60 protein-coding genes, 1 tRNA gene and 1 pseudogene (2 of these 62 cut by a window edge) are annotated in these 115,343 nt (G+C 68.8%); 46 read left to right on the top strand and 16 right to left on the bottom strand.

Annotated elements, in window-relative coordinates:
• Window positions 1-2,256 carry the 5' portion of a TonB-dependent receptor gene (locus WC815_18370; protein MFA5910749.1) on the bottom strand. The gene continues 222 nt to the left of window position 1, outside the view, so 2,256 of the gene's 2,478 nt are visible here — the first part of the coding sequence; its start codon is at window positions 2,254-2,256; its stop codon lies off the left edge, out of view.
• Window positions 2,257-2,364: 108 nt separating this feature from the next.
• Between WC815_18370 and ggt (WC815_18365) the strand changes: the two genes are divergently transcribed.
• A complete protein-coding gene (gene ggt / locus WC815_18365) occupies window positions 2,365-4,188 on the top strand; it encodes a gamma-glutamyltransferase (GenBank protein ID MFA5910748.1) in 1,824 nt (607 codons plus the stop codon).
• Window positions 4,189-4,284: 96 nt separating this feature from the next.
• Here ggt (WC815_18365) and WC815_18360 read toward each other — a convergent pair whose 3' ends face one another.
• Entirely contained in the window at window positions 4,285-6,195 is a 1,911-nt protein-coding gene (locus WC815_18360; protein MFA5910747.1) for an HYR domain-containing protein, read from the bottom strand.
• 165 nt (window positions 6,196-6,360) lie between these two features.
• Between WC815_18360 and WC815_18355 the strand changes: the two genes are divergently transcribed.
• The gene (locus WC815_18355) at window positions 6,361-9,294 is read left to right on the top strand and encodes a two-component regulator propeller domain-containing protein (protein MFA5910746.1); all 2,934 of its coding nucleotides are present in this window, start codon (window positions 6,361-6,363) and stop codon (window positions 9,292-9,294) included.
• Window positions 9,291-9,953 (top strand): response regulator transcription factor, encoded by a 663-nt coding sequence (locus WC815_18350; GenBank protein MFA5910745.1) that lies wholly within the window; start codon window positions 9,291-9,293, stop codon window positions 9,951-9,953. Before WC815_18355 ends, WC815_18350 begins: the two co-directional genes overlap by 4 nt.
• 23 nt (window positions 9,954-9,976) lie before the next feature.
• Here the strand turns inward: WC815_18350 and WC815_18345 are convergent, their stop codons facing one another.
• The 5 genes from WC815_18345 to WC815_18325 form a co-directional block, all read right to left on the bottom strand.
• The gene (locus WC815_18345; protein MFA5910744.1) at window positions 9,977-10,390 is read right to left on the bottom strand and encodes a DUF420 domain-containing protein; all 414 of its coding nucleotides are present in this window, start codon (window positions 10,388-10,390) and stop codon (window positions 9,977-9,979) included.
• A complete protein-coding gene (locus WC815_18340) occupies window positions 10,387-11,142 on the bottom strand; it encodes an ABC transporter permease (protein MFA5910743.1) in 756 nt (251 codons plus the stop codon). Before WC815_18340 ends, WC815_18345 begins: the two co-directional genes overlap by 4 nt.
• A gap of 70 nt (window positions 11,143-11,212) precedes the next feature.
• A complete protein-coding gene (locus tag WC815_18335) occupies window positions 11,213-12,109 on the bottom strand; it encodes an ABC transporter ATP-binding protein (protein ID MFA5910742.1) in 897 nt (298 codons plus the stop codon).
• Window positions 12,110-12,272: 163 nt separating this feature from the next.
• Window positions 12,273-13,208, bottom strand: a complete 936-nt coding sequence (gene cyoE, locus WC815_18330; GenBank protein MFA5910741.1) for a heme o synthase — start codon at window positions 13,206-13,208, stop codon at window positions 12,273-12,275.
• 22 nt (window positions 13,209-13,230) lie between these two features.
• Complete coding sequence (locus WC815_18325; GenBank protein ID MFA5910740.1) at window positions 13,231-13,992, bottom strand: hypothetical protein; 762 nt, start codon at window positions 13,990-13,992, stop codon at window positions 13,231-13,233.
• A gap of 77 nt (window positions 13,993-14,069) precedes the next feature.
• On the opposite strand from WC815_18325, the gene WC815_18320 reads away from it, so the two are divergent.
• The 5 genes from WC815_18320 (at window position 14,070) to WC815_18300 (ending at window position 19,361) form a co-directional block, all read left to right on the top strand.
• A tRNA-Glu gene (locus WC815_18320) sits at window positions 14,070-14,144 on the top strand.
• Between the two features lie 5 nt (window positions 14,145-14,149).
• Window positions 14,150-16,147 carry an adenylate/guanylate cyclase domain-containing protein gene (locus WC815_18315; protein ID MFA5910739.1) on the top strand — a complete coding sequence of 666 codons (1,998 nt, stop codon included), beginning with the start codon at window positions 14,150-14,152 and terminating at the stop codon, window positions 16,145-16,147.
• The gene (locus WC815_18310) at window positions 16,144-17,346 is read left to right on the top strand and encodes a M48 family metalloprotease (GenBank protein ID MFA5910738.1); all 1,203 of its coding nucleotides are present in this window, start codon (window positions 16,144-16,146) and stop codon (window positions 17,344-17,346) included. The genes WC815_18315 and WC815_18310 overlap by 4 nt, the downstream gene beginning before the upstream one ends.
• Before the next feature lie 71 nt (window positions 17,347-17,417).
• Window positions 17,418-18,698: a mechanosensitive ion channel family protein gene (locus tag WC815_18305; protein ID MFA5910737.1), complete on the top strand. Its 1,281-nt coding sequence runs from the start codon at window positions 17,418-17,420 to the stop codon at window positions 18,696-18,698.
• A gap of 96 nt (window positions 18,699-18,794) precedes the next feature.
• Window positions 18,795-19,361 carry a DinB family protein gene (locus WC815_18300; protein MFA5910736.1) on the top strand — a complete coding sequence of 189 codons (567 nt, stop codon included), beginning with the start codon at window positions 18,795-18,797 and terminating at the stop codon, window positions 19,359-19,361.
• 49 nt (window positions 19,362-19,410) lie between these two features.
• On the opposite strand, the gene WC815_18295 is transcribed toward WC815_18300, so the two are convergent.
• The 3 genes from WC815_18295 to WC815_18285 form a co-directional block, all read right to left on the bottom strand.
• On the bottom strand, window positions 19,411-19,917 hold the full coding sequence (locus WC815_18295) for a hypothetical protein (GenBank protein MFA5910735.1): 507 nt from the start codon (window positions 19,915-19,917) through the stop codon (window positions 19,411-19,413).
• A gap of 5 nt (window positions 19,918-19,922) precedes the next feature.
• The gene (locus WC815_18290; protein MFA5910734.1) at window positions 19,923-20,912 is read right to left on the bottom strand and encodes an ornithine cyclodeaminase family protein; all 990 of its coding nucleotides are present in this window, start codon (window positions 20,910-20,912) and stop codon (window positions 19,923-19,925) included.
• Between the two features lie 101 nt (window positions 20,913-21,013).
• Window positions 21,014-21,472, bottom strand: a complete 459-nt coding sequence (locus WC815_18285; protein MFA5910733.1) for a hypothetical protein — start codon at window positions 21,470-21,472, stop codon at window positions 21,014-21,016.
• Window positions 21,473-21,791: 319 nt separating this feature from the next.
• Here WC815_18285 and WC815_18280 point away from each other — a divergent pair, with 319 nt between their 5' ends.
• Complete coding sequence (locus WC815_18280; GenBank protein ID MFA5910732.1) at window positions 21,792-22,811, top strand: proline racemase family protein; 1,020 nt, start codon at window positions 21,792-21,794, stop codon at window positions 22,809-22,811.
• Between the two features lie 43 nt (window positions 22,812-22,854).
• Here the strand turns inward: WC815_18280 and WC815_18275 are convergent, their stop codons facing one another.
• On the bottom strand, window positions 22,855-23,526 hold the full coding sequence (locus tag WC815_18275; protein MFA5910731.1) for a hypothetical protein: 672 nt from the start codon (window positions 23,524-23,526) through the stop codon (window positions 22,855-22,857).
• Between the two features lie 19 nt (window positions 23,527-23,545).
• A complete protein-coding gene (gene ggt / locus WC815_18270; protein ID MFA5910730.1) occupies window positions 23,546-25,258 on the bottom strand; it encodes a gamma-glutamyltransferase in 1,713 nt (570 codons plus the stop codon).
• A 104-nt stretch (window positions 25,259-25,362) separates the two neighbouring features.
• On the opposite strand from ggt (WC815_18270), the gene WC815_18265 reads away from it, so the two are divergent.
• From WC815_18265 to WC815_18240, 6 genes are all read left to right on the top strand, one after another.
• Window positions 25,363-27,318, top strand: coding sequence for an aldehyde ferredoxin oxidoreductase C-terminal domain-containing protein (locus tag WC815_18265; protein ID MFA5910729.1), 1,956 nt, complete (start codon window positions 25,363-25,365; stop codon window positions 27,316-27,318).
• Complete coding sequence (locus WC815_18260; protein MFA5910728.1) at window positions 27,308-27,556, top strand: MoaD/ThiS family protein; 249 nt, start codon at window positions 27,308-27,310, stop codon at window positions 27,554-27,556. The genes WC815_18265 and WC815_18260 overlap by 11 nt, the downstream gene beginning before the upstream one ends.
• 61 nt (window positions 27,557-27,617) lie before the next feature.
• Window positions 27,618-29,723, top strand: coding sequence for a xanthine dehydrogenase family protein molybdopterin-binding subunit (locus tag WC815_18255; GenBank protein MFA5910727.1), 2,106 nt, complete (start codon window positions 27,618-27,620; stop codon window positions 29,721-29,723).
• Window positions 29,720-30,247, top strand: a complete 528-nt coding sequence (locus WC815_18250) for a (2Fe-2S)-binding protein (protein ID MFA5910726.1) — start codon at window positions 29,720-29,722, stop codon at window positions 30,245-30,247. Before WC815_18255 ends, WC815_18250 begins: the two co-directional genes overlap by 4 nt.
• Window positions 30,231-31,055 carry an FAD binding domain-containing protein gene (locus WC815_18245; GenBank protein ID MFA5910725.1) on the top strand — a complete coding sequence of 275 codons (825 nt, stop codon included), beginning with the start codon at window positions 30,231-30,233 and terminating at the stop codon, window positions 31,053-31,055. Before WC815_18250 ends, WC815_18245 begins: the two co-directional genes overlap by 17 nt.
• Window positions 31,056-31,173: 118 nt before the next feature.
• Complete coding sequence (locus WC815_18240) at window positions 31,174-31,986, top strand: hypothetical protein (GenBank protein MFA5910724.1); 813 nt, start codon at window positions 31,174-31,176, stop codon at window positions 31,984-31,986.
• A 194-nt stretch (window positions 31,987-32,180) separates the two neighbouring features.
• Here the strand turns inward: WC815_18240 and WC815_18235 are convergent, their stop codons facing one another.
• Window positions 32,181-33,089, bottom strand: a complete 909-nt coding sequence (locus WC815_18235; protein MFA5910723.1) for a VWA domain-containing protein — start codon at window positions 33,087-33,089, stop codon at window positions 32,181-32,183.
• Between the two features lie 60 nt (window positions 33,090-33,149).
• On the opposite strand from WC815_18235, the gene WC815_18230 reads away from it, so the two are divergent.
• From WC815_18230 to WC815_18220, 3 genes and pseudogenes are all read left to right on the top strand, one after another.
• The gene (locus tag WC815_18230) at window positions 33,150-33,371 is read left to right on the top strand and encodes a hypothetical protein (protein ID MFA5910722.1); all 222 of its coding nucleotides are present in this window, start codon (window positions 33,150-33,152) and stop codon (window positions 33,369-33,371) included.
• Window positions 33,368-34,003: a hypothetical protein gene (locus WC815_18225; protein MFA5910721.1), complete on the top strand. Its 636-nt coding sequence runs from the start codon at window positions 33,368-33,370 to the stop codon at window positions 34,001-34,003. Before WC815_18230 ends, WC815_18225 begins: the two co-directional genes overlap by 4 nt.
• A 12-nt stretch (window positions 34,004-34,015) precedes the next feature.
• Window positions 34,016-34,438: pseudogene (locus WC815_18220) on the top strand (thioredoxin domain-containing protein).
• A gap of 91 nt (window positions 34,439-34,529) precedes the next feature.
• Here WC815_18220 and WC815_18215 read toward each other — a convergent pair.
• Complete coding sequence (locus WC815_18215; GenBank protein MFA5910720.1) at window positions 34,530-35,504, bottom strand: NADPH:quinone reductase; 975 nt, start codon at window positions 35,502-35,504, stop codon at window positions 34,530-34,532.
• A 30-nt stretch (window positions 35,505-35,534) separates the two neighbouring features.
• Between WC815_18215 and WC815_18210 the strand changes: the two genes are divergently transcribed.
• The 20 genes from WC815_18210 to WC815_18115 all read left to right on the top strand — a co-directional run bounded on the left by WC815_18210 (window position 35,535) and on the right by WC815_18115 (window position 97,243).
• Window positions 35,535-36,101: a DUF2721 domain-containing protein gene (locus WC815_18210; GenBank protein MFA5910719.1), complete on the top strand. Its 567-nt coding sequence runs from the start codon at window positions 35,535-35,537 to the stop codon at window positions 36,099-36,101.
• 222 nt (window positions 36,102-36,323) lie between these two features.
• Window positions 36,324-37,760 (top strand): hypothetical protein, encoded by a 1,437-nt coding sequence (locus tag WC815_18205; GenBank protein MFA5910718.1) that lies wholly within the window; start codon window positions 36,324-36,326, stop codon window positions 37,758-37,760.
• A 100-nt stretch (window positions 37,761-37,860) separates the two neighbouring features.
• Window positions 37,861-38,193: a hypothetical protein gene (locus WC815_18200; protein ID MFA5910717.1), complete on the top strand. Its 333-nt coding sequence runs from the start codon at window positions 37,861-37,863 to the stop codon at window positions 38,191-38,193.
• Window positions 38,194-38,304: 111 nt separating this feature from the next.
• Complete coding sequence (locus WC815_18195; protein MFA5910716.1) at window positions 38,305-39,216, top strand: prohibitin family protein; 912 nt, start codon at window positions 38,305-38,307, stop codon at window positions 39,214-39,216.
• A gap of 12 nt (window positions 39,217-39,228) precedes the next feature.
• The gene (locus WC815_18190; protein ID MFA5910715.1) at window positions 39,229-40,425 is read left to right on the top strand and encodes an ABC transporter substrate-binding protein; all 1,197 of its coding nucleotides are present in this window, start codon (window positions 39,229-39,231) and stop codon (window positions 40,423-40,425) included.
• On the top strand, window positions 40,422-40,610 hold the full coding sequence (locus WC815_18185; GenBank protein MFA5910714.1) for a hypothetical protein: 189 nt from the start codon (window positions 40,422-40,424) through the stop codon (window positions 40,608-40,610). The genes WC815_18190 and WC815_18185 overlap by 4 nt, the downstream gene beginning before the upstream one ends.
• A 13-nt stretch (window positions 40,611-40,623) precedes the next feature.
• The gene (locus WC815_18180; protein ID MFA5910713.1) at window positions 40,624-40,914 is read left to right on the top strand and encodes a hypothetical protein; all 291 of its coding nucleotides are present in this window, start codon (window positions 40,624-40,626) and stop codon (window positions 40,912-40,914) included.
• 14 nt (window positions 40,915-40,928) lie between these two features.
• Window positions 40,929-42,578, top strand: a complete 1,650-nt coding sequence (locus tag WC815_18175) for a cyclic peptide export ABC transporter (GenBank protein ID MFA5910712.1) — start codon at window positions 40,929-40,931, stop codon at window positions 42,576-42,578.
• A gap of 14 nt (window positions 42,579-42,592) precedes the next feature.
• Complete coding sequence (locus WC815_18170) at window positions 42,593-43,030, top strand: DUF697 domain-containing protein (GenBank protein MFA5910711.1); 438 nt, start codon at window positions 42,593-42,595, stop codon at window positions 43,028-43,030.
• A gap of 122 nt (window positions 43,031-43,152) precedes the next feature.
• Window positions 43,153-43,854 carry an alpha/beta fold hydrolase gene (locus tag WC815_18165; protein MFA5910710.1) on the top strand — a complete coding sequence of 234 codons (702 nt, stop codon included), beginning with the start codon at window positions 43,153-43,155 and terminating at the stop codon, window positions 43,852-43,854.
• Entirely contained in the window at window positions 43,845-49,379 is a 5,535-nt protein-coding gene (locus tag WC815_18160) for a beta-ketoacyl synthase N-terminal-like domain-containing protein (GenBank protein ID MFA5910709.1), read from the top strand. Before WC815_18165 ends, WC815_18160 begins: the two co-directional genes overlap by 10 nt.
• A gap of 2 nt (window positions 49,380-49,381) precedes the next feature.
• Window positions 49,382-55,777 (top strand): type I polyketide synthase, encoded by a 6,396-nt coding sequence (locus WC815_18155; protein ID MFA5910708.1) that lies wholly within the window; start codon window positions 49,382-49,384, stop codon window positions 55,775-55,777.
• A gap of 2 nt (window positions 55,778-55,779) precedes the next feature.
• The gene (locus tag WC815_18150; GenBank protein ID MFA5910707.1) at window positions 55,780-66,168 is read left to right on the top strand and encodes an amino acid adenylation domain-containing protein; all 10,389 of its coding nucleotides are present in this window, start codon (window positions 55,780-55,782) and stop codon (window positions 66,166-66,168) included.
• Window positions 66,165-69,506, top strand: a complete 3,342-nt coding sequence (locus WC815_18145; GenBank protein ID MFA5910706.1) for an SDR family NAD(P)-dependent oxidoreductase — start codon at window positions 66,165-66,167, stop codon at window positions 69,504-69,506. The genes WC815_18150 and WC815_18145 overlap by 4 nt, the downstream gene beginning before the upstream one ends.
• Window positions 69,503-72,844 (top strand): amino acid adenylation domain-containing protein, encoded by a 3,342-nt coding sequence (locus WC815_18140; GenBank protein ID MFA5910705.1) that lies wholly within the window; start codon window positions 69,503-69,505, stop codon window positions 72,842-72,844. Before WC815_18145 ends, WC815_18140 begins: the two co-directional genes overlap by 4 nt.
• On the top strand, window positions 72,841-78,399 hold the full coding sequence (locus WC815_18135; GenBank protein MFA5910704.1) for a beta-ketoacyl synthase N-terminal-like domain-containing protein: 5,559 nt from the start codon (window positions 72,841-72,843) through the stop codon (window positions 78,397-78,399). Before WC815_18140 ends, WC815_18135 begins: the two co-directional genes overlap by 4 nt.
• The gene (locus tag WC815_18130; protein MFA5910703.1) at window positions 78,396-87,527 is read left to right on the top strand and encodes an amino acid adenylation domain-containing protein; all 9,132 of its coding nucleotides are present in this window, start codon (window positions 78,396-78,398) and stop codon (window positions 87,525-87,527) included. The genes WC815_18135 and WC815_18130 overlap by 4 nt, the downstream gene beginning before the upstream one ends.
• Window positions 87,517-90,720 (top strand): amino acid adenylation domain-containing protein, encoded by a 3,204-nt coding sequence (locus WC815_18125; GenBank protein MFA5910702.1) that lies wholly within the window; start codon window positions 87,517-87,519, stop codon window positions 90,718-90,720. The genes WC815_18130 and WC815_18125 overlap by 11 nt, the downstream gene beginning before the upstream one ends.
• Complete coding sequence (locus tag WC815_18120) at window positions 90,717-92,723, top strand: carbamoyltransferase C-terminal domain-containing protein (GenBank protein ID MFA5910701.1); 2,007 nt, start codon at window positions 90,717-90,719, stop codon at window positions 92,721-92,723. The genes WC815_18125 and WC815_18120 overlap by 4 nt, the downstream gene beginning before the upstream one ends.
• The gene (locus WC815_18115; GenBank protein MFA5910700.1) at window positions 92,720-97,243 is read left to right on the top strand and encodes an amino acid adenylation domain-containing protein; all 4,524 of its coding nucleotides are present in this window, start codon (window positions 92,720-92,722) and stop codon (window positions 97,241-97,243) included. The genes WC815_18120 and WC815_18115 overlap by 4 nt, the downstream gene beginning before the upstream one ends.
• A gap of 107 nt (window positions 97,244-97,350) precedes the next feature.
• Here WC815_18115 and WC815_18110 read toward each other — a convergent pair whose 3' ends face one another.
• Window positions 97,351-98,235 (bottom strand): cupin-like domain-containing protein, encoded by an 885-nt coding sequence (locus WC815_18110; protein MFA5910699.1) that lies wholly within the window; start codon window positions 98,233-98,235, stop codon window positions 97,351-97,353.
• A gap of 69 nt (window positions 98,236-98,304) precedes the next feature.
• Here WC815_18110 and WC815_18105 point away from each other — a divergent pair, with 69 nt between their 5' ends.
• The 4 genes from WC815_18105 (at window position 98,305) to WC815_18090 (ending at window position 108,677) form a co-directional block, all read left to right on the top strand.
• A complete protein-coding gene (locus WC815_18105; GenBank protein MFA5910698.1) occupies window positions 98,305-104,556 on the top strand; it encodes an amino acid adenylation domain-containing protein in 6,252 nt (2,083 codons plus the stop codon).
• Window positions 104,553-106,958, top strand: coding sequence for a condensation domain-containing protein (locus tag WC815_18100; GenBank protein MFA5910697.1), 2,406 nt, complete (start codon window positions 104,553-104,555; stop codon window positions 106,956-106,958). The genes WC815_18105 and WC815_18100 overlap by 4 nt, the downstream gene beginning before the upstream one ends.
• Window positions 106,959-106,991: 33 nt before the next feature.
• Complete coding sequence (locus tag WC815_18095; protein ID MFA5910696.1) at window positions 106,992-107,480, top strand: DUF697 domain-containing protein; 489 nt, start codon at window positions 106,992-106,994, stop codon at window positions 107,478-107,480.
• Between the two features lie 96 nt (window positions 107,481-107,576).
• Window positions 107,577-108,677 carry a DUF481 domain-containing protein gene (locus WC815_18090; protein ID MFA5910695.1) on the top strand — a complete coding sequence of 367 codons (1,101 nt, stop codon included), beginning with the start codon at window positions 107,577-107,579 and terminating at the stop codon, window positions 108,675-108,677.
• Here WC815_18090 and WC815_18085 read toward each other — a convergent pair.
• The gene (locus WC815_18085) at window positions 108,667-109,524 is read right to left on the bottom strand and encodes an AAA family ATPase (protein ID MFA5910694.1); all 858 of its coding nucleotides are present in this window, start codon (window positions 109,522-109,524) and stop codon (window positions 108,667-108,669) included. The two genes, WC815_18090 and WC815_18085, sit on opposite strands and share 11 nt — an antisense overlap.
• Window positions 109,525-109,584: 60 nt before the next feature.
• On the opposite strand from WC815_18085, the gene WC815_18080 reads away from it, so the two are divergent.
• From WC815_18080 to WC815_18065, 4 genes are all read left to right on the top strand, one after another.
• The gene (locus WC815_18080) at window positions 109,585-111,654 is read left to right on the top strand and encodes a cache domain-containing protein (GenBank protein ID MFA5910693.1); all 2,070 of its coding nucleotides are present in this window, start codon (window positions 109,585-109,587) and stop codon (window positions 111,652-111,654) included.
• Between the two features lie 16 nt (window positions 111,655-111,670).
• The gene (locus WC815_18075; GenBank protein MFA5910692.1) at window positions 111,671-112,810 is read left to right on the top strand and encodes an ABC transporter substrate-binding protein; all 1,140 of its coding nucleotides are present in this window, start codon (window positions 111,671-111,673) and stop codon (window positions 112,808-112,810) included.
• Window positions 112,811-112,902: 92 nt separating this feature from the next.
• On the top strand, window positions 112,903-114,213 hold the full coding sequence (locus WC815_18070; protein ID MFA5910691.1) for an amidohydrolase: 1,311 nt from the start codon (window positions 112,903-112,905) through the stop codon (window positions 114,211-114,213).
• A 20-nt stretch (window positions 114,214-114,233) separates the two neighbouring features.
• Window positions 114,234-115,343, top strand: the 5' portion of a protein-coding gene (locus WC815_18065; protein MFA5910690.1) for a hypothetical protein. Its footprint extends 2,169 nt past the window's final position; 1,110 of the gene's 3,279 nt are visible here — the first part of the coding sequence; its start codon is at window positions 114,234-114,236; the stop codon falls past the right edge of the window.

Below are 115,343 nucleotides of genomic sequence, written 5' to 3'. Positions count from 1 at the left end.
CGGCAAACGCGCCTGGTTCAGGTTGGCCGCACTACCGAAGTCCACCCCGTAGACCAGGCGGCCCGCGGCATCACGCTCAGGCAGCAACTCGCCGGTCACGCCATCCCCATCGCGGTCGAGCGTGTCTTCGACCGCCGCCACCCGCACGCCGAGCGGAGCCGTTCTCGGAAACCCCGAGGCGACCCTGATGGTCGACGCCACTTCCCACCGCGGTGTGACGCGATAGGCTGCCACCGAGGTGAAGGCATGCCGCCGGTCGTATTCGAAGTCGTAGCGCCGGCCGTACGCATCGCGAGTGGTCTTGCCCCACGTGTAGCTCGTCCACCCGCTGACGCGGGCGCCGGCAGCGCCTGTCCGCGACAGGAACACATCGAAGCCATACGCCCGGCCATGTCCGTCGTTGGCCGGCATCGTCGTGATGAGCGGATCAACGGGAACGCTGGACTGCAACTCCGCAGGGAAGTCGTAGCGTGACACGCGGGCGAGGCGCGCCGGCTCGGTTTCGAGCTGGCCGATCAGCAAGTCGGTGAAATGCTTGTAGTACCCCTCAACCCGCAGGGCGGCGCCGCCGGGCAGGTCGTGCTCAACGCCCGCCGACGCTTGCATCGCGCGCTCGCTCCGCAGCGTCGCGAGGCGTTCGTCGGTGAAGTCGAGCACGTAGTCGCTTTGCGCCAGCTTCTCGTATCCCGGGCTCTGTGTGTATCGCCCCGCCGCCGCGCGCAGGCGCGTCGAGCCGGCCAGCTGGAACGAGGCGGACAGCCTCGGCGAAAACAGCGACTCGCCGGTCACCCCCGGTCCATCCCATCGCAGGCCCGCCTGGAGCGAGCCACGGGACCCGACGGGAAAGGTGTCCTGGACCCAGGCGCCCGCGCGCGTGGACTCCTGCGAGGACTCCAGCAGATCCGGCAGCCCGGCGCCGCCCTGCACGCTTGAACCGTTGGCCGCGTTCGGATTGCGATCGCCCGTGATCGCAAACCGCAATCTCGTCGACAACCGGTGCGCCTCCGCTCCCGCCTCGAGGACGTGCGCGCCCAGCGCAAACACCAACTCCTGCCGCGCCGAGACGTCTTTCACCGACAGGACGCGTTCGAACACGACGCTGGAGGTTCCGTAGCTCTCGTCGCGCGGCGCGTTCGACCGCTTGCTGGTGTTCTCGAAACTGGCATCGACGCCGAAGGTCGATCGCGTATCGGAATAGCCGACGACGGTATGGGACTGGCCGCTGGTGCCCAGCGCCGTATCGACGCGCGTCCACGCCAGGTCGTTCTCCGTGTCGTCCTGGAACTCTCCCCGCGCATCGTCCTCATCGATCTCGATGGCGGCAGCCTGTCGGCTGCGCAATCCGAACAGCGTCACCCGGCGGCCCGGCGCCGGTTCCCACACGCCCTTGCCCTGCAGATCGCCAAAGGCCGGGAACTCCTGATCGGCGATGCGCGATGCGACGAGGTCGTAGTAGGTGCGCCGCCCGGTGACGAGCCACGACCCGACGGCCTTGCCCGGCAACCGCCCTTCGAGGACCAGGTTGGCATCGGTGATGCTGAGGGACGCGGATCCGCCAAACGCCTGCGATCGCGTGCCGTCGCGGTTCTCGACCACCAGCAGCGACGAGAGCCGATCGCCATACAGCGCGCTGAACCCGCCGGTGGACAGCTCGAAGCGCTGAATGGTCTCGGGATTGAACGCGCTCGTCAACCCGAACAGCCGATACGGATCGTGAATCTCGACGCCGTCCATCACGGTGAGGTTCTGATCCGGTGATCCGCCGCGAACCGCGAGCCGGCTGCCGAACTCTTCGGTGGCCGCCACCCCCGGCAGCGTCTGCAGCGTGCGATACACATTGTCGAGCGCGCCCGGCGTGCGCAGCACTTCCACGGGAGCGACAGTCGCCGCCGCCGGCGCCGCGGCGGGCGGCGGGGCCGTCACGGCGACGCTGGTGGCGAAACCGGTGTCGCGGGCGAGTGCCAGTTCGGCGCCCGTGAGGCCGGCCGGTGGCACGTCCAGTTCGGTCGCGAGCGCGAAGTATCCGTCGGCTTCGACCAGCACCGCGATGCGGCCCAACACCGCCGGCAGGGTGAAACGGCCCGCGGCATCAGTGACGGCCTCGCCCTGGTTCGCCGACAGCCTGGCGCGGGGAATGGGAGCGCGCGTGCCGGCATCGATGACGATGCCGGCGATGGTCGGGGGTGTGGGTGCCTGCGCCATGGCCGGGGAGGCCGGTAGCAACAGGGCCACGGCCAGTACCAGCCGAGTAAACATCTGTAAAGTCAGACGCCTTCGTACCCGGGTTGGTTCCCGCGTGGCATCACGCACTTATCCTGCCGCTGCTCGTATACTCTGCACAACCGTAATCTCAGGAGCGCCCACATGAAGATCCGAATCGTGGTTCTTGCGTCGGCAGTGGTCCTGGCCGCCACCGGCGCGCTGGTGGTTGGTCAGCAACAGGCGGCCGAGGCGCCGGCCTCGAGCCGTCCCGCGATGACGCGTCCCGCGGTCGCCGGCCGCAACGGCCTGGTCACGACCGGGCATCCGATTGCCTCGTCCGCGGGCCTGCAGATCCTGTTGAAGGGTGGCAATGCCTTCGACGCGGCAGCCGCAGTCGGCGCCATGGCCGCGCTGGGCGAGCCCGAGATGAACGGCATTGGCGGCAACGGCTTCATGACCGTGTTCCACAAGGCCACCGGCAAGGTGTGGTCGCTGTCGATGGCCGGCGCCGCGCCGAAGGCGCTGGTGCCGGGCGAGATGACCGCGGAAACGCTCAACGCCGGCATGAAGGCGGGCATCGTGCCCGGCAACCTGGGCGGATACCTCTCCGTGTTGGAGCGCTTCGGCACCATGAGCATCGCCGACGTGTTCGCGCCCGCCATCGAGTACGCCGAGCAGGGCTATCCGATCGATCCCATGCTGGCGCAGTCGATCGCGCGCGGCCGCAACACCCTCGGCAAGTACCCGACCACGGCGAAGATCTTCCTGCCCAACGGCGAGCCCCTTAAGGCCGGGGAGCTGATGCGCAACCCCGACTACGCGGCCACGCTCCGCAAGCTGGTGGAGGCCGAACAGCAGGCCAAGGCGAAGGGCGCTTCGCGCTCAGCGGCCATCCAGGCCGCGTTCAACCGCTTCTACAAGGGCGACATCGCGCAGGAGTTCGACCGCTTCTTCAAGGCCAACGGCGGCGTGCTCACCGCCGCGGACCTGGCCGCCTACACGCCAACCTGGACCGAGCCCCTGCATACGACCTATCGCGGCCACGACCTCTACAGCAATCCGGCAACGTCGCGCGGCGGCTTCGAAGTGCTGATGGGCGCGAACCTGATCGAAGCCGTGGACCTGAAGGCGGCGGGTTCCGGATCGCCGGCGGCGCTGCATGCCGTGATCGAGTCGATCAAGATCTCGAAGGCCGACATCTACCGCTACGTGGCCGATCCGGCCTTCGTGAAGGTGCCGACGGCCGGGTTGCTGTCGCGAGATTTCGCCAACACGCGCCGGTCTCTCTTCAACCCGGCGCGGGCAATCGCCTATCCGCCGCCGGGCACGCCCGACGGTGGGCCCGCCACCATGCCGAGGGCCGGCGGCCCCGCGTTTGACGACGCCTACGATCCCGAACAGCACACCACCTCGTTTTCGATCGTCGATCGGTTCGGCAACGCGGTGGGCTGCACGCCCACGCTGGGTGGACTGTTCGGCAGCAACGTCGTGGTGGGGAACACCGGGCTTCTGCTCAACAACGGCATGCGCCTCGGCTCGACGTCACCCTACCCGACCGATGCGAACTACGTGGGCGCGGGGAAGACTCCCATCCTGAACAACTCACCGGTCGTCGTGCTCAAAGACGGCGCGCTGGCGTTTGTCTTCGGCACGCCGGGCGGCGAGACGATTGGGCAGACCGAGTTCCAGGTGCTGATCAACCTGGTGGATTTCGGGATGCCGGTACAGGACGCGATCGAGGCGCCGCGCCTCGCGCTGGATGCGGCCCCGAATTTCTACAAGCCCGGCGCCGCCATCACCGTGCGGGTCGAGAGCCGCGTTGCGGCCAGGACCATCGAGGCGCTGAAGGCGATGGGGCACACGGTGGAGGTGTTGCCCGGATGGGGGAGCCTCGGTCACATGCAGGTGATTCGCGTCGATCCCAGGACGGGTGCGATGACGGCAGGCGCCGACCCGCGACGAACCGGTTACGCGATGGGGTACTGACAGGGAAGTTGGAAGTTGGAAGCGGATCTCTTGCTTCTCACTTCCAACTTCCAACTTCCAACTTCCAACTTCTTTGGGTGGCACCGCGCAGGAGCCTCACTTTTTGCCGCGCCGCTCGTGGTCGCAGCCGTCGCCTTTCTTGTGGCCGTTTCTGCCACGCTCGTGATCGCACGTGTCGCCATCACGATGGTCGTGGTGGCGGTCGTCATCCCGGCCCGCGCAAGACGTGATCAGGCCGTGTTCGCGCCCGGTGATGAGCCGCGCCCGTTCCCAGGCCCTGGCCAATTTGGCCACCGCGCTGACGCCGCCACCGTGATGGCGCGCTCCGGCCAGGGCAGCTGCGATCAGGTCGTTGAACGTCGCACCGGTCGGCAGCAGCCGATTGGCCACCCGCGTGGTGCATGAGCCCACGCGGACAAAGGGCGCCAGGTCCGACTGGTCGAAGGGGTCGGTGTTGTCATCGACGCCGTCGTGATCCGTATCCGTCGTCGAGGGCGGCGGTGGTGGTGGCTCGACTACCGTCACACGGAACGCCACTTGACTGATGTTGCCGTGGGCGTCGGTGGCCGCGCAGGTGACCGTGGTCACGCCAATCTGGAACAGCGAACCGCTCGCGGGCGCGCACGCCGCGATCAGATTGCCGTCAACGAGGTCCGCGGCCGTGACCGCCGGCCAGGTGATCACCATCCCGGTGGCGTCCGTGGCAGTGGCAGTGAGGTCGGCCGGCGGCGTCACGACCGGCGGTGTCGAATCGACGACGGTCACGGAGAAGCTCGTGCTGCCGCGATTGCCGGCGGCGTCAACCGCACTGCACGAAACCGTCGTCGCACCCACCGCGAAGGCCGAGCCGCTCGCTGGCGAACAGGTCACCGCGACATCGGCATCGACGCTGTCGGTCGCAACGGGATCGGTCCACGTCACGCTGGTCGCGACGCCGCCGGCTTCGACGCTGATGTTGTCCGCGCCTGCCACCGCGGGCGCGTGAGTGTCGCGCACGGTGACCTCCGACACGAAGGAGGTTTGATTGCCCCACGCATCCGCCGCGGTGCAGTGAAACTGGTGGGTGCCGACCGGGTAGGCGCCGAAGGGCTCGAGACACATCGTGGGGACCTGCTGTGTGGCAGGTCCGCCGGTGCCATCGAGGGCGCCCAGCGTGGCCTCCTGCACGTCGGCGCCAGACGGTCCGACCGCCTCGAGCGTGACGGTGCTGACGCCCGCCGCCGGAGGCGTGCTGTCGATCCACGGCATGTAGAGCGGCAGGTTGGTGGTCAACTCGAAATGCGACGTGCTTGTGGTCCGGTCGGCATAGAAGATGTCGAGCGAGTAGGCCTGCGAATCCTGAAGCCCCAGGCTGGCCACATCCACCTGGCCGCACGCGACGTTGCGCACGCCGCCCAAATCCACGACCAGCGTGCCGTTGATGAAGATCCACATTGAATCGTCCGAACACGCTCTCAGCATCGGCTGATAGCCAGCGGTCGCGTGGTAGATGAATTTCGGGTGGGCCTCCACCGTGAAGTGGTAGTTCCGATCGACGCCCGGATAGTTGCCGAAACCGCGGCCGTTCAGCGGGTCGAACGTCGTGTCCTTGAACTGGTACACCCCTGACGCCAGGTGTGTCATCGTGATCTGCTCGGTGGACACGTGGAACAGCGGTGCACTCCCGACAACCGAGGCGTTATAGAGCGTGTTCGCGAACCAGGTCTCGAACGTCCCCGCGCCGAACGTTGTGGCGGCGGGCGAAGGCCTGATGGCTCCCAGGTAGGTCTGCGGGTTGACGACGAGGGTGGGCAGCACCTCGCCAGTCACCACGCCCGTCGGTGGCCACTCGAAGTCGGGGTGCGCGGGCGTTCCGGCCGGCGGCGCCTGGGCGCCGGCGACCACGTCGCGCACGATGATGGGGAGAGAGTAGGTATCAGCCCCCTGTGCCTGCGATTGGACGGGATCGACCAGGCCGATCGCGCTGGTGAAGGCGGCAAACAGGAGTCGCGAGACAACGCGTTTCATTCCGGCACCTCTGAGATTGGAAGAGACACACAGGATGTCGAAGCCGCCGGCATTACGGAATAGGTAGATCTACTGATTTCGGGATGGGTAGACTTGCCCCATCCGATGCGATGGCTTCCGTCCCCCCCAAGACCCCTCGCGTGCTGGCTGTCAGCGGCGGTCTGCTTGGCCGCCGCCACGCCTGCCGCCGCGCAGTATCGAATCGACCGCTGGACCACCGACAACGGCCTGCCAACCAATTCGGTCACATCCGTCCTCCAGACCCGCGACGGTTTTCTGTGGATGACCACCTACGGCGGCCTGGTCCGTTTCGACGGCGCCAACTTGAAGACCTACAACACCGAGAACACGCCGGGGCTGCGCACCGGGCGGCTGATCTCGCTCTACGAGAGCCGGGACGGCGCGTTGTGGATCACGACCGAGGGCCTGGGCATCACCCGGTTTGCCGGCGGCCGGTTCGCCTCGTATTCCACCGCCGACGGCCTGCCCGACAACGAAGTGGGCGCGGTGTTCGAGCAGCCAGACGGCACGCTGATCGTGGACACGAGGCGGGGCGCGGTGAAGTGGGAACGCGGCGGGTTCGCGCCCGAGACCTCCCTGCCCAGCCGCGGCGACCGCGGCCGCACCATCCTCGGGCGCTCGATGGCGGGCGCGATCTGGTTTCGCGATGGCAACGGCATTCACCGGTTCGAGGGCGGGCGGATCACGCGCACGTTGTCGCTCGACATCGACCCGGTGAGCGCCTACGAGGACCGTGCCGGCCGGCTGTGGCTGCAGCTGAAGGTCGTGGACGGCGATCGCACCCGCCAGCTCGCGTGCGTGTGCGACGGGCGGCTGGTTCGCTACACCGCCAGGGACGGCATCCCGAGGTTCGGCACGATCGCGTGGTCGGAGGACCGCGAGGGCCACGTCTGGTTCGGGTTTCGCAGCAATGCCGGGCTGCTGCGCTACGACGGCCAGCGCTTCATGCACCTGACTACCGCCGACGGCCTTCCCGGACCGAACGTGGAGATGGTGTTCCAGGATCGCGAGGGCACGCACTGGGCGCCCACGGATGGCGGGCTGGCGCGGTTGACCGCCCGCCCGCTCACGTCATATTCAGCTGCCGACGGGCTCGAGACCAACAACACCTACGTCGTCTACGAGGATCGGCGCGGCGACATCTGGATTGGCGGTTGGGCCGGGCTCACGCGCTATCGCGACGGCCGCTTCGAGGCGATGGCCGCCGCCTACGGCGTGGTGCGGCAGAACGTCACGTCGATCCTGGAAGACCGCGGCGGCGCGCTCTGGCTGGGCGTCTGGGACGGCGGCATCCGGCTCATCAAGAACGGGCGGGTGGCCGCGTTGCCGAGTCCCGTCGGGATCGTAACGCGTGCCATCTACCAGGGCCGGGGTTCCGAGGTGTGGTTCGGGGGGCGGGAAGGCCTCGCGCGCTACCGCGACGGCGTGTTCACTCCCGTCGTCACCGGCTACCCCGGCGGCGAAGTGCAGGTGCTCTTCGAAGATCGCGACGGCGCCCTGTGGATTGGCACCGACTCGGGCGTGGCCCGCTACCGTGACGGCGTGTTCACGAAGTTCGGCGAGCGCGACGGCATCGCCGGCCAGCCGATCGTCCGCGCCATTCACCAGGACGCCGACGGCACGTTGTGGTTTGGCACCTACGACAGCGGGCTCCTGCGGTTTCGCGATGGCCGCTTCAGCCGCATCACCACACGCGACGGCCTGTTTGCGACCGGCGCCTTCCAGATCGTCGAGGACGCGCAGCAGCGTTTCTGGATGACCTCCAACGTCGGCGTCTATCGCGTGTCGCGGCGGGAGCTCGACGACTTTGCCGCCGGCAAGACTCGTCGCGTCACTTCGGTGGCCTATGGCACGCGCGACGGGATGCTGCACTCGGAATGCAACGGCGGCACCCAGCCGGCTGGTGTCTCGACCCGGGATGGCCGCATCTGGTTTCCGACGCAGCAGGGTGTGGTGGTCATCGATCCCGGGACCATCCCGGTCAACACCCAGCCGCCGCCCGTGGTGATCACGCAGTCGATTGTCGCCAACGAGCCGGTGGCCGCGCGGGATCGCATCGAGATTCGCTCGGGACCGACCGCGCTCGAACTGCACTTTGCGGCCCTCACGTTCGTGCGTCCCGAGCAGTCGCGGTTTCGCTTCAAGATGGAAGGCCTCGACGAAGACTGGATTGACGCCGGCGGCGAGCGCACGGCCCGGTATGCGCAGCTGCCCTACGGCAACTTCGAGTTCCGCGTGATTGCCGCCAACCGCGACGGCGTGTGGAACACCGAGGGCGCGCGGCTCGCCGTGGTCGTGGTGCCGCCGTTCTACCGGACCCGGTGGTTCTTCACCGTGCTGCTGATCGGCGCCGCCGCGATCGGGTTCGCGGTGCACACCTGGCGCATGAAGCTGCTCCGGCGCGAACAGGATCTGCAGCAGGCGTTCTCGCGTCAGCTGATCGACTCGCAGGAGGCCGAGCGCAAGCGCATTGCCGCCGGCCTTCACGACGGCCTGCAGCAGAGCCTGCTTGTGATCAAGAACTGGACGCAGATCGGGCAGGCGGCCGCCTCGGCCGACCAGGCCGCGGGGCAACGCTTGCGCGAGATCGACGACGCCGCGTCGCAAGCCCTGAGTGAAGTGCGCGACATCGTGCACGACCTCACGCCGTACCAGCTCGATCGCCTGGGCCTGGCCCAGGCGGTGGCCGACATGGTGGGCACCGTGTCGGCATCATCGTCAATCCAGTTCGCGTGCGACGTCTCGGGGCTCCAGGGGCAACTGGGTCAGGAGGCGGAACTGACCCTGTTCCGCATCATCCAGGAGGCCATCAGCAACGTGGTAAAGCACTCGGGCGCGCGCGCGGCCTCCGTGACGATTGCGTCCGATGCCGTCGCGGTTCGCGTTCGCATCCAGGATGACGGCCACGGGTTCGAGGCGTCGCCGACCGCGTCGCGGCGCGGCAGCGGCGGTGGATTCGGATTGTTCGGCATATCGGAGCGGGTCGGGATGATCGGCGGCCGGCTCCACGTCGAATCGACCGCCGGCAAGGGGACCACGGTGGCGATTGATCTGCCCATCGGCGGAGCGTCGCGATGAGCGGCAAGGCGGCAGTTCGCGTGCTGCTGGCCGACGACCACCCGGTGTTCCGCATGGGCCTGCGCCTGGTGCTCGACGCGGCGCCCGGCGTGACCGTGGTCGCGGAGGCCGAAAACGGTGACGTCGCGCTCACCCGCATCCAGGAGACCCTGCCGGACGTGGCCGTGCTCGACCTGGAGATGCCCGGCAAGGACGGCATCGAGGTGGCGCTGGCGGTGCAGCAGTTGCGGTTGCCGGTGAAGGCGGTGCTGCTGACGGCGCACAAGGACGCGGGACTCGTGAACAAGGCGCTCGACTCGGGGCTGGACGGCTACCTGCTGAAGGATGCCGCCGCCAGCCAGATCCTTGAGTGTGTCCGCCAGGTGCGGGACGGCCAGCGCTACGTCAGCCCGCAACTGTCGGCGCTGCTGCTGGCGCGCCGGCAGAGGGCTGACGCGCTGGAGACCGCGACACCGGGCCTCGCGGACCTCACGCCGGCCGAGCGCCAGGTGCTCGCGCTGGTGGCCCAGGGCAAGACCAGCCGCGAGATTGGCGAGGTTCTGTTCATCAGCCCGCGAACGGTGGAGCACCATCGCGCGAACATCGGCGACAAGCTGAAGCTGCGCGGCGTCAACGCGCTCATCACCTTCGCCATCGCCCATCGATCCGAACTGTCGTGACGCAGGCCGGCGTGCAGCGGCGGTTACATCCGATAGAGCATCAAGTAGACGACGACGCCCGTTACCGAGACATAAAGCCACAGCGGCAGCGTCCATCGCGCGATCTGCTTGTGCTTGTCGAAGCGGCTCGACAGCGCTCTCGACACGGTGATGACAACCATCGGGACGATGGCGACGGCCAGGATGACGTGGGGAATCAGGACGAGGAAGTACACCGTCCGGATCCACCCGGTCCGCTGGAACGGCACCGAGCCCACCTGCAGGTGATACACCACGTACGACGTCAGGAACGCCGCCGACATCACGAGCGCGGCGATCATGCAGCGCTTGTGTGCCTGACGGTGGCCGCGCCGGATCAGGATGTAGCCGGTCGTCAGCAGGACGAACGAAATCGCGTTCAGCGTGGCGTTGAGTGCGGGCAGGTCGGTGACGGTCATTGGGATGGGCGGCTCACCAGCAGCGTGCTGATCGACAGGGTGACGAGCGCGAACACCGCGACGGTGCCCGCGGCGGACGCGAGGTTGGCGGCAGGCACGCCGGTGAGAAACGCCCGCAGGATCTCCACCGCCGGCGTCAGCGGGTTGAGGCGCATCAGCACCTGCACCCAGCCCGACGCGCCGGTCGCCGGGAACAGCGCGCCCGACAGCAGCCACATCGGCACCAGCGCCACGTTCATGATGGCGTGGAAGCCCTGGGTGGATCGCAACGGCCACGCGATCATGATGCCCAGCCCGCTGAGCGCCAGCCCCAGCAGCGCCACGCAGGCAATCGCCGCCACCACGTCGCCCGCGCTCGGCGTCAGCCCCGAGAACGGCAACAGCAGCAGGAAGACCAGGCCGTTGAGCACCGCCAGCGTCGTGCTGCCCAGCGCCTTGCCGAGCACGATCGCCGCGCGCGGCGCCGGCGACGCCAGCACACCCTGGAGGAAGCCTTCCTGCCGATCCTCGATGATCGAGATGGTCGAGAAGATCGCGGTGAACAGCACGATCAACGCCAGTGAGCCTGGAAAGTAGTACGGCAGGAAGCCGCCCTCGGCCGTGCCGGCCTGGAACGACGAGCCCAGGCCCGATCCGATCACGAACCAGAAGATCACCGGAGTCAGCAGCGCCCCGACGACGCGGCTCGGCTGCCGCAGGAAGCGGATCACGTCGCGCCGCCACAGCGAATAAGTGGCCAGTATCATGCTCATCGCCAGAAGGGCGGAATTTCAGGTCTCTGTCGCCAGGAGGGCGGAACTTTAGTTCCGCCGCGTGCCGTGATCATGAAGACAGCCTCGTTCCGGTGTGGTGCACGAACACGTCTTCCAGCGTCGGCTTGCCCACCGACACGCTGGCGATGTCCGGGCCGAACGCCTCGACCAGCGTCGGCACGAACTCGTGCGCCCGGCGCCGCTCGATGCGCAACGTCGCGCCGACCACCGTGAAGTCGATGCCGAACGTCTGCTCGAGCTTCGGCTTGAGGGCATCCGCGGAACCGACGGGGTCGATCGTCAGCACGTCGGCGCCGATGGCGTCCACCAGGTCGGCGGGCGCGCCGATCGCCACCAGCTGTCCTTCGTGAAGAATGCCGACGCGGTCCGACACCGCCGCTTCCTCGATCATGTGCGTGGTCAGCACGATGGTCGTGCCGGCATCTTCGCGCAGGCGCCGCAACTCTTGCAGTAACTCGCGGCGGGCGGTGGGGTCGAGGCCGCTGCTGGGCTCGTCCAGCACGAGCAGGGGCGGCTCCGGCAACAGCGCCTTGGCCAACTCGACGCGGCGGCGGAGGCCGCCGCTGAGGGTGCCGACGCGGTCGCCGGCGCGCGGGCTCAGCCCGAACCGTTCCAGCGCGCGCTCGATGCCGCGTGCCAGCGGCGCCCCCGACAGGCCATACAGGTAGCCGTGATGGCGAAGGTTCTCGAGCACCGTGAGCCACGGGTCCACTGCCGCCGACTGGAACACGACCCCCAGCCGCTTGCGCGCCTCCGACGGCTGCTTCGCCACGTCGAGGCCGAACACCTCCACGGTGCCCGAGGTGGGTTTGATCAGGGTGCTGATGATCCGGAACAGCGTGGTCTTGCCGCCGCCGTTGGGGCCGAGCAGCGCGAACATGTCGCCGGCGCTCACCGAAAACCCGAGCCCGCGCAACGACTCGCGGTCACCGTAACGGTGCCGCAAATTCGTTACTTCCAAGGCCGCAGATGACGTCGAGGTCATGCCAGGGCCGCAGATGTCACAGACAACTCAAACGCCTCAAACAACTCAAACGGTTCCGACAAGTCGCGCCCTCCCGACAGATGGTGTCCTCCCGACAAGTGTTGCCCTCCCGTCAGGTTCACGTTCAATGGGCCCGGTGATCGAAGACCAGCATGGCCCAGAGGATCGGCAAGTAGAGAATCGACCCGAAGAACAGGCGTCTGGCGGTGTCCATGTTGCGCTTGGCCGAGAACTCGACGCTGAGCAGCATCAGCACGGCGCCCAGGGTGAGCGCGCCGACCATGTACCACAACGAGGCCAGGCCGACGCCGGTCGGCATCATGCTCAGCGGCACGAGAGCGGCCGTGTAGATCACGGCCTGGCGCCCCGTCGATCGCCCGTCCGGCTGGATTACCGGCAGCAACGGCATGCCGGCGCGCGCGTACTCGTCGCGATACAGCCACGCAATCGCCAGGAAGTGCGGCATCTGCCACATGAAGACGATGCCGAACAGCACCCAGCCCTCGATTGACAGCGTGTTGGTGGCCGCGGCCCAGCCGATCACCGCGGGCAGCGCGCCCGGCAGCGCCCCGACGATGGTCGACAGCGAGGTGCGCACCTTGAGCGGCGTGTAGAACAGCACGTAGCTGGCGGCGGTGAAGAACGCCACGCCGGCCGAAAGCACGTTGAGGAAATATGCGAGCTCCGCGGTGCCGGCCGCGATCAGGGCGAGGCCGAACAGGATGCCGACCATCGGCCCCATCCGCCGGTCGGCGATGGGGCGCATCCGCGTCCGGCGCATCAGCCGGTCGGTCGCGCGCTCCCACACCTGGTTGAGGGCGGAGGCGCCGCCGGCGACGAGAAACGTGCCGAGCAGCGTATGCGCGAAGTCAACGATCGTCGAATCCGGACCGGCGCCCAGCGAATACGCCGCCGCCGTCGTCAGCAGGACGAGGAAGTTGAGCCGCGGCTTGGTCAGCGTGACGAAGTCGGCCGCCCGCGACGGCGCCGCCGTCTTGGCTTGATCGCCGAGGTGGACGCTGGCGTCCGCCGCCATGTGGAGTCCGCCTTCGGCTGCCATGTGGAGTCCGGCTTTAGCCGGACTATTCTCCGCGTGCGAATGTGAAACTGACATCCTTCGATTCTTTCGCGCCGACCGTCACCTGTTGCGTCTTCACGCCGAGCGTCTCGTGCCAGGCCTCGATCGTGTAGGTGCCCGGCGGCAGGTTGTTGAGCACGACGCGGCCGTCGGCGCCGGTGGTGCCGAAGTACGGATGCTCGAGCACGCCGACGTAGGCGCTCATCCAGGCGTGCACGTCGCACCGAATCGCGACCATCACCTCGCGGGTGGCGAAGGTGCGATTGAAGCTGACGCCCTCGACCGGCGTGGACATGTTGAAGGACTGGTTGATCTTGCCCTCGGCCCGCACGTTGTGCAACAGCGGATCGCTGTTGCGAATGGTCAGCGGCTGGCCCACGCGCACGCCCAGCACGCGCGGCGAGTAGCGGCATTTGTCCTGGTCGAGCATGACCGGCTCGGCCGGGATGGGGAAGGTGTGGCCGGTCATGCCGTCCTTGACGTAGATGAAGACGTTCTGCAGCGCCTGCCCGGCGCCCAGCACGATCAGCTCGTTGGGCCGCTCGCCGGCGCCGTTCGCCGTTACGCACCTGGGGTCGCCATCCAGCCGGATCATCTGGACCGGCGGCGGCGCACCCTCGAAAACCACGGCGGCGGTGATCGATCCGGCGGTGGCGGGGTCGACGGAAGGGGCCGCCGGAGCGGGCGGCTGGGCCGGCGGGGCAGTGCCGCACGCCAGCGATCCGGCGAGCAATCCGAGGCACAGAATGAGGCGTCCGAACGGCATCCAGCCATTATCTCACCCGCGGGCGCTTGACCCTGTGGCCCGTGGGTCACTATCATTAGAGGTTCGTAGTCCCTAGTGCCGCTATCGTCTAGGGGTCAGGACGCCAGATTCTCAGTCTGGACACCGGGGTTCGAATCCCCGTAGCGGTACCACACCGATGCAGACGCGAAAACGACTCTCGTTTTTCGGCATCGGCCTCTCTGCCGCGATTCTCGCGGGCGCGCTCGGCCTTCTCCCCTTCGTTCGCGACATCGAACTCAGCACCTACGACCTCCGTGTGCGGGCCACCGCCCGCGCCGCGGGTCCGGCACCGGCCATCGCGATCGTGGAGATCGGCGACGACAGCATCGGGCGCATGGAGCCGATTGTGGGCCGCTGGCCGTGGCCAAGGCTCGTGCACGCAACGCTGATCGACTACCTCGCCGCCGCCGGCGCCAGGGTGATCGTTTACGACGTCCTGTTTGCCGAGCGCGATCAGCGCCGCTTCATGGTCGGCGCCGCCGAGTGGACCGGTGAGGAATCCGATGCCGCGCTGGTGGAATCCACCAGGAAGGCCGCGATGGTCGTGCACGCCGCCGCGGCGGCCAGCGAGGAACTGCTCGATCCCTCGCGTGCGCTGGCCGTGGACCTGTCGGCGGCGTCGTTGAATCAACCCTATCGCATCGACGACTGCGTGGAGCGGCGGCCCATGCTGACGCCGCCGTTCCCGGCGCTGGCGGCGGCCGCTCGCGGGATCGGCCACACCCTGTTCGTCCTCGACAGCGATGGTCCCATGCGCCGGACCCCGCCGATGATTCGCGTCGGCGAGCGCGCCGTCCCGTCGTTGCCTCTCGCGGCCGTGGCCATCGCGCGTGGTCTCGCGGCGCCGGACGTTGGCGTCGACGCCGGACGGCTGGCCCTTGGGGATTCGCGATCGCCCCTGGTGAATGAACAGGTTGCCGGCTACGAACGGCAGCGGCTGGTCGCCTGTCGCGCGCTCGTGCCATACCGCGGCCCGACACAGGATGCCGCCGGGCAGCCGTCCTTCACCGCGTTCTCGTTCTACGACCTCTTCTACTCGCAGCAGCAGATCCTCGAAGGCCAGAAGCCGCAGATCGATCCCGCCCTGTTCAAGGATCGCATCGTGCTGGTGGGCGCCACCGCCCAGGGCCTGCACGACGTATTCAACACTCCGTTTGGCGAAGGCAAGATGTCGGGGCCCGAGATTCACGCCAGCGTCATCGACGGAATGCTGAGCGGACGATCGACCGCGCCGGCGGTGCCGTGGGTTGGTGTGGCGCTGACGGTGGGCCTCGCCATGCTTGTCGCCGTGGTCGGCTTCAGCGCCAGCGCCTGGATTACCGGCACGGCCTTGGCGGCCATCGTCGCGGCGCTGGCGTGGTTCTCCGTCTGGCAGTTCGGCGGCGGCATCTGGGTTCCGGTCACGGTGCCCGCGGTCGCCGTCATCCTCGCGTTTGTCGGCGATCTCGCCTGGAAATACGTCGTCGAAGGCCGGGAGAAGCGCCAGGTCAAGAAGCTGTTCTCGCGCTACGTGTCCAAGGACGTCTACGACCAGCTGGTGGCCGACCCGTCGCTGGCGGCGCTGGGCGGCGCGCGGCGCAACATGACGGTGCTGTTCTCCGACGTACGCGGGTTTACCGCGTTGTCGGAGAAGGGCACCCCCGAAGACGTGGTGAAGCAGCTCAACGAGTACTTCACGCGGATGGTCGCGGTGGTGTTCGACCACCACGGCACGGTGGACAAGTTCGTGGGCGACATGGTGATGGCGCTGTTCGGGGCGCCGCTCGACGACCCGGACCACGCCGAGCACGCCGTGGCGGCGGCGCTGGCCATGATCACGGCCCTCGACCAACTCAACCGGCAGTGGCAGAGCCAGGGGCGGGCCGCCCTCGACATCGGCATCGGCATCAATACCGGCGACATGGTGGCCGGCAACATCGGCTCAGACACGATCATGAGCTACACGGTGATTGGCGACGCGGTGAACCTGGGGGCCCGGCTCGAGTCGCTGAACAAGGATTACGGCACCCGGATCATCATCAGCGACGCCACCCGGACCCGGCTCAAAGGAAGTTATGATATTCATCCCCTCGGCGACGTGATCGTAAAAGGCAAAAGCAAACCCGTCGCGATTTTTGAGGTCAAAACATCATGATGCGTACCGCGGTGTTCGGACTGGCCTTGACCTGCATGTATACCGGACTGGCCGAGGGCCGCTCGAGTGGCAGCGGCCCGAGTCGCGCCGTAGCCGAGGCCGAAGGCCGAGGCGAAGGCGGAGCACGGGACCAGCTCGGCCAGATCGGCAAGGGCCTAACCATCGCCAAGAAGGCGAACGACGTCCGCGACCTGCAGATGACGGACGCGGAGGAGCAGGAGCTCGGCGCCGCCGTCAGCGAGCGCATCCGCACCCGCTACGGCGTCGCCCAGGACGCCGGCGTGCACCGCTACGTCGCGCTGGTCGGCACGGCGCTGGCGCAGGGCAGCACGCGCCCGGCGCTGCCGTGGACCTTTGTCGTGCTCGACACCGACGGCGTCAACGCGTTTGCCGCGCCGGGCGGCTACGTGCACATCACGCGCGGCGCGCTCGCCCTGATCAAGAACGAAGCGGAGCTGGCCGGCGTGCTGGGCCACGAGATCATCCACGTCACCGAAAAGCACACCATTCGCGCCATCCAGAAGAGCAAGGCGGTGCAGATGGGCGCGGCGGAAACGCTCTCGGGCTCATCCGCGCTCATGGAGCGCGCGGTCACCGCCACCTACGACAACATCGTCGAGCGCGGCTTCGGCCGGGCGGAGGAGAACGAGTCGGACGAGAAGGGCGTGGCGCTGGCCAACAAGACCGGCTACGCGCCGAGCGGCCTCGTCAGCTTTCTGACCACGTTGAAGGAGCGCAACAAGGCGTCCACCGGGAAGCGCGGCTTGTTCGCGTCGCATCCGGAAATGCAGGAGCGCCTCGATCGCATCACCAAACAGATTGCCGCGCAGAAGCTGGCGGCGACCGCCACCGTGCAGCCGCGCTACGCGAAGAACATCAGCTACAAGCCCGTGCCGGTGACGGCGATTGCGACGGTTGATCCGGGCGCGGCGGGCCTGGCCGGCGGCGACGCCAAGGCCGGCGAGAAGAAGGAAGCGGAAAAGAAGGAAGACGAGCCGAAGAAGCGCGGGTTCGGGTTGAACCGCATGCTGCCGACCGGCGGCGGCGAGAAGAAGTCGGCGCAGGTGACCGCGTCCGGCGGCGCCCGAGGCGTCGATCCCGAAAAGGACTCCAAGGGCGGATCGAACCCGACGATCGTCCCGGTGAAGCTCGTGGCCGCTGACATCGCCGCCTTCAAGAAAGAGGGAGGCTTGCCGTAGGCCGCTATGTTCGCGGCCGGCTGCTGTTTTCGGCCTGGCTGCTGATCGGCTTCGTCCTGATCGAGGCCGCCGTGCGCCAGGGGCTCGGCGACGTCGAACTGCTGTCGGCCATTGCCAGGCTGGTCCTGGTGCTGGCCATCGTCAACGCCGTGGTGACGCTGCTGGCCAACAAGTGGCGCGACGATCGGCCGGGCGATCGCTTCCCCGGCATCGTGCAGGACGTCACCGTGATCGCGCTCTTTGTCGCGATTGGCACGATGCTGCTGCGCGAGCAGTTGCTCACCACGTCGGCGGTCGGCGCGGTGGTCGTCGGCTTCGCGCTGCAAGACACCCTCGGCAACCTGTTTGCCGGCCTGGCGATCCAGATCGAGAAGCCGTTCCGGGTGGGGCACTGGGTGCAGGTCCACGATCGCGAGGGCCAGGTGCACGAGATCACCTGGCGCGCCACCAAGCTCCGCACCAAGGCCGGTCAGTTCCTGGTCGTGCCGAACAGCGTGATTGCCAAGGAACTGGTGCTGAATTTCTCCGAACCGACGGTGCCGACGCGCGTGGAGGTGGAGGTCGGCGCGAGCTACACGACGCCGCCCAACGAGGTGAAGCGCGCGATCCACGAAGCCATCGCCAACGCGCCGCTGGTGATGCGCACGCCGGAGCCGCAGGTCATGATCAAGGCCTTCGGCGGCTCGTCGATCGATTACCTCGCCCAGTTCTGGATTGAGGATTACGGCGTCGATCGGCAGGCGCGCGACCAGGTGCGGACCAACATCTGGTACACGTTCCGGCGCTGCAACATCGAGATCCCATGGCCCATCCAGATCCAGTACGAGCGCGACGAAGAGCCGGTGCGCACCGACGCCGATGTCGCGGCGGCGGCGGAGCGGCTGGCCTCGGTGGACCTGTTCAGCACCCAATCGCCTGAGGCGCGTCACCACCTGGCCGCGGCGGCCACGCACCACCTGTTCGCGGCCGGTGAAGCCATGGTGCGCCAGGACGCGGACGGCGATTCGATGTTCGTGCTGTTGAGCGGCGGCGCCCGGGTCACGCTGGAGCCGTCGGGGCAGGAAGTGGCGGTCATTCCCGCCGGCGGGTTCTTCGGCGAGATGTCGATGCTGACCGGTGACCGCCGCACGGCCACCGTCCGCGCCGTCGACGACACGCGGGCGCTCGAGATTTCCGCGGCCGATTTCCGGGCGGTGGCGGTGGCGGATCCGGCGCTGCTCGATCACATCTCGAGTATCGTCACGGCGCGGCGCGCCGGCCTGGACGAGGCCCGCGCCTCCGCTGCGGCCTCCATCGCGCCGGAAGCGAAGCAGACGTTCCTGGCGAGGATGCGCAAGTATCTGCACGTCTGACGCGGCTGACACCCCGTCATCAGCGCCCTTGAAAAGGCCTCGACTGGTCGGCTACAGTCCATGAGCCGTCTTACCGGCGAAGGAGTTGGAAACCCGATGACACGTTCTATCGCAATCGCTTCGGTTGTTCTCACGTTGGCGTCTCCCGCGTTCGCGCAGATGGGCGGACCGCCCCAGAAGATCACCCTCGCCCAGGGCCTCACTCGCGCCTACGATGGCGTGAAGCGCAACCTCACCGAGATGGCCGAGAAGATGCCGGAGGCCGACTACGGCTACAAGCCGCACGCCGACTCGCGCGCCTTCGGCCAGCTGTTCGCGCATGCGGCCAACAGCATGTACGGCTCTTGCGCGGCGCTGAAGGGCGTCGCCAACCCGAACCAGGGCAAGAACCTGGAGGAACTGCTGAAGACCAAGGCGGAGTTCGTGAAGGCCATCACCGACGCGTACGCCTTCTGCGACGATGCGGTCAAGGGCGTGACCGACGCGAATGTCGCCGAGATGGTGAAGCAGGGGCAGAACGAGGTCGCGCGCGGTTCGATCGTGGCCGGCATCACCTCGCACAACAACGAGATGTACGGCACCGGCGCCGCCTATATGCGCGCCAAGGGCCTGGTCCCGCCGTCCACCGAGCGCGCGCAGGCGCCGCGCAAGCCGGGACAATAGGGCACAACAGGAGCCGGGTCCCGCGCGCGCGCGGGACCCGGCCTCACTGCTATTCGGCCCAGATCAACACGCGGCCCTCTCGCGGCTGCGTCATGTCGAGCACGATGCCCGGTCCGCGCCGCTCGATGTCTTCCACCCGCAGCTTGACCCGCTCATCGTTAAATCCCGAGGCCCAGGAACTGAACGCGATCGGCCCCGACTTCAGCCGCAGGATCCAGAACGGCACTTCGATGCGCGCCAGTTGGCCTTCGTCATCGTCGAACGCCAGGATGTGCAGCGTGGTCAGGCTGACCGTTGATGCGGGCCCGGCCGGCACCTCCAGGGCCTTCGGCTCGCCGTCACGGAACTCGAAGAGCGGCTGGCCGGGGAAGCGGGCCTTGACCTCGTCGAAGGCCTTCGTCGCGTCCATGTCGGTGGTCGCGGCGACCTCCATGTGGTTGCGGAACCAGGCGGCGGTGAAAACCACGGCGCCGACGCCGAGCACGAACAGCAGGAACAGGACACCGACGACGATCGGGATCCATTTCCGCTTTGGCTTCCGGGGCGCGTCGTTCATCTCGCTCATAAGGTCAACTCCGTTCCCGCTCCGGTTTCCGCGGCGCGGCGGAGCACCAGGTCCGCGGCCACCACGTCTTCCACCGCCATCCCCAGGGATTTGAAGATGGTCACGTCATCGTCTGTGCGGCGGCCTTCCGCGCGGCCGAGGACCAGTTCACCGAGTTCGCCGCGGATGTGCGCGGGGTTGAACAGCCCGTCGGCGATGCCGATCACCACGTCTCCGGATTCGACGAGGGCCGCGGCCCGCGAGTCCACGTAGAGGCGCGCGCGCGCCACCAGCGCCGGCGGCATCTCCCGCTGGTCGGGACGGCACGCGCCTACCGAAACCACGTGCGCGCCGGCCCCGACCCACGCATCTTCGATCACCGGAGTGGGGGACGAGGTGACGAGCACGATCAGGTCGGCGCCGCGCACCGCCTCTTCAGCCGTGCCGGCGGCACGAATGGCGGCCGCGACGTGTCCGCTCATGTCGCTGACAAAGCGTTCGCGGCTCCGCGCCTGCGGCGACCACACCCGCACGTCCTTCAGCTGGCGCACTTCCGCGAAGGCTTCGAGGTGGCTGCGGGCCTGCACGCCGGTGCCGATGATCGCCATCGTCGAGGCATCGCGCTTGGCGAGGAACCGCGCCGACACTGCCGACACCGCCGCGGTGCGGGCCTCGGTGATGTAGCGGCCGTCCATCAGCGCCAGCAGTGCGCCTGTTTCCGGATCCAGCAACAGGATGGTGGCGAGGTGCGACGGCAACTGCTTCGCCGGGTTATCCGCAAACACCGTGACCAGCTTGGCGCCCAAGGTGCCTGGATTCGGGACGTACGCCGGCATCAACCCGAAGTAGGCCTTGGTTGGTCCGACGGTGAGCACCGTCCTCACCGGCTGCAGCACCTCACCCGCGGAAAAGCGCGCGAGCGCCGCCTCCATGGCAGTGATGAGGTCGCCCATGGGCAGGAGGGACTGGACTTGCTGTTCGGTCAGGAGGCGAAAGTGTTGTGCCATGAAAGTTGTGCTCGTCGGCTACCGCTCAGGGCGAGCCGCGGTCCGAATGGTGTTGGCGTGAATGGTAACGATGGCGTCGATGTCGGGAGCGTAGCCGCCGCTCATCGAAACGGCAAGAGGAAGTCCGGCGCGGCGACAGGCGCCGACGACCATCTCGTCCCGTTGACGCAGTCCGTCAATGGTGAGCTTGAGCCGGCCGAGGCGATCCCCTTCGTACGGGTCGGCGCCGGCCACATCGTTGAACACGCAGAACCCCTCGCCGCGGCAATGGTGGCGCCCACCGACCGGCGCGCGCGTTCGACCATCGGCGGTGACCAGGGGAAGCCGATGCGGCGTTGGATGTCAGGCGGCACCGTGCCGTTGGCGACGGCATCCACGTAGGCGGACTCGTGGACCAGCCGTAGATCCTCCCATGAGGCCAGCGGCGCCTCGTGAAGCCGGTCCGGCGCGATGATGTCTTCCGCCAGGATGCGCTCGCGCAGGCGCGAGTACTTGGCCATGGGGAACTTGTGGCCGTCCGGCAGCGGCAGGACGAAGTGGTCCGAGTAGTACGCGCGCATGCGGCGACACCGATTCTCCAATATCAGGGCCGCAGATGACACAGATAACGCAGATGCCGTGGCCCGTTCAACGCGGCGCCGTTGGCGCCGCTGGCAGTGGGGCAGTCCACGACGAAATGAGTGGGAGGGTCTGTTGCGTTGCCCACTCATTTCTCGTGGACTGCCCCACTGCCGCGGGCCGGCCTCCGGCCGGCCAGGTTGAACGGGCAGGGTCTTCTCGGAGTCTCTGAGTCGCCGTGGCCAACGTGAATCTGCGTCATCTGTGTCATCTGTGGCCCTGGTACTCAGAAATCGGCGTCTGCGGATAAACTCATCGGCGTTGATTCACCGCATCAAATCCATCGACGCGCACGCCGCCGGCGAGCCGCTCCGGCTGGTGATTGAGGGTCTCCCCAGTCCCGAAGGCCGGACCATGCTGGAGAAGCGGGCCTGGGCCATGAAACGGCTCGACCACCTGCGCAAGTCGGTCATGCTCGAGCCGCGCGGGCACACCGACATGTACGGCGCGTTGCTGACCGAGCCGGCCACGCGCGACGCGCACGCCGGCATCCTGTTCATGCACAACGAGGGCTGGAGCACGATGTGCGGCCACGGCATCATCGCGGTCACCACCATCGCGATCGAGCGTGGCCTGATCTGGTCGAAGCAGGAAGGCAAGCCGGCCACGGTGGAGGTGCGCTACGACACGCCCGCGGGCCGCGTCGAAGCGCGCGCCCACCTGGCGCATCACGGCGACGCCGTCCGCGTGGAGTCGGTCGCCTTCCGCAACGTGCCGTCGTTCGTGTTCGAGCCTTCCGTGCTGGTGCCGGTCGGCTCCCGGAAGATCCCCGTGGACATCGCCTTTGGCGGCGCCTTCTACGCGATCGTGGATGCCGAGGCCGCGGGCGTGCCGATCGACGCCGCGCACCTGCCGGAACTGCGGAAGCTTGGCATGGTGATCGCCCGCGAAGTGGAGCGGCTGCGCCGCGTCGTCCACCCGAACGATGCCGGCCTCGAGGGCATCTACGGCACGATCTTCACGGCGCCGTCACAGCTGCCCGACGCGCACTTGCGCAACGTCACCGTCTTCGCCGACGCGGAGGTCGATCGCTCCCCGTGCGGGACCGGTACCGCCGCCGTCATGGCCGTGCTCAACGACATGGGCCTGCTCCTGGACGATGTGCCGTTCGTGCATGAGAGTATCGTCGGCACCACGTTCAGGGGCCGGGTGGTCGATCGTGTGATGGTGGGTGAGCGTGCCGCGATTGTCCCGGAAATCGAGGGCTCGGCGTGGATCACCGGCGAGCACACGTTCCTCATCGACGGCGAGGATCCGCTGAAGGCGGGGTTCAGGTTGTAGTTCGATTGTAGGGCACCCCTTTAAGGGGTGCCCTACAGGGTGATTATTTCAGGCCGGCGATCTTGCTGAAATCCATCTTCGACGCGAACTCGTGCAGAACCTTGGTGTCGGCGAGTTCCCGCCCTTCAATCGTCACCAGGAAGCGCTTGCCGACGAACACGTTCAGCTCGCCGTGCTTGTCGTCCTTCTCCCAGCGCTCGAAGCCGGGGTTGCCGGCCACACTAGTGGCCTTCTCGTAGCCCTCGCTGGTTTCGCGGCTGAAGCCGCTGGCGAGAAACATCGACCACGGCGCGATCAGCATTTGCGAGTAGCCGGTGTCCACGACCTTCACTTCGATTTCGGCGTCGCCTTTCTTGTATTCGGTTTCGGCCTGCGAGTAGGCGATGGGCGAGGTCATCCGCTCCGTGCGCGGGTCTTCCATCTGCCACCCCGACACCGACGGCAGCGTGCCCTTGAGCGCGTCGCCGGAGACGGGATCGATCGGCTTGCCGTCGCCGCCGCTCACCGCCGCGGCCATGCCCTGCATGGCCTTCGCCATGTCGGCCATCCCCTTCGCGGTGTCCCCGCCCTGCTGCTGCGCCTGGGTGACGGCCTCGGCGGCCTTCTTCATGTCCGCGGCGGCCTGCTCGCCCTGTTTCTCGGCTTCAGACTTCCCGCACGCGGCGGCGGTGAACACGATCAGGGCGATGAGGCCGGTAGCTCGTAGGAAACGCATAAGTCCTCCTTAGTGTCTCCTACCAACCTATCGCAAGTCCGTCCTTCCGGAGGTCGGATCCGCCAAGCATCACGCCCGTCTTCGGATCGATGAAAATCGCTTGGTAACCGCCCATGGCGCCGCGGCCGTCCGACACCGTGTGGCCCCTGGCTTCGAGCGCCTTGCGCACGTCGGCGCCGATTCCGCTCTCCAGCGCGAGCCGATTCCCCATGTGGCGCATGCGGGCGGCGTCGCCGGCTTCCTGCACGTGCATGCCGAAATCGACGAAGTTTGCCACCACTTGCGCGTGCGCCTGGGCCTGGTTGTCGCCGCCCATCACGCCGAACGCCACCCACGGCTTGCCGTCCTTCATGATCATCGCCGGCACCAGCGTGTGCAGCGGACGCTTGTGCGGACCGATCTGATTCGGATGGCCCGGTGTCAGCACGAAACCGGAGCCGCGGTTGTGCAGCGTGATGCCGGTTTCTCCCGCGACGAAGCCCGCGCCGAAGGCGCTGAACAGCGACTGGATGAACGACACGACGTTGCCTTCGCTGTCGGCGGCCGTCAGGTAGATGGTGTCGCCGAGATCGCGGCCGGCGAAGTCCTGCGTGGGCCGGCCCGCGCCTGCCGGCGTGCCTGGCGCGTAGCTCTTCGCCGCCTTCGCCATGTCGATCTCCTTGCGGCGGGTGGCGGCGTAGTCCTTCGAGAGCAGTGTCTTCAGGATGTCCTTGGCCATGTGATCGCGGTCGGCCAGGTAGGCGCCGCGATCCGCAAACGCAATCCGTTTCGCCTCGGTCACCACGTGGAGGTAGTCGGCCGAGTTGTGGCCCATGGCCTTGATGCCGAAGCCTTCCATGATGTTCAGCATCTCGAGCGCGACGAAACCCTGCGTGCTCGGCGGCATCTCCATGACGTCGTAGCCGCGGTAGTTGACGCCGATCGGATCCACCCAGTCGGCCTTGTGCTCCGCGAAGTCGCGCATCTCGAGCAAGCCGTTCCGGGCCTTGAGGTCGGCGACAATCGCGCGGGCGAGGGCGCCCTTGTAGAAGGCGTCGCGCCCTTCCTTCGCGATCAGCTCGAGGCTGCGCGCCAGCCGCGGGTTGGCGAAGATGTCGCCTTGCGCGAGCGGCTTGCCGTTCGGCAGGAAGGTCGCCGCCGTGGCCGGGTCGCGCGCCAGCAGTTTCTCGTTGGCCGTCCACTCGTTGGCCATCAGCTCGGCAACCGGGAAGCCGTCGCGCGCGTGCGTGATGGCGGGCGCAACTGCCTTGGCCATCGAGATGGTGCCGAAGCGCGTAAGGAGCTGGTGCCAGCCCTCGACGACACCCGGGACATCAACGGTCAACGGCCCGTTGCCCGGCATGTCCTTCAGGCCGCGCTTGGCGAACTCTTCCGGCGTGGCGGCGTAGGCGGACCGGCCGGTCGAGTCGAGCCCGTAGACCTTCCTGGTCTTCGCGTCGTAGACGATCGCCAGCAGGTCGCCGCCAATGCCGTTCATGCTCGGCTCGACGACGGCGAGCACTGCGGCGGCGGTGACGGCCGCGTCGATGGCGTTGCCGCCGTCCTGCAGCACCTTGAGTCCCGCGGCGGAGGCGAGTGACTGGCTGGTGGCGATCATGCCGTGGCGTCCCACGGCCGGCGACCGGGTGCCGCGAATGTTGCCCGAGGGCCGATCGCCGGCGGATATCTGTTGAGCGGACGAGGTGGTCATGATCAGGAGGACTCCGGCAATCGCGAACAGGAAGTTTCGCATGACGGCATTATAGGGTCTGGCCACTCTCGCAACTCGGCAGGACGCGCGAAGGGGTCAGACCCCTTCCGTGGGCCATCAAAGGGGGCAGACCCCTATACTTGGATATGGCCATCCGCGACCGCGTCGCCCGGCTGCTGGAGGAGATGCCGCGCGAGGCGCAGTTCCCCTCGCAAGGCGCCACGTTGTTCGTGGATCTCGAGCGCCGGCAACTGCACACCGCCTACACGCCGCTCGCCGTCACGCGCACGGTGCTTGGCGGCCGCGGCGCCAACATGTATTACCTGCACCGGCTGCTGGATGAGTCGCTCACGCCGCTCGATCCGGGCATCCCGCTGATATTCGGATCGGGGCTGCTGACCGGCCTGGTGCCCAGTGCCGCGCGCGGCAACTGCACGTCGTGGTCGCCGGAATCAGGCGTGCTGCTCGACTCGAACGCCGGTGATTACTTCCCGTCGTTCCTGCGCATGAACGGCTTCGACCACCTCGTGTTGTACGGCCAGGCCCCGGCGTGGACGCTGCTGGTGATTCGTAACGGCGTGGTGACGTTCGACGATGGCGCGCCGTACGTGGGGATGGACAACATCGAGATGCGCGAGGCCGTGGCCCGGGACCTGGGTGGCGTGTGGACCCGCAACATGGCGATGGCCAACATCACCCGCGCCGGTGAGAACCAGGTCCTGACCAGCGGCATCATGGCCGGCCCGAAAGCCATCTACGCGCGCGGCGGCCCGGGCGCGAAGATGGGCGCCCTCCGCCTGAAGGGCATCGTCACGATTGCGCCCACCCGCGAGTTTGCGACCGCGCAGCCCTACAAGCCCTACAACCGGCACATCGCGCAGAAGCTGCTTGCCACCTCGGTGGTGAAGAACGCGCTGTCGAAAACCGGCACGCCGTTTCTCTACAAGCCCAGCCGATTGCTGGGCGCGATGGGCACGAAGAACAACCAGGAAACGACGTGGACCGACGGCCTCGACGCCGAGCACTTCGATCCGTACCGCCCGGGGATGGAGGGCTGCTTCCGCTGCCCGGTGAACTGCCGTCCGCTGAACGACCTGCACAGCGCCGCGCCGGACAAGTACGACAAGGGCGATGGCCCGGAGTACGTGACGCTGGGGAAGTTCGGCCCCAATCTCGGCATCGACAGTGTCGCCGCGGTCGTCCGCCTCAATAACGTCTGCAACGACCTCGGTCTCGACACCGCGTCCACCGGCTCCGCCCTCGCCTGGGCGTTCGAGCTGTTCCAGCGCGGCATCATCACCACGGCGCACACCGGCGGGATCACGCTGACGTGGGGCGACGCGGTGACCATCGAACGCCTGCTGTTCATGATGGCGGCGCGCGAGGGCTTTGGCGCCGCGCTGGCCGACAGCACGCGCGCAGTGGAGAAGGGACATTATCCGGCGGAGGCGCTGAAGTACCGCATTGCGGTGAAGGGCCTGGGCCAGAGCGACCCGCACGACGCCCGCATCCTGAAGGCGTTCGCCCTCGGGTTGGCCGTGGCCACGCGCGGCATGGATCACCTCCGCAACCGCGCCACGCTGGAGATCAACGCGCGCATCAACGACAACCCGGTGTTCAAGTCGGAGCTGTATGGCGGCCCGGTCAGCGCCGAGCCCAACAGCTATGTGGACAAGGAGCGCGCGGTCCGGGCATGCGAGGACATGTACGCGGTGGGCGACTCGGTCGGCATGTGCCGCTTCACCACCAGGCTGTTCAACAGCCCGTCGCTGCCCGGCCTCGAGGAGTTCCGCGAGCAGCTCGCCAACGTCACCGGCCTGGTGTTCACCGACGAAGCCCTCGAACAGTGCGGGTTGAACGTGATGGGCGTGGAGCGGTTGATCAACCATCGCCTCGGCATGCGCCGCAAGGACGACACGCTGCCCGACCGCTGGTTCGACGAGCCGAATCCCGGCGGCCCCTACAAGGGCGAGAAGATCGATCGCCAGGAGTTCGACGCGATGCTGTCACGTTTCTACGCCATCTCGCGGCTGACGAGCGAGGGCGCGCCCGAAGAGGCGTGGCGCAGGGAATTGGTGGGCGCCCTTGGCAGTGACCGTTAACTTTCCCGCCGCCTTGCATCCCCTGACCGGCACGACGCTGGTGGTCCGCGACGCCGTCGCGACCGTCGGGCAACTCCTGCAGGTACTGGACCGCATGGTCCCCGGCCTCGCCACCGAACTGGACGATCCGCTGTATAACATCGCCGTGAACAACGAACTGCTGTTGCACGGCGTTGACCAGCGCGCGGTCGCCGACGGCGACGTCGTCGAGATCGTTCCGACGATGGCCGGGGGCTGAACAGCCAAGGTGCCTCGGGTGCCTAGTGTGCCTAGGGTGCCTGGGGTGCTAGAGTTCGACGATGGCGCGCGCGGTCGGGGCCAATGTTCGTCGCAAGGACGGTGACGCCAAGGTCACCGGCGCCGCGAAGTACATCGACGACCTGACGTTCCCCGGCATGCTGTTCGGGGCCACCATCCGCTCCACGGTCCCGCGTGCCGAGATCACCGCCAGGCATCTCGATCTTTCTCCCGCCTTCATCGTCGCCGACTACCGCGACATTCCCGGCCAGAACTACGTGGCGCTGATCGATCCCGACCAGCCATGCCTGGCCGAGCGCGAGGTGCGGCACGTGGCCGAGCCGATTTTGCTGGTCGCGCATGCGGACCGGCGGCAGTTGTTCGGCGTCGAGACGCGAGTGCGGTTCGAGTACCGAGAGCTGGCGCCCACCTGCGACCCCGAAGCGTCGGCGGTGTGCTTCAAGCAGATTGCGATCGACAAGGGCGACATCGATCGCGGCTTTCGCGATGCCGACTTCGTGATCGAAGGCGAGTACCGCACCGGCCACCAGGAACAGCTCTACATCGAGACCAACGGCGTCATCGCGGTGCCCGGGTCCGGACAGATCACGGTCTACGGCTCGCTGCAGTGCCCGTATTACGTCCACAAGGCGCTCGTGGTGCTGACCGGCCTCGCGCCCGAGCGGGTGCGCGTGATCCAGGCCGAAACCGGCGGCGGCTTCGGCGGCAAGGAAGAGTACCCGTCGATGCTCGCCTGCCATGCCGCCGTGCTCGCGATGAAATGCGGCCGGCCGGTGAAGATGATCTACGACCGCGTCGAGGACCTGCTGGCCACCACGAAGCGGCACCCGTCGATCATCCGGCACCGCACCGGCGTCACCCGCGACGGGCGCCTCACCGCGATGGACGTGGACGTGGTGATGGACGGCGGCGCCTACGCGACGCTGAGCGCGGTGGTGCTGTCCCGCGGCGTCATTCACGCGGCCGGTCCGTACCGGTGCGAACACATCCGCATTCGCGGCCGCGCCATGATGACCCACACGCCGCCCAACGGCGCGTTCCGGGGCTTCGGCGCGCCACAAACGCAGTTCGGCATCGAGGCGCACATGGATCGCGTGGCCGACGCCCTGGCGATGGATCCGGTCCGGCTCCGCGAGTTGAACGCGCTACGCCCTGGCGACGCCACCGCGACCGGCCAGAAACTGGGCCGCGACGCCAGCGCCCTGCCGGTGTTGCGCGCGGCGGTGAAGCGATCGGGTTTCAGGCAGAAGCGGCGCCAGTGGCGCGGCACCAACCGCGGCATCGGGTTGTCGCTCTTCTTCCACGGCTCGGGCTTCACCGGCGGCGGCGAAGTGAAGCTGGCCTCGAAGGCGTCACTCGAGCTGACCGCGACCGGCGCCCGCATCCTCGTCGCCAGCACCGAGATTGGCCAGGGAACGCGGACCATGCACGCGCAGATTGTCGCGGACGCGATCGGATTGCCGTACGAGGCCATCGACGTGCACCAGGTGGACACCGACGTCGTGCCCGACAGCGGCCCGACCGTGGCGTCGCGCACGTGCATGATTGTCGGCAAGCTGCTCGAGCGGTGCGCGCGCGACCTGCGAAAGCGGCTCGGCACGCTCACTCCCGAGGAGTACTTCAAGCGCCACGGTTCGGTCACCGTCACCGCCCAGTACGAACCGCCGCCCGGCCTGACGTGGGATGACGACCTCTACCGCGGGGATGCCTACGGCAGCTACGCGTGGGGCTGCAACGTCGTCGAGGTGGAGGTCGATCCCGTCACCTGCGAGGTCACCCCGATGCGCGTCACCGCCGTGGCCGAGATCGGCAAGGCCATTCATCCGCTGATGGCCGAAGGGCAGGTCGAGGGCGGCACCGCGCAGGGCATCGGCTACGCGTTGATCGAGGAAGTGGTGATGCGTGATGGCCGCATGGCCAACGCCCAGCTGACCAACTACATCATCCCCACGCCGATGGACGCGCCGGTCATCGACGTGGAACTGCTCGAGCGTCCGTACGCCCATGGGCCGTTTGGCGCCAAGGGCGTCGGTGAAATGCCGATTGACGGTCCCGCGCCGGCGGTGATCAACGCTCTTCGGCATTGCGGATTCGACATCCGGTCGATTCCCGCGACGCCCGAACGGCTGATGAAGGCGCGGCGATGAACCTGACCATCAACGGCAGGAAGCGGCGCCTCGACGTCGAGCCGATGAAGCGGCTGCTCGACGTGCTGCGCGAAGACTGCGGGCTCACCGGCACGAAGGAAGGCTGCGGCGAAGGCGAGTGCGGGGCCTGCACGGTGCTGGTGGACGGCGTCGCCGTGGACGCCTGCCTCGTCCCCGTCGCGCACGTCGAGGGCTGCCGCGTGGTGACCATCGAGGGGGCGAGCGCGGCGTCGCGATCGGGCAAGGCGCTGCAGAACGCGTTTGTCGAGCACGGCGGCGCGCAGTGCGGCATCTGCACGCCGGGCATGATCATGGCGGCCCTGCCGCTCAAGGCCGGCGCGTCCCGCGACCAGATCAAGACCGCGCTGGCCGGCAACTTGTGCCGCTGCACCGGCTACATGAGCATCTTCCGGTCGGTGGAGGCTGGCCTTCCGCCTTCGCGCCAAGCGCTTCGGCGGACAAGTCGGCGAACAAGCACGAAACGGCAGACGGCGAAGAGGAACAGGCGTGCCAACCGACGCTAGATCCCTCTCGCTGAAGCGGCCGCGCACCCTCAAGGCGGCGCTGGCCATGCTGGCCGACGACCCCACGCTGACGCCGATTGCCGGGTGCACCGACGTGTTTGTGGGCCTGCACTTCGGCACGCTGGAGCAGCGTCGCTTCGTGGACCTGTGGGGGCTCGATGAATTGAGGGCGATTCGAATCGACCGGCCCGTCCTCCGCATTGGCGCGCTGGCGACCTACACCGACATCATCAAGTCGGCGCTCGTCCGGAAGCGGGTGCCGATGCTGGTGGCCGCGGCCCGCGAAGTGGGTGGACCGCAGATTCAGAACCGCGGCACCCTCGGCGGCAATATCGCCAACGCCTCGCCGGCCGGCGACACGCTGCCGGTGCTGGCCGCCGCCGGCGCCCGCGTCGTGCTTCGCAGTATCGCGGGCGAGCGCCGCGTCCCCTTCGCCGGGTTCTACACGGGCTATCGCACCAGCGTGCGGCGGCCGGACGAGCTGATCACGGCCGTCGAGATCCTGCCCATTGCCGGCCGTCAGTGGTGGCGCAAGGTCGGCGCGCGGCGGGCCCAGGCGATTTCGAAGATCATGATCGCCGCCGTGCGCGGGCCGCAGGTCCGCGTCGCGTTCGGCTCGGTGGCGCCCACGGTGGTGCTCGCGACCGCGGCGGCGGCCGTGCTGACCGGCGGCGGCGCCATGGCCGATGCGCAGGCGGCGTTGCGCCGGGACATCGCGCCAATAGACGATGTGCGATCGACGGGCGAGTATCGGATGCAGGTGGCCGAAAACCTGCTCGATGAGTTTTGGAGGGAAACCGATGGCTAGGGGCCAAGGTGTCCGCCTCCGCGGCCGAAGGCCGCTACGGCGAGACCTCGCCGAAGCTCGCCACCGAGACTTGGGCGAGCGAAGGCGGGCTGAGGTGCTCAGTGGCTGGCGTGCTGGGGTGCTCGCCGTTGTTGCGGCGCTCGCGTGGCCGGCTCATGCCTTTGCCCAAGGCCCGGCCGACGTCGATCGCGTCATGACGGTCGTGCGCGCGGCGCTGGCGCCGGCCCTGCCGTTCCCAGACACCGACGACACCAACTCGGTGCCGGCGAACAACTCGACCACCGTGCTCTGGATGGTGCGGCCGCTGCAGACGGGCGAGCGCACCATCGAGGTGATGGCCAACCCGCTCAACGAAATCAACCAGGCCCGCGCCAACCGGGCCATGGCCCAGATCGGCGCGGCGATTGATGCCGCGCAGCGGCGGGCCGAGGCGCAGTACGAACGGGCGCTGGCCGAGGCAAGGCGGACGGGCCGCTCGCAGGACGTGGACGGCGTCGGGCTGTCGGACGAAGGCGTGGCCGGCGCCCGCATCGACGCCGAAGGCCACGTCACCATCGACGTGGATTACAACCAGCCGGCCTACGCGTTCGCGGTGGCCTCGTCGATAGAACCCGCGGTGTCGAAACAAGTGACGGTTGATGGGGCGGTTGCCGTGATCGCGGTCCCATCCAACGTGTATCGGGGCAAGACCGCCCAGGGCACCGAGGAGCGGTTCGCCCCGGCCGAGACAGTGGTGTTTTTCGGCACCCTCGCAACGCCGGAGGTGCGCGGCCGGTCCGATGCGGCCTTCGACGTGACCGCCTCAGCCGCGGCTTCCGAAAGCCCGGCCGCGGTTCGCACCATGACCGTCCGGTTTCGCGGCAACGAGGTGTTGATCGCCGATCTCCTGCGGAAGGCCGACTGGAAACGGGTGCTGGAACTTCTCAAATAGCGCCGCCGTCCTACCTAGTGGCCCTCCCAGAAACGGCCAGGTAACAAGGCCGCCACGAGGCGGCCGAGGTGGCAACATGTTGAGAATCTACGATTGGAATTTCTCAGGGACGGTTGACGTGGTTGTTCCCGCACTGCTCGCCGGCTTGTTCCTCATGGTCGGCGTGTTGTCCCTCTTCTGACGAGGGACACCCTTCAGGACTTGGTGTCGGGCGCGGCGAGATAGCTCTTCCGCGCCCGCACGGTCATTCCCGGCCGGTTCACCTTCACATCCAGCTTGTGCACCTTGCCGTCGAGCGAGGCGGGGGCAAAACCGATCAGGTACTGGCTGCGCAGCTCCTGCGCCACGCGCGTGAAGGTCGGCGCCAGGTCGATCGTCTTCAGCAACTCGAAGTAGCCGCCGCCGGTTTCATCGGCAATCTTCCGCAAGTCTCGTGACGGGCGCGTCTTTACGACACGCATGCCGTTGAAGTACTCCGACTCGAGGCCAATGGCGTAGACCATCACCTCTTCGTCGCGGGCTTGCTCGAGAACGGTCTTGAACCCGGTGCGGCTCGCGGTGTCTTCGCCATCGGTGAACACCAAGACAACGCGGCGGCCTTCGATGCCCTGCAGCGCGTCGAGGCCGGCGCCAATGCCGTCGTTCAGGCGCGTGGGGTTGCCGAAATACAGATCGTTCAGCGCCCCGATCAACTCGTCGCGATTGTTCGTGAAGGTGCCGCTCAACTGGATCTTGTCGTTGAACGCGCCGACCTGCGCCCGGTCCACCGGCAGCAAGCGCAGCAGAAACTGCTCCGCGGCGCGGTTGAGCAGCTTCAGGTTGGCGGTCATGCTTGCGCTGGTGTCGAGCATCACCACGGCGCTGAACGGCTGCGAGTCGTTCGAGAACAGCGTCACGTCGGCGGGCTTGCCGTTGTCGAGAATGGCAAAGTCGGCACGCTCGAGGTCCGGCACCAGGCGCCCGCCGCCGTCCACCACCGTGGCGTAGATCGGCACCGTGCGCACGGCGGACTTGAAGATCGGCTGATCCTGCGCGGACGTCGCCAGCACGGCAGTCCCGGTGACCAAGACGCTGGCGAGCACAATGGAGGACAGCCTGTTCATGATTACCCCAACTCTAGCAAAGGTCATGCCCCGGCGGCCTACACTAACCACTGGCCCGTCATGCCATCCCCGTTTCCCGGCCTGTGCGCCACTTGCGCGTTTTCCCGCACCGTCGAGGGCGGCCGTTCGACGTTCCACCTGTGCGAGCGCGCGCTGAACGATCCGCGCTTCTTCAAGTACCCGTCGCTGCCGGTGCTGTCCTGTCCGGGCTACCAGCGCAAGGACGAGGCGGCGCCCGGGACGGCTCCCATTCCAGGCGCCGATGATAAGCTGAGCGGATGAGATTGTCAGGCTCCGTCCGAGGCTACGCGCTGGTCTTCACCTTGGGCGTGGTGGTCACCGCGTGCTCCGAGTCGTCCAACGTGGCGGCCCAGGCGCAACCGGCTCCGGCGTCCAACCCGGATCAGGTCGTGGCCGAGGTTGCGGGGCGGAAGGTCACGCTCAAGGAACTCGACGCCAAGTGGGAGGAGTTCGACGCCGCCGAGCGCGCGCGTGTCACCCAATTGCTCTACCAGAACCGGCGCAACATGCTGGATCAGGTGGTGGGCGAGATCCTGATCGAGGACGCGGCGAAGGCCGCCAACCTGTCGGTGGCCGCGTACGTGTCGCAGGACGCGGCCAAGCGGGCCGTGCCGGTGTCGGAGCAGGAGATCGTTCAGTTCTTCGAGGCCAACCGCGAGCGCGCGCAGGGGCGGACGCTCGAGCAGCTGCGCGGCCAGATCAAGGACTTCCTCGACAGCCAGCGCACACTCCAAGCGCGCGCCCAGCTCGTTGAGGAACTGAAGGGCAAGAGCGCCGCCGTGAAGGTGATGCTCGATCCGCCGCGCTACAGCGTCGCGGTGGACAACACCGACCCCGCAACCGGAGAAGCCACGGCGCCGGTGACGCTGGTGGAATTCTCCGACTATCAATGACCGTTCTGCGCGAGGGTCGGTCCGACCCTCACACAAGTTCGCCAGGTCTACGGGAACAAGGTTCGCATCGTGTTCAAGGATTTCCCCCTGCCCAATCACGCGCAGGCATTCAAGGCATCGGAGGCGGCGCGGTGCGCCGGTGAGCAGGGCAAGTACTGGCAGATGCACGACGCCATGTTCGCCAACCAGCGGGCGCTCGAAGTGCCGGCACTCAAGCAGGCAGCGGCCGGCCTGGGCCTCGACGCCGCGAAGTTTGGACAGTGCCTGGACTCAGGCAAGTTCGCCGGTGCCGTGCGCGCGGGCATGGCACAGGGCGAGAAGATGGGCGTGAACTCGACGCCCACCATCTACATCAACGGCCGCGCCCTGATCGGCGCGCAGCCGTTCGCGGCGTTCAAGCAGATCATCGACGAAGAGCTGGCCCGCAAGCCCTGATCGGAGTTCACAGGAGATCAGGAGTTTTCACAGGAGACCAGAAGATCAGAAGAATAGGATTTCTTCTGATCTCCTAACCTCCTGTTAGAAGTTACGGGATCAGCACGATCTTCCCGTGCGCCCCTGGCTCCATCACCTCGATGTGGGCCCTGGCGGCGTCGGCCAGCGGCATTTCCCGGCCGACCACCGGGTTGAGGGCGCCGCTTTCCAACCCCGCGATAATCGCCTGATGCGCGCGCCGGACTTCGTCCGGCGGAATGCCCCACAGCGCCAGGCCATACACCGCGCAGTCTTTCGACATGATCTTGCGCGCGTCGATCTCGACGCGGCCGCGGTTGCCGATCACCACGACCCGTCCGCCGGGCGCCACGATCGTCAGGTCGTGATCGAGGTTCACGTTGGCGAGCATCTCGAGAATGACGTCGGGCCCGCGCCCGCCGGTGACGCTGGCGATGCGATCCAGGTAGCCGTCACCGCGGTGATTGAAGGCATGGTGCGCGCCTTGCGCCGTCACCACCTTCAACCCCTCATCGGTTCCGGCCGTGCCGATTACCGTCAGGCCCGCCGCGACCGCGAACTGGGTGGCGGCCACGCCGACCCCGCCGCTGGCGCCGTGCACCAGCACCGTGTCGCCGGCCCGCGCGTTGGCGCGGCCGAATAGCGCCCGCCACGCTGTCACGTACGGCACGAACAACCCCGCACCCTGCGCAAAACTGATCCGGGCCGGCAGCCGGTGGACCTGGCCCACCTCGCACACCGCGAGCGCCGCGTAGGCACCGTGGGCTTTGCCGAGCGCCGTGCCGCTGATGTAGACCCGGTCGCCGGCGTGCCATCCGGTGCCGCCATCGCCGACCTGGTCAATGACGCCGGCGGCGTCGGCGCCCGGCGTAAACGGCAGGGCCGGCGAAATGGCATAGCCGCCCGCACGCATGTAGGTGTCGTAAGGGTTGACGCCGACGGCATGAATGCGGACCCTGACCTGGCCCGTGCCGGCCGCCGGGTCCGGCACTTCTTCGAGTTTGAGGACGTCTGGACCGCCGAATTCGCGCGCGAGGATGGCTTTCATGGGGGCAATTCTAGTCGTACACTAAGTGCCATGGATTGGCTGACGCGACTCGAGGCGCCCCAGAACGCGCTGGCGATCCTGACCGCGATGATCACCCCGGCGGTGCTCATTTCGGCCTGCGGCGCCCTGATCTTCTCGACCAGCACCCGCCTGGGCCGCGTGATCGACCGCGTGCGCCTGCTCTCGGAGCGCTTCCAGGAGCTGGCCCTCCATTCCGACCAGGACGAGATGTTCGAGGAGCGGCGGCAGCTGATTTTCTCGCAACTCGATCGGCAGACCTCGCGCGCGCGGCTGATCCAGCGCGCCATGACCGCGTTTTACGCGGCCCTAGGCGTGTTCGTCTCCTCCAGCGTCGCCATTGCCATCGCCTCGGCCGCGGCCCGCAACTTCACGTGGCTTGCCGTGGTGCTGGGCCTGCTGGGGTCGCTGTTCATGCTTTACGGGTCGATGCTGTTGATTGTCGAGAGCCGCATGGCCCTCAGCGCCATCCACAGCGAGATGGATTTCGTGTGGAAACTGAGCACGAAGCTGGCCGGCAAGGAGCTCACCGACAAGTCCACTGGCGGCCCGTTCACCTGGCTCGGTAAGAAGATTTAGGCTCCGCGAGAATTTTGGCAAGCTCGGCCGTCTATATCTAGTGTCCCCCCGCATCGGGCCTAACCGCCCGGTCGCACACAGCCGTTCGCACTGGCCCTGGTTCGGGTCGGCCGCGCGCACGGCAACATGCGACACATCGCGACAATGCCCTGTTTTTGGCCTCCTTCAGGGTCGGAAGGCTGCGATTGTGTCCGTCGATGTCGATAAGATGCGGCGGCTAGCATGAAGACCATTAGGGAATCAGATGGGCGTGAGCGCGTTCGCCTCGAAACATGGGGCGAGGTCGCCAGCCACCTCGGGATCGAGGTGCGCACCGCGCAGCGCTGGGAAGCCCGGCTTGGCCTCCCCGTCCGCAGGATGGACGGCAGCCAGGCGGTGTTTGCGTTTGCCGACGAACTTGACCACTGGCGGGCGGACCGCGAGTTCCGGAAAACGGATAAGGCTCCCGCGGCCCCCACCCTGCCGCCGGAACCGGTCGAGCCGCCGAAGGCGCCGGTGTCTGCCCAGCCGCCCGCGCATCTACCCCTCCCGGTGTTCGTTCCTGTCCCCGTCCCCGCGCCGCTCACGGTGACCGCTATTCCCGAGGCGCCCCTCTCGTTCCGGGCCTGGGCAGGCATCTTCGGTGTACTGATTGTCGTGGCCATCGTGCTCGCGCGACCGTTCCTGGTCACACCCAATCATGCGCCTTCGGTGTTGGCCATCGAAGGGTCGCGGCTGTTGGCCCTGAATGCGGAGGGCACCAGCATCTGGTCTCACGACTTCAGCGAGTCCATCGCCATCATCGACACCGGCTCTCGGCCGGAGTTGCGAAAGTGGTGGCAGCTGGCGGACATCGAAGGCGACGGCCGCAGCGAAGTGGTCGTGGTGCTTTCGCACGTGGGGCCGGACGGCACTCCGTTTGACGTGCTGCACGTCTTCGAATCGGACGGCAGCCTTCGCTATTCGTACTCGCCGGCCATCACGCTCAGGTTCAAGGCCGGCACCTACACCGGCCCATGGGCGTTCTGGGACATCGAGCCGCAGCCCCATGAAAAGACGTTGTGGCTCGCGTTCGAGCATTCGCCGTGGTGGCCCTCGGCCGTCGTGAGCCTCGATCCCTCAGGGAAGGAGACGCTCCGCTACGTGCAACCTGGGAGCATCAAGATCCTGCGGTCGATGCAGTTCGAGGGCCGTCCCCACGTGCTGGCGGCGGGTGTGAACAACGAGTTCGCCTCGGCGAGCCTGGCGCTGCTGGATCCGGCGGCGCCTCCGGCGGCCGCGCCTCAAGACGGCGACGGCGAGTTCGCATGCATCGAGTGTCCCGCCGGGTTGCCCGTGCGATACGTCCTGCTGCCGGCATCGCCGCTCAACCGGCTCGACGGCCTGCCGTACAACCGGGTTGACGACCTCTCGGTCGGCGCCGACATCCAGGTCGAGACGTATGAGTCGTTGGGTGGGGCGGCAATGGTCTATCAGCTGTCGCGCAACTTCGACGTCAAGTCCGTGACGCCGTCCGACACCTACTGGACGAAGCGCCCGCGCTCTGGAGCGCCGTGGCCGCCACAGGATGGGGAGCCGCTCGAGATGTACGTCAGGTCGTGGCAGGAGAATCGCTGGTCCGTGGCCAGGGTGCCATACAGCCCGCCGCCTCCGGCGCGGTTGACCGACGGGTGCCAGTGATGGCCCCGAGCGTTCCCGCCGGCCGGAACGCACAATGTCGCGAAGTGTCGTCTTGTATCAGTTGTTGATCCGCGTGTCGTTGAGGGAGGCTAGCGTCGCGATGCATCCGAAAACATACTCGTGGGGCGCCATGATCCTGGGCGCCATATTCGTGGTGGTTGGACTGCTGGTCCTGTGGATGCATCAGCCCGACAACTTCAACTCCGCGCGCGGCGATGGGACGTTCCTGGGCGGCCTGGGTGCATTTCAGGCCGACGCCTCGTCAGTTGAGGCTTCGGGGGGCGACTCGGTCAACGCGGTTCGACGACGACAGGCCGGGTGGGCGATGGCCACCGGCGTGGCGCTGCTGATGTTCGGCTTCACCGCGAAGCGCAACTCCGAGCTGGCCGACGCGATCGAGCCCCAGCGCGGCGCAACAGTGGGGCCCACCTAGCGGGGAACGCCTCAGGGCCCGTCGAGCGCGGGGCCTGGTGCGGCCTGGATCGGCCCCGTCGGGCTTGGAGTAGGATAGAGGGCCTCATGCCTCACGGCTGGGCCTGACTCCATGAGCACTCTCGACGCCGACACCTTCCCAGCGGACGATCTGCTGCCCGACCAGGAAGATCTGCGCGAGGCGGGCCCGTTCCGACGCCTGTGGGCGTTCGTCGCGGGGCAGTCAAACCGCGTGCTGTTGGCCACGGGCGTCCTGCTGTTCCTGCTGGCCTATTTCTGGCCCGCCATCTTCGTGACCATCGAATCGGGTCAAGTCGGCGTGATGTACCGGCGCTTCGCCGGCGGCACCGTGACCGACCGGCTGCTGGGCGAAGGCCTCCGCTTCGTTCCGCCCTGGGACAAGCTCTTCGTCTACAACGTCCGGCTCCAGGAAATCCGCCACACGATGACTGCGCTCAGTTCGGAAGGGCTCGAGGTCAAGTTTGACCTGTCGATCCGATACCGGCCCGAGCTCGAACTGGTGGGTCTCCTTCACCAGAAGGTCGGGCCCGATTATCCGGAGAAGGTCGTGGTTCCCGAGGTTGAGTCGGCGCTGCGTGGCATCGTCGGCGCGCAGGCCCTCGACACCATCTACACCACGTCGCAGGACGTGGTGCAGCGCGTCGTCAACGAGGTGATGGAGCAGGCGTCGCGGAACTACGTGCACATTGACGAGGTGGTCGTCAGGTCCATCGAGCTGCCGAAGCCGGTGCGGGAACGCATCGAAGCCAAGATGGTCGAGAAGGAGACGGCGGAAGCGTACGAGTTCCGCCTCAAGATCGCCACGGCCGAGGCCGAGCGCCAGCGCATCGAAGCGGCCGGCACCGCCGTCTACAACGGCCTCATCAACGGCTCGCTGACGCCGAACGTGCTGCAGTGGGAAGCGCTGCAGGCCACCAAGGAACTGGCGAAGTCTCCGAACGCGAAGACCATCATCATTGGCCGCACCGCGGATGGCCTGCCGATCATTCTGCCTCCGCAATAGGCGCGGGACACGATGACCCGATCCTTTGCGGTGTTGCTGCTGCGCATCCTGCTCGCGATGGCGGTGTGCGGCGGCCTGCTGTACTGGTTGATTGTCAAGGACATGTACTACACGCCGACCGCGCTGTTGCGCGCGGGCAGCGCCTGGCCGCCGCCGTCGGTGAAGGTCGTGGTGCCCTGGCCCCAGGATGGGCGCATGAGCCTGATCGAGGGCGTGACGCTCGCCCTCGAGGAACTGAACGCCGGCAGCAGCCCGCTCGCCGGACGCGTGCACGTCGAGTTCATCAACGAACCCGTTGTCGCGAAAGACCATGGGGCGATCGCGCGCCGCATTGCCAGGGACCCCACCGTGATGGGGGTGATCGGCCACGAAACGTCCGAAGCCGCGATTGCGGCCGCGGTGACCTACGAGAATCACGGCGTCCTTTACCTGTCGCCAAAGGCGACCCTTGCGCGCCTGACGGAACACGGGTTCGCGTACACCTTCCGCCTCGTCCCGGATGACGCGGATTTTGCGGAAGCGCTTGCGGGGTTCGCGAAGAAGCAGGGCTGGAATCGGATTGGCGTGTTCTACGGGCGATTCGAGCAGGGTGAGGCGCTGGCGCGCTGGTTCCCACACTACGCGGCCCAGATGGGACTGGTGCCGGCGTATTACCGGTCGTACATGCCGGCCAGCGACTACCGGCGGCAAGACTTCCGGGAGTTGCTGGCGACCATGCGTACTGAATCGACCGACGCCATCCTGCTCTCCGATCAGTTGCCGTGGGCCGCGAAGGTGCTCGTGGACATGCAGGCCATGGGCTTTACGCAGCCCATCCTCGCCGGCGACAAGCTCGACTCGTCAGACGCGTGGCGCCTGGCCGGCGCCGCCGCCAACAACCTCTACCTGGCCAGCGCGGTGGATCCCGACTCCACCAACCCGGAGTTCCAGGCCTTTCGCAACCGGTTCTTTGCCCGCTTCAAGTCGTACCCGGGCTACGGATCCTCGCAGGGCTACGAGGCGTTCACGCTCTTCGTGAAGGCGGCGGAGCGCTCCCAGAGCGTCGATCCAATCGTGGTCGCGACCACGCTCAAGACCAGCGAATGGACCGGACTGTTCGGGAATTTCAAGTTCAGCACCGATGGTGCGATTGTCGGGCGACACGTTATCATCAAGCGCATGCAGGACGGCGTCTTCAAGACGGTGGCTGAAGAAGAGGTGACCCCATGATTCCGCTGATCGCGGCCTGGTTGATACTGGCAGTCATCATTGCCTTTTTCGGCCGCAACCGACGTTTCCGGTTCTGGGGCTATTTCTTTGCCTCGATTCTCCTGACGCCCATCGTCGGCCTGCTGCTGTTGATCGCCGCAATTCCGGTGTCGCCGCCGCGACCGCGACATGTGGCCCGCCGCTAACGGACGAGTGACCATGGCCAAGACCGAAGACGCGCCCGCTCGCAAGCCCAAGCCCAAACCGCGCGCCGCGCGGCCGTCGTTCACGCCCGCGGCGGCGACGCCGCCCGCCAGCTCGCCTTGGGTCTATCGCTCAGACGCGGCGGAACCGGTGGTCGAGAGCGCGAAGCCGGCGCCGGTTGTTCCCGTGCCGAGTCCGCGAGGCGCGCGCGTGACGCACGCCCTCGACGTGCTGACCTTGCCGATTGCGGTGTCGCTGATGGCGGTGCTCGCGCCGGTGCGATGGCTGCTGGGCCCGCGTCACTAGGCGGGCCGCCCTCCGTGTTCCAGTTCCTCACCACACAGCCGCTGGCGCGTCTCCTGCGACGCGGCTCGCAACGCTTTGACCTCGAGATGGCGTCCTTCGTGGCGTTCTCGGGCCTGGCCAATGCCGGCCTGCTGGCCATCATCAACGCCGCGGCCGAGAACGCCAGCAACCAGGCGGCCAACGACCGGCTGCTCGCGCTCTTCGCCATCACCATCGGGCTCTATGTGTTTGCCCAGCGGTTCATCCTGATCACGTCGATCACCGAGGTGGAACGGATCCTCGGCGGAATCCGTGTGCGGGTGGCCGATGACGTCCGCAAGGCCGACCTCGAGTCGCTCGAACACCTGGGCCGGTCCGAGATCTTCGGCGTCGTCGCGCGCGAAACGCAGAACATCTCGCAGGCGGCGTCAACGCTGGTCATGGCCACGCAGGCGCTGATGATGGTCACGTTCAGCGTGGGCTACCTGGCGATTCTCTCGAAGACGGCCTTCATCATCACGGTGGCGGTGTGCGGCGTCGGCATCCTGCTGCACCTGCAGCGGGCGCAGGCGCTGACCCGGATGCTCGGCCAGGCCCAGCGCAAGGAAAACGAGTTCCTGGCGCTGTTGACGCACCTGCTCGACGGCTTCAAGGAAGTGCGGTTGCGCAAGGCCCGCGGCGCCGACCTGTTTCAGCACCTGCGGGCCGTGTCGGGTGCCGTCGAGGCTGTCAAGGTCGAGTCGGGCCGCGAATTCTCGTCGCACTTTCTGTTCTCGCAGCTGCTGGTCTACGGCCTGCTTGCGGCGATTGTGTTCCTGCTGCCCCGGGTGAGTCCCGAGTATTCGGGCGTGGTGCTCAAGCTGACGGCGGCGGTCCTGTTCATCATCGGCCCGCTCGGCAGCATCGTCAACGCCGTGCCGATCTTCTCGGCCGCCAACGTCGCGGCGCAGAACATCTTCGACATCGAGGCGCAGCTCACGGCGTCGAGCGTGGCCAACCAGAATGGGCGGCCCGAAGCGCCGCCGCCGGCGCCGTTCTCGCGCATCCACATGCAGCGCACGGTGTTCCAGTATCCCGATCGTGGCACCGGCAGCGTCTTTCGCCTCGGCCCCATCGATCTCGACGTCAACGCCGGCGAGATGCTGTTCATCGTCGGCGGCAACGGCAGCGGCAAGTCAACGCTGCTCAAGGCCCTGACCGGCCTCTACCATCCGCAGTCGGGGACGCTGACCATGGACGACACGCTGGTGTCGGCCGACACCGCGACCTGGTACCGAAGCCATTTCGCCGCGGTGTTCAGCGAGTACCACCTGTTCGATCGGCTGTACGGCCTCGGCGACGTGCCGGCCGAGCGCGTCAGCGAACTGCTGGCGTTGATGCAGATCTCGCACAAGACGGCGTATGAGAACGGGCGCTTCACCACGCTCGATCTCTCGCACGGGCAGCGGAAGCGGCTGGCCCTGCTGGTGGCGTTGCTCGAGGATCGCCCCATTCTCGTGCTCGATGAATGGGCCGCGGACCAGGACCCGCCCTTCCGCCAGTTCTTCTACGAGACGCTGCTGCCGCGGCTCAAGCGCGACGGCAAGACCGTCATCGCCGTGAGCCACGACGACAAGTATTTCCACGTCGCCGATCGGGTCGTGAAGATGGAGTACGGCGAATTCGTTCCCTACAAGCAGGCGTGATTCAAGGAGGCGTGATGGCTGAGAAAGATACGCTGGCAACGGAGTTGATCAAGACGCACTCCCTCTACTCGGCGGGCGCAGGGCTCCTCCCCATTCCACTCGTGGACTGGGTGGCCATCTCCGCCATCCAGGTGAAGATGCTGAAGGAGATTTCGGCGGTCTACGAGGTGCCGTTCGATTCCGAGCGCGTGCGCTCGATCGTCGCGGCCTTGCTCGGTGGACTGGCCGGCACGAGCCTCGGCTATGGCCTCGGCCGCAACCTGCTGAAGGCGGTGCCGGTGTTCGGTCCCGTGCTCGGCGGTTTCTCGGTGTCGGCCATGGGCGGAGCCGTGACATGGGCGGTCGGCCGGGTGTTCATGCAGCACTTCGCATCGGGCGGCACGCTGCTGGACTTCGACCCCGACAAGATGCGCCAGCACTTCAAGGACGAAGTGGTGCAGAAAGCCGGATAGTCCGTAACGCCCCCGTTGCGTCGGCGACTTAAGCCGCCATAAGCGGACACACGGTCGAGATTCGGCGGCCCCCTCCGCCGTCAGGGCGACGAACGTGGGCGATATAATGTTCGTTCGCCAAAATGAATCTCTTCTGTATCCCTTATGCCGGGGGCAACGCATGGTCGTATCGTGCTCTTGAGCGCTCACTGGCGCCCGGCGTCAAGCTCGAAGGACTCGAGCTTCCCGGACGTGGCCGGCGCGGGCCCGAGCCGCTGTGTGCCTCGCTCGAAGAGCTGGCCGACGATGTGTTCCAGCAGGTCCGCCAGCGTGCGGTAGCCGGTCGCTACGCGCTCTACGGTCACAGCATGGGCGCGCTGCTCGCGTTACTGGCCGCCCACCGCATTCGCGCCGCCGGCCTCGCCCAGCCGGAGGCCCTGTTCCTCTCGGGCAGCGACGCGCCGGCATCACGCCAGGTACGCCAGCGGCACCTGCTGCCGCCGCAACAATTCGTGGCGATGCTCCGCGAGCTCGGCGGGTGCCCGCCCCAGATCCTCCAGGACCAGGAAATGCTCCAGTACTTCGAGCCGATCCTGCGCGCCGATTTCAAGGCCGTCGAAACCTGGGAACGCCGCGACCAGGCGCCCCTCGACCTTCCGCTCGTGGTGATGGTGGGGCGCGACGACGACACGACGATCGCCGATGCCGCGGCCTGGGCGAGTGAGACGACCGCGTCGTGCCGCGTGCACGAATTCAGCGGCGACCATTTCTTCATCCTCAGGCATTGGGATGAGATCGCCGCGACGATTCAACGGCAACTGGTCACGACACCGGTATGGGCGTGAAGGGAGTCGCGTCCATTCTCGAGCGGTGCGTCGCGACGGCGCCCGGCCGGGACGCGTACACGTTCCTCGCGCAGGGACGCGATGACGCGCGCGCGCTGACCTACGGAGAGCTGTACCGGCTGGCCGGCGTCCATGCCCGGCTCCTGCGTGAGCGGGTCCGGCCCGGCGACCGCGTGCTGCTGCTGCAGGACAACAGCCTCGACTTCATGATCGGGTTCATGGCCTGCATCTTCGCCGGGGCCATTCCGGTTCCGGTGCCGCCGCCGGACGTGTCGCGCCTGAAGCGCACGCTGCCCAGGATGCGGGCGGTGGTCGCCGACTGCGACGCCGCGGCGGTGGTGGCGAGCCTGGAGATCCGCGACCAGGCGCGCGAAGCCTTTGCCGGCGCCAGCGATCTCCGCGACCTGCCCTGGATCGTGACGGATGTGACCGCCGACGGCCCGCAGCTCGAGCCGCACGACGCGGCGCCGGACGACCTCGCCCTTCTCCAGTACACGTCCGGGTCCACCTCCAGCCCCAAGGGCGTGATGGTCACGCACGCCAACATCCTGGACAATCTCGGCCGGCTGCAAAAGAGCTTTCGCTACAGCGCCGAGTCCACGTCGGTGACGTGGATGCCGTACTTCCACGATTACGGTCTCATCGACGGGTTGCTGCACCCGCTGTACTCGATGTCGGCCTGCTACGTGATCTCGCCGGTCGCCTTCATCAAGCGGCCCTGGTGCTGGCTCGACGCGGTCTCGCGGTACCGCGCCACGCACATTCACGGACCGAACTTCGCGTACCAGCTGTGCATCGATCGCGCGGCCGATCGCCTCGCGCCCGACACCGACCTGAGCTCCCTGGTGGTCGCGGCCAGCGCCGCCGAGCCGGTCCGGCGCGACACCGCCGAGCGTTTCATCGCCACCTTCGCGCGCTTCGGCTTCCGGCCCACCGCCTTTGCCCCGGCCTATGGGCTGGCCGAAGCGACGCTGGTGGTCAGCGCCAAGGAGAACGGCACGCCGTATCGCACCGCGTTCCTCGCGCCTGACGCCCTCGAGCGCGGCCGCTGCGTCGATGTTGCGCCCGAGCATCCGCAGGCCCGCGCGGTGATCAGTTGCGGCGTTCCCGCCGGCGACTATCCCCTGGCCATTGTCGATCCGGACACGCGGCAGGAGCTCCCCGACGATGTGGTGGGGGAGATCTGGATGGCGAATGCCAGCGTCGCGGCTGGCTACTGGAAGAAGCCCGATGAGACCGCTGAGACCTTCGCGGCCGTCACGGCCGCGGGCCGCGGGCCCATGCTCCGGACCGGCGATCTCGGCTTCACGCGCCAGGGCGAGATCTATCTCACCGGCCGGCTGAAGGATCTCCTGATCATCGCCGGCAGTAATCACTATCCCCACGATATCGAAGCGACGGTCGAAGCCGCCGCGGCCGACGTGCGCGAGAGTTTTGTCGCGGCGTTCCCGGTGGAGCGCGATGGCGCCGAGCGCCTGGTGGTCGCCGCCGAGCTGAGCCGCCGTGCCGCCGACACCGATGCCGTCATCACCGCCATTCGCGCCGCGGTGTCGCGCGAGCACGGACTGGCCTGCGACGCGATCGTGCTGCTGCCCAAGGGCAGCATCCTCAAGACCTCTAGCGGCAAGGTGCAACGGCGCGCCTGCAAGGCCGCGTTCGTGAACGGCGGGTTCTCGCCGATCGCGCAGTGGCATGCCGCCACCGACGCCGCGGTCGCCGGCACGGAGACGCCGGCCGGCGAGGCGCGAACCGACGCACGGCAATGGGCGGCCTGGCTGCGCCGCCTCATGGCAACGCGCAAGAAGACGCCGGACGCGCTCATCGATCTCAGCGAACCCTTCTCGTCGTTCGGGCTGAGTTCGATCGAGGCCGTCGAGATCGCGGCGCAGATCGAGGAGCAGTCGGGGCGCAAGGTGCCGGTGACCGCGCTGTGGGAGTATCCGAGCATCCGCGCCTTCGCGGCGTTCCTGGCCGGGGACGAGCCGGCCGTGGTGGCACCGCAGCCGGTCAGCGCCGCGGACGATCGCATCGCGGTGATCGGGATCGGCTGCAATTTCCCTGGTGACAGCGACTCGCCCTCGGCCTTCTGGCAGACGCTGACCGGACGCGGTGATGCGATCGTGCCGCCGCCGGCAGGGCGGTTCCCCGCCAACCGCAGCGTCGGTCGCGGCGGCTACCTCCGCGACCTGTTTCGGTTCGACGCCGAGTTCTTCGGGATCTCCGACGCCGAGGCGCGGTCGCTCGATCCGCAGCAGCGGCTCCTGCTCGAGACCGCCTGGCACGCGCTCGAAGACGCCGGCATCGTCCCGCACGCGCTGGCCGGATCCGACACCGGGGTATTTGTCGGTGTGAGCGCCGTTGACTACGCGCCCGACGTCTACGGCGCTCCCGGCGGCCCCGACCGCTTCGCCGCGACCGGCACTTCGGCCGCGATCATCGCGAACCGGCTGTCGTATTTCCTCGATGTCCGCGGGCCCAGCCTCACGATTGACACCGCCTGCTCGGCTTCCCTGGTGGCGGTGCACCAGGCCTGCCAGGCCTTGCGGTCCGGCGATTGCAGCCTCGCGATTGTCGGTGGCGTGAATGCGCTCGTCAGCGCGGAAGTCACCGGCGTGCTCGAGCGCGCGGCGATGTTGTCGCCCACCGGCCGGTGCCGGCCGTTCGACGCCGCGGCCGACGGCTACGTCCGCGGCGAGGGCTGCGGCCTGGTCGTGCTCAAGCCGCTGTCGGCGGCGCGCCGTGACGGCAACCGCGTGCTCGCCGTTCTTCGCGGCTCGGCGGTCGTGCAGGATGGCCGCAGCAACGGCCTGTCGGCTCCCAACGGTGAGGCGCAGCGCGTCGTGATTCGCCAGGCGTTGGCCCGCGCCGGCGTCACCGCCGCCTCGGTGGAGTATGTCGAGGCGCACGGCACGGGAACGCCGCTCGGCGATCCGATCGAGCTGAGCGCGCTCGCGGCGTGCTACGGCCGGACCGGCGCCGCGGCCTGCCGCGTGGGCGCGGTGAAAGGCATCATCGGCCACCTGGAAGGCGCGGCGGGGATTGCCGGCCTGATTGCCGCCATCCTGGCGCTTCAGCACGACGAGATTCCGGCGCTTCGCATCGACCGCGCCAGTCCGCACGCCGCCCTCGACGGGACGGGCCTGACGCTGACCGCGGGTGTGACGCCCTGGCCGAAGCGCGATGTCGAGCGCGTGGCCGCAGTCAGCTCCTTCGGTTTCGGCGGCACCCTCGCCCACGTGATTGTCGGCGACGATCCGGCCGGCCGGGCCGCGCGCCCGTCGGATCGAACGCCGGTGACGGCGACCTCGCGTCTCGTCGTGTCGGCGCGCGATGGCGCCGCGCTTCGCGCGCTGGCCGCGCGATACCTGCACCTGTGCCAGTCGGCGTCAGACGACCTGTCAGGTTTGTGCGCATCCGCAGCCGCGACCCGCGCCCGGTTCTCGCACCGCCTGGCGCTGTCGTTCACCTCACGCGCGGATCTCGTGGGGCAACTCTCGGCCTTCGTCGCCAGCGGCACGGCCGCGGCGCCCCAAGGCCGGCTGCCGGACTCCGAGCCGCCGGTATCGCCCGCTGATGCGTGGGCGCTGCCGCTCTATCCGTTCGGCGGCCGGCAGCATCGAGTTCAGGCCGGCGATCGCAGTCCGCTCCTGCAGGCGCTGGCCGCGGGGCGGGACGAGGAGGCCATTGCCCAGGTGCTGGCGCACGACCGCGGTCTCGAGCGTGAACCCGCGACCGTGGCCGCGGTGGTCAAGGCGTTCTCGGCGCTGCACCAGCGGCAAGTGGTGGACGAGGGCAGCGATCGGCCCGGCACCTACGTGACCGAATGGATCGTCGCCGAGACGCCACCCGCGCCTGACGCGACCATCAGCGCCGGGTCCCGGCGTCCGTGCCTCCTGATTGGCGACAGCCCGCTGCTGGCCGCGGCGATCGACCGGTCGCCCGGGCTGCGGCGCGTTACCGAGCTGCCCGCCCCGGGCCAGGCGCCGGCGCTCGTGATCGTGCACGCGCCGTCCGAGGGAGACGAGGCGCCCGATGTGCGGGCACTGGCGCTGACCGAGCGGATCATCGAGACCCTGCGCCAGATCGAGACCACGGGCATAGCCGCGCGATGCTGGGTCGTCACCGAGAGCGCGATTCCGGTTCTCGCCGGTGACGCCGTGCGGCTCGACGGCGCGTGCGCGTGGGGTGCCGGCAAGGCGGCGGCGCTCGAGGTGCCGCACCTGTGGGGTGGCCTCGTCGATCTGCCGGCCGGCTTCGGCGCCGCCGACGCCGATGCGCTGATCGGCGCGCTGACCGCGGCGGGCGACGAGGATCAACTGGCGCGGCGCGGCGGGCGATGGTTCGTGCCGCGCCTGATGCCGGCGGCCGGTCCCGATATGCAGGCGCCGCGCCGGCTTCGCGATGACGCCGTCTACTGGATCGTCGGCGGCACCGGGGCGCTGGGCCAGCACGTGCTCGGCGCGCTGCTCGAGAACGGCGCCAGGCACGTGGTGCTGAGCGGCCGCGGCGAGGGCATGCCCGACGCGATCCGGGATCGCGTCCCGCCCGGCGTGCGTTTCATCCACGGCGACATCACCTGCCTGGAAGACGGCCGGCGCGTGCTCGACGCGATCGCGGCGACCGGGTTGCCGCTGGCGGGCGTGGTTCATGCCGCCGGCGTCGCGCAGGAATGCCCGATCGCGGCGATGACGCCGGAGGCGTTGCGAGACGTGGCCGGTTCGAAGGTGACGGGCAGTTGGAACCTGCACCTGCTGACGCGCGATCGCGCCCTCGACTTCTTCGTCTGCTTCTCGTCGATTTCGTCGTGGTGGGGCAGCGCGGGGCAGGCGCACTACGCCGCCGGCAACCACTTCCTCGACCTGCTCTGCGAGCATCGACGGCGCCTCGGCCTACCTGGCCTGGCCATCGGCTGGGGACCGTGGGCCGGTGGCGGCATGGTGACGGCGGCGCTGCAGGCGCGCCTGGCGAGGACCGGCCTCGACCCGATCGAGCCCGCGCGCGCGCTCCGTCTCTTCTCGGCGCTCCTCGGCACCCACCATGCGCGGGTGGCGGCGGTGGACGTGCGCTGGGATCAGTTCCTTGCCGCCTTCACCACCCGTCGTCCCAGTCCGTTCCTCTCGCGGGTCGCGCCACGCCGGGAGTCCGCGCCCGAGGAGGCGCGCGCCGCGGCGGTCGATCTGCAAGGCGGCACGGTGGAGCAGCTACGGGTCCGCATCCGCAACCACATCGGCATCGCGGTGGCGGGCGAGCTCGGCGCCGCCCGCGTCCCGGACGCCGATCGCGGCCTGTTCGACATGGGACTCGATTCGATTGGCGTCGCCGCCATTCGCGCCCGCCTGTCGGCGGATTTTGGGGTCGTGCTCTCCAACGCGGACCTCTTCAACTACGCGACCATCAACGCGCTGACCGACCGCATCGTCTCCTTGGTGCGGCCCGACCGCGTCAGCGATGCCCTCAGCCCTCGTGAACTCGTGGAACGAATCGCCCTGGAATTCGAGACCATCGAGAATGCCGCGCGAGAGTGACCATGCACGAGTCATCGAAAGAGCTCGAGGGGGCGCTCCGCAAGTCCTACACGGTCATCCAGCAACTCAAGAAGCAGCTCGCCGACGCGGACCAGCGTTCGCCGGAGCCGATTGCGGTGGTCGGCATGTCCTGCCGTTTTCCAGGTGGGGCCAACACTCCGGAAGCGTTCTGGCGGATTCTGGCGAGCGGCGCCGACACGGTTCGCGAGATCCCGGCGGATCGCTGGGCGTGGCAGCGCTTCTACCATCCCGATGCCCGCGTCGCCGGCACGCACTACGTTCGCCACGGGTCGTTTCTCGATCAGGTCGCTGACTTCGATCCCGAGTTCTTCGGGATCTCCGGCCGCGAGGCCGACGCGCTCGATCCACAGCATCGCCTGCTGCTGGAGGTGAGCTGGGAGGCCCTCGAACGCGCGGGCATGGCGCCGCAGCAGCTGCGTCATTCCCAGACCGGCGTCTACGTCGGGATTGGCCAGAACGACTATGCGCAGCTGCGCCTGTTCGGCGGCCGGCCGGAGCGCATTTCGCCCTACGATGGCACCGGCAGTTCCTTCTGCTTCTCCGCCGCCCGTCTTTCGTACGTGCTCGGCCTGCACGGACCGAGCATGGCGATCGACACCGCCTGCTCGTCCGGCCTGGTGGCGTTGCACCTCGCCTGCCAGGCGCTGCGCAACGGCGAATGCGCGCAGGCGCTGGCCGGTGGCGTGCAGCTGGTGCTGTCTCCCGAAGTCACGATCTACCTGTCGCGCATTGGCGCGCTCTCGCCCGACGGCCGATCGAAGTCGTTCTCGGCCGCGGCCGACGGGTATGGGCGGGGTGAAGGCGGCGGGATGCTGGTGCTCAAGCGGCTGCGCGATGCGCAACGCGACGGCGACACCATCCTCGCGTTGATTCCCGGTTCGGCGGTCAATCATGACGGCGCGAGCAGCGGGTTGACGGTGCCGAACGGCCTCGCCCAGGAGCAGTTGCTGCGCGAGGCGCTGCGCCGCGCCGGCCTCGCGCCGCGCGACGTTGACTGGATCGAAGCGCACGGCACCGGCACCATCCTCGGCGATCCGATCGAGCTGGCGGCATTGGCCGAAGTCTTCACGGCCGAGGGGCGCGACCGGCGCCCCCTCTACGTCAGCTCGGTGAAGGGCAACATCGGGCACCTCGAGGCGGCGGCGGGTATCGCCGGCGTGGTCAAGGTGATCCTCGCCCTGCAGCATCAGGCGATGCCGGCCCAGCCGCGGTTCGACACGCCGAACCCGGCCTTCGACTGGGATCGCAGCCCGTTGGTGGTGCCGACCACGCTGACGCCCTGGATCGACGGGACGCGCGCCGCCGGCGTGAGCGCATTCGGGCTCGGCGGCACCAACGCGCACGTCCTGCTGACGCCGCCGCCGGCCGCAGCGCCGACGCCGCCGCGCCAGCCGGACGCTGAGCCGCTTCCGCTCGTGCTCTCGGCCAGGAGCCCGGCCGCGCTCGCCGAACTTCGCGACCGCTACGTCGAGTTCCTTGGTCGTACCGACCTGCCGCTGTCGGCGATCGCCCACACCGCGGCCCGGCGCCGCAATCACTTCAGCGATCGGGCCGCGGTCGTGGCCCGGGACGCCGGCGAGGCGGCGGAGAAGCTCGCGCGGCTGGACCTGTCTCCCCGTGCGGATGCGAATGCCATCGCCCCGCGGATCGCGTTCGTCTTCAGCGGCCAGGGCGCGCAGTACAGCGGTATGGGCACGGCGCTCTTTCATGCCGTGCCGCGATTCCGAGAGGCGCTCACCGAGTGCGCCGGCCTGGTGGAGCGCCACGCCGGGTGGTCGCCACTGCCGTTGATCGTGGGTGACGTGAACGACCCGCGCATCGATCAGACGGAATACACGCAACCGTGCCTGTTCACACTGCAGTACGCGCTGGTGTCGATGTGGCGCGCCTGGGGCATCGAGCCGGCGGTGGTGGTCGGCCACAGCATCGGCGAGTACGCCGCCGCCTGGACCGCCGGCGTCATGCCGCTGGAAGACGCGGTCCGCCTGGTGGTGCAGCGCGGACGGCTGATGCAGCGCACGCCGGTCAATGGCGGCATGGCGGCGTTGCTGATGTCGGAGGCAGACGCCCTCGCGCGCATCAGCGGCAGCCACGGCGCGTTGACGGTGGCGGCCGTGAACGGGCCGCGCGCGGTCGTCATTGCCGGCGCGGCGGATGCCCTCGACGCCTGCCTGGCCGATCTCGAGCGCGCCGGTCAGCCGTGCAAGCGCCTCGCCGTGTCACACGCGTTTCACACACCGCTCATGCGGCCGGTGTTGGAGGAGTTCTCAGCGGCGGCGGCGGCCGTCGGCTTCGCCGCCCCTGATGTGCCGATGGAGCTCACCGGCGCCGGCGCGGACGGCCCGCACGACGTGGCCACGGCCGCATACTGGACGAACCAGATCGTCAACCCGGTTCGCTTTGCCGACGCGGCCCGCGCGATGGCCAGCCACGCTCCCACCATCATCCTGGAAATCGGGCCTTCGGCCAGCTTGCTGGCGGCGGCGCGGCAAAGTGCCGGACCGCTCGACGCGACGTGGCTGCCGAGCATGAAGAGTGGCGACGCCGCCGCAACGCTGGAGACGCTGGCGCACCTCTACACCCGCGGGTGCGACGTCACATGGGACCGCGTCTTCGCCACGGCTTACCCGGTGGCGCCGGTTCCCACTTATCCCTTTCAGCGTCGCCGTTGCTGGGTGGATGGCGGAGCCACGAAGGCTGAAGGCGGCGATCACTGGCGCCAGGATTCCGGCCACCCCTTCCTGGGGCGGCGGGCACCGTCGCCGCTGCCGGAGAAGATCTACGCGGCTCGCCTGTCGCCGGAGTCGTCGCCGTTGCTGCGCGACCACCGGATACAAGGCGCGGTCGTGGTGCCGGCGGCGTGCTTCGTCGAGGCGGCGCTGGCCGCCGCCGCCGATCACCTCGGGACCGTCGCACTGCGATTGACGGGCATCGAGTTCCACCGCCGGTTGATCCTGCCGGCGTCCGCCAGCATCGAGGTGCAGGCCATCGTGACTGTGGAGCCGGGCGGGTGCGCGATCCGAATCTGCGCGCTCACTGATGCGGCCGCGGGCCAATGGACCGAGCACATGCGGTGTACGGCGCAACCGTTGCCGCCCGAGGCCGCCGGCGGCCCGCGGGTCGAATCCCCATCCGGGATTCTCTCGTCGATGACCGGCGCGCAGTTCTACGACGCCTCGAGCCGCCGCGGCATCGACTACGGTCCGGCGTTCCAGTCGCTGCTGCGGCTGGATTCGCATCCCGGCCATTACGGATCGGCCGAGTTCGCGGTGCCGCCCAGCGGCGGCTACGTCGACTACCTGCTGCACCCGGTGATCCTCGACACGGCGCTGCAGGCGCTGGCCGCGACGCGGCCGGACCTGGGCGATCGCACTTACATCCCTGCCGGAATCGCGCGACTCGACGTGGCTGGGCCGACCACGCCCGCCGGTCGCGTGGAGTGCCGGTGGGAGACGGATGCCTCCACGGCGAGCGGCCGCTCGGCCTTCTGCGCCCTGTCGATCGCGGATCGCGACGGCGTCGCGCGCGTGCGCATCGACGGCATCCGGATGCACGAAGTCGGCGCCACCGAACCGGCCGCTGCCGGCGAGCGCGCGCCGATGTGGATGCCGGTGTGGGAAGCGGCCGCCGCGATCGGCGCCCCGCCCGCAACGAGCGGCCAGTGGCTCGTTGCCGGAGACGATACGGATCTTGGTGAGAAGGTGGCGGCGCGTTTGTCCGAGGGCGGCCGTCGCGCGCGCACGGTAGCCGTGGCGGACGTCGCTGGCGCCGCCGCGCGCGAGGGCGCGAACATCGCCGGCGTGTGCTACCTGGCGGTTGCCGGCACGCCGGTCGAGCCGGGCGCGCTGCTGGCGGAAGCGCTCGCGACCGTGCGCGCGCTTGGCGCTCTGGCCGAGTCGCGGCAACCGCGGCTGCTGTTCGTGACCCGTGGCGCGCAATCGCCCGACTCGGCGATCGACGAGCCGGGCGCCGGCCGGGCGCCGTTATGGGGCTTTGCGCGAGTGGTCCGCAACGAGCTCCCCGGCCTGCGGTGCGCGTGTGTCGACCTGGATCCGGTGTCCACAGACGACGATTGCGCGTCGGCGGTTGCGGCGGAGTGTCGAGCGGAAGACGAGGATCAGATCGCGTGGCGCAACAACGCGCGATTGGCGTTGCGGCTGCGGGCGGCGGAGGGCCCTCGCGTGCTGGTGGCCGCCGCTCCGGCGCGGCTGATCTGCCGGACCATCGGCAATCTCGACAGCCTCGCGTTTGAACCGGCCGCCGTGCCCTCGCCCGGGCCTGGTGAGGTGCTGGTCGCCGTGCGCGCCGCGGGCCTGAACTTCAAGGACGTGCTGCATGCGCTCGGCGCGCTCGAGCTGACCGCCGATTCCGCCTTTGGGTTCGACGCCGCCGGCGTGGTGCTGGCGGCGGGTGCCGGCGTGACTTCCGCGGCCGCTGGTGATCGCGTGATGTTGACGCTGACGCCCGGCTCGATGGCGCACACCGTGATCAGCCGGGCCGGGTTCGTGACCCGGCTGCCCGACTCCGTCACGTTCGCCGAGGGCGCCGGCATTCCATTGGCGTTCCTGACCGCGTGGCACGCGCTGGTGACGGTGGCGCAGGTCAAGGCGGGCGAGCGGGTGCTCATTCATGCCGCGACGGGTGGGGTCGGACAGGCCGCGATCCAGGTGGCGCGCTCGCTCGGCGCCGAAGTGTTCGCGACGGCCAGCGCGCCCAAGCAGCGGGTCTTGCGCGAGCAGGGCATCCAGTGGATCTACGGTTCGCGCACGCCCGGGTTTTCCGCCGCCATCATGAACGCCACCGGCGGCCGTGGCGTGGACGTCGTGTTGAACAGCCTCACCGGCGAGCTGATCCGCGCGGGACTCGACTGCACCGCGCCCGGCGGGCGCTTTGTCGAGATCGGGAAGACCGGGACCTGGCCGGCCGCGCAGGTCGCCGCCCTCCGGCCCGACATCCAGTATTCGCCGTTCGATCTCGCCGACGTGGCGCGGGCGGAGCCCGGCCGCATTCGCGAGATGCTCGACACGATCGCCTCCGGCCTCGAGTCGGGGACGTTGCAGCCAATCCGGACGCAGGCCTTTCCCGCCAGTGCCGTCACCGACGCGTTTCGCCTGGTCTCGCGCGCGCGGCACGTGGGCAAGGTCGCCATCGTGATGCCGATCGCCGACCGGCAGCCGCGGCGGGGCATCGACGTGGTGACGGGAGGCTTTGGCGCGCTCGGCCAGGCGCTCTGCCGGCACCTGCAGGCCGGTGGCGCGCGTCGCCTTGCCGTGATCGCGCGGGCCGAGCCCAACGACGAGCGGCTCGCGTTCCTGGAAACACTGCGGCAGGGCGGCGTCAAGGCCCGGTGCTACGTCGCCGACGTCGCCAACCGCGATGAAGTCGCGCGTGTCCTCGATGGCATGGAGGCGGACTTCGCGGCGCCGGTCGCCGCGATCTACCACACCGCCGGTGAGCTGGCGGACGGGATCATCGCGCAGCAGACGCCGGAAGCCTTTGCGCGCGTGTCACGCGCCAAGCTGGTTGGCGCGTGGAACCTGCACCGCTGCACACGCGGCAGGGACCTCGAGCGATTCGTGTTGTTCTCGTCGGCGGCGGCGCTGATCGGCACGCCGGGTCAGAGCAACTACGCCGCGGCCAACGCCGGCCTCGACGCGCTGGCGGCGCACCGCCGGGCCTCCGGGCTCCCCGCGCTCAGCGTCAACTGGGGACCATGGGGCGGCAGCGGCATGGCCGCCCGCCTGGCCGACGCCGACCGCCAGCGCATGGCCGCGGCCGGCATCACCCTGCTCGACGAGGCGCCGGCCTGGCGCGCCATGGAGACCCTGCTCGATCGCGGCGAGGCGCAGGCGATGGTGATGCCGGTGGACTGGTCCCGCTTCCACGCGCGCTTCGGCACCAAGTACATACCGTCGTTGTTTCGGGGCGTCCAGGGCACTTCAGCCGACGACACCGGCCCAGTTGCCGGGCCGCAACTCGTGCGCACGATCGCCGGGCTGGCGCCCGACCAACGGCGCGCCGCCTTGACTCGATATCTGCAGGCCCGCGTGGCGGCCACGCTCGGGCGGCCTGACGCGACGGACATTCCCGCCACGCGTGGGTTCTTCTCGCTGGGGATGGACTCGCTGACCTCGCTCGAGCTGCGCAACCAACTCGAGCAGGAGCTGCACCGGAGCCTCCCGACCACCGTGGTGCTCGAGTACGGCAGCATCGAGGCGCTCGCGGGGTACTTGCTGGCACAAGTGCCCGAATGGACGCTGCCGCCCGCCGCGTCCCAGCCCGCCGACAACGGCACTGCCGCCGCGGTGGCGGCCCTGGACGATCTCACCGAAGCCGAGCTGGCCGAAATGCTCTCGCGCGAGCTGGAGCAACACTAGGCATGTCCGACTCCTCGCCTGACTCCCGCGTGCCAGACACCAGGGCCTTGATGGCGAAGGCGCTGGTCGAGCTGCGCGAGACGCGCGATCGCAACCGCCGCTTCGAGGATGCCGCGCACGCGCCGGTCGCGATTATCGGGATGAGCTGCCGGTTTCCCGGGCAGGCCGACTCGGCCGACGCCTACCGCGACTTGCTCTGGCGCGGGCTCGACGCCATCGAGCGCGTGCCGGCCGATCGCTGGAACGCCGGCGCCTACGCCGATACCGATCCGGACGCGGCCGGCAAGATCGTGTCGCCGTTCGGCGGGTTCATCGACGCGGTCGGACGCTTCGACGCGGAGTTCTTCGGCGTCTCGCCGCGCGAGGCGGAGAACATGGATCCGCAGCACCGCGTGCTGCTGGAGACGGCGTGGCGCGCGCTCGAGCACGCCAACCTGCCGCCGGCACGCCTCCGCGGCACCGACACCGGCGTCTACGCCGGCATCTGCACCTACGACTACGCCATCCGCCACCTGGTCGCCAACACGGCGCCGGTCACCGCGCACTTCGGCACCGGCAACGCGTTGAGCGCGGCGGCCGGCCGCTTGTCGTACCTCTTCGGGTTCACCGGGCCGTCGATGTCGATCGACACGGCCTGCTCCTCGTCGCTGGTCGCCGTGCACCTGGCCATCCAGGCGCTGCGCCAGGGGGAATGCGCCACCGCGCTCGCCGCCGGCGTGAACCTGATGCTCGCGCCGCAGACCAACATGAGCTTCTCGCGCGCCCGCATGCTGGCGGCCGACGGCCGCTGCAAGCCGTTTGACGCCGCCGCCAACGGCTACGTGCGCGGCGAAGGCTGCGGCGTGGTGGTGCTCAAGCTGCTGGCCCACGCGCAGCGGGACGGCGATCCGATCGTCGCGGTCATTCGCGGATCCGCCGTCAACCAGGACGGCGCGAGCAGCGGCCTCACCGTGCCGAATGGCCCGGCGCAGCAGGACGTGATCCGCAAGGCGCTCGCCAACGCGCGGATGGCGCCGCGGGACGTCGGCTATGTGGAGGCGCACGGCACCGGCACCTCGCTCGGCGATCCGATCGAAGCGCGGAGCCTGTCGGCGTCGTACTGCGCGAGCGGCGATCGATCGCGACCGCTCTGGATCGGTTCGGTCAAGAGCAACATCGGCCATCTCGAAGGCGCGGCCGGCGTCGCCAGCCTGATCAAGGCGGCACTCGTGCTGCAACACGGCGCGATTCCGCCGAGCCTGCACTTCTCGTCGCCGAACCCGGCGATTGACTGGAGTTCGAGCGGGCTTCAGGTGGCCACTGCGCTGATGCCGTGGCCGGAAGGTGCGCCCCGCGTCGCCGCGGTCAGCTCATTCGGTTTCACCGGCACCAACGCGCACCTGATCCTGGAAGCCGCGCCACCCGTCTCGGTACCGGCATCGACCGCCATCGGCCCGGTCGTGCTGCCGCTCTCGGCGCGCGATCCCGAAGCGCTCGCCCGGCTGGTTCGCGACCATGCCGCCGCACTCGACGGCCAGGCGGCCGGAGCACTCGCCGACATCGCCGCGGTTGCCGCGCTCGGCCGCGAGCACTTTCCCCATCGGCGTGCCGTGGTGGCCTCATCCCCGGCCGAGGCGATCGAGTTGCTGATGTCGGGACGCCGCGCGGCCCCGGGTGCGGATGCCGCGCTGGTGTCGCTCGCCGCGCGCTACGAGGCCGGCGAGAATCCAGACTGGCAGGCGTTGTTCGATCCGGCCGCGCGAGCCCGCGCCCACGCGCCCGGATATCCATTCGGCGGAACCCGCCACTGGCTGGCGGAGGCCGAAGGTCCGCTGTCCGAATACCTCGCCGATCACCAGGTGTTCGGCCGGGCCCTGGTGCCCGCCGCCGCCCTGGTGGAACTGGTGCTCGGCGCCGGGCGCGAGGCCTTCGGCTCCGCTCGGCTGGTGGTGGAGCAGTTCGTGATCCATCGCCCGCTCGCCTGGTCCAACGACACTGCGCGCGCCGTCAGGACCGTGACCACCTCGAAGGTGGCGGGTCGTGTGCACGTGACCGTGCTCGCCGGCTCCGAACCGGTTGCCGAGGCCGAGGTCTCAGGTTCCGTCGCTGCCGATCCGGCCTGGCCGGCAAGCGCGGGCGACTCAGACGACATCCCGGTGGAGTCGATCTACGCGGCCTGCACGGCCCGCGGCTTGAGTTATGGTCCGGCGTTTCGCACGCTGACGCGCGTGGCGCATCGCGAGGGCGCGGTTCGTGCCGACGTCGCCCTGCCGGTCGCCTCTTCCGCAGGCGGCGGTGTCATGCACCCGGCCCTCCTCGACGGCTGCTTCCAGGCGGCGGCCGTTGCGTATCCGGAGCTGCCGCCAGGCGCGCTGTTCCTGCCCGTTCGCATCCGCCGCATGGTGGTCTTCCGGGCTGCGGGCTCGGCACTGCACAGCGATGCCCGATTGATGGACGCCGGCGCGTCGCGCGTGGAGATCGAACTGCGCCTGACTGACGCCGACGGGAGGCCGGTCGCCGCGGTTGAAGGGCTCGAGCTGGTGCTCGGCAGCGCAAGCAGCCTCGACGCGGCGCTCGGCACCGGCCAACGCCGAGGCGAACCGCAACGGCCGAACATCCCATCCCTCGACGCGGTCCGCCAGATGGCCGGCGCCATTCTCCGCATGCCGGCCGAGAGCATCGATCCGGACGTGCCGCTGACCTCGCTCGGACTCGATTCCCTGATGGCGATCGAGTTGCGCAGCGCCTGCAGCGCCGCGTTCCAGGTCGATGTGCCGGTGGTGGATCTGATCCGCGATCTCACCGTCACCGGCATCCTCCAGCGGATCGATCGTGAGGGCGCCGTCGGACCACGCGAGGCTGGTGCCGCCATCGACGAGCCGGACCTGCCGTTGTCGCACGGCCAGAGCGCGCTGTGGTACCTGCACCAGTTGCAGCCCGGGTCGCCGGCCTACAACATCGCCTTTGCCGTCCGCGTGTGCTCAACGGTGGACCAGGCCGCGCTCCGCGCGCGCGTCAACGCGCTCATCGAGCGGCACGCGCAGCTGCGCCGCGTCTATCGGGAGACCGACGCCGGCGTCCGGCAAATGGTGTCGCCGGCCGCCGCCGGCGTGTTCACGGCGTTCGACGTGAGCGGTGTGACCGACAGCGAGCTCCGGCGCCGCGTGGCCGAGGAGTACCGCAAGCCGTTCGATCTCGCCAACGGGCCGGTCATGCGCGTGGGCCTCTTCACCCGCGCGGCCGACGACCACGTGCTCCTGATTACCGTGCATCACATCGCCGCCGACGCCTGGTCGCTGTGGCGAATGATGGAGGAGCTGCGCGGCAGCGACGATCTGACGCCGCCCTCGTATCGCTATGCCGACAAGCTGGGCGACGAGGCGGCGTACCTGCAGAGCGCGGCTTGCGCCGAGGCGTGGACCTACTGGCAGCACGAACTCGCCGGCGAGCTGCCGGTGTTGAGCCTTGCCACCGACAAGCCGCGCCCCGCGGTGCAGTCGCTGACCGGCGCCTCGGTGCCGTTCAGCCTGGCCGTCGACGAGAGCGAGCGACTCCAGGCGATCGCCCGCCGCGGGGGCACGACTCTCTACACGGTGCTGCTGGCGGCGTTTCAGACCCTGCTGCATCGCTACACCAGCCAGGGCGACATCCTGGTCGGCTGCCCGGTGGCGGGCCGGAACCAGGCCGAGTCGTCTGCCACCGTCGGCTACTTCGTCAATCCCGTCGTCGTACGGGCGCGGTTCGACGCCGGCCAGAGTTTCGACGACCGGCTCCGCGATACGCGGCAGCACCTGTTGAATGCGATCGCGCACCAGGATCTGCCGTTCCCGCTGATCGCCGAGCGCTTCGGCGCCGCGCGCGATGCCGGGCGCTCGCCGATCTTCCAGGCGGCGTTCGTGATGCAGCAATTGCAGCGGGACGCCGCCGGCTTCGCCGCGCTGATGGCGCCGTCCGATCCGCCCGTGCAGGTGGAGTGGGGCGGCATGCGGCTCGAGCATTACCTGCTGCCGCAGCAGGAAGGGCAGTTCGACCTCACGCTGGAGATGGTGCACGCGCATGGCGCCTGCCACGGTCTCCTGAAGTACAACAGCGACCTCTGGCACGCCGACACGATCGCGCGGATGGCGCAGCACTTCCGGACCTTGTTGCGATCGATCGCGGCCCAGCCGGCGACGCGGGTCAACCGGCTGGCGATGCTGCCAGACGACGAGCGCGTGGCGCTCGTCAAGATGTCGAACGGCCCGCGCCGCAACTACGATTTGAACCGGCCGCTGCATCACTGGATCGAGGGTCAGGCGCGGCTGGCCCCGGACGCGATTGCCGTCGAGTGGGACGACCAGGCGATCACGTTCGGCGAGTTGAACCGCCGTGCCAACGGCGTCGCGCGGATGTTGCGCGCCAAGGGCGTCGGCGTCGGCGATCCGGTCCCGATTTCGGCCGAGCGCAGTGTCGAACTGGTCGTGGGCCTGCTCGGGGCGATGAAGTCCGGCGGCGCCTACGTGCCCCTCGACCCCAGCTATCCGCCGGCCCGGCGTGAGTTCATGATCGCGGACCTCTCGGCGCGGATGGTGCTCGACGCCGATGCGATTCGCGCGGCCGCGGCCGCCGGCGATCCCGACGACCTGCCGTACGAAGGCACGCCGGACTCGCTCGCCTACATCATCTACACCTCCGGCTCGACCGGCATGCCCAAGGGCGCGCAGAACACGCACCGGGGCATCGTCAACCGGCTGTGCTGGATGCAGGAGGCGTTCGGGCTGACGCCGGCCGATCGCGTGCTCCAGAAGACGCCGTACAGCTTCGACGTGTCGGTGTGGGAGTTCTTCTGGCCGCTGATGATCGGCGCGCGCCTGGTGCTGGCGCGCCCGGACGGTCACCGCGACAACCGCTACCTGGCCGCGCTCATCCAACACGCGCGGATCACGACGCTGCACTTCGTGCCGCCGATGCTGCACGCGTTTCTCGACGAGCCCGGCGCCGCGGCCTGCACATCGTTGCGCCGTGTCATCTGCAGCGGCCAGGAGCTGCCGGCCTCGGTGCGGCGCCGCTTCTACGAGGTGCTTCCGGGCAGCGATCTTCACAACTTGTATGGGCCCACCGAGGCCGCCGTGGACGTGACGTGGCATCGATGCCGCGCCGACGACCCGCGGACGTTCGTGCCGATTGGGGTGCCCATCGCCAACACCTCGATTTACATCCTCGACGATGAGCGGGAGATGACGCCGATTGGCGTGGCCGGCGAGCTCCACATCGGCGGCGTCCAGGTGGCCCGTGGTTACCTGAACCGGCCCGAGCTGACGGCCGAGCGGTTCGTGGCGGATCCGTTCGCCGCCGGCGGGATGATGTACCGGACCGGCGACCTTGCCAGGTACTTGCCCGACGGCGAGGTCGAGTTCCTGGGGCGCACCGACTTCCAGGTGAAGATCCGCGGCCTGCGCGTCGAGCTGGGCGAGATCGAACACGCGCTGACCACGCACCCCGATGTGCGCGAGGCTCTCGTGTTGCTGCGTGAGGATCGGCCGGGCGTGAAGCAGCTCACCGCCTACCTGGTGGCCGCGCGCGGTGATGACGATGCGCTCGCGGCGGAACTGCGAAGCCGCCTGGCGAGCGCGCTGCCGGCCTACATGATTCCCGACGCGTTCGTGCGGCTTGACGCCATGCCGCTGACCGCGAACGGCAAGATCGATCGGCGGGCGCTGCCGCCGCCACAGGCGCCGGTGACGCGATCGCGCGCGCCCGAGACGGTGGCCGAGTGCGCGCTGGCCGAGGTCTGGGCCGCGGTGCTGGGACTCACCGCGGTCGGCGCCGACGACAACTTCTTCAGTCTGGGTGGCGACTCGATTCGCAGCACCCAGATGATTGCCCGCGCCCGCGGCAGGGGTTACGAGTTCACCGTTCGCGACGTGCTCACGCACCCGACAATCGCGGCGCTGGCACGGCTGAACCCGGCGGCAGCGGTGCCGGCGGTGACCTCGGCCAATCCGGCTGCCAGTGGCGATTTGCCGCTGTTGCCGATGCAGCAGTGGTTCTTCGACGCGGACGTCGCGCCCGCGGGTCGCTTCAACCAGGCGGTCGTCCTGCAATCGGCCGTTGCGCTCCAGCCTGAGCCGCTTCGCCTGGCGCTGGGCGATCTGGTCGCACGACACGAGGCGCTCCGCCTGCGCTTCCCACGTGGACCACGCGGCCGCCGCGCTGTCGTGGTCGAGGCCAGCCAGTCGGCGATTCACATTGGCCGATGGGACCAGCCGTTCGATCTCGAAGCCGGACCGATGGTGTCGGCCGAGCTGACCGGCGATCCCGCGAGGCCGAGCCTGACCATCACCGCGCACCACCTGCTGGTTGACGGTGTGTCGTGGCGGACGGTGGCCGGTGATCTCGAGACGGCGTATAGGGCGCGGTCCGACGGACGCGCCCCCGTGTTCCCGGATGAGGCGCCCTCGTATGCGGCGTGGGCCCGCGCGGTCGCGGCGTTCGCCGCCACGCCGGCGGCCGACGCCGAAGCGATCTACTGGCTCACCGAAGGGTGGCGTCCCGAAGAGGCGACATTGCCGGCCGCGGCGCTGCCGGGAGAGGCGGGGCTCTCGGGCGCGGGCGAGATCGTGTTCGAGGTCGCCGCCGAGCCGATGTCGGGCGAGGAAATGGAAGCGGCCCTGCTCGCATCCCTGGCGAGTGCGATCGATCCCGCCACACACCGCCGAGTGCTGCGCGTTGACATGGAAGGGCACGGCCGCGCCCCTCTGGCCGGCGCCGATGGATCGAGCGTCGTCGGGTGGTGTGCGGCGCTCTATCCCGCGTGGTTGCGAATCGAAGGCGAGTCGCCGGCGGCGCGCGCCGCCTCCGTGGCCCGGGCCCTGGCCGAGATTCCCGCGGGCGGACGTGCGTTCGGCATCTGCCGCCATCTCTCACCACGCCAGCGTCTCCGTAAGGCACTCGGCGCCGTGCCGCGGGCGGCGATCCTGTTCAACTATCTCGGCCGGATCGATCAGGCCCTCAAACCTGGCAGCCTGTTCGCCGTCGAGTTGCCAGACGCCGAGACGTTGCGCGATGCCCAGGCACCGCCTGTCCATGCACTCGAGATCAACGCCCTGCAGCACGACGGCACGCTGCGGATCGCGCTCCGGTTCGATCGCGCGCGCGTCGCCGGGCACTGGGTGACCGGGTTGGCCGACCGCTGGCGCTCCGCGATGGCCGGTGACGCAGCGCAGGCCTACCCGCTCACGCCGATGCAGAAGGGCATCCTGTTCCACGCCCTGCTGCAACCGCAGTCTGGCTTCTACGTCCAGCAACTGGTGGCGGCCTTCGATGGCGCGCCCGACGAACAACTGCTGCGCGAGGCCTGGGACATCGTGCTGGCCCGTCACTCGGTGCTGCGGAACACCTTTGCGTGGAAGGGCCTCGATGAGCCGGTGCAGCAGCCGGCCGCCGCCTCCATGCCGTGGGTGACGACGGATTGCCGCGGCATGACCGGCGAGGCGTTCGACGCCGCGCTCGAGTCATTCCTGGACGACGATCGACGACAGGGGTTCGATCTCGCGGTTGGGCCGCTGCACCGCGTCCGGCTCTTCGCGCGCGAGGGCGGCGGTACCCTCGTCTGGACGCACCACCACATCCTGCTCGACGGCCGCAGCATGTTCCTGGTGCTGCACGAGGTGCTCGAGGCGATGCGCCGGCTCGCCTCTGGCGCCGGGGCACTGCCGTCTGCCGCCGGCTCGTTCCGGTCGTTTGCCGCGGCGGGCGACGTGGCCACGCAGGCCGATGCGCTCGACTACTGGCGCTCGCAGTTGGACGGGTTCGAGGCGCCGACCCCGATCCCATTCCTGCGCCGTGCCGCCGATACCGATCGCTACCATCCGTCGGAAGTCGTGCGAACGCTGCCGGCTCCCGAAGCCGACCGGCTGCGGCGGCTGGCCCGTGACGCCGGCGTCACCCTCAACCTGCTGACGCAGTCGATGCTGGCGCTCTTGCTGTCGCGGTTGTCGGGCCTCGACCGCGTGATGTTAGGGGCGACCGTCTCCGCCGGTCTCCCGGACGACCACGCCGTCGGCCTCTACATCAACACGATCCCGATCGTTGTCCAGGTGCCGGCCGCGGCGACGCTGGGCGCCTGGCTCGCTGATCGCCTCCGCGCGCAGGCCGAGCGCTCGGCCTTCGAGCAGGTCGCCCTCGTGGACGTGCAGCGGGGCAGCCGGATCGCGGCGGGAGAACCGCTGTTCGACGTGCTCTTCATCTTCGAGAACTACGGCATCGACGCCGCGCTTCGGCAGCCGGCGGACGGACTCACGCTTCGCGGCGTGCGTGTCGTCGAGCAGACCAATATTCCATTGGTGTTGAGCGTGGTGCCGGGCGACTCTCTGGAACTGCGCCTGCTGCACGACACCTCGCGATACCCGCACGATGCCGCGGCGCTGATCGTTGACGGCTTGATCGAGCTGCTTCGTGGTGCGCTGCGCGAGGGCCAGGTCACGACGTTGAAGGCGCTGATGCGCCTGGACGACGAGACCCGGCACACCCTGCTGGAAGCGTGGAACGACACCGCGGTCGAGTATCCGCGTGACCGCTGCGTGCACGACCTCATTCGCGAACAGGTGGCGCGCACGCCGGAGGCGGTGGCCGTGCGATCGGGCACGGTGTCGCTGACCTACCGCCAGCTCGACACGCGCGCGCGTCAAATCGCCTCCGCGCTCCGGCGCTGCGGCCTCGGCGCCGGCGCGGTCGTGGGCTTGTGCATTGGCCGTGGGCCGGACATGGTGCCGGCGCTGCTCGGGGTGCTCGAAGCCGGCGCTGCTTACGTACCGCTCGACCCTTCGTTCCCGGCGGAGCGGCTCGCCTACATGCTCGAGGATTCCGGCGCGGCGGTCACGCTCACCGAGCGCGGTGTGCCCGACACGCTGCGCGCTCGCCTTGCCACGACCGCGCCACTCCTCTTGCTCGAAGACATCGGCGCCGGCGACGATCCGGCTGACCTGCGACGGTCGCCGACGCCGGACGACCTGATCTACGTGCTGTACACATCGGGATCGACCGGGAAGCCGAAGGGCGTGATGGTCACGCACCGTGCCGTTGTGAACCTGCTGTGCGGGATGAAAGAGCATCCCGGCATGTCGTCGAGCGACGTCGTGCTGGCCCTGACCACGCTCTCGTTCGATATCGCCGTCGTCGAGTTGTTCCTGCCGCTGAGCGTGGGCGCCACCATCGTCCTGGTGAACGACGCTGACGCCTTGGACCCGGGACGCGTGATGCAGTTGATGAACGGCGTCACGGTGGTGCAGGCGACGCCGTCGCGCTATCGCCTGCTGCTGGATGCCGGTTGGGAGGGCGCGCCCGGGCTGGTCGCCTTCTCCGGAGGCGAAGCGCTGCCGCGCGATCTGAGCCGCGCGATTCTCGACCGGTGCGGCCGTCTCTGGAACCTGTACGCCCCTACCGAGACGACGGTCTACAGCATCGGCGCCGAGATCGGACGGGACGACGGCGACGTGCCGATCGGCCGGCCTCTGGCGAACACCCGCGTCTATGTGCTGGATGAAAGCCTGGAACCAGTGCCGGTTGGCGCGACTGGTGAGCTGTTCATCGGCGGCGACGGCGTTGCACTCGGCTACCGCAACAACCCGCAGCTGACCGCCGAACGGTTCCTGCCCGATCCGTTCGATGGCCGGCCGGGCGCCCGCATGTACCGGACCTCCGATCGCGCCCGGTGGCGTCCGGACGGCGTGCTCGAGTTCCTCGGCCGTCTCGACCACCAGGTGAAGATTCGCGGCTATCGCGTGGAGTTGGGCGAGATCGAATCGGTGCTCGCCGCGCATCCCGCTGTCAGCCGGGCCGCCGTGCTGATCCGCGAGGACCGTCCTGGTGATATTCGGCTGATCGCCTACTATGCCCTGCGCGACGCCGCCGTCGTCGACGAAGCCCGCCTGCGGGAGCACCTGCAGGAGCGGTTGCCGGCCTACATGCTGCCGTCACATCTTGTTCGCGTGGCGGCGATTCCGCTGACGCCAAACGGCAAGGTGGATGCGAAGGCGCTGCCGTCGCCGCTGGCGGACGGCGCACCACCCGAGGCTGTCGCGCCCGGCACGCCGGTGGAGCGTGAACTGGCCGCGATCTTCGCCGAGGTGCTCGGCCGCGCGCAGGTGCCGGCCGACCAGAGCTTCTTCAACCTGGGCGGGCACTCGCTCCTGCTGATCGCGGTGCAGACGCGGATTGCCGAACGGCTGGACGCCGAGATCGAGATGGTCGAGTTCTTCCGCCATCCGACCATCCGCGACCTCGCCGCACTGGTGGAACGCCTGCGGCGGGGCCAACCGGCCGGGCAAGGCACCCCGCACGTGCGCTCGACAGCGCGGTTGAGTCACGCCGACTCCCGCCAGAGCCAGATGGATCGACGCCGCGGCGCGCGGACGAGAAAGAAGGACGCTTGACACAACACGCGATCGCGATTGTCGGGATGGCCTGCCGCTTCCCGGGCGCGTCCGATCCCGAAACCCTCTGGCAGAACCTCGCCGGCGGCGTCGAATCGATTCGCCGCTTCAGCCGCGAAGAGTTGCTCGCTGAAGGGATCGCGCCGGCGCTCGTGGACCACCCCCGTTTCGTGGCGGCGCACGGGGCCCTGGACGACATCAAGGGCTTCGACGCCGCCTTCTTCGGCTATTCACCTGGCGACGCGGCGTTGACCGATCCGCAGCAGCGCATCTTCCTCGAGTGCGCCTACGAAGCGTTCGACAACGCCGGGATTGTGCCGCGCGAAGGCGGCCCCGTGACCGGCGTGTTCGCCGGCTGCGGCGTCAATGTCTACTTCATCCACAACGTCTTCCCCTCGCTCGACCAGGACGACGTGGGGGCGGTGTACCAGGCGGTCATCGGCAGCGAGAAAGACTTTCTCACCGCCAGGGTGAACTACAAGTTGGGACTGACCGGGCCGTCGGTCACCATCCAGGCGGCCTGCGCCACCTCGCTCGTGGCGGTCCACGTGGCGTGCCAGAGCTTGTTGAACGGTGAGTGCGATCTCGCGGTGGCGGGCGGCGCGTCGATCCGCGTTCCGCAGGCGAGTGGTTACCTGTTCAGCGAGGGCGGCGTGCACTCGGCCGACGGCTACTGCCGCGCCTTCGACGCCGAGGCCGGCGGCATCGTTGGTGGCAGCGGCGCCGGCGCCGTGCTGCTGAAGCGGCTCGCCGATGCGCAGCGCGACGGCGATCCGATTCACGCGGTGATCCTGGGTTCCGCGGTCAACAACGACGGGTCGCGCAAGGTCAGCTTCACCGCCCCGGGCGTCGACGGCCAGGCGACTGTGATCGCCGAAGCGCGCGCGGTGGCCGGCGTCGAGCCGACCAGCATCGGCTACGCCGAGATGCACGGCACGGCCACGGCGCTGGGCGACCCGATTGAGATTGCCGCCGTTCGACAGGCCATGGGCGACGACTGGAATCCGAGGTGGCGCTGCTACATCGGCTCGGTGAAGACCAACCTCGGGCACCTGGACTCGGTCGCCGGACTCGCCGGATTAATCAAGACGGCGCTGTCGTTGCAGCACGCCTCGATCCCGCCGTCGCTGCACTTCGTCAAGGCCAATTCCGCGCTCGATCTGGACAGCGGGCCGCTTCGCGTTGCCGCCACGCCAACGGAGTGGCCGGCCATCCCTGGTCCTCGGCGCGCCAGCGTGAGCTCGTTCGGGCTGGGCGGCAACAACTCGCACGCAGTGCTCGAACAGGCGCCCGTAGAAGAGCCGCGCGCGCCGGCACGCGACGCGTGGCGATTGTTCCCGCTCTCGGCGCGGACCGACAAGGCGCTCGGTCACATGCGCGAGCGGCTCGCCGGCTATCTGGAGAAGCATGACGAGCTTCGCGCCGACGATGTGGCGTGGACGCTGGCGCGGGGCCGGCAAGTGTTCTCGCGTCGCGGCTACGTCGTGGCCCGATCAACCGCGGACCTCGCTGCCGCATTGCGCACCGGCGACTGGCGAAGCGGAGACCGGAAGCCGGCGCGCAATGCGTCCGACGAATCAGCTAAGGCGCTGGAGGGTCTTGGCGAACAGTGGTTGGCGGGCAGCGAGATCGATTGGGAGGGCGTGTTCGCCGCCGATCGACCCAGGCGCATCGCCCTGCCGACCTACCCGTTCGAGCACACGCCTCACTGGATCGACCAGGGCTCACGGCCCTCGGCTCGGGCACTGGCAGCGCCGGTGGCCGGAGACGGAGTTCGCCTCGCGGTTCCGTCGTGGGCACGAGCGGATCGTTCCGCATCGAAAACGGGCGTGCGCAGGTGGCTGGTGGTCGGCGGCGGCGATCCGCTGACGCGCGCCATCGTTGCGCAGTTGCGGTCGTCGGGCGCCGAGGTGAGCGAGGCGACCGCCGAGGCCCCGCAATCCACCGCCGGCGGCGTGCTGATCACGTCGGGGTTCGACGGCGCGATTCGCGTCGCGCGCGCCCTCGGGCAAGGCGGGATCACCGCGACGGAGATTGTCGCCGTCACCGTAGGTGCGACCGACGTGATTGGCGACGAGCCGCTCGATCCCATGCAGGCCACCACGCTCGGTCCCGTGCTGACCATCCCGATGGAGTTTCCCGGCGTTCATGGCCGCGTCATCGACGTCGATGGGCGAGACGTGGCGGCCGGCGCGCGGGCCGTGGTTGAGGAGTTGGCCTCCGGAGCCGGCGACGCCGTCGTCGCCTTGCGTCACGGCCAGCGGTGGCTGCCGCAGATCATCGACACCAGGACAATTGCCGGCCGGCCCGTGGACGGCGTGGTTCGCGAGCACGGCGTGTACGTCATTGTGGGCGGCACCGGCGGGATTGGCCTGGCCCTCGCGAAGGCGTTCGCGGCCAGGGCCGCCGTGCACCTTGCGCTCGTCAGCAGGCAGGGCCCCGAGTCGGCCGCGGCGCGTCACGCGGTGGCGGCGCTCGAAGGCAGCGGATCGACCGTGCGGGTGTATGGCGCCGACGTCGCCGACCGCGCCGCCATGGAGGCGGTGTTTGCCGAGCTTCGGGTCCAGTACGGTTCGATCCACGGCGTCGTCCACGCCGCGGGCCTGGCCGGCGGCGGCGCGTTGGCCCGCCGCACCGATCGCGAGATGGAGGCGGTGATGCGCCCGAAGGTCGCGGGCGCCGACGTGCTCGGCGACCTGGCGGCCGCGCAGGACCTGGACTTCCTCGTGTTCTGCTCGTCGTTGAGCGTCTACCTGCCGTTCCCCGGCCAGGCGGATTACGCCGCCGCCAACACCTATCTCGACGCCAAGGCCGCCGCGCTGCGGCGCGCCGGTGTCCGCGCCGTCTCGATCAATTGGGATGCGTGGCGTGACATCGGCATGGCCCTGATGGCCGACATGCCCGACGCGGTTCGTGCCGCCCGTGAGGCGGAGCTGGCCGTCATCGGCCTCGATCCGGACCGGGCGTGCGAGACGTTCCTGAAGATCCTGGCGTCCGATCTCGGTCAGGTGCTGGTCACGATGCGACCGGAGTTCACCGCGTTCCGCGCGCCGGTCGTGGAGATTGCGCACGCGGCGCCGGCCGCCGCTAGTGTGGCGGGCGGACTGGCGGATGTCTGGAAGACGCTGCTCGGTGTCGCCGACGTGAAGCCGGGCGACGATTTCTTCGACCTGGGCGGCCATTCGTTGCTCGCCACCAGCGTCGTGTTCCAGATCCGCCAGACGTGGGGATGCTCGGTGAGCGTGGACGAACTGTTCGCGAACTCGACGTTCCAGGAACTCGCGGCGCTGGTTGAGTCGCGCGCGGCGGGTGGGGATCGGGAGGAGCTGGTTCTGTGATCGAGGAACTGGTGGCCACGCTCAAGGCGCGCAACATCAGGCTGTCGTCCACGGACGGCAAGCTGGTGGTTGACGCGCCGCGTGGCAGCCTGACGCCGGAACTTCGCCAGGAGCTCGCCACGTTCCGGGATCAGTTGATTCAACTGGTGCTCGCGCCGGCCAGCTTGATTCCGGTTCGTCCGCGCGACGGCCAGGGGCTTCCGCTGTCGCACGCGCAGGCGCGACTCTGGTTGCTCGACCGGCTCGAGGGCGGCAGCCGCCGCTACAACCTCGTGACCGCGACGCGGTTGCGCATGGCGATCGATCCGGCCGCGATCGAGCGCGCGCTGGGCGAGGTGATCCGCCGGCATGAGATTCTTCGCACGCGCTTCGTGATGGCCGGCGCCGAGCCGCTGCAGGTGCCGATCGACGACGCCGCGATCGCGTTTGCGATGGAGGAGCGCACCGCGCTCCCCGAGAGCGGGCGGGTCGACGCGGTGGCGCGGGCGTGCCACGAGGAGTCGCGCATCGGCTTCGACCTGGCGGCGGAGCCGCCGGTGCGGGTCCGCCTGCTGCGGTTTGCGGCCGACGATCACGTGTTGGTGCTGAACCTGCACCACATCGTGACCGACGCCCGCTCGCTCGAGATCTTCGCGCGCGACTTCGAGCGGGCCTATGCCGGCGAGACGCTGCCGCCGCTGGCGCTGCAGTACGCCGACTATGCGGCCTGGCAGCGCGACGCCGTGGCCGGAGCGAGACTGCAGGAAGGGATCGACTTCTGGACGCGGGAGCTCGCTGGGCTGCCGGAATTGCTGCCGCTGCCGACCGACTTCCCCCGGCCCGCCACGCAGACCTACCGCGGCGGCGCCGTGCCGGTGCGCGTGCCGGCGGCGCTGGTGACATCGCTCCAGCAAGTGGCGCGCAGTGCGGGCGCCAGCCTGTTCATGGCGGTCGAGGCCGTGATTGCCCTGCTGCTCTCGAGGCAGTCGGGCAGCCGCGACATCGCCATCGGCGCGCCGGTGACCAATCGCCCCTATCCCGAACTCGAGCCGCTGATCGGCTTCTTCGCGAACACGGTCGTGTTGCGGTGCCGGATTGGCGAGGGCGTGACGTTCCGCGACCTGCTCAGGCAGACCAGGGAGACGACGCTGGCCGCGTTCGCCCACCAGGACACGCCGTTCGAGAAGCTGGTCGAAACCCTGCACGTGCGGCGCGACCTGAGCTACTCGCCGATCTTCCAGGTGATGTTGTCGTTCCTCAATCGCGAGGGCGGCGGCCCGGCGAGCGGGAGCGAGCGTCTCACCCTGCCGCAACAGGACGCCCTGTCGGACCTCGATTGGCAACTGCGCGAGACCGCCGACGGCATCAGCGGCTTCCTGATGTACGCCGCTGACCTGTTCTCGCCGAAGACCGCCGAACGCATGGTGGCGCGGCTGGTGCGGACCATCGAAGCGGTCTGCGCGAACCCGGACGCGCCGGTCGATGCGATTGACGTCATCCCTGCCGATGAGCGACAGCTGATGCTGGTCGAGTGGAACGCCACCGCCGCCGACTATCCGCGCGACCGCACCGTGCATTCCGGCTTCGAAGACCAGGCCCGCCGCACGCCGGAGGCGACGGCCGTCACCGGCGCGGGCGAGTCGTGGACCTACCGGGCGCTCGACGAGCGCGCCAATGCGATCGCGCTCGACCTGGTGCGGCGCGGCGTCGGCAGAGGTGCGCTGGTCGGGGTGTCGATGGAGCGCTCGCCCCGGATGCTGGCGGCGCTGCTGGGGATTCTCAAGACCGGCGCGGCGTACGTGCCGCTCGATCCGGGGTTCCCGGCCGATCGCATCAGCTTCATGACGGCGGATGCGGGCGTCGTGCTGACCCTCACCGACTCCGACCTCGCCGCGCTCGACGGCCAACGCGCGCCCAGCGGCCCCGAGGTGGCGGTGGCCGCCGACGACCTGATGTACACGATCTACACCTCGGGATCGACCGGCCGCCCCAAGGGCGTGATGATCCCGCATCGGGCGGTGGTCAACTTCCTGGGGAGCATGGCGCGGCAGCCGGGGCTCACGGCCACCGACTCGCTGCTGGCGGTGACCACCTTGTCGTTCGACATCGCCGTGCTGGAACTGTTCCTGCCGTTGATGGCCGGCGCTCGCATCGTCCTCGCGCAGCGAGATGATGTCGCCGATCCACGCCGGATGATGCAGTTGCTCGATCGTGAAGCGATCTCGGTGATGCAGGCGACGCCGGCGACGTGGCAGATGTTGCTGGCCGCGGGCTGGCGCGGACGGCCGTCGCTGAAGATCCTGTGCGGCGGCGAGGCACTGCCGCGCGACCTGGCCCGCGAGCTGCGGTCGCGGTGCGCCGAGCTGTGGAACATGTACGGCCCCACCGAGACCACGGTGTGGAGCGCGGTGCGGCGCGTCGCGGCGGCCGAAACCGTGCAGGGCGGCGTCGAACCGATCGGGCAGCCGATCGCCAACACGCAGTTGTACGTGACGTCGCCTGACGGCGCGCTGCTGCCGGCGGGTGCGGTTGGCGAGCTGTGCATCGGCGGCGACGGTGTCGCGCTCGGTTACCACAACCAGCCGGCGCTCACGGCGGAGCGGTTCGTGGCCAACCCGTTTGCGCCGGCCGCCGGCGCGCGGATGTATCGCACCGGCGATCGCGCGCGATGGCAGCCGGACGGCACCATCGAGTTCCTCGGCCGGCTCGACCACCAGGTCAAGCTTCGCGGCTTCCGCATCGAACCGGGCGAGATCGAGTCCGTGCTGGGCAGCCACCCGGCGGTGGCGCATTGCGCGGTGATGGTGCGTGGCGCCGACAGCGATGCCGCGCTGGTCGCCTACTACGTGGCAAACCCTGGCGCCGAGGAGGTCTCCGCCGACGCATTGCGGGATCACCTGCGGCGCAGCGTGCCCGACTACATGCTGCCGTCGGCGTTCGTGCGGCTCGAGCGGATGCCGCTGACACCCAACGGCAAGATCGATCGCGCCCAATTGCCCGCGGTCGAGCGGCCGCCCGCCCCTGGCGGTGAGGCGCCGGTCGATGACACCGAGCGAGCGATCGCCAGACTGTGGGAGTCCGTCCTGCAGGTGAGCGCGCCGGCGCGCGACGCCAATTTCTTCGACCTCGGCGGCCATTCGCTGCTGATCGTCCACCTCCACCAGCGGTTGGTGGAGTCGCTGGGCGCGACGTGTGACACGCTTGATCTGTTTCGCTACCCGACGATTCGCCAACAGGCGGCGCTGCTCGATGGCGCGCCGGCCCGCCGGGATCTGCGTGGCGAGGCCAGCGCGCAAGGACAACGGCAGCAGCAGGCGCTGATGCGCCAGCGGGCGCTGGCGGCTGGACGAAAACGATGACTGAGTTGACTGAGCCCGGCGCTCCCGAACCGATTGCGATCGTCGGCATGGCCTGCCGCTTTCCGGGCGCGGCGGATGCGAACGCGTTCTGGCAAAACCTGCGGGACGGTGTCGAGTCGGTGCGCTTCTTCTCCGAAGAGGAGTTGCGCGCGGCCGGCGTCGGCCCGGAGGTCTCACGCCAACCTGGCTACGTGCCTTCCCATGGCTGGCTCGACGGCATCGACGCGTTCGATGCCGAGTTCTTCGGCATCTCGCCACGCGAGGCCGAGGCCCTCGACCCGCAGCACCGCCTGTTCCTCGAGTGCGCGTGGGAGGCGATCGAGCACGCCGGCCACAACCCCGACACCGTCGGCGAGCGCTTCGGCGTGGTCGCGTCGGCCGGCCTCAACACCTACCTGCTCAGCAACATCCTGCCGCGGAAGGACCTGGCGACCGCCGCCAACTTCTATTCGCTGTTCATCGCCAACGACAAGGATTTCCTGCCGACGCGCGTCTCCTACAAGCTGAACCTGCGCGGGCCCAGCCTGAACGTCAACACGGCGTGCTCCTCCTCGCTGGTCGCGGTGCACGTTGCCTGTCAGATGTTGTGGTCGTATCAATGCGACGGCGCCCTCGCCGGCGGCGTGTCGCTGCAGGTTCCGCCGGTGCGCGGGTATCAGTATCAGCCCGGGGCCATCGCCTCGCCGGATGGCCATTGCCGCGCGTTCGACGCCGCTGCCGCCGGCACCGTCACCGGCAGCGGCGTCGGCGTCGTCGTGCTCAAGCGGCTCAGCGACGCGCTGGCCGCCGGCGACACGGTCCACGCCGTCATCCGCGGCAGCGCCATCAACAACGACGGCGCGTTGAAGGCCGGATACACGGCCCCAGGCGTCGAGGGTCAGGCCGCCGTCATTGCCGAGGCGTTGGCTGTTGCCGGCGTCTCGTCCGAGAGCATTTCTTACGTCGAGGCGCACGGCACCGGCACTCCGCTCGGCGATCCGATCGAAATCTCGGCGCTGGCACAGGCGTTCGGCGCCGAGCCGCGGCGGCACCCGTGCCGCATCGGCGCGGTCAAGACCAACATCGGCCACCTCGACTCCGCCGCCGGCGTGGCCGGCCTGATCAAGACGACGCTCGCCCTGGAGCACGAGACCATTCCGGCGACGCTCCACTTCACGGCGCCGAACCCGAAGATCGATTTTGCGAGCACGCCGTTCACGGTTGCGGCGGAACGCACGCCGTGGCCGCGCGGAACCGCGCCTCGCCGGGCGGGGGTGAGTTCGTTCGGTATTGGCGGCACCAACGCGCACGTGGTGCTGGAGGAGGGCCCGGCGGCGCCGGAACGTCCCTTGCGAGCGTCTGCCCGCCTGTTCGTGCTCTCCACGCGCTCGCGCGCCGCGCTCGATCGCGCGGTGCCGCGGCTCGCCTCGCACGTCGCCTCGTCTTCGGATCGACCGGACGACGTGGCGTGGACGCTGGCGATGGGGCGGAAGCCGTTTCCATACGCGGCCTTCGCCGTGGCGAACTCGACTGACGAACTGGCAACGGCGTTACGTGCCGGCCGGGTGACGAGCGGCGAGCGGCCGGCCTCTCCGCCGCGGATCGCGTTCCTGTTCCCGGGGCAGGGCGCGCAGCAGGTCGGCGCGGGGCGCGAGCTGTATCGAGACGAGCCCGCGTTTCGCGCGGCGTTCGACGCCTGCGCCGACGCACTGGTCGCGGCCGGCGCACCTGATGTGCGGCCGCTGCTCCTGCGCGAGTCCACACCAGAGGCGGAAGAGGAGTTGCGCAAGACGGTGCACGCGCAGGGCGCGCTCTTCGTCCTGGGCTATGCGCTGGACGCGCTCTGGCGCAGCTGGGGCATCGTACCCGGTGCGGTGATCGGCCATAGCTCCGGTGAGTATGCCGCCGCGGTGTCTGCCGGAATCCTGACGTTGCCCGATGCCGCGCGCGCGGTCGCGGCGCGCGCGCGCCTGATGGGGCAACTGCCGCCGGGCGTGATGGCAGCGGTGGGCCTGAGCGAAGCGGACCTTCGGCTGCTGTTGCCGGACGGCTTGCACATCGCGGCGGTCAACACACCAACCTTGTGCACCGTGGCCGGTACCGCCGCGGCGCTGGCCGTGCTCGAGCAACGCCTCGCCGGCCGCCGCACGATGGTGCGCCGCCTGCAGACCGCGCACGCATTTCATTCGCCCGCTGTTGACCCGGTGCTGCCCGCGTTTCGGGCCACCCTTGACGGCGTGACCTTCAGGGCCCCGCAGGTCCCGTTCTATTCAACGGTGCTGGGCGCGCGCGCCGATCTGTCGCGCCTGGGTGATCCCGATCTCTGGGTGCGGCAGGTCCGGCAGCCCGTCCTGTTTGCGCCGGCAGTCGAGGCCCTGCTGGCCGATGGCTTCACGACGCTCGTCGAACTCGGGCCCGGGACCACGTTGACCGGTCTCGCGCGCCACGCGCGCACCAAGCCGGCGGCGGTCGTGCCGGGACTGCCGCGCGAGGCCGATGGCCGCGCGCAGGTCACGGCGCTGGGGCAGTTGTGGCTGCAGGGCGCGCCGGTTGACTGGAGCGCGGTGTTCGCGGCCGACCGGCCTCGGCGCATTCCGCTGCCCACCTATCCGTTCGAACGGACCCGTCACTGGATTGAACCGGTGATCGAGGCGACGGATGCGCCCGATGTGGCGGACTGGTTCTACGTTCCCACCTGGGAGCAATCACCGCCGCTGGTGGACGGCACCGCCGCGCCCCTGACGGGGCGGTGGCTGGTGTTCGCTCGCGCGGGCGGTGAGGACCAGCCGCTGATCGACGCCATCGTGCGTCGCGGCGGAACCGTCGCCGCCATCACGCCTGATGCGGATGGTGACTACCAGGCGCTGCTGGCCCGCCTCGAACGCGACGGCCAATCGCCCGACCGCGTCCTCCACTGCTGGACCCGCGGGGCCGATGACTCCGCGTTCGTGCAGGAGCAGGGCTTCAACGCCATCTTCCGCTTCATGCGCGCGCTCTCGCACGAGGGCAGAACGGTGCGCGACCTCACGATCGTGACCTCGGGCCTGGCCGACGTGCACGGTCACGAAGCGCTCCATCCGCAGACCGCCTGCATGCTCGGTCTCGTTGGCGCCATCCCGTCGGAGTACCCCGGCATGGGCTGCCGCATTCTCGACGTGGACGCGCATGCGAAGGCCGATGACGTGGCCCGCGAGTTGGCGCAGCCTGCCGATACGCCGGTGACGGCCTGGCGCGGCAAGACCCGCTGGACGGCGCGCTTCGAGGCGTTGCGCCTGCCACCGGTGGAGGGCGAGGCGCAGCCCTTCACCTCAGGCGGCACCTATCTGATCACCGGCGGCGCCGGCGGCCTCGGCCTGGTGATCGCCGAGCACCTGGCGCAGACCGCGCGCGCGCACCTGGTCCTGACCACGAGGCGGGCGCTGCCGCCACCGGCGCAGTGGGAGCAGCTCGCCCGCGAGGGCGTGCGCCAGAGCGGCATCGACACGCCGCTGCCGGATCTCACCGCGCAGATCGTGGCGATGGAACATCGTCTCGGCCGCGAGCTTGGCATTCAGCGCATTCGCGATCGCGCGGGCCTGCTCGACACGGCCAACGCGCTGAGTGCGGCCTACGCGCTCGATTACCTGCAAGGGCGCGGCGTGCTCACGAGCGTTGGCGAGCGGGTGTCGCGGCCGCGGATCCACGCGGCGTGTGAGGTGCTGCCTCAGTTCCGGCGGCTCGTGGACCATCTGCTCATCACGCTCGAGCAGGAAGGCTTCGTTCGTGTCGATGCAGACGAGGTGGTCGTGCTCAAGGCCGCCGCGCCGCGGCCGGCCGCCGCGCAGCTGGCTGATGCGTGCGCGGCCTATCCGGGGCTCGCGCCTACGTTCGAGCTGCTTCAGACCTGCGTCGCCAGTTATCCCGACGCCTTGAGCGGCCGGGTGCCGGCGGTCAGCGTGTTGTTCCCCGACGGCGGCCGCGGGCGGATCGTCGATGCGGCGATGCGCACTGATGAGTACGCCAACAACCGCGTCTACCGCACCTTGCTCGCCGATCTCCTGGCCGCAATCGCGACGCGCGCGACCCGGCGGCCGTTCCGGATCCTCGAAGTCGGCGGCGGCAACGCCATCATGACCGGCCTGATCGCCGAGCGGCTGCAGCGGCTGAACCTCGACGTCGAGTACGTGTTCACCGACATTGGCCGCAGCTTCGTGATGGCCGCTGAAACGCGGGCGCGCGAGCTGGGCTACGGGTTCATGCGGTTTGCGACCTTCGACATCAGCCGCGATCCGGCGTCGCAGGGCTTCGAGCCCGGCAGCTTTGATGCCGTGATTGGCCTCGACGTCGTGCACGCGACGCCGCTGATCGCCGACACCGTGCGCAACCTGCGCGTGCTGCTGGCCGGCGGCGGCCTGCTCGGCCTCGTCGAAAGTGCGCGCACCCACCGGTGGAACGACATGGTGTGGGGCCTCGCCGAAGGCTGGTGGGTGTTCCAGGATCCCGATCTGCGCAACGACAACTCGCCCCTCCTGAGCACCAGCCGATGGGAGACGGCGCTCGCGGCCGGCGGTTTCTCATCGGTCGTCGCGTTTCCACAAGACCAGGACGAGCGGGCGCACACCGATTGTTCGCTGGTGCTGGCGCAGCGTCCGGAGGGCGTGGCCGGTGAGGACCCGGGCCTGTTCCAGTCACTGCTGAGGGTTCGACAGCACGCCGCCAGCGTCGAGGTGTGCCAGGCCGACGTCGCCGATGCCGTGGCGATGGAACGCGTGGTGTCCGGGGTTGAAGCGCGTCTGGGCCGCATCGATGGCGTGATCCACGCCGCGGCGGTGGAAGCCAAGGCGCTGATTGCCTCGCGCGACGGCGGCATCGAGGACCGCGAGTTCCGGCCGAAGGTGGCCGGCACGCTGGTGCTCGACCGCGTGTTCCGGTCGCGGCCGCTCGACTTCATGGTGCTGTGTTCGTCGATCACCGCGGTGATCGGCGGCCCCGGCCAGGTCGGCTACTGCGGCGCCAACGCGTTTCTCGACGCGTTCGCGTGCGCGCGGACCCGTGAGCGCGACGAGCTGACCGTTTCGATCAACTGGGGCCGCTGGCAGGGCATCGGCCTCGCCCGCGACTTCGAGTCGTGGTACGAGTCGCGAACCGGCGAAGCGCTGGTCGGCGGCATGACCATCGCCGACGGCCTCGAAGCCTTGCGGCGGATCCTGCACTATCGCATCGCCCCGCGCGTGGCGGTGATGACCAGCGAGTGGCGTCCCGATCGCCGCGCCGCCCTCGCCCCGGCGCTGGGGACCGCCAGCCGGCCGGCGGTGGCCCCGGCCGCGGTTGTCGCCGAGGAGTTCCGCGGCTCGCCGATCGAGCAGCAGCTCGCCGTGATCTGGCGGCAGGTGCTTGGCAGCGCCCGCTTCGACCGGCACACCACGTTTCAGGAACTCGGCGGTGACTCGCTGGTCGGCATCCAGATGCTGGCGCGGATCCGCGAGCAGCTCGGCGTGCAGTTGCCCATTCACACGGTGTTCGATGCGCCGACCATTGCCGCGCTGTCGGTGGTGATCGAGCGGAACGCCGTCGAGATGGAGGAAGGCACCCTCTGAGCGCCGTCGCCGACCTCGTCCGCCACCTGGACCAACAGGGCATCGCGCTTCGCGTCGAGCAGGGCGTGCTGCGCTTCCGCGCGCCCAAGGGCGCCCTGACCCCGGAGTTGCGCGCGCTCGTGCAGGCGCGGAGCGCCGAGATTGTCGCCCACCTGTCGGGCGCGACGGCGCCGGCGGACCAGATCGCGGCGATCGACCGCGCCGGCCTGCCGCGGATGTCGTTCGGCCAGGAGCGCATCTGGTTCCTGCATCGCTTCGAAGGCCCGAGCAGCACCTACAACATCACGCCGGTGTTCCGCCTGCGCGGCCCGCTCGCGATGCCGGCGCTGCAGGCCGCGTTCGACGCGCTCGCTCGACGCCACGAGCCGTTGCGGACGCGCTGCGCCGAGAGTGACGGCCTCGGCGTGCAGGTGGTCGAGGCGCCGGCGCCGGTGCCGATCCGGATCGTGTCGCTGCGGGACGTGCCGGCGGCCGAGCGGATGGCCGCGGCGGAACGGCTGATCCTCGAGGAGACGGCAAAGCCGTTCGACCTCGAGCGGGAACTACCGCTTCGGGTAACGCTGATCGAGTTGAACGCGGCGGATCGCATCCTGCTGCCGTTCATGCACCACATCGCCGCCGACGGGTGGTCCCTCGGCGTGCTGCAGCAGGAGTTCAACGTCCTCTACGACGCCGCCGTCACCGGCCGGACACCGGACCTGGCGCCGCTGCCGGTGCAGTATGCGGACTTCGCCGCGTGGCAGCGATCGATCCAGGAAGGCGAACGTGGGCGCGCCGGGCTCGACTACTGGCGGCGGCAGTTGGCCGGTGCCCCGCAGACGCTGGCGCTGCCGCTGGACTTCGAGCGGCCGGCGACGCTGACCTCCAGCGGGCAGGTACTGCACCGCTCGATCCCCGAGGCCACCGCGAACGCGATTGCCGCGCGGGCGCGCGCGGAGGGCAGCAGCCTGTTCATGATCCTGCTGGCCGCCTACGCGGTGCTGCTGCACCGCTACTCAGGCCAGGACGACCTGCTGATCGGCAGTCCCGTGGCGGGGCGGCCGCGCCGGGAGCTGGAAGCGCTCATTGGCTGTTTCGTCAACACGCTCGTGTTGCGGGTCCGCGTGACCGGCGTCGAGACCTTCACTGAACTGCTGCGGCAGGTCCGGCAGACGGCGCTCGACGCCTACTCGTGGCAGGACGTGCCGGTCGAGGCGGTGATCGACGCGGTGATCGAGCAGCGCGATCCGTCGCGCATCCCGCTCTATCAAGCCCAATTCAGCCTGCAGAACGTCCCGGTCGGCGCGGCGGCGGTGTCGAGCCTGCAGGTCGAGCCGATGCCGATGGACCGGGTCGCCGCCAAGAACGACCTGTCGTTCATCCTCGAGCGGCGCGAGGGCGCCGGCATCGCGGCGGAAGTCGAGTTCAACACCGATCTGTTCCGCGAAGAGACGCTGCGCGGGATGTGGGACGACTACCTGCAGCTCCTCGAGCACGTCATCGAGGCGCCGGAGACGCCGGTGTCGTCGCTGCGGATGCGATCGACGTCCGCGGACGAGGCGCCGGCCGTGGTGGCCAACGAGGGCCCGCAGGACCTGGTGGCCTGGTTCGAAGCCGCCGCGGTCACGCACGCACCGCACACGGCGGTGAAAGACGCGGGCGGCGAGCTGTCGTACGCGCAGCTCGATCGGCGGGCCGATGCGATTGCCGCCGCGCTGCTGGCGAACGGCTCCGCGCCGCAAAGCCCGGTCGGCGTGCTGATGCGCCGATCGCTGAACCTGCCGGCCGCCATTCTTGGCGTGCTCAAGGCGGGCGGCGCCTACGTGCCGCTCTCCAGCGATCATCCGGCGGAGCGCCTGCGCTTCATGCTGGCGCACGCCGGCGTGCGCCTCTTGATCGTGGATGAGGCCACCGCCGCGTCGGCGCGCGCGCTGATTGCCGGGACTGAGGTGGCCGCGATTGTGATCACCGCGGCGATGTTCGAGGCGCCACCGGCGCCGGTGACCCGCGCGCGGCCGATCGCGCCGGATGATCTCGCCTACGTCATCTTCACCTCCGGATCCACCGGCCGTCCCAAGGGCGTGATGATCGAGCATCGCTCCGTGGTGAACCTCGCGCATGCGCTCCGGGATCTCGTCTACGCCGGCCTGCCCGATGCGCAGAACGTGGCGCTGGTGGCCTCCCCGGTGTTCGACGCCTCGGTGCAGCAGGTGTTCGCCACGCTGCTGTTCGGCCACACGCTGTGCCTGGTCCCCGAGGACCTGCGGCGCGACGGCGAGGGCCTCTGCAGGCTGTTCCGCGACTGGCGCATCCAGGTCAGCGACGGCACCCCAAGCCTGCTGGGCCTCATGCTGCGCGGCGGGCTGGTGGCACAGTGCGGCGCCACGCTGCGGCACTTGTTGATTGGAGGCGAGCCGCTGCCCGCCGACCTGCTGCGCACGCTCTATCGAGACCCGGCCGGTCGCGGCATTGCCGTCACCAACGTCTACGGCCCGACGGAATGCTGCGTGGACGTGGTGGCGCTGCGCGTGACCGCGGCGGACGCGCTCGATGGCGCGGTGGTGCCCATCGGCCGGCCCATGCGCAACTGCCAGGCCCTGATTGTCGATCGCCACGGCCGCACCGTGCCGCCGGGAGTGCCGGGCGAGCTGGTGATTGCCGGCGTGTGCGTCGGCCGCGGCTACGTCAACGACGCCGCGCTCACGGCCGACCGTTTCCACGCGCTGCCCGAGGCGGGACTGGCGCGCGCCTATCGCACCGGCGACGTCTGCCGCCGCACGCGGGCGGGCGTCATCGAGTTCCTCGGCCGCAACGACGACCAGGTCAAGATCCTCGGCCACCGCATCGAGCTGGGCGAGGTGGAAAGCCACCTGCGCGCCCACCCGGCGATTGCTGACGTCACGGTGCAGGCCCGGCTCACCTCGAAGGGCTACCGCGAGATGGCGGCGTATGTCGTGGCCCGCGAACCGGTGAGCGTGACGGAGCTGCGAGAGTTCGCCGGCGCCCGCATGCCGGCCTACATGATCCCGGCCTACTTCGTGCCGCTCGACGCGCTGCCGCTCAACGAGTCGGGCAAGGTGGCGCGCGATCGGCTGCCGAACCCAGAGACCGCGCGCCTGCTGCCCTCGGGCGCCGAGTACGTCGCCCCGGCCGGCGCCGCGCAAGAAGCGCTGCTGCAGGTGTGGACGCGGACGCTGAAGCTCGAACGCGCCGGCGTGCGCGACAACTACTTCGCCAGCGGCGGTGATTCGATCAAGGCCTTGCAGCTCGCTTCGCGGCTGCGCGACGCCGGCTGGAAGGTCGAGATCCGCGACATCTTCAGGTTCCCGACCATCGAGCAGCTGTCGCCCCACCTCAAGCCCTGGGCCGGCGCGGCCGCCGACCAGGGCTCGGACGTCGGCGTGGCGCCGCTCGCTGCGACCCAGCGCTTCTTCTTTGATACCTACGGCGCGGGTGCGACCTTCAACCAGGCGATCCTGCTTCGCCCATTGAAGCCGCTGAGCGTGGAGACCTTGGGAGCCGCGCTGGCGGCGCTGATGGCGCACCACGGCATGCTGCGCACGCGTTTCGTGCGGCAGCACAGCGAGTGGATGCAGGAGACGCTGGCGCCCGGCGCCGTGCCGCCGCGGATCCTGGCGCGGCCCGAGCCCACCGCACAATCGTTCGCACTCGACCGCGCCCCGCTGTGGTCCGCGGCGCTGTATGACGCGGCAGACGGCCAGCGGCTGTTGCTGACGGCACACCACCTGATCGTCGATGGCGTGTCGTGGCGCATCCTGCTTGACGACCTGCAGGCCGTGCTCGATCAACTCGATCGCCACGAAGCCGCCTCACTGCCGGCCCGTTCGGCACCGTATTCCGCGTGGGTGGAACACCAGCGCCAGGCGGTGAGCACCAGCCTCGCGGGCGAGCGCGACTACTGGTCGGCGACGGCCGATGCCCAGGAGGCACTGGGACGTCGGCAGGCGGATCGGCAGGCAGATCGGCGCGAATTGCGCGCCGTGCTGTCGCCGGATCAGACCCGGGCGCTGCTGACCGACGCGCACGCCGCCTACACGACCGAGATCAACGATCTGCTGATCGCCGCGGTGGCCCGCGCGTGGTGCCGTTGGACGGGCGACGATCGTTGCGGCCTCACGGTGGAAGGACACGGCCGCGAAGCGCTCGATGGCGACATCGACACCACGCGGACCATCGGCTGGTTCACGTCGATCTTCCCCGTGACCATCCCGTTGCCCCGCAACAGCAGCGAAGGCGCCGCGATTGAGGTGGTGAAGGACGCGCTGCGCGCGATTCCGCGAAAGGGCGCCGGCTATACCGTGCTGCGCTATCTCGGTGGAGAAGCCGTCGGCCGCCTGTCGCCGTTGCCGTCGCTGGCGTTCAATTACCTCGGGCGCTTTGATTCGACCGCCGAACGCTGGTTCGAGCGCGCACCCGATGCGCCGCCGCCTACCGTGACACCCGACGTCGCGCTGCCATGGCCGCTCGAGGTCACCGCCGCGGTGGTCGGCGGCCGCATGGAGATGGCGCTGGCTTACAGTTCGGCGCGCTACGAATCAGCGGCCGTCGAGCGCTTCTTCGCCCTCGTCCAGTCCGAACTCGATGCCATTGTTCGCCACACGCTCGACCATGGCGCCTCGGCGGTGCAGGACACGCGGCCGCTCACGCCGTTGCAGGAAGGCATGTACTTCCATGCCCTGTCGGAGCCGGAATCCGAGGCCTACTTCGAGCAGTGGTCGTTCCGTATCGAGGGTGACCTGCGGCCGGAACTGGTGCGCGCATCCTGGAACGATCTGTTTGCGCGTCACGACGCACTGCGCACCGTGTTCACGGCCGACACGGGCGGTCGGCCGCGGCAGCAGGTGCTGCGCCATCGCGAGGTCGACCTCACGGTCAAGGATCTCTCGGCCACACCGGCGGTTTCGCGCGAGGAGCGTCTCGGCCAGGAGAAGGACGCCGATCGGCGCCGCGGGTTCAGGCTCGATGCGGACCCGCTGGTCCGCGTGCTGCTGATTCGATGGGCACCGGACCTGTGGGACCTCGTGTGGAGCCACCACCACATCGTGCTCGACGGCTGGTCGGCGGGGCTCGTGCAGTTCGAGTTTCTCGAAACCTATGCGGCGAAACGGGCGGGACGGGCGCCCGCACTGGAACCGGCGCCGGCGTTTGGCGATTTCGTTCGCGCGCTCCCGGCCGCGACCGATACCGCGTTCTGGCAGGGATACCTGGGCGGCTACGAGACCACCGCGGAGATCCCGCGTGCCGCGACGCCGGGGCCGGCCGGACTCGCCCGGCAGCTGGTGGAACTGTCGCCCGACACGTCGGCGCGCATCGCGGCCTTCTGTCGAACCGAGGCGGTCACGTTGAGCGCCTTCGTGCAGGCGATCTGGGGCGTCATCCTCTCGCGCTACGCCTACTCGGACGACGTGGTGTTCGGGTACGTGGTGTCGGGCCGCCCGCCGAGTCTTCCCGGTGTGGAGCGGATGGTCGGCCTGCTGATCAACACCATTCCCGTTCGGGTGCGGCTCCACGAGGATGAATCGTTCAGGGCGTTGGTCAAGCGCCTGCTGATCGACGCCGCCGATCTCACTGCGCACCAGCACGCGCCGCTGGTCGACGTGCAGCGCGCCAGTGGTGCGTCGGCGCCGCTGGTCAACCACGTCGTCGCGCTCGAGAACTATCCGCTCGAAGAGGGCTTGCGCGCCTTCGGCCGCCGCGAGCTCGGGTTCGACATCACGTCGGCCGTCAGTTACGACCGCACCAACTACGGCTTCGACCTGGTGGTGCTGCCGGGCACGGACGCGTTGCGGTTCCGGTTGTCATGGGATCGCTCGATGCACGACGAAGCGCTGATGACGAGAATTGGCGCGCAGCTGCGTCACCTGATTGAAGAGGCCTTGGAGCATCCGGACCGGAGTCCGTGCCGGATGAACATCCTGCCGGCGGAGCAGCGCGACGCGGTGGTCACCCAGCCGAATCGCACCGCCGCGAACTATCCGGATACCGCGACCATCGTTGACCTGTTCGACGCGCAGGCGGCGCGTCAGCCCGACGCGCCCGCCGTGCTGGCGCCACACCAGTCCGAACGCTGGATCAGCTACCGCGAGCTGCAGTCGCGCGCGCAGGCCGTGGCGGCCACACTGCACCACGACCTGCACGTGGCGCCCGGCAGCCGGGTAGGCGTGTATCTGCGGCCGTCGGTTGAGGCGGTGGTCGCCGTGCTCGGAGTGCTCAAGGCCGGATGCACTTACGTGCCGGTCGATCCCCGCTATCCACAGGAGCGGGTGCAGTTCATCCTCGACGATGCCGGCGTCAAGGCGGTGCTCGCCGCTCGCGAAGACGCGACCGCGCTCCAGTCGGCGGCGTGTCCCATCATCGACGTCGCCACGCTTCCCGCCACCGACGCGCGGCCCCTGCCGGTGGCCTCGAAGCCGGATGATGTCGCGTATGTGATCTACACGTCCGGCTCCACCGGCCTGCCCAAGGGCTGCCTGGTCACGCACCGCAACGTCGTGCGGCTGGTCGTCAACGATCGCTTCGACTTCACGTTCGGCCCCGCCGACGTGTGGGTGATGGCGCATGCGCTGAGCTTCGACTTCTCGGTGTGGGAGATGTACGGCGCGCTGCTGCACGGCGGCCGCCTGGTGATGCCGGCCCGCGACGTCGTGCAGGATGTGCCGCTGTTCCGCGATCTCATCGCGACGCACCGGGTCACGGTGCTGAACCAGACGCCGCTGGCGTTCTACAACCTGGTGGCGGTCGAAGAGGCGCGGCCCGGCCACACGCTCGGCAGCCACCTGCGCTACGTGATCTTCGGCGGCGATCGACTCGACACGGCCAGGCTGCAGCCGTGGGTGCGCCACTATCCGGCCGAGACCGTGGCGCTGGTGAACATGTACGGCATCACCGAGACCACCGTGCACGTCACTTACTGCCGGCTGACGAGCGAGCAGATTCGGTCGCCGGGCGGGCGCAGCCCGGTCGGGCGGCCGCTGCCGGAGACCACCGTCTACGTCTGCGATCGTCACCTGAACCCGCAACCGCTGGGCGCCCCCGGTGAAATGCTCGTGGGCGGCAGCGGCGTGTGCCTCGGCTATCTCGATCGTCCGGAACTCACCGCCGCGCGCTTCATCCCGGACACGTTCGCCGGCTCGGGGCGGCTCTATCGCAGCGGCGACCTGGCGTTCCGCGACGAGTCGGGCGCGCTGAACTTCGTTGGCCGCAACGACCACCAGGTCAAGATTCGCGGGCATCGTATCGAGCCGGCGGAAGTCGAGCGCGCGCTCCGCGCGGTTGCCGGTGTGACGCAGGCGGCGGTGATCGTGGAGCAGGGCGCGGCCGGCAACGAGCTGACGGCGTGCGTCACCGGAAACGTCAACGCCGAGGCGGTGCGCGCCGCGCTCGGCGAGCGGCTGCCCGACTACCTCGTGCCCGGCGGCATCGTGGTCTGTGATGCGCTTCCCCTGACGGCCCACGGCAAGCTCGACGTCGCCGCCGTTCGCGCGCTGCGCACGCGGCAGGCCGCCGCGTCGGGTCCCGTCTTCGAGGCTCCCGCGAGCGAGCGCGAAGAGTTGCTGGCGGGCATCTGGGCCGAGGTCATCGGCGTGGACCGCGTCGGCCGCCACGATCGGTTCATCAGCCTTGGCGGCGATTCGATCAAGTCGATCCAGATCCTGGCGCGGCTGCGGGCGCGGGGGCTGACGGTCGATCTGAAGGATCTGTTCCGCTATCCGACGGTGGCCGAGCTGGCGCCGCGGCTGCAGGAGCGCCGGACGACCCAGGTGGCGACGGCCGGCGGCGCGTTCGCGCTGACGCCGATCCAGCGCCGGTTCTTCGAGGAGCATCAGGTCGAATCCGCCCACTACAACCACGCCGTGCTGCTGCGGTTTGACCGCGAGACCGACGTCGCCCGGCTGCGGCAGGCGCTGCAGCACCTCCAGGACACGCACGGCGCGCTTCGCCAGCGGTTCGAGCAGACCGCCGATGGTTGGAGCGCCACCATCGCGCCCGCTGGTGAGGCGGTGGCGTTCACTGTCGAGGATCTCCGGCGGGAGCCCGAGGCGCTGGAGGCGATGCAGCGGCTGTCGGCCCGTGAGCAGACCGGCTTCAGTTTGAGCGCGGGCCCGCTGGTCCGCGCGACCCTCTTCCGCCTGCCTGACGCGGATCGCCTGTTGCTGGTGGCGCACCACCTGGTCGTTGACGGCGTCACCTGGCAAATCGTGCTCGAAGACCTGGCGGCCGCGCTCGCCGGCGAGCCCGTGATGGAGGCCACCGATTCGTTGGCGGCGTGGTCGGCCGCGCTCCACGCATCGGCCTCCGACTCCCGAGTGCTGGCGGAGCTTCCGTACTGGCAGGCGATGGACGAGGACGATGGCGCGGTGGCGGCGGCCATTGGCGAAGCGGGCCACTACGCCGACGCGGTGGAAGAGTCGATCGAGTGGACCGCGCCTGAGACCGCCGACTTGTTGCGTCGCGCGCCGGCCGCTTACCAAACCAATGCCGGCGAGCTGCTGTTGACCGCGGCGGCGAGAGCGCTCGGCCGCTGGACCGGCGGGCGGCGCGTGCAGATTGCCCTCGAGGGACACGGCCGCGACGGCGTCCCCGGTGTGGATGTCAGCCGGACGGCGGGGTGGTTCACGGCGCTGTATCCGTTCATGCTCGATCTCGAGGATCAGCCGGTCGGCCGCCGCATCCGCCAGCTCAAGGAGGATCTCCGCCAGGTGCCCAACGGCGGCACCGGCTATGGCATTCTGCGATACCTGTCGCAGGCGCCGGCCGCGGCGCGGTTGCACGCGCGTCCCCGCGTCTCGTTCAATTACCTGGGCGAGTTCCGGACGGTCGATTCAGCGGGCAGCTTCGCGTTGTGCGACGATCCGATTGCGCCATCGGCAAGCCCGGCTGGACCCCGCCCGTTCGCGCTGGAGATTGCCGCCATCGTCGTGGCGGATCGCCTGCGGCTGTCACTGATTTTCGCGGCCACGCGCCTCGCGCGATCGCGGGTGCGCGAGCTCCGCAATGCCCTGGACGAGGAGTTGCGCCGCGTGGTCGAACACTGCATCACTCGTGAGGCCACGGAATTGACCCCTGCCGACCTCACGCACAAGGGCATGACCCTGGACGAACTGGACGATCTTTTCGATGACGATTAGACGGGAAGACTTGAAAGACCTGTACCCCCTCACGCCCATGCAGGAGGGGATGCTGTTCCACGCCCGGCACGAGCCGGACAGCCCGGCCTACACCGAGCAAGTCGTGTGGCGAGTGAGCGGCGGTTTTGACGTGGCCAAGTACCAGGCGGCGTGGGATGCCCTTCACGCGCGGCACGACGCGCTGCGCTCCGTGTTCACGCACGAGAAGAGCCGTGAGCCGTTGCAGATGATCCTGAAGGAGCGGCGAGCCGACTTCACGTTCGAGTCACTGTTGGCCCTGCCGGCGCAGGCACGCGAGGCGCGCGCGGTCGAGGCGCGAGCCGCCGAGCAGTCCTGCGGCTTCGACCTGGCGCGTGGCCCGATGCTGCGCGTCCGCGTTCTCCAGGTAGACGCGACCGAGCACGACGTCATCCTGACGTGGCATCACATCTTGTTCGATGGCTGGAGCACGCACCTCGTCTTGCGCGATCTGCTGTCACTGTATGCCGCCGCGCTCACCGGCTCCGCGCCCGAGCTGCCGCCGGTGCCCTCGTACGCCCCGTACGTGGAGTGGCTCAAGTCTCGCGATCGCCAGGCTTCGTTGTCGTATTGGCAGCGACTGCTCGATGGGTATGACGCCAGCGCGGAGATCGCGCCGCTCGCGGCAGCCGGCGCCGGACCTTGCGAGTTACAGCGCGTGGACTTTCGGCTCGACGCCACCACCCAGCGCGAGCTTCAGGCGCTGGCTACCGCCCAGGACGCGACGCTGAGCAGCGTGGTCCAGGCCGCCTGGGGCGTGGTGCTCGGGCGCTACGGCGACGCGCGCGACGTGGTGTTCGGCGCCGTCGTGTCGGGCCGCTCACCCGAAGTGCCCGACATCGAGCGTATCGCCGGCCTGCTGATCAACACCATTCCGGTGCGCGTCACCTACGGCGACCACGACACCTTCGCGGACCTGGTCACGCGAGTGCAGCGACAGGCCATTGATTCGCAACCGCACCACGCCTCGAGGCTGGCCGAGATCCAGAACCTCTCGGAGCTGCGCGCAGGGCTGATCAGGCACCTGGTCGTCTTCGAGAACTACCCCGCGTCGCAGATTGGCGCCGGCTCCACGGGGCTGGCCGCGCGCGTGGTCGAGTCCAGCGAGCCGACCAATTACGACCTGGTCGTGATCGTCGAGCCGGGCGACACGTTGCGGATCGAGTTTCAGTACAACGCCGGCGCCTACACCTTGCAACAGGTCACCGCGCTCGCCGGCCACCTCGGTCGCTTCCTGAGCGAGGCGGCGCGTCAGCCAACATCGCCGATCGCGCGCGTGAACATGCTGGACGCTGCCGAGCGCGATCAGCTGGTGCACGGGCTCAACGCGACCGCGCGCCCGTATCCGTCCACCAGCACGTTGGCGAAGCAGTTCGCCGAGTCGGTCACGCGCAACGGCCCAGGGACAGCGATCAGCGCCGAGGGCGTGACGCTGACATACGACGAGCTCGATCAGCGGTCGAACCGCTTGGCCCATCACCTGGCGGCCAACGGCGTGGTCGCCGGCGACCGGGTCGCGGTGCTGCTCGAGCGGTCGCCGGTGCTGGTCGAAGCCCTGCTCGCCATCATCAAGCTTGGCGCCTCCGTCGTGCCGTTGGATCCCGCGGCGCCGCTCGACCGCACCGCCTTTGTCGTGAAGGATGCCGGTGTTCGTGCGTTAGTGGCCATGGCCGCGTCTGACGTGCGCCTGCCCGGCATCACGCGCATCGCGCCCGACGCGCAGGCGTCGCAGATCGTGGCGTGCCCATCCACGCCGCCGCCCGCCGCCGCCACCGTGGCGACGGACGAAGTGGTCCTGTTCGACACGTCCGGTTCAACCGGGATCCCGAAGGCCGTTCGCGTCCCTCACCGCGCCATCCTGCGCCTGGTGATCAATTCCGACTACGTCGTGTTGGGCCCGAACGACAAGGTTGCGCACATCTCGAACGTGGCGTTCGATGCTGTGACGTTCGAGGTCTGGGGCGCCTTGCTGAATGGTGGCGAGCTGCACGTGCTGGGCCGCGACACGGCGTTAACCCCGCAGGTGCTGGCGCGGGAACTCCGGTCGCGGGGCATCACCGCGATGTTCCTGACCTCTGCCCTCTTCAATCAGATGGCGCGCGAGGCCCCGGATGGTCTGGCCACGGTCACCACCGTGCTGGTTGGCGGCGACAAGGTCGAACCCCGCTGGGTCAAACGCGTGCTGGCCAGGGGCGCACCGCCGCGGTTGCTGAACGGCTACGGTCCGACGGAGACCTGCACCTTCGCCACCTGGCACCACATCAAGCAGGTCGGTGACGATGCGACCATCATCCCGATTGGACGGCCGATCGCCAACACCACGGCCTACGTGGTCGATCGCGCCATGCTGCTGCAGCCGACCGGCGCCGCCGGCGAGCTGCTGATTGGCGGCGACGGCGTTGCCCTCGGCTATCACAACCGTCCGGAGCTGACCGCGGCCGCGTTCGTGCCCGATCCCTTCGGTGCCGCCGGTGGCACGCTCTATCGCACCGGCGACATCGTCCGGCGCAATGCCGATGGCGACATCGAGTTCCTCGGCCGGCGCGACGGGCAGGTCAAGCTGCGCGGTTTCCGCATCGAGCCCGGCGAGATCGAGTCGGCTCTGCGTACCTTCCCCGGCCTGGACGACGCCCTGGTGCTGCTGCACCAGGACGAAGCGACCGGCGACAAGCGGCTGATTGCCTACCTGGCATTCCCGACGCCGCCGGCGCGCACAATCGAACTCGAGGTGCGCAATCACCTGCGTCCGCGGTTGCCCGGCTACATGATCCCGTCCGTGTTCATGGTGCTCGAGCGGCTGCCGCTGAACGCCAACGGCAAGATCGATCGCAAGGCGCTGCCGGCGCCGATGCGCTCGGGCATGGGTTTCGGCAAGACCTTCGTCGCGCCGGCCACCGAGATCGAGAAGAAGGTGGCGGGCATCTGGGAAACGACCCTTGGCGCCAGCGGTGTCGGGCGGCACGATAACTTCTTCGAGTTGGGTGGTCATTCGCTGACCGCGAGCACGGCCATTTCGCGCATTCGCGCCGAGCTCAAGGTGGACGTGCCAATCGCGTCGTTCTTCGAGTGCACCACGCTCGAGGCGCTGGCCGCGCTGGTGGCAGGCCTCCAGGCGGGCGCCGCGCCTGCCCCAGCCGGCATCACACGCGTTCAGCGGGAAGCGCACAAGCGATGAACATCCTGGGATTCACCGGCGGCTTCGACCGCGTGCACGAGTCGCACTACGGCTTTCCAATCGACTTCGCGCACGACGCCGCCGCGGTGCTGGTCCAGGACGGCGTCATCACGGCGGCGATCGAGGAAGAGCGCCTCAACCGCATCAAGCACACCAACAAGGCGCCGGCCAACGCGGTCCGCTTCTGCCTGGAGCAGGCGGGCCTCGGGCTCGACGACGTTGACTACTTCGGCTACTACGCGACCGAGCCGTTTCTCGACGAGTTCTTCCTGCGCTATCACCTCGACCATCCGCACCTGGGCCCGTTCACGGGCACGCGGGCCATTCTGCAGGACGTCTTCGAGCGCGACTTCGGTCATCGTCCCGAGGCCGATCGCTTCCGCTTCATCAGCCACCACATGGCGCACGCCGTCAGCGCCTTCGCGGTGTGCGGGCACGAGGATGCGCTGGTGCTGTCGATGGACGGCGTCGGCGAGAGCGTCTCGACCATGGTGCTCGACGGCCGCGGCAAGGCGCTGAACGTGCTGGCGGCGAAGCCGCAGCACTACAGCCTCGGCAATTACTACACGCGGGCGATCGGGTTTCTCGGCTACCGGATTTACGACGAGTACAAGGTGATGGGCCTCGCGCCCTACGGCGACCCCGGCCGCTTCCGCGGCGTGTTCAACGAGTTCTACGCGCTGCTGCCGAACGGCGACTACGTCATCTACAACGAGCGCGTCTTGAACCTTCACCGGACGCTGCCGCCCCGGCGCCGTGGCGAGCCGTTCACCCAGCTCCACAAGGACATCGCCGCCGCCCTGCAGGAGTCGCTCGAGGCGATCGTCTTTCACATCCTGCGCCATCACCAGGACGTGACCGGCCACGACAACCTGGCGCTGGCCGGCGGCGTGGCGCAGAACAGCAGCATGGTGGGGAAGTTGTGGCGCAGCGGGCTGTTCCGCGACATCTTCGTGCAGCCGGCGGCCGACGATGCCGGCTGTGCGATTGGGTGCGCGCTGGCGGTGGCGCACGAGATGACGCCGTCGCTGCCGAAGACGCGGCTGGCGCATACCTTCTGGGGCACCGACGCCGGATCGAGCGAGAGCATTGCCGCCACGCTCGAGGCGTGGTCGCCGTTCCTCGAGTCCCGGCGGATGGCGGATCCGTTTGCCGAGACGGCGGCGCTGCTTGCTGACGGCGCCGTCGCCGGTTGGGTCCAGGGGCGCACCGAGTTCGGCCCGCGCGCGCTCGGCAACCGCAGCATCATTGCCGACCCGCGCCTGGCCGCGCACAAAGACACCATCAACGCGATGATCAAGAAGCGCGAGGGCTATCGTCCGTTCGCGCCGTCGGTGCTGGCGGAACGCGCCGGCGACTTCTTCGAGATCCCCGAGGATCAGTCGCAGTTCCCGTTCATGTCCAGCGTACTGCAGGTGCGCGAGCAGTGGCGGGAGACCCTCGGCGCGATCACGCACGTTGACGGCAGCGCCCGGCTGCAAACCGTCAGCCGCGACACCAATCCGCGCTACTACGCGCTGATCGAGGCGTTCGGCAAGCAGACCGGCGTGCCGATGCTGCTAAACACCTCGTTCAACAACAACGTTGAGCCGATCGTGAACACCGCGGAAGAGGCCGTCACCTGCTTCCTGACTTCGGGTTTGAACTACCTGGTGATCGGCGACTACCTCGCCTGGAAGCGGCCCGAATTGGGCCCCGCGCTGCTCGAGGGCTGCCGCCTCTGGCTGTCGCCCTGCAGCCGGCTGACGGCAACGCATGCGGTCGATGAGCATGGCGCGCGCGAGACGCGATTCGCGCTCGTGCGGAACTACGACAGCACCCGATCCCTGGCGATTTCGGAAGCGGCCTACCGCGTGGTCGAGGCGGCCGATTCAACGACCACGCTCGCCGAGGTACTGCCGCGTTGTGGCGCCAGCGCCGGCGATGCGACGCTCATGACCGAGCTGTTCGCGTTGTGGAGCGATCGCTACGTGCTGGTGTCGCCCGGAGGGCCGGCGGCGTGAGCGACGTGTTCGTGCTGCCGATGTCGCCGGCGCAGCAGCGCCTGTGGTTCCTGGACCAGATGGATCCGGGCACGACGATGTTCAACATTCCGGCGGCGTTCCGGCTCCACGGCCGGCTCGAGGCGGCGGCGATTGAGCGGATCCTGACCGCGCTCGTGGAACGCCATGAAGTGTTGCGCACCACGCTCACGAGTGTGGACGGCGAGCCGGTGCAGGTCATCCATCCGGCGCGGCCGGTGGCGCTGCCGGTCAGCGATCTGAGCGCGCTCGGTCCGGACGTGCGCGGCGCGGCACTGCTGCGGGAATTGCGGGCGGCCGCCGCGCACCCGTTCGATCTGGCGGCCGGCCCTCTATTCCGCCCGGCGCTGTGGCGCCTGGCCGACGACGATCACGTCCTGATGCTCGGCATGCACCACGCCATCTCCGATGGCTGGTCGATCGGCGTGCTGTGCCGCGACTTCGCCGAGCTGTGGACGGCCGGGCGCGAGCACCGGGAGGCGCGGTTGCCCGTCCTGACGATTCAGTACGCCGACTACGCGCACTGGCATCGCACGCGCATGCTCAACGGCGAGCTCGACGGCCAGCGGCGCTACTGGCTCGAACAGTTGCGCGGCCATCGCGGCATCCTGCGGCTGCCGACCGATCGGCCGCGCCCGTCGTCCCAGACCTTCAACGCCGGCGCCTACGAGTTCCGCCTCCCCGAGCGCGTGGTCGATCAACTGCGCGCCTTCTGCAAGGAGACCGGCGTCACGCTGTTCATGAGTTGCATCAGCGCCTACGCCGCGCTGCTGGCGCGTTACAGCGGGCAGCACGATCTGCTGGTGGGCATTCCGGCGGCGGGGCGCACGCAGGCCGAGCTCGAGCCGTTGATCGGGTTCTTCGTCAACGCGCTGGTGATCCGGTTCCGGCTCGATCCGTCGGCCAGCGTCCGCGACCTGGTTGCCGACGCCAGGCGGACCGTGCTCGACGCGTTCTCGAACCAGGACTACTCGCTCGACGGGCTGATGGAGTCGCTGTCGTTCGACCGCGACTCCGCCTACGAGCCGCTGGTGCAGGCCACCTTCGCGTTGCAGAACTTCGCGAGCGGCGCCGAGGCGCTGCCCGGGCTGGACGTCGAGGGCATCCAGGTCGAGTGCATGCACACGCGCTACGACCTGATGCTGCTGCTGACCGAGAACCCCGAGGGGCTGCCGGGCAACATGATCTACAACAGCGACCTGTTCGACCAGGCCACCATCGCGCGAATGATGCTGCACCTCGAGCGCATGCTCGAGGGGATGTGCGCGTCGCCCGAGGCGCCGCTGTCGTCGCTGCCGCTGGTCACGCCAGCGGAGCTGTTCGAGGCGCTCGAGCTCCCCACCGAGCAGTACGAACAGGTGCTGCCGCTTGGCCCGATGCAGCGCGACATCTACATGGACACGCTGGCCAACCCGGCCAGCACGCAGAACGCGGTCGGCCTGGCGTTCGCGGTGAGCGAGCCGATCGACCCGGAGCTGTGGCGCGAGGCCGCGCAGGCGCTGACCGACACGCAGCCGATCATGCGCACGCGCATGCGCGCGTCCAGCGCGCCCTACCTGGAGCAGGCCTACCAGTGCGTGCTGCGGCGCGACCGCGCCGAGCTCGAGCTCGTGGACCTGCCGCGCGCCGCGACCGCGCCCGACATTCGCCAGGCCATCGCGGCGAACATTCACCGGCCGTACGACCCGCACGGACGGCTGGTCCGGCACTTCCTGATCAGGGTGGCGGGAGGCCAGTGCCTCGCCGGCTTCGCCAACCATCACATGCTCCTGGATGGCATCGCCACGAGCCAGGCGGCCGCCTGGGTTGCGGCCGAATACACGCGCCGCATTGGCGGCGATCTGGTGCCGGAGCCGCTGCCCCCCGCGCTGTTCCATGAGTTCCTGCCGCGGCAGCGTGCTGAAACCGACACGGCCCGCGTGCTCGCCTGGTGGCGCGCGGCGCTCGCCGAAGTCACGCCGCTGATCTGCCCGGCCGAAGGGCGCCCGGGCGTGGCGGTGACGCGTGAGTTGCCGATGCCGGCCGACCTGTGGAACGACGCGCGCCGCTTCTGCCGCCAGCGCCGGATCACGCCGCAGATCCTGATGAAGTGCGCGTTCGCAATCGTGGCCGACGGGCATGGCCGCGCCGACGGCGATCTGTTGATCCAGGAATTCCTCGGCGGCCGCCCGCCAGGCCACGCCGCCGCGCTGGGGTGCTACTACGAGGGACTGCCGTTCGTGGTGCCCCGGACGCTCCTCGGCCTGGACGGCGTCACGGCGGACCTGTTCGAACACGCGCGTGCCGCGCAGAAGAACGCGTCCGAGTATTCGGGCATCTCCATCTTCGAGCAGCGCCGCCTGGCGCCGGCCGGACGAGTGTCGCTGCTCTTCAACTACATCACGGCGAAGTTGACGGTGCCGGTGGGCAACGAGGTCGCCGACGTGACGCGCTTCACGCCCTACGCCGAGGGCTTCGTCCAGTTCGAGATCAGCGTGGTCGGCGACCGGGTGGGGATGAGCGTCACCTACGATCCCGGCATCTTCGCCGAGCGTCGCTTTCTCGAACGCGTGGAAGGCGTCGTCCGCCAGTTAATCGCCGGTGTCGAGCGCGTCGCCGATCTTTCAATGCAACTCGCGGATGAGCCAAGCCTCACCGAGGCGATCCGGCCGCTCGAGTACCACTCCATTCCTGAAGAGATTGCGCGCCAGGCCGCGCGCACGCCTCACGCACCGGCGGTCATTCAGGGCGAGAGCGTTCTCAGTTACCAGGATCTGCTGGCGGAGGCAACGCGCATTGCGCAGGTGTTGCGAGCCGACGGCATCGGCGCCGGCGACCTGGTCGGTGTGTGCCTCGAGCGGTCGCCGCGCATGCTGGTGGCGATGCTGGCGGTGCTGCAGACGGGTGCCGCGTACGTGCCGATGGACGCCGCGTATCCGGATGGCCGCCTGCGGCACATGGCGAGCGACGCGAAGTGCCGCGTCATCCTGACGCAGGCCTGCCTGCTGGAGCGCTTCGCCGGCCTCGACTGCCGCCTGCTGGCGCTCGATCGGGAAGACGCGCTGGTGGCGCCGGCCGTTAACGCACCCGCGCACCCGCGCGGACCGGCGAGCACCTTCTACGTGCTCTACACCTCAGGCTCCACCGGTCTGCCAAAAGGCGCCGCCGTTCACGACCTGGGCGAGTGGAACCTGGTGAGCTGGTATGTCCGCGAGTTCGGCATCGGCCCAGGCGACAAGTTCCTGATCATCAGCGCCTTCGGTTTCGACCTGACCCAGAAGAACTTCTACGCCGCGCTCGTGACCGGCGCGACGATTGTGTTGCCCGAAGGCACCGAGTTCGATCCCGCGCGCATCGTCGATACCGTCGGCGCCACCGGCGCGACGGTGATCAATTGCGCCCCCGGCGCCTTCTACAGCTTGCTCGACAACCCGGCGCGTCATGCCGACCTGGCTTCGCTTCGCTATGTCTTCCTGGGCGGCGAGCCCATTCGCGTCAGCGCGCTCGAACCCTGGCTTCGCAACCCGCACTGCCGGGCAGAAGTCGTCAACACCTACGGTCCGACCGAGTGCACCGACGTCGTTTCGTACTTCCGGCTGACGGAGCCGCTGCGCTACCTGGATCGCGAAGTGCCGCTCGGCGCACCGGTGGACAACGTTCGCCTGCACGTGCTCGACGAACTGGGACGGCCGTCGCCGCCGTACGGCGTGGGCGAGCTTTGCATCTCGGGCGTCTGCGTTGGATCCGGATACTGGCAGAAGCCGGAGATGACCGCCGAGCGGTTCGTGCCTGCCCCCGGTGGGTTGGGGACGATGTACCGCACGGGTGATTTGGTCTATCGGCTGGAGGACGGCGTGCCGGTGTTCATTGGCCGCCGCGATTCGCAGGTGAAGATCCGCGGGCTGCGCATCGAGCTCGGTGAGATCGAAGTCGCGCTGGCCGAGACGACGGGCCTCGCCGAATGGGTGGTGCTGGCGATTGCCGACACGCTGGTCGCCTACGTGAAGACCGTCGGCGCGTCGCCGTCGGCGGCTGACGTGCGCGCGCGGGTCGGACGCCGCTTGCCTGATTACATGATCCCGCCGGTGGTGGTGGCGGTCGAGGCCTGGCCGCTCAGTCCGAACGGCAAGGTGGATCGGGACGCGCTCTCGCGGCTGAAGCGGCCCGACGGCCCCGACGTGTCGACGCCGCCGCGCACGGAGACCGAACGCCGCATTGCCGCGATCTGGCGAGAGGTGCTCGAGCGCCCCTCGTTCGGGCGCGAGGAGAGTTTCTTCGCGATTGGCGGCCACTCACTGCTCGCCGCCAGGGTGGTGGCGAGGATCCGCGCCGCGTTCAACATCGAGCTGCCGCTGCGGGCGGTGTTCGAGGCGCCGACGATTGCCGCCATCGGCAGCCACATCGACCAGGTAGTGTCGGCGAAGGCTGCCGATGTCGACCCGGAACTGCTCGAAGCTCTTGCTGGGATGTCGGACGAGGAAGTGAGCCGGCTGCTGTCGGACGCCGGCGCTACCGAACCGTGAGAGGTTCATGAAGGCGGCAGGTCAATCGAATAGCTGTTTTCGACCCTAAACGTCAAAATGAGGCTTGTTTCGACGGCATGGGCTTGATTTCGACCTGATGGAGGTGTTTAAGACGGCCGACCCAGCAACCTCCGCATGGTGCCGTCCACCTTCATCACCACCGACCAGGGCACCTGGTTCATCAGCCAGAAGATCGACGAACGCCCGTGAGAGAAGTTGCGTTCGACCGGCTTCACCTTCCAGAAGCGATTGACCGAGCAGACGTAGTCGGTGCCGAGCGCCGTGACCTCGTGCCACCAGCTCACGGGAATGTAGAGAATCTCGCCCTGCTCGACGACCACCTCGATGCGATTGGCGAGGGCTTCGGCGTAGCGCGGAAACACTTTCGGGTCGGGGTTGTCGGTATCCACCTGGCTGAACCACGGCGGAATCTCGCGGTAGAACTCGAACGGATACAGGTTGCGGGTCTCCCACGGTGGAAACAGCGTGACGCGCTTGGACCCGTGCAACTGCATCAGTGTGCCGTCACCGGTGTCGAAGTGCAGCGGCTCGGTGTGCCCGCCGGGACCAAACCAGAGGTTGAGATCCATCAGCGGATGGATGGTCTCCATGTCGCACTTCTGCTCGAGCTGGAGCACGCGGTCGCGGATGGTGGTGGCGAGCGGCGTCTGTCCGATGGCGACCTGCGCCATGTACATGCTGTTCTCGTGCGCGGTGCGATTGCGCAGCAACTCGACGTACGCTTGAGGCGTGTGTGACTCGATCTCGCTGTACTTCTTCCACTCCCGCTTGGGCCGGCTGCGATAGTCTTTACCGTAGACCCTGACGTTGTACTCCTGCGTCCCCAGCAGTTCCGAGATCACATCCAGGGTCCAATCCTTGACCCCGTCGAAGGCGCCTGTGATGATGAATGGCTTGCTCTTCGAGCGGTACCACATGTGGAACAGCTCGGGCGTGAGCGTGGCAAAGGCGACGCGGTCAAGTGAAGTCATGGAATCGTGGGTAAAGGTACGTCAACTCGCGGCGGAATCCAAGGCGGCGGAGGCGAGGGGTTGAACGATTTGCGCAACCGCCTGGCCGCGCTCAGCCCTGAGCAGCGGGCCCGGCTGCTCGAACGGGTCCGGCAGGAGCGGCCGGCCGCCGGCGTGACACCGATCGCGCCCGCCGACCGCCTGCAGCCCCTGCCCCTGTCGTTCGCACAGCGGCGCATCTGGTTCCTCGAGCGCCTCGAAGGCAGCTCGGCCGCCTACAACATGCCGGCGGCGTTCCGGCTGCAGGGCGAGCTCGACGGCGCGGCGGTGGCCGCGGCGCTGGACGAGATCGTGCGGCGCCACGAAGTGCTGCGGACCCGCCTGATCGATCGCGATGGCGAGCCGGCGCAGGCGATTGACCCGGCGCCGGAACCTGGCGGCGCGTCGCTGAGCCGCACGCTCTCGCTGGCCGGGTTGCCGGAGATCGATCGCGACGAGGCGCTGCGCGGGGTGCTTCGTGGTGAAGCCAGTCACGTGTTCGACCTGGCGCGCGAGCATCCGATTCGCGTCCTGCTGGTCCAGCTCGACGCGCGAGAGCACGTGCTGATTGTCACGCTGCACCACGTCGCCTCGGACGGCTGGTCCACCGGCGTCCTGGTGCGCGAGTTCGCGGCGCTCTACAACCGGCGGCACGCGGACGACGCGTCGCCGCTCGCCGAACTCCCCGTTCAATACGCCGACTTCGCACAGTGGCAACGCCTGCAGGTCGAAGATGCCGCCGTCGCGCAGCCGCACCTTGAGTACTGGCGCGCGCAACTGGCTGACGCCCCAGGCGTGATCAACCTGCCTTCGGACGGGGGCAAAGACGAGGGTTTACCCCGCCATAGCGCGAACGGCGAAGCCTCGAGCGCGTCGGCGGGCGACGCCGTCTACTTTCAGATCGATGCCGAGGCCGCCGGCGCCGTGAACGCGCTGGCGCGGCGCACCGACGCCAGCGCCTACATGGTGCTGCTCGCGGCGTTTCTCGCCTTGCTGCACCGGTGGTCCGGCGAAACCGATCTCACCGTCGGCTCACCGATTGCGAATCGCCCGCGCCGGGAGCTCGAAGGCCTCATCGGGTTCTTCGTCAACACGCTGGCGCTGCGCGTCAGCGTGGAGGGCGACCCGGACTTCCTCGGCTTGATCGCGCGCGTGAGGGCGGTTGCGCTCGAGGCCTACGCGCACGCCGAGCTGCCGTTCGAGCAGATCGTCGAGAAGCTCAACCCGGAGCGCCGGCTCAATCGCTCGCCGTTCTTCCAGGTGATGTTCGCCATGCAGAGCGGGTCGCTCGAAGACGTCACGCTGGACGGCCTGCGGATCGAGGCCGTGCCGCTGTCAACCGGCGCCGCCCGCCTCGACCTGACGATGTCGATCCAGGAGACGGCGGCGGGGTTCTCGGGATGCCTGGAGTTCTCGACCGCGCTGTTCCGGCCGGAGACGGCGCAGCGCTTCGCCGAGCACTATCGCAACATGATCGAGACGGCCGTGCGCCAGCCGGCCACGGCGGTGTCGCAGCTCGACTACCTCGGTTACGGCGAGCGCCATCGCCTGCTGGTTGAGTGGAACCGCACGGAGGTGCCGTCGCGGCCGCGCTGCCTGCATCACCTGGTCGAGGACCAGGCGGCCCGCACGCCCGACGCGATCGCGTTGCGGTGGGGCGGCACCACCTGGACCTACGCCGCGTTGATGGCCAGGGCGGCGAAGGCGGCGTTGCTCCTGCAGCAGAAGGGCGTCGGCACCGAGACGCTGGTCGGCGTGTGCATGAGACGCTCGCCGGACATGATCGCCGCGCTGTTGGGCGTGCTGCGGGCCGGCGGCGCCTACGTGGCGCTGGACCCCGCCTATCCGGCGGCGCGGACCGAATACGTGCTGGCGGACTGCGGCGCCGCGATTGTGCTGAGAGACGGCGCCCTGGACGAGGCGGCGGAAGGGGAGTTCCGGCCGGCGCCGGTGAGCCCGTCGAACCTGGCGTACGTGCTCTACACCTCAGGCTCGACTGGCCAGCCCAAGGGCGTCGCCATCGAACATCGCAGTCCCGCGGCGCTGATCGCGTGGGCGCAGTCGGTCTGGTCGCCCGCCGAGTTGAGCGGCGTGCTGGCGGGCACGTCGATCTGCTTCGACCTGTCGGTGTTCGAGATCTTCCTGCCGCTCTCGGTCGGCGGCACGGTGGTGCTCGCCAACAGCGTGCTGGATCTCCTGGACCTTGCCGATCGCTCGCACGTGACGCTGATCAACACCGTGCCCTCGGCCATCGACGCGCTGCTGCATCAACGTGCGCTGCCGCCGAGCGTCCGCGTGGTGAACCTCGCCGGTGAGCCGCTCACGACCGAGCTGGCCGATCGCATCCACGACGTGCCGACCGTGGAGAAGGTCTACGACCTCTACGGGCCGTCTGAAGACACCACCTATTCCACGTTCACGCGGCGGCGGCGCGGCGACCCGCCCTCGATTGGCCGGCCCATCGCGAACACGCGCCTCTACATTCTCGACCGCGCGCTGCAGCCGGTGCCGGTCGGCGTGCCCGGCGAGATCTACCTGGCTGGCCAGGGTCTGGCACGCGGATACCTCGGGCGTCCCGATCTGACGAACGAGCGGTTCATCCCGAGTCCGTTTCCGGGCGTCGATCGGCTGTATCGCACCGGTGATCGCGCGCAGTTTCGTGACGATGGCAACGTTGAGTTCCTGGGACGCCTGGATCACCAGGTCAAGGTGCGCGGCTTTCGCATCGAGCTGGGCGAGATCGAAGCCGTGGCGCGCGCATTTCCCGGCGTCGGCCAGTGCGTCGTCACGGTGGAGGAGAGTCAGGCTGGTAACAAGCGACTGGTCGCCTATGTGTCGCACCCGAATGGCCAGCGAGTGGCCGATGCGCTGCACGCGCATCTGCGCGGCAGCCTGCCAGAGTACATGGTGCCGCCGGTGCTGGTCATTCTCGACGCGCTGCCGCTCACCCCGAATGGCAAGATCGATCGCAAGGCACTACCGTCTCCCGATCGCCGTTCCGTCGTTGAAGACGCCGGTCCGCTGACCGCCGCGGAAGCGCGGTTGGCGGCGCTGTGGCAGCCGCTGCTGGCGGTAGACGAGGTGAAGCCGCTCGACGACTTCTTCGGCCTGGGCGGTCACTCGCTGCTCGCGGCCAGGCTGGGCGCGCGCATCCGCGACGACTACCGCGTGGACCTGCCGTTGCGCGCCATCTTCGAGCACCCGACGCTGCGGGCGCAGGCGGCGGCGATTGCCGGCCAGCAGGCGCAGATGGCCGCGGACGAGCCCATCCAGCCAATCGCGCGCCACGCCCGCCTGCCGATGTCCTTCGCGCAAGAGCGCCTCTGGTTTCTCGACCAGCTCGAGCCCGGGAACCCCGCCTACAACATGGCGGGCGCCTTCCGCCTGCGTGGCGTCGTCGAGGTGGCGTCGCTGCACGCCGCCTTCGATCGGGTCGTCGAACGCCAGGAGGCGCTGCGGACCGTGTTCCCGACCGTTGACGGGCGCGGCTACGCCGCGATCGGCGCGGTCCGGCCGGTGCTTCGCGAGATCGACGGCGGCGATCACGTCGCGATCGACGCGTTCTTGCGGGAAGAACAGGCGCGCCCCTTCGACCTCGCGGCCGGCCCGTTGATTCGTGCGTCGGTCATTCGCGTGGCGCCGGACGAGACGGTGCTCGCGGTGACCATGCATCACATCATCTCGGACGGTTGGTCGATCGACGTGTTCCTCGACGAGCTGTGCCGGTTCTACGCCGCGCTGGCCGGCGGCGCCGCCGGGACACCCGAACCGCTGGCGGTGCAATACGTGGACTTCGCCGCCTGGCAACGCCGCCGTTTCGAAGCGGGATTGCTCGCGCCGCAACTCGCCTACTGGCGTGGCGCGCTGGCGGGCGCGCCCACGGTGCTCGAGCTGCCGTCCGATCGCCCGCGGCCCGAGGCGCAGAGCTACCAGGGCGCCGTCCACTCCCTGACGATTGACGCGCCGCTGACCGCGCTGCTGTCCCGGCGCGCGCGCGAAGCCGGCGTCACCTCGTTCATGACGCTGCTGGCGGCGTTTGGCGCGACCCTCCGCCGCTGGTCGGGTCAGGACGACATGGTGATTGGCTTCCCGGCGGCCGGCCGCAGCCGCAGCGAGCTCGAGCCGTTGATCGGGATGTTCGTCAACACGGTGCCGATCCGGTTGCAGATTCCAGAGGACGCCAGCTTCGCGACGCTTCTGGCGCAGGTGAAAACGCGCACCCTCGACGCGCTCACCCACCAGGATGTGCCGTTCGAGAAGCTGGTGGATGAGCTCGGCGTCGAGCGCAGCCTGTCGTGGTCGCCGCTCTTCCAGGTGATGTTCATCAACCAGCAGGCACGGCCGGCGCCACCGCTGCCGGAAGGCCTGCGCGTCGAGCCGATTGCGGGCGCCGCGACCGGCACCGCCAAGTTCGACCTGACGCTGGCCATCGCCGAACGTGGTGACGGCCTGTCGGTGAACCTCGAGTACGATCGCGCGCTCTTCGATGCCGCGACAATGGCGCGGCTGGCGGGCGACTACGTGGATCTGCTTCGCGGCGGGCTGGACGCTCCCGAGGCGCCACTGCCCGTGTCGTCACGATCCATCAGTAATCCGCGGCGACTCGTGGTGCCTCCGTCCGCTGCAGCGGAGGTCCCGGCGGTGGACGGCCGGCCGGCCACGCCCGTGGAAGCGGCGCTGGCGGAAATCTGGCGTGACGTGCTCCGCCTGGACGAGGTCCGCGTCACCGACAACTTCTTCGAAGTGGGCGGCGACTCGATCGTCAGCATCCAGGTGATCGCGCAGCTGCGCGATCGCGGCTGGCGGATCGGCCCGAAGCAGATCTTCAGGCACCAGACCATCCGCGCGCTCGCCGCCGTGGCCGAACCCGCGGTGGCGTCCCAGGCCGAAGACGAGACGGGTCCGCTGCCGCTGTCGCCGATGCAGCGGCTGTTCTTCGATCTGGATCCGCCCTCGCCGCATCACTTCAACCAGGCCTTGCTGCTCTCGGTGGCACCGGACATCTCGGTGACGAGCCTGCAAGCGGCCTTGACCGAGACCGTGCGCGTGCACCCGGCGTTGCGCGGCCGGTTCCGTATGGGCGCCCACGGTTGGGAAGAGCACATTCACCCGTCGCCGGATGTGGCCCTGGAAACGGCCCTCCATAAAGGGGGGCCCTACACGGACGATTCGGCGGATGGCGCGGTGGCGGCGCGGGTGGAAGCCATTTGCCGGGCGGCACAGCGCAGTCTCGACATTGTCAACGGCCCGGTGTTCCGCGCGGTGCTGGTCCATGCCGGCGCGGAGACAGCGCGGCTGCTCCTGGTCGCGCACCATCTCGTGGTTGACGCAGTCTCGTGGCGCGTCATCCTCGCCGACCTCGAGACCGCGTACGCGCAGGCGCAGGGCGGGCGGCCGTTGTCGCTGCCACCGGAACATTGCGGGCCGGCGACGTTCCGTCGCATGGCGCGCGAGTGGAGCGCGACGGAGGGCGGCAACGAAGCGGCGTACTGGGCCACGGTCACCTCCGGGGCGGCTCACGTGTTTCCCAGGGCGGCCGCGCCCACTGCAGCGCCCATGGCGCGCACGGTCACGAGGACGCTCGACGAAGCGGCAACCAGGCCGCTGCTCTCCGCCGCGCACCGCGCCTACAACACGACCGCCGCCGACCTGTTGCTGGCGGCCTTCGGCCGCGCGTTGTGCGGCGCCGCCGGGCGCGACGAGATCCTGGTGGACGTCGAAGGGCATGGTCGCGACGCGCTGCCGGACGCCGACCTTTCGCGATCCGTCGGCTGGTTCACCACCTTGTATCCGGTCCGCGTGCCTGGCGGTGCCGCCGGCGATCCCGCGTCGCTGATCCGCATGGTCAAGGAGTCGAGCCGTTCGGTGCCTCACGGCGGCATCGGGTTCGGGTCACGGCATCAGGCCGGCGGCACGGCGCCGTTGACCGACGTGTCGTTCAACTACCTTGGTCAGGCCGCCGCGGCGATCGGCAATGGGCTGTTCCACGGCATCGCGCCCGAGTCGAGCGGCGACCCGGTCGCCGCCGACCTGCCGCGACGGTACCGGCTCGAGCTGAACGCCTCGGTGATCAACGGACGGCTCGTCACGCAGTACTCATTCGACGCGGCCGTGCTGTCTGAGGCGCGCGTCAACGACGTGGCCGATCGCACGATCGCGGCGCTGCGCGAGCTCATCGACCATTGCCTCGGGGTGGAGGGCGCGCACTACACGCCGTCTGATTTTTCCGCCGTGTCGATCGACCAGGGCGAGCTCGATGCACTGCTCGGCGACCTCGATTTGTCGGACCTCTCCGAAGCATGAGTGCCGTTCCGCGCGTCGCGGCGCTGCATCCGCTGACACCTTCACAAACCGGGATGTGGCTGCAGTCGGCCGCCGGCGACGGCCAGGACCGCTTCGTCGAGCAGGCCGCGTTCTGCCTCGAGGGCGGCGTCAACCGCGAGGCGCTGGGGCGGGCGCTGCAATGCGTGGTTGACCGCCACGGCGCGCTGCGCTCGTCGATCCTGGCCAGGGGCCTGCGGCCGTTCCGCGCGGTGCTGCAGGAGATGCGGGTCAGCCTCCGCGAGGTGGCTGCCGGCGATGACGAGGACGCCGCGCTCACCGCGCTGATGGATGCGGAACGCCGGCGCGGCTTTCCGCTGAACCGTCCGCCGCTGATTCGCTTCGCCCTGCTCACGGTGCGCGAGGAGCGCGCCTGGCTGGTGCTGTCGTTCCACCACATCATTCTCGATGGCTGGAGCCTGCTCATTCTCTGGAACGAGGCGGCGGCGTTCTACGCGGCCGAGCTCGCCGGCACGTCGGCGCAGCTGCCGCCGGCGGCGGACGAAGGTGCGGTCGCCGAGTGGTTGCACCGTCGATCGGACGCCGACAGCGAGCGCTTCTGGCGGTCGCGCCTGGCCGGCTTCGCGGAGCCGACGCCGATTGCGAGCGCCGCGAGTCCGGCCGCGGACGAACCGGCGGAGATCGAGCACGTCATGGCTGCGGCCGCGGGCGCGGCCATCACCGCCGCGGCTCACGCCTGCCGCGTGTCTCCCGCGATCGTGTTCGAGGTGCTGTGGGCGCTCCTCCTCGCCGGCCGCACGCGGCGCACCGACGTGGCGTTTGCCGCGACCGTGTCGGGACGGCCGTCCGGCATTCCCGGCATCGAGCGCCTGGTCGGCTGTTTCATCAACACCGTGCCGATTCGGGCGCGGCTCGACGATGCCGGCACGCTCCGCGAGTGCCTCGCCCGTCATCAAGAGCAGCGTGCCGAGCAGGCCGAGTACGAATACTGCTCGGCGGGGCAGATTCACCAGTGGTCCGAACTGCGGCCCGGCGAGCCGATTTGCCGGAGCCTGCTGGTCTACGAGAACCTGCGCGGGGCGGGCGCTGAGGCCGCCGCCGAGCCCTCGGTGTCGGAGGCGGGCCGCCGCGTGCGAGGGGCGCGAACCGGGTATCCGGTGACGCTGCTCATCAGTCCCGGTCCGGCGCCGCACCTGCGGGTGGTCTACCAGCCTGGATCGATCTCGACGCCGGCCGCGCGCGATCTCATGGAGGGGCTGGAGCGGCTGGCGCTGCGGTTGCCCGATCACCTCGACGATGGCATCCGCGAATGGCGCGAGAGCGTCGCGTTTGTTCCTCCGTCCGAATTGACGGCCGCCCCGTCCGCGCGCCCGCCGTTCGTCGCGCCGCGGACGCGGCTCGAGCACGAGCTCGCCACGATCTGGGAGGGGCTGTTCAAGGTCGCTCCCATCGGCGTGCTGGACGACTTCTTCTCGCTCGGTGGGCACTCGCTGCTCGTCCTGCAAATGGCGGCACGGCTGCGATCGGCGATCGGCGCCGAACTGCCGTTACACGTTCTCGTCTCTGAAACCACGATCGAGAAGCTCGCGCGCGCCTGCGCCGTCGAGGTGAATGAGCACGCCGCGCTGATCCCGCTGTCGGCCGAGGGCGACGGCCTCCCGATTTACTGCCCGCATCCGCTCGGCGGCCACGTCCTCTGTTACGGCGCGCTCGGCCGCAGGCTGGTGGGGCGGCATCGCGCGTGGGGCCTGCAAGCAAAGGGACTGGCAGGCGGCGAATCCCCGGCGGCCAGTTGGGAAGAGCTGATCGCGCATCACTGGGCCCTGCTGACAGAGGCGCGGGCGAGCGCGTCATCCACCCGGCATCCGCTCGACGGCGTGGCGCTACTCGGCTACTCGTACGGCGGCTACATTGCGATGGAGCTGGCCGCCCGGGCGCGGCGTGAGGGGGCGACCCGCGTTCCGGTCCTGTTGCTCGACGTGCCGCACCCGTCGGTCATCCCAATCGAGCATCGCCTCCCCGACGCCGCCACCCTGTTGCACGCTCTTTGCGGACATGCGCTCGGCCTCGATCTGGATCAGATGCGCCGCCTGCCGGCCGATGGCCTCACCCGTCACGTGTATGACGCCGCCGTGACGCAGCACCTGATTCCGCGCGACACCCCGTTCGAGCAGGTTGAGCGGGTGCTGAACGTGGCCCGGGCGCATTCCCAACTGCAGCCGCCCGTGACGGCCTATGACTTCCCGGTTGTCCTGTTCAGGGCGCGGGAGGGTGCGGAGAGGATCTCGAGCCTGCCGGACCTGGGCTGGGCCGGGTATTCGGCCGGCGTGACGATTGAATGGGTCGCGGGCAGCCACGAAACGATGCTCGACCCGCCGTACGCCGGGAATCTGGCGGACTTAGTGGCAAAACACCTGACATGAAGGCGAAACTGAGAGGTAGCAGGCTGTTATATAATGCCCGCACTTTCGTCCAAGGAGGCTCGCAGTATGTCTGAGAAAGAAACCGGCGCAATGGAGATCGTCAAGCGAAACGCAATCTACTCAGCTGGCGTGGGGATTTTCGCGATCCCTGTTGTCAACGTCGCCGGGGTTGCTGCACTCCAGATCAAAATGCTCCGCGAGCTGGCTGCGCACTACGATGTGCCCTTCAAGCAGGATCGCGTCAAGAGCATCGTGACATCGCTGCTCGGCGGCATCATCTCGACGCGTCTTGGCTACGGCCTGTTCGCGCCCATCTCCCACCTGCCGCTGATCGGACCGCTGGTCGGCGTTGCCACGCTGCCGTTCTTCGCCGGCGGGGCGACCTGGGCGGTCGGCAAGGTCTTCATCCAGCACTTCGCGTCGGGCGGCACGTTCCTCGACTTCGACCCCGAAAAGGTTCGCGGCTACTTCAGCGAACAGTTCGGCAAGGCGAAGAGCACCGCGGCAGCAGCCACGGCCTAACCTTCACAACTGATGTGCGGCGTCCCGTCTGGGACGCCGCACGCACATTGCTGTCTTCACGTGTTCCCCAAACTTACTCTCCTCGTACCCTGCACCTTGATCGTTGCGCTGGCCGCCGCCGCGGTGCCAGGCCACGCCCTCGCACAGCCGGCTCCCGCGGCTTCCGCGCAGCCCGCTGGCGCGCCGAAACCAACCGTGCTGCGTCTCAAGGACAACACCTTGCTGATGGGTCACATCGTCCGCGAGGATGCCGAGACCGTGGTGTTCTCGGCCGGTCCGCTGGGCGAGCTGACCATCAAGAAGTCCGAAATCGTCGGGGAACTTCCCCCCGCCACCGTGGCCGCGGCTTTCCAGGCGCCCGCGGCGCCGGCTCCGCCGCCGAGCAACCTCGGCACGTTTGCGCCGGCCGGCGTGGTGAAATGGACGCGCGTTCTGGGCGGCACCGGCTATTACCTGACGACGCCGTACGTCCAGGGCGAGCTCGACCCGCGATACCCGGGACTGACGGGCAAGGCGCTGCGCTTGCAAGGCGCGATGTACCAGGTGCAGACGCAACTGAGCCTCTATCGCACGTCCGACCGCGACATCGTGTCGTTCGATGCCTCGGACACGTACGCGTTCGCCGACAACATTGGCGAGCAGGCCGACAACCCGCGCGTCTCGTTGGGCTATAACCGCCGCATCGGCACGGCCGACAAGTACTACGGACTGGCCCGCCACACGTGGTACCGCGACGGCGTCAAGAAGATCGATTACTCGAACCAGAGCATCCTCGGCGTCGGCATCAAGACCATCAACACGCCCAAGGTGAAGCTGGACCTGGTTCCGGCGCTGGCCCTGCAGTACGACAAGAAGGGCACGCCCTTCGACAACGACTGGCTGCTCGGTGCCGGTGCCATGGAAGTGTTCCAGGTGATGGTCGGCCCGGTCTCGATGATCGAGCAGAAGTTGACCGTGTATCGCGCCTTCACCGAGTCTCGGTACTACGGCCTCGAGTCGACGATTGGCTTCAAGGGGATGGTGACGAAGCACATCGGCTTCAACATTTCGTGGGCCTACAGCCTGGACAACTCGCTCGGCTTGCGCGCCTCGCCGATTCCGGCCAACACGCTGTTCCCGGGCCAGCCGGAATTCACGGTGCTGGCCAACAAGCGCGCCCAGTCGTACGTGACCAGCGGCCTGCTGATCACGTTCTAATTGGGCTCGCTTCGCTCGTAGGGCTCGCTTCGCTCGTAGGGCTCGCTTCGCCTCGTAGGGCTTGCTTCGCTTCGTAGGGATTCCTGCGAGCGTCCGAACTCGCATCCAGTTGATCGAGCAGCGCGCCGTAGTCTTCCGCGGCGCGGCTCGACGGCGCGTACTCCCAAATGGTCTGATGCGCGGCGGCGGCATAGGTCAGGTCAATGCACTGGCGAATGCCGCGCAAGAACAGCGCCGGCGCCATTTCCGCATCCGCCGCCAGGGCCTCGATCGTCGCCCGGCTGGCGTGGGTTTGCGAATTCACCGCGGTCGGGACCACGGCGACCAGCGACAGCGGCCGCCCCGGCCACAGCGACCGGATCTCGTGCACGCCGTCCAGCGTCTGCCGCGCGCCGGCCAGGGCCATGGTGTCCATGCCCACCGGCACCACCAGTTCGTCGGCGCAGAGCAGGGCGTTGTAGGTCAGCAGGCTCATGGCCGGCGAGGTGTCGAAGATCATCACGTCAACGCCGGTCACGTCGCGCAGCCGCCGCTCGAGCAGCGTCTCGCGCTGCACGGTGCCGGCCAGTTGGGTTTCCAGTGAGAACGCCGCGGGCGTGGCGGTGATGAGGTCGAGGTTGGTGCGGGCCTGGCGGTGGATGACCTCGTTGACCGGGGCCGATCCCATCATGAGTTCGCGGACGGTGAGCGGTGACGAGATCCCGAGGAGGTGGCCGGCGTTGCCCTGCGGGTCGGTGTCGATCAGCAGCACGCGCGTGCCGCGCGCGGCGAGGCCCGAGGCGATCTGCACCGCGGTGGTGGTTTTCCCCACACCGCCCTTCATGTTGACGACGGCAATCCGGCGCATGGATCCTCCAGCGAGACGCCCCAGATTGTAGCGCAGGGGAGGGTGCTATCCTAGGCGCGCTTGGTTCGTCCCGCATTCCTGCAACCGCCATGGAGCAGCGCGCGCATCGCCGTCGGCGCGGCGTGCATCGTCGGTGCGATCGCGACCCTGGCGCTGGGCCTCAACTATCAGCGATCCCTGGGGCAGACCCTGGCGACGGCCCGTGATCGCGCGCGCAGCGAGGCGGACCGGGCGGCGGGCGTGATCGACGGCGAACTGCGCCGGTTCGAGCTGGCGGTCACCGGAGTGGCGGGAGCTGTCAACAGCGGCCGCCCCGACACCAGCGCATTGCTCGAGCAACTCCGGCAAGGTATCGACCGCACGCCGCAGATGGCCGGCCTCGGCGCTGCCTTTCTGCCGCTCGCCCATGACCCCAACCTGCGGCTGTTTGCTCCCTATCTGCGGCGCCGGGGGGATGCCGTCGATCTGATCCAGCTCGACACGCTCTACGACTACCTGCAGGGCAACCGTGACTGGTTCCAGTTGCCGCTGAAAGAAGGCCGGCCGACGTGGAGCGAGCCGGCCGTGGCCGACACCCTGGGCGTCCCGGCCGTGGAGTTCTCCGCGCCGATCGCGCGCGGCGGCAACGCCGCGGTCGGCGTCGTTCACGGGACGATGTCGCTGACCGAGGTCAACGACATCGTGTCGTCGCTGGATCTCGGCGAGGTCGGCTACAGCTTTCTCGTCTCGAAGGGCGGGTTTGTCATCTCCCATCCCTTCGCCGACGAATACGCGCTGGGTATGCGCGTGTTCAGCGGCATGCCCGTCGACGACCACGGCATTGTCGAGGACGTCATCGATCCGGTGACCGGCGAGCCGAGCTGGCTGTTTACGGAGATCGTGCCGGCGACCGGCTGGACGCTCGGCGTGGTGTTTTTCAAGGACCAGTCGTCGCGGAGCCAGGAACTGCGCCGGCAGCAGATCCACTTTGCCGTGGCCTTGATCGTCACATTGTGTCTGCTGCTCGCCCTGGTGCTCGAGCCGTATCGTCAATCCCACGCCGCGGTCCCGCTGTGGGCCGGCGCCGGCACCGGGTCGCTGGTCCTGCTGTTGGGCATAGCGTTTTTGTGGGTCGTGTCCTACGGCGTCCACCCGCCGGCGCACGAGTCGGAAACGGTGTTCGTGGACAAGGGCAGCGTCCGGCGGTTCACGCTCGACACCATGCGCGGGTCGCTCGCCAGCAAGGGCGTGCTGCCGTCGTTTGTGCCGACCGGGGTCTTCATCCAGACGATGGAGATTCTCAGCCCCAATAACGTCGCCGTGACCGGGTATGTCTGGCAGAAGTACGCGCGCAACATTCCCGAGTCGGTGGCGCGCGGCTTCGTGCTGCCCGACGCGTCGGACCGCGAGATTACCGAGGCGTACCGGACGAAGACGGCGGATGGCGAGACCATCGGCTGGTATGTGAAGGCGACCGTGCGCCAGAAGTTCGACTACGCGAACTACCCGCTCGACCAGCAGGAGTTCCGGCTGCGTGTCTGGCACGGCGACCTCAACCGCGGCATCGTGCTGGTGCCGGACCTCGAGGCCTACAAGATCATCCATCCGCTGGCGCGCGCGGGCATCGACATCAACTTCGTGCTGCCCGGCTGGGCGGTCAACCGCACGCAGTTCGGCAGCAGCCCGCGCATCCGCACGACGACCTACGGCCTGGCCGCTGAAGGCGATGCCGGCACGGAGCTGGCCTTTGACGTGGTCATCAACCGGCGCATCATCGAGCCGATGTTCTCGAACCTGTTGCCGCTGACGGTGTCGGGGTTCATGGTGTTTTCGCTGCTGTTGATCGTGAAGGAGAGCACGCGCGGCAACGTCGTGCAGACGCTGTCGGCGTTCTCGGGCCTGTTCTTCGTCATCATCCTGTCGCAGCTGGACCTGCGGCGGCGCGTCTCCGGCGCCAGCATCCTCTACATCGAGTACTACTACTTCGTGATGTACGGGGCGATCGTCGTGGCCGCGTTGACGACGCTGACCAACGGCTGGCCGGGGCTGTTCCCGTCGATCGAGCGGCGCGAGCACTTTTTCCCCAAGGTGTTGTTCTGGCCTGTCATCCTCGGTGTACTGGCGGTGATCACCCTTGTCATCTTCTACTAGGCGCGCCCTGGCTTCCGTGATCGTGGGGTGCGCCCTGTGGGCGCTGGCCCCGGTGCGCCTGCCCGGGCAGGGCGCCGGCGAGATCGTGCTCGGCATGTCGGCGGCATTCAGCGGCCCGTCGGCGGAACTCGGCCGCGGCATTCGCACCGGTGTCGAGTTGATGCTGAGGCGCGTGAACGAGGCCGGCGGCATCGGCGGCCGCCGCCTGCGGCTCGCGGCACTGGACGACTCGTACCAGGCCGATCCCGTCAAGGACAACATGCTCCGGCTGATCGATCGCGAGCAGGCGGTGGCCGTGATCGGCAATGTCGGCACTCAGGGCGCGAGCGTCGCGGTGCCGATCGCCAACGAGCGCAAAGTGTTGCTGTTCGGCACGTTCTCGGGCGCCGACTTGCTGCGCAAGACTCCACCGGACCGCTACGTCATCAACCTGCGGGCCAGCTACGCCGAAGAGACCAGCGTCATGGTGCGCGGGTTGTTCAAGCGAGGCATCAAGCCCCAGGAGATCGCGTTCTTCACGCAGAACGATGCCTACGGCGACTCCGGCTTTGCCGGCGCGGTGCAGGCGCTCAACGAGGCCGGATTTCACGACACCAAGAGCCTGGCGCACGGCCGTTTCGACCGCGGCACCCTCGCCGTCGAGAGCGGGGTGATGGCGCTGGTCGAGGCGCGCGTGCGGCCCAAGGCCGTGATCATGGTGGGCACCTATGCCGCCAACGCCCGGTTCATCCGGCTGGCCAGGCAGTTGCTGCCGTCGGCGCTGTTCCTGAATGTGTCGTTCGTTGGCTCGGCCGCGCTCAACCAGGCGTTGGGCGCCGATGGCGAGGGCGTCATCATCACGCAGGTGGTCCCGCACTACGATTCGCCGTTGCCGGGGGTGCGAGAGTATCGACAGTCGCTCGCCAGGTTCGCCCCGGAGACCCCGCCATCGTTCATCGCGCTCGAAGGCTACCTGGCCGCCAAGGCCCTGGTTGAAGGCCTGCGCCGGGCGTCGCCGAACATTACCCGAGAGCGGCTCGTCGAGGCGCTCGAGAGCGGTCCGATTGACATCGGCATCGGTACCCCGCTGCGCTACAGCCGCACGGAGCATCAGGGGAGCCACCAGGTGTGGCTGACGGTCATCCGCAATCAGAAGTTCGTGCCGCTCGACTGGTAGCGGCGCCTGGCGCGGGTGGCGCCAAGGCGAAGGTCGTTCATGAGAGTAGAATCCCCGCAGGCATCCCCATGAGGCGGTTGCCTCCACCACTTATGAAAAAAGCACTGTTCGTCATCGCGCTCACCCTGCTGCCGATCCCAATGCAGGCTCAGACGGCCCCGGCCGCCAATCCGTTAGCTGCCGATGTGGACCGGCTCTCGGCCGAGCTCAACCCTCAGGTGGTGGCGTGGCGGCGGGATTTCCACAAGAACCCCGAGTTAGGGAACCGCGAGACGCGCACGTCCAAGGTGATCGCCGACCAACTGCGGAAGCTCGGCTTCGAGGTCACGACCAATGTGGCGACCACCGGTGTGGTGGGCGTGCTGCGCGGCGGGTTGCCCGGCCCCGTGGTGGCGTTGCGGTCCGACATGGACGCGTTGCCCGTGGCGGAGCAGGGCGACCTGCCGTTCAAGTCCACCGCCAAGGCGCAGTGGAACGGCCAGGAAGTCGGCGTCATGCACGCCTGTGGCCACGACAACCACATGGCGATCCTGTTGGGCACTGCGACCGCGCTGGCGCGGATGAAGGATCGCCTGCCGGGCACGGTGAAGGTGATCTTCCAGCCCGCCGAAGAAGGCCCGCCACCAGGCGAGACCGGTGGCGCCGAGCAGATGGTGAAGGAAAGCGTGCTCGAGAACCCGAAAGTGGATGCGGTGTTCGGCCTCCACGTGTTTCCGTATCCGGCCGGCACGATCGTCTATCGCCCGGGTCCGTTGATGGCGAGCGCCGACAGTTTCCTGATCAAGATCAAGGGTCGCCAGACGCATGGTGCGGTGCCGTGGGGCGGCGTCGATCCGATCGTGATCGGCTCGCAAGTGGTGGTGTCGCTGCAATCGATCATCAGCCGGATGGTGAATATCACCGAGGCACCCGCGGTCGTCACGGTGGGGCGGTTCACCGGCGGCAACCGCTCCAACATCGTTCCAGAAATGGTGGAGCTCGAAGGCACGGTCCGCGCCTTCGATGAGAACGTGCGCAAGAGCATCCACGAGCGCATTCGCGCGATCGCCATCAATTACGCGGAGGCGGCCGGCGCCACGGCGACGGTGGAGTTCGGCCTGGGCTATCCCGTGACGCGCAACGACCCGGCGTTGACCGAGCGGATGCTGCCGACGCTGCGCCGCGCGGCCGGCGCCGACAACGTGCGGCTGGGCCCGCTCACCGGTACCGCGGAAGACTTCTCGTACTTCCAGCAGAAGGTGCCGGGCCTGTTCGTGTTCCTCGGCGTGACACCCCGTGACCAGGACTACACGAAAGTGCCGCAAAATCATTCGCCGTTGTTCTTCGCCGACGAGTCGGCGTTGCCGGTCGGCGTGAAGGTGATGACCAACCTCGCGCTCGACTACCTGTTTGGCGGGAAGTAGTCAGGGATCAGGGATCAGACATGACTCGCACACGCATTGCTTTCACGGCGCTCGTCCTCTCGTTGGCCACAGTCGCGCTGGTCGCGTCCGCCTCCGCTCGAGAATCTGGGGGCGAGCTACGGCGAGATTACGCCGAAGCGGCCTTCGGCCGCGAAGGCGAACAGGCGCCGCCGCCGGTGACGCCGATCACGACCACCAGTTCGACAGGCAACGGTCCCCTTGACCGCTTGTACTTCCGGTCGATTGGCCCGGCCACGCCGTCGGGGCGCGTGGACGACCTGGCCGTGCTCGAGAGCGATCCGACGACCTTCTACGTGGCGATGGCGACGTCGGGCATCTACAAGACGACCAACGGCGGCACCACGTTCACCTCGGTGTTCGACAACGAAACCACGGGGTCGGTCGGCGCGGTGGCGATTGCGCCGACCGACGCCAACCTGGTGTGGGCCGGCACCGGTGAAGGCAACAACCGCCAGAGCTCGTCGTGGGGCGAGGGCGTGTTCAAGTCCACCGACGGCGGCCGCAGCTGGAAGAACATGGGCCTGCGCGCCAGCAGGCAGATCGCCAAGGTGCTGGTCGATCCCGTTGACTTCAACGTCGTCTACGTCGCCGCCCTCGGCGACCTGTGGGGCGCCGGCGGCGAGCGCGGCGTCTACAAGACCAGCGACGGCGGCGTATCGTGGACCCGCGTGCTGCACGTGGACGACGACACCGGCGCCACCGAGCTGGTGATGGACCCGTCGAACAACAAGACGCTGTATGCCGCGACCTACCAGCGCCGGCGCCAGCAGTGGGGCATGAACGGCGGCGGCCCCGGCAGCGCGATCTGGAAATCGACCGACGCCGGCCAGACCTGGGCGAAGCTCGACACCGGCGTGCCCGCGGGCGCCAAGGGCCGCATCGGCCTCGACATCTATCGCAAGAACCCGAACATTCTCTACGCCCGCATCGAGCACGCGACCGAGAGCGGCGTCTACCGCTCCGACAACGCCGGCGCGACCTGGCGGAAGATGAGCGAGACCAATCCGCGGCCGATGTACTTCGGCGTGATCAAGATCGATCCGCAGACCGATTCGCGCATCTACGTGCCCGGCGTCTCGCTGCACATTTCAGATGATGGCGGCCGCACC

This window comes from Vicinamibacterales bacterium (genome assembly GCA_041659285.1).
In the GTDB taxonomy this organism is placed as follows: Bacteria; Acidobacteriota; Vicinamibacteria; order Vicinamibacterales; family UBA2999; genus 12-FULL-67-14b.
Note: the sequence above shows the minus strand (reverse complement) of the source record. Positions and strands in the feature narration are given on the sequence as shown.

Bases quoted from the DNA above. Each gene is read 5' to 3' on its own strand.
- ggt (MFA5910748.1), top strand. From the start codon at position 2,365: ATGAAGATCCGAATCGTGGTTCTTGCGTCGGCAGTGGTCCTGGCCGCC.
- WC815_18360 (MFA5910747.1), bottom strand. From the start codon at position 6,195: ATGAAACGCGTTGTCTCGCGACTCCTGTTTGCCGCCTTCACCAGCGCG.
- WC815_18350 (MFA5910745.1), top strand. From the start codon at position 9,291: ATGAGCGGCAAGGCGGCAGTTCGCGTGCTGCTGGCCGACGACCACCCG.
- WC815_18345 (MFA5910744.1), bottom strand. From the start codon at position 10,390: ATGACCGTCACCGACCTGCCCGCACTCAACGCCACGCTGAACGCGATT.
- WC815_18340 (MFA5910743.1), bottom strand. From the start codon at position 11,142: ATGAGCATGATACTGGCCACTTATTCGCTGTGGCGGCGCGACGTGATC.
- cyoE (MFA5910741.1), bottom strand. From the start codon at position 13,208: ATGGCAGCCGAAGGCGGACTCCACATGGCGGCGGACGCCAGCGTCCAC.
- WC815_18325 (MFA5910740.1), bottom strand. From the start codon at position 13,992: ATGCCGTTCGGACGCCTCATTCTGTGCCTCGGATTGCTCGCCGGATCG.
- WC815_18315 (MFA5910739.1), top strand. From the start codon at position 14,150: ATGCAGACGCGAAAACGACTCTCGTTTTTCGGCATCGGCCTCTCTGCC.
- WC815_18310 (MFA5910738.1), top strand. From the start codon at position 16,144: ATGATGCGTACCGCGGTGTTCGGACTGGCCTTGACCTGCATGTATACC.
- WC815_18300 (MFA5910736.1), top strand. From the start codon at position 18,795: ATGACACGTTCTATCGCAATCGCTTCGGTTGTTCTCACGTTGGCGTCT.
- WC815_18295 (MFA5910735.1), bottom strand. From the start codon at position 19,917: ATGAACGACGCGCCCCGGAAGCCAAAGCGGAAATGGATCCCGATCGTC.
- WC815_18290 (MFA5910734.1), bottom strand. From the start codon at position 20,912: ATGGCACAACACTTTCGCCTCCTGACCGAACAGCAAGTCCAGTCCCTC.
- WC815_18285 (MFA5910733.1), bottom strand. From the start codon at position 21,472: ATGCGCGCGTACTACTCGGACCACTTCGTCCTGCCGCTGCCGGACGGC.
- WC815_18275 (MFA5910731.1), bottom strand. From the start codon at position 23,526: ATGCGTTTCCTACGAGCTACCGGCCTCATCGCCCTGATCGTGTTCACC.
- ggt (MFA5910730.1), bottom strand. From the start codon at position 25,258: ATGCGAAACTTCCTGTTCGCGATTGCCGGAGTCCTCCTGATCATGACC.
- WC815_18265 (MFA5910729.1), top strand. From the start codon at position 25,363: ATGGCCATCCGCGACCGCGTCGCCCGGCTGCTGGAGGAGATGCCGCGC.
- WC815_18255 (MFA5910727.1), top strand. From the start codon at position 27,618: ATGGCGCGCGCGGTCGGGGCCAATGTTCGTCGCAAGGACGGTGACGCC.
- WC815_18250 (MFA5910726.1), top strand. From the start codon at position 29,720: ATGAACCTGACCATCAACGGCAGGAAGCGGCGCCTCGACGTCGAGCCG.
- WC815_18235 (MFA5910723.1), bottom strand. From the start codon at position 33,089: ATGAACAGGCTGTCCTCCATTGTGCTCGCCAGCGTCTTGGTCACCGGG.
- WC815_18230 (MFA5910722.1), top strand. From the start codon at position 33,150: ATGCCATCCCCGTTTCCCGGCCTGTGCGCCACTTGCGCGTTTTCCCGC.
- WC815_18225 (MFA5910721.1), top strand. From the start codon at position 33,368: ATGAGATTGTCAGGCTCCGTCCGAGGCTACGCGCTGGTCTTCACCTTG.
- WC815_18215 (MFA5910720.1), bottom strand. From the start codon at position 35,504: ATGAAAGCCATCCTCGCGCGCGAATTCGGCGGTCCAGACGTCCTCAAA.
- WC815_18210 (MFA5910719.1), top strand. From the start codon at position 35,535: ATGGATTGGCTGACGCGACTCGAGGCGCCCCAGAACGCGCTGGCGATC.
- WC815_18205 (MFA5910718.1), top strand. From the start codon at position 36,324: ATGAAGACCATTAGGGAATCAGATGGGCGTGAGCGCGTTCGCCTCGAA.
- WC815_18200 (MFA5910717.1), top strand. From the start codon at position 37,861: ATGCATCCGAAAACATACTCGTGGGGCGCCATGATCCTGGGCGCCATA.
- WC815_18195 (MFA5910716.1), top strand. From the start codon at position 38,305: ATGAGCACTCTCGACGCCGACACCTTCCCAGCGGACGATCTGCTGCCC.
- WC815_18190 (MFA5910715.1), top strand. From the start codon at position 39,229: ATGACCCGATCCTTTGCGGTGTTGCTGCTGCGCATCCTGCTCGCGATG.
- WC815_18185 (MFA5910714.1), top strand. From the start codon at position 40,422: ATGATTCCGCTGATCGCGGCCTGGTTGATACTGGCAGTCATCATTGCC.
- WC815_18180 (MFA5910713.1), top strand. From the start codon at position 40,624: ATGGCCAAGACCGAAGACGCGCCCGCTCGCAAGCCCAAGCCCAAACCG.
- WC815_18170 (MFA5910711.1), top strand. From the start codon at position 42,593: ATGGCTGAGAAAGATACGCTGGCAACGGAGTTGATCAAGACGCACTCC.
- WC815_18165 (MFA5910710.1), top strand. From the start codon at position 43,153: ATGAATCTCTTCTGTATCCCTTATGCCGGGGGCAACGCATGGTCGTAT.
- WC815_18160 (MFA5910709.1), top strand. From the start codon at position 43,845: ATGGGCGTGAAGGGAGTCGCGTCCATTCTCGAGCGGTGCGTCGCGACG.
- WC815_18155 (MFA5910708.1), top strand. From the start codon at position 49,382: ATGCACGAGTCATCGAAAGAGCTCGAGGGGGCGCTCCGCAAGTCCTAC.
- WC815_18150 (MFA5910707.1), top strand. From the start codon at position 55,780: ATGTCCGACTCCTCGCCTGACTCCCGCGTGCCAGACACCAGGGCCTTG.
- WC815_18135 (MFA5910704.1), top strand. From the start codon at position 72,841: ATGACTGAGTTGACTGAGCCCGGCGCTCCCGAACCGATTGCGATCGTC.
- WC815_18125 (MFA5910702.1), top strand. From the start codon at position 87,517: ATGACGATTAGACGGGAAGACTTGAAAGACCTGTACCCCCTCACGCCC.
- WC815_18120 (MFA5910701.1), top strand. From the start codon at position 90,717: ATGAACATCCTGGGATTCACCGGCGGCTTCGACCGCGTGCACGAGTCG.
- WC815_18110 (MFA5910699.1), bottom strand. From the start codon at position 98,235: ATGACTTCACTTGACCGCGTCGCCTTTGCCACGCTCACGCCCGAGCTG.
- WC815_18100 (MFA5910697.1), top strand. From the start codon at position 104,553: ATGAGTGCCGTTCCGCGCGTCGCGGCGCTGCATCCGCTGACACCTTCA.
- WC815_18095 (MFA5910696.1), top strand. From the start codon at position 106,992: ATGCCCGCACTTTCGTCCAAGGAGGCTCGCAGTATGTCTGAGAAAGAA.
- WC815_18085 (MFA5910694.1), bottom strand. From the start codon at position 109,524: ATGCGCCGGATTGCCGTCGTCAACATGAAGGGCGGTGTGGGGAAAACC.
- WC815_18070 (MFA5910691.1), top strand. From the start codon at position 112,903: ATGAAAAAAGCACTGTTCGTCATCGCGCTCACCCTGCTGCCGATCCCA.